This is a genomic window from Ruegeria lacuscaerulensis, assembly GCF_013031245.1.
In the GTDB taxonomy this organism is placed as follows: domain Bacteria; phylum Pseudomonadota; class Alphaproteobacteria; order Rhodobacterales; family Rhodobacteraceae; genus Ruegeria; species Ruegeria lacuscaerulensis_C.
This window is the reverse complement of sequence record NZ_WPZL01000016.1, coordinates 1-93,014: the sequence shown is the minus strand read 5'-3', so window position 1 is coordinate 93,014 and position 93,014 is coordinate 1. Positions and strand designations below refer to the sequence as shown.

Annotated in this window: 88 protein-coding genes and 1 pseudogene; 28 read left to right on the top strand and 61 right to left on the bottom strand. The window is 57.2% G+C overall.

Going from position 1 to position 93,014, the window contains the following annotated elements; translation table 11 throughout:
* The 6 genes from GOX66_RS16990 to GOX66_RS16965 form a co-directional block, all read right to left on the bottom strand.
* A partial coding sequence (locus GOX66_RS16990) for a twin-arginine translocation signal domain-containing protein (protein ID WP_170763937.1) occupies positions 1 to 88 on the bottom strand: 88 nt, incomplete at its 3' end.
* Between the two features lie 143 nt (positions 89 to 231).
* Positions 232 to 2,205: a beta-galactosidase gene (locus GOX66_RS16985; protein WP_170763928.1), complete on the bottom strand. Its 1,974-nt coding sequence runs from the start codon at positions 2,203 to 2,205 to the stop codon at positions 232 to 234.
* Positions 2,202 to 3,848, bottom strand: coding sequence for an amino acid ABC transporter permease (locus GOX66_RS16980; protein ID WP_170763927.1), 1,647 nt, complete (start codon positions 3,846 to 3,848; stop codon positions 2,202 to 2,204). Before GOX66_RS16980 ends, GOX66_RS16985 begins: the two co-directional genes overlap by 4 nt.
* Before the next feature lie 65 nt (positions 3,849 to 3,913).
* Entirely contained in the window at positions 3,914 to 4,663 is a 750-nt protein-coding gene (locus GOX66_RS16975; RefSeq protein WP_170763926.1) for a basic amino acid ABC transporter substrate-binding protein, read from the bottom strand.
* A gap of 22 nt (positions 4,664 to 4,685) precedes the next feature.
* Positions 4,686 to 5,732 carry a LacI family DNA-binding transcriptional regulator gene (locus GOX66_RS16970; RefSeq protein WP_170763925.1) on the bottom strand — a complete coding sequence of 349 codons (1,047 nt, stop codon included), beginning with the start codon at positions 5,730 to 5,732 and terminating at the stop codon, positions 4,686 to 4,688.
* Positions 5,732 to 6,355 (bottom strand): sugar phosphate isomerase/epimerase family protein, encoded by a 624-nt coding sequence (locus GOX66_RS16965; RefSeq protein ID WP_170763924.1) that lies wholly within the window; start codon positions 6,353 to 6,355, stop codon positions 5,732 to 5,734. Before GOX66_RS16965 ends, GOX66_RS16970 begins: the two co-directional genes overlap by 1 nt.
* An 18-nt stretch (positions 6,356 to 6,373) precedes the next feature.
* Between GOX66_RS16965 and GOX66_RS16960 the strand changes: the two genes are divergently transcribed.
* The 7 genes and pseudogenes from GOX66_RS16960 (at position 6,374) to GOX66_RS16935 (ending at position 11,911) form a co-directional block, all read left to right on the top strand.
* Entirely contained in the window at positions 6,374 to 6,526 is a 153-nt protein-coding gene (locus tag GOX66_RS16960) for a hypothetical protein (protein WP_170763923.1), read from the top strand.
* Positions 6,527 to 6,906: 380 nt separating this feature from the next.
* Positions 6,907 to 8,208: pseudogene (locus tag GOX66_RS25865) on the top strand (GH1 family beta-glucosidase); the annotation flags it as partial.
* Positions 8,209 to 8,250: 42 nt separating this feature from the next.
* Positions 8,251 to 9,231, top strand: coding sequence for a glucokinase (locus GOX66_RS25860; RefSeq protein WP_237212654.1), 981 nt, complete (start codon positions 8,251 to 8,253; stop codon positions 9,229 to 9,231).
* 38 nt (positions 9,232 to 9,269) lie between these two features.
* Positions 9,270 to 10,196, top strand: a complete 927-nt coding sequence (locus GOX66_RS16950) for a carbohydrate kinase family protein (protein ID WP_170763921.1) — start codon at positions 9,270 to 9,272, stop codon at positions 10,194 to 10,196.
* A 16-nt stretch (positions 10,197 to 10,212) separates the two neighbouring features.
* Positions 10,213 to 10,884 (top strand): D-lyxose/D-mannose family sugar isomerase, encoded by a 672-nt coding sequence (locus tag GOX66_RS16945; RefSeq protein ID WP_170763920.1) that lies wholly within the window; start codon positions 10,213 to 10,215, stop codon positions 10,882 to 10,884.
* A gap of 267 nt (positions 10,885 to 11,151) precedes the next feature.
* Positions 11,152 to 11,427 (top strand): hypothetical protein, encoded by a 276-nt coding sequence (locus tag GOX66_RS16940; protein ID WP_170763919.1) that lies wholly within the window; start codon positions 11,152 to 11,154, stop codon positions 11,425 to 11,427.
* Between the two features lie 10 nt (positions 11,428 to 11,437).
* Positions 11,438 to 11,911, top strand: coding sequence for a hypothetical protein (locus GOX66_RS16935; RefSeq protein ID WP_170763918.1), 474 nt, complete (start codon positions 11,438 to 11,440; stop codon positions 11,909 to 11,911).
* A 3-nt stretch (positions 11,912 to 11,914) separates the two neighbouring features.
* Here the strand turns inward: GOX66_RS16935 and GOX66_RS16930 are convergent, their stop codons facing one another.
* The 3 genes from GOX66_RS16930 to GOX66_RS16920 form a co-directional block, all read right to left on the bottom strand.
* Positions 11,915 to 13,087, bottom strand: coding sequence for an acetate/propionate family kinase (locus tag GOX66_RS16930; protein ID WP_170763917.1), 1,173 nt, complete (start codon positions 13,085 to 13,087; stop codon positions 11,915 to 11,917).
* Positions 13,080 to 14,474, bottom strand: a complete 1,395-nt coding sequence (locus GOX66_RS16925; RefSeq protein ID WP_170763936.1) for a bifunctional enoyl-CoA hydratase/phosphate acetyltransferase — start codon at positions 14,472 to 14,474, stop codon at positions 13,080 to 13,082. Before GOX66_RS16925 ends, GOX66_RS16930 begins: the two co-directional genes overlap by 8 nt.
* 176 nt (positions 14,475 to 14,650) lie before the next feature.
* Positions 14,651 to 14,812, bottom strand: coding sequence for a hypothetical protein (locus GOX66_RS16920; RefSeq protein WP_170763916.1), 162 nt, complete (start codon positions 14,810 to 14,812; stop codon positions 14,651 to 14,653).
* Between the two features lie 393 nt (positions 14,813 to 15,205).
* Here GOX66_RS16920 and napF point away from each other — a divergent pair, with 393 nt between their 5' ends.
* From napF to GOX66_RS16880, 8 genes are read left to right on the top strand one after another with little or no spacing between them, the layout of a single operon-like run.
* Positions 15,206 to 15,721, top strand: a complete 516-nt coding sequence (gene napF / locus GOX66_RS16915) for a ferredoxin-type protein NapF (RefSeq protein WP_170763915.1) — start codon at positions 15,206 to 15,208, stop codon at positions 15,719 to 15,721.
* Positions 15,718 to 16,011 carry a chaperone NapD gene (locus GOX66_RS16910; RefSeq protein WP_170763914.1) on the top strand — a complete coding sequence of 98 codons (294 nt, stop codon included), beginning with the start codon at positions 15,718 to 15,720 and terminating at the stop codon, positions 16,009 to 16,011. The genes napF and GOX66_RS16910 overlap by 4 nt, the downstream gene beginning before the upstream one ends.
* Positions 16,008 to 18,500, top strand: a complete 2,493-nt coding sequence (gene napA / locus GOX66_RS16905) for a nitrate reductase catalytic subunit NapA (protein ID WP_170763913.1) — start codon at positions 16,008 to 16,010, stop codon at positions 18,498 to 18,500. The genes GOX66_RS16910 and napA overlap by 4 nt, the downstream gene beginning before the upstream one ends.
* A 27-nt stretch (positions 18,501 to 18,527) precedes the next feature.
* On the top strand, positions 18,528 to 19,346 hold the full coding sequence (gene napG / locus GOX66_RS16900; RefSeq protein ID WP_170763912.1) for a ferredoxin-type protein NapG: 819 nt from the start codon (positions 18,528 to 18,530) through the stop codon (positions 19,344 to 19,346).
* A complete protein-coding gene (gene napH / locus GOX66_RS16895) occupies positions 19,343 to 20,260 on the top strand; it encodes a quinol dehydrogenase ferredoxin subunit NapH (protein WP_170763911.1) in 918 nt (305 codons plus the stop codon). The genes napG and napH overlap by 4 nt, the downstream gene beginning before the upstream one ends.
* Before the next feature lie 12 nt (positions 20,261 to 20,272).
* On the top strand, positions 20,273 to 20,710 hold the full coding sequence (locus GOX66_RS16890) for a nitrate reductase cytochrome c-type subunit (RefSeq protein WP_170763910.1): 438 nt from the start codon (positions 20,273 to 20,275) through the stop codon (positions 20,708 to 20,710).
* 29 nt (positions 20,711 to 20,739) lie between these two features.
* Positions 20,740 to 21,441: a NapC/NirT family cytochrome c gene (locus tag GOX66_RS16885; RefSeq protein WP_170763909.1), complete on the top strand. Its 702-nt coding sequence runs from the start codon at positions 20,740 to 20,742 to the stop codon at positions 21,439 to 21,441.
* Positions 21,442 to 21,454: 13 nt separating this feature from the next.
* The gene (locus GOX66_RS16880) at positions 21,455 to 21,712 is read left to right on the top strand and encodes a hypothetical protein (RefSeq protein ID WP_170763908.1); all 258 of its coding nucleotides are present in this window, start codon (positions 21,455 to 21,457) and stop codon (positions 21,710 to 21,712) included.
* Positions 21,713 to 22,445: 733 nt separating this feature from the next.
* On the opposite strand, the gene GOX66_RS16875 is transcribed toward GOX66_RS16880, so the two are convergent.
* From GOX66_RS16875 to GOX66_RS16865, 3 genes are all read right to left on the bottom strand, one after another.
* Entirely contained in the window at positions 22,446 to 23,480 is a 1,035-nt protein-coding gene (locus GOX66_RS16875) for an NADP-dependent oxidoreductase (RefSeq protein ID WP_170763907.1), read from the bottom strand.
* A gap of 681 nt (positions 23,481 to 24,161) precedes the next feature.
* Entirely contained in the window at positions 24,162 to 24,482 is a 321-nt protein-coding gene (locus tag GOX66_RS16870; protein ID WP_170763906.1) for a hypothetical protein, read from the bottom strand.
* A 16-nt stretch (positions 24,483 to 24,498) separates the two neighbouring features.
* A complete protein-coding gene (locus tag GOX66_RS16865; protein ID WP_237212647.1) occupies positions 24,499 to 25,416 on the bottom strand; it encodes a GlxA family transcriptional regulator in 918 nt (305 codons plus the stop codon).
* Between the two features lie 98 nt (positions 25,417 to 25,514).
* Between GOX66_RS16865 and GOX66_RS16860 the strand changes: the two genes are divergently transcribed.
* The 3 genes from GOX66_RS16860 (at position 25,515) to GOX66_RS16850 (ending at position 29,573) form a co-directional block, all read left to right on the top strand.
* On the top strand, positions 25,515 to 26,675 hold the full coding sequence (locus GOX66_RS16860; protein ID WP_170763905.1) for an acyl-CoA dehydrogenase family protein: 1,161 nt from the start codon (positions 25,515 to 25,517) through the stop codon (positions 26,673 to 26,675).
* Positions 26,676 to 26,774: 99 nt separating this feature from the next.
* Positions 26,775 to 28,790: an acetate--CoA ligase family protein gene (locus GOX66_RS16855; RefSeq protein WP_170763904.1), complete on the top strand. Its 2,016-nt coding sequence runs from the start codon at positions 26,775 to 26,777 to the stop codon at positions 28,788 to 28,790.
* A gap of 3 nt (positions 28,791 to 28,793) precedes the next feature.
* Positions 28,794 to 29,573, top strand: a complete 780-nt coding sequence (locus GOX66_RS16850) for a carnitinyl-CoA dehydratase (protein WP_170763903.1) — start codon at positions 28,794 to 28,796, stop codon at positions 29,571 to 29,573.
* 6 nt (positions 29,574 to 29,579) lie between these two features.
* Here GOX66_RS16850 and GOX66_RS16845 read toward each other — a convergent pair whose 3' ends face one another.
* From GOX66_RS16845 to GOX66_RS16795, 11 genes are all read right to left on the bottom strand, one after another.
* On the bottom strand, positions 29,580 to 30,821 hold the full coding sequence (locus GOX66_RS16845; RefSeq protein WP_170763902.1) for an acyl-CoA dehydrogenase family protein: 1,242 nt from the start codon (positions 30,819 to 30,821) through the stop codon (positions 29,580 to 29,582).
* A gap of 11 nt (positions 30,822 to 30,832) precedes the next feature.
* Positions 30,833 to 31,873: a phosphotransferase family protein gene (locus tag GOX66_RS16840; RefSeq protein WP_170763901.1), complete on the bottom strand. Its 1,041-nt coding sequence runs from the start codon at positions 31,871 to 31,873 to the stop codon at positions 30,833 to 30,835.
* A 298-nt stretch (positions 31,874 to 32,171) separates the two neighbouring features.
* Complete coding sequence (locus GOX66_RS16835; protein WP_170763900.1) at positions 32,172 to 32,558, bottom strand: acyl-CoA thioesterase; 387 nt, start codon at positions 32,556 to 32,558, stop codon at positions 32,172 to 32,174.
* A 196-nt stretch (positions 32,559 to 32,754) separates the two neighbouring features.
* Positions 32,755 to 33,483: a metallophosphoesterase family protein gene (locus GOX66_RS16830; protein ID WP_170763899.1), complete on the bottom strand. Its 729-nt coding sequence runs from the start codon at positions 33,481 to 33,483 to the stop codon at positions 32,755 to 32,757.
* A gap of 50 nt (positions 33,484 to 33,533) precedes the next feature.
* Complete coding sequence (locus tag GOX66_RS16825; protein WP_170763898.1) at positions 33,534 to 34,592, bottom strand: aldolase/citrate lyase family protein; 1,059 nt, start codon at positions 34,590 to 34,592, stop codon at positions 33,534 to 33,536.
* A gap of 11 nt (positions 34,593 to 34,603) precedes the next feature.
* The gene (gene hpaH, locus GOX66_RS16820; RefSeq protein ID WP_170763934.1) at positions 34,604 to 35,404 is read right to left on the bottom strand and encodes a 2-oxo-hept-4-ene-1,7-dioate hydratase; all 801 of its coding nucleotides are present in this window, start codon (positions 35,402 to 35,404) and stop codon (positions 34,604 to 34,606) included.
* Between the two features lie 8 nt (positions 35,405 to 35,412).
* Complete coding sequence (locus GOX66_RS16815) at positions 35,413 to 36,267, bottom strand: fumarylacetoacetate hydrolase family protein (protein ID WP_170763897.1); 855 nt, start codon at positions 36,265 to 36,267, stop codon at positions 35,413 to 35,415.
* Positions 36,264 to 37,661: a pyridoxal phosphate-dependent decarboxylase family protein gene (locus tag GOX66_RS16810; protein ID WP_170763896.1), complete on the bottom strand. Its 1,398-nt coding sequence runs from the start codon at positions 37,659 to 37,661 to the stop codon at positions 36,264 to 36,266. Before GOX66_RS16810 ends, GOX66_RS16815 begins: the two co-directional genes overlap by 4 nt.
* A 257-nt stretch (positions 37,662 to 37,918) precedes the next feature.
* Positions 37,919 to 38,773 (bottom strand): 3,4-dihydroxyphenylacetate 2,3-dioxygenase, encoded by an 855-nt coding sequence (gene hpaD, locus GOX66_RS16805; RefSeq protein ID WP_170763895.1) that lies wholly within the window; start codon positions 38,771 to 38,773, stop codon positions 37,919 to 37,921.
* Between the two features lie 52 nt (positions 38,774 to 38,825).
* Complete coding sequence (gene hpaE, locus GOX66_RS16800; RefSeq protein WP_170763894.1) at positions 38,826 to 40,337, bottom strand: 5-carboxymethyl-2-hydroxymuconate semialdehyde dehydrogenase; 1,512 nt, start codon at positions 40,335 to 40,337, stop codon at positions 38,826 to 38,828.
* Between the two features lie 2 nt (positions 40,338 to 40,339).
* Positions 40,340 to 40,723, bottom strand: a complete 384-nt coding sequence (locus tag GOX66_RS16795) for a 5-carboxymethyl-2-hydroxymuconate Delta-isomerase (RefSeq protein ID WP_170763893.1) — start codon at positions 40,721 to 40,723, stop codon at positions 40,340 to 40,342.
* A gap of 106 nt (positions 40,724 to 40,829) precedes the next feature.
* Here GOX66_RS16795 and hpaR point away from each other — a divergent pair, with 106 nt between their 5' ends.
* Positions 40,830 to 41,270, top strand: coding sequence for a homoprotocatechuate degradation operon regulator HpaR (gene hpaR / locus GOX66_RS16790; RefSeq protein WP_170763892.1), 441 nt, complete (start codon positions 40,830 to 40,832; stop codon positions 41,268 to 41,270).
* 33 nt (positions 41,271 to 41,303) lie between these two features.
* Here hpaR and GOX66_RS16785 read toward each other — a convergent pair whose 3' ends face one another.
* From GOX66_RS16785 to GOX66_RS16710, 16 genes are all read right to left on the bottom strand, one after another.
* Positions 41,304 to 42,656 (bottom strand): aminotransferase class III-fold pyridoxal phosphate-dependent enzyme, encoded by a 1,353-nt coding sequence (locus GOX66_RS16785; protein WP_170763891.1) that lies wholly within the window; start codon positions 42,654 to 42,656, stop codon positions 41,304 to 41,306.
* Positions 42,657 to 42,690: 34 nt separating this feature from the next.
* Complete coding sequence (locus tag GOX66_RS16780) at positions 42,691 to 43,470, bottom strand: IclR family transcriptional regulator (protein ID WP_170763890.1); 780 nt, start codon at positions 43,468 to 43,470, stop codon at positions 42,691 to 42,693.
* Positions 43,471 to 44,116: 646 nt separating this feature from the next.
* Complete coding sequence (locus GOX66_RS16775; protein ID WP_170763889.1) at positions 44,117 to 44,902, bottom strand: inositol monophosphatase family protein; 786 nt, start codon at positions 44,900 to 44,902, stop codon at positions 44,117 to 44,119.
* Positions 44,895 to 45,914: a substrate-binding domain-containing protein gene (locus GOX66_RS16770; protein ID WP_170763888.1), complete on the bottom strand. Its 1,020-nt coding sequence runs from the start codon at positions 45,912 to 45,914 to the stop codon at positions 44,895 to 44,897. The genes GOX66_RS16775 and GOX66_RS16770 overlap by 8 nt, the downstream gene beginning before the upstream one ends.
* Entirely contained in the window at positions 45,911 to 47,329 is a 1,419-nt protein-coding gene (locus GOX66_RS16765; protein WP_170763887.1) for a glycerophosphodiester phosphodiesterase family protein, read from the bottom strand. Before GOX66_RS16765 ends, GOX66_RS16770 begins: the two co-directional genes overlap by 4 nt.
* Positions 47,329 to 48,378, bottom strand: a complete 1,050-nt coding sequence (locus tag GOX66_RS16760; protein WP_170763886.1) for an ABC transporter ATP-binding protein — start codon at positions 48,376 to 48,378, stop codon at positions 47,329 to 47,331. Before GOX66_RS16760 ends, GOX66_RS16765 begins: the two co-directional genes overlap by 1 nt.
* A complete protein-coding gene (locus GOX66_RS16755) occupies positions 48,378 to 49,205 on the bottom strand; it encodes a carbohydrate ABC transporter permease (protein ID WP_170763885.1) in 828 nt (275 codons plus the stop codon). Before GOX66_RS16755 ends, GOX66_RS16760 begins: the two co-directional genes overlap by 1 nt.
* Before the next feature lie 9 nt (positions 49,206 to 49,214).
* On the bottom strand, positions 49,215 to 50,516 hold the full coding sequence (locus tag GOX66_RS16750) for a carbohydrate ABC transporter permease (RefSeq protein WP_170763884.1): 1,302 nt from the start codon (positions 50,514 to 50,516) through the stop codon (positions 49,215 to 49,217).
* A 62-nt stretch (positions 50,517 to 50,578) separates the two neighbouring features.
* Positions 50,579 to 51,931, bottom strand: a complete 1,353-nt coding sequence (locus GOX66_RS16745; RefSeq protein ID WP_237212646.1) for an ABC transporter substrate-binding protein — start codon at positions 51,929 to 51,931, stop codon at positions 50,579 to 50,581.
* Positions 51,932 to 52,307: 376 nt separating this feature from the next.
* Positions 52,308 to 54,119: an aminopeptidase P family protein gene (locus GOX66_RS16740; protein ID WP_170763883.1), complete on the bottom strand. Its 1,812-nt coding sequence runs from the start codon at positions 54,117 to 54,119 to the stop codon at positions 52,308 to 52,310.
* On the bottom strand, positions 54,112 to 55,110 hold the full coding sequence (locus GOX66_RS16735; protein WP_170763882.1) for an ABC transporter ATP-binding protein: 999 nt from the start codon (positions 55,108 to 55,110) through the stop codon (positions 54,112 to 54,114). Before GOX66_RS16735 ends, GOX66_RS16740 begins: the two co-directional genes overlap by 8 nt.
* A complete protein-coding gene (locus tag GOX66_RS16730; protein WP_170763881.1) occupies positions 55,107 to 56,099 on the bottom strand; it encodes an ABC transporter ATP-binding protein in 993 nt (330 codons plus the stop codon). Before GOX66_RS16730 ends, GOX66_RS16735 begins: the two co-directional genes overlap by 4 nt.
* Before the next feature lie 3 nt (positions 56,100 to 56,102).
* Complete coding sequence (locus GOX66_RS16725) at positions 56,103 to 56,954, bottom strand: ABC transporter permease (RefSeq protein ID WP_170763880.1); 852 nt, start codon at positions 56,952 to 56,954, stop codon at positions 56,103 to 56,105.
* On the bottom strand, positions 56,951 to 57,892 hold the full coding sequence (locus GOX66_RS16720; protein WP_170763879.1) for an ABC transporter permease subunit: 942 nt from the start codon (positions 57,890 to 57,892) through the stop codon (positions 56,951 to 56,953). The genes GOX66_RS16725 and GOX66_RS16720 overlap by 4 nt, the downstream gene beginning before the upstream one ends.
* Positions 57,893 to 57,948: 56 nt before the next feature.
* The gene (locus GOX66_RS16715) at positions 57,949 to 59,532 is read right to left on the bottom strand and encodes an ABC transporter substrate-binding protein (RefSeq protein WP_170763878.1); all 1,584 of its coding nucleotides are present in this window, start codon (positions 59,530 to 59,532) and stop codon (positions 57,949 to 57,951) included.
* 129 nt (positions 59,533 to 59,661) lie between these two features.
* Complete coding sequence (locus tag GOX66_RS16710; protein WP_170763877.1) at positions 59,662 to 60,276, bottom strand: helix-turn-helix domain-containing protein; 615 nt, start codon at positions 60,274 to 60,276, stop codon at positions 59,662 to 59,664.
* Positions 60,277 to 60,907: 631 nt separating this feature from the next.
* Between GOX66_RS16710 and GOX66_RS16705 the strand changes: the two genes are divergently transcribed.
* The 3 genes from GOX66_RS16705 (at position 60,908) to GOX66_RS16695 (ending at position 63,746) form a co-directional block, all read left to right on the top strand.
* Positions 60,908 to 61,762: an ABC transporter permease gene (locus GOX66_RS16705; protein ID WP_237212645.1), complete on the top strand. Its 855-nt coding sequence runs from the start codon at positions 60,908 to 60,910 to the stop codon at positions 61,760 to 61,762.
* A gap of 70 nt (positions 61,763 to 61,832) precedes the next feature.
* Positions 61,833 to 62,879 carry an ABC transporter substrate-binding protein gene (locus GOX66_RS16700; protein ID WP_170763876.1) on the top strand — a complete coding sequence of 349 codons (1,047 nt, stop codon included), beginning with the start codon at positions 61,833 to 61,835 and terminating at the stop codon, positions 62,877 to 62,879.
* A gap of 63 nt (positions 62,880 to 62,942) precedes the next feature.
* Positions 62,943 to 63,746: an ABC transporter ATP-binding protein gene (locus tag GOX66_RS16695; RefSeq protein ID WP_170763875.1), complete on the top strand. Its 804-nt coding sequence runs from the start codon at positions 62,943 to 62,945 to the stop codon at positions 63,744 to 63,746.
* A gap of 19 nt (positions 63,747 to 63,765) precedes the next feature.
* On the opposite strand, the gene GOX66_RS16690 is transcribed toward GOX66_RS16695, so the two are convergent.
* The 13 genes from GOX66_RS16690 to GOX66_RS16630 form a co-directional block, all read right to left on the bottom strand.
* On the bottom strand, positions 63,766 to 64,299 hold the full coding sequence (locus tag GOX66_RS16690) for an Lrp/AsnC family transcriptional regulator (protein WP_336509496.1): 534 nt from the start codon (positions 64,297 to 64,299) through the stop codon (positions 63,766 to 63,768).
* 121 nt (positions 64,300 to 64,420) lie between these two features.
* On the bottom strand, positions 64,421 to 65,434 hold the full coding sequence (locus GOX66_RS16685) for an alpha/beta fold hydrolase (protein WP_170763874.1): 1,014 nt from the start codon (positions 65,432 to 65,434) through the stop codon (positions 64,421 to 64,423).
* A 111-nt stretch (positions 65,435 to 65,545) separates the two neighbouring features.
* On the bottom strand, positions 65,546 to 67,198 hold the full coding sequence (locus GOX66_RS16680; RefSeq protein WP_170763873.1) for a BCCT family transporter: 1,653 nt from the start codon (positions 67,196 to 67,198) through the stop codon (positions 65,546 to 65,548).
* Between the two features lie 342 nt (positions 67,199 to 67,540).
* The gene (locus tag GOX66_RS16675) at positions 67,541 to 68,980 is read right to left on the bottom strand and encodes a type I glutamate--ammonia ligase (protein WP_170763872.1); all 1,440 of its coding nucleotides are present in this window, start codon (positions 68,978 to 68,980) and stop codon (positions 67,541 to 67,543) included.
* A 150-nt stretch (positions 68,981 to 69,130) separates the two neighbouring features.
* On the bottom strand, positions 69,131 to 69,529 hold the full coding sequence (locus GOX66_RS16670; RefSeq protein ID WP_170763871.1) for a cupin domain-containing protein: 399 nt from the start codon (positions 69,527 to 69,529) through the stop codon (positions 69,131 to 69,133).
* Positions 69,530 to 69,532: 3 nt separating this feature from the next.
* The gene (gene gloA, locus GOX66_RS16665; protein WP_170763870.1) at positions 69,533 to 69,970 is read right to left on the bottom strand and encodes a lactoylglutathione lyase; all 438 of its coding nucleotides are present in this window, start codon (positions 69,968 to 69,970) and stop codon (positions 69,533 to 69,535) included.
* Positions 69,971 to 69,985: 15 nt separating this feature from the next.
* A complete protein-coding gene (locus tag GOX66_RS16660; RefSeq protein ID WP_170763869.1) occupies positions 69,986 to 71,095 on the bottom strand; it encodes an aromatic ring-hydroxylating oxygenase subunit alpha in 1,110 nt (369 codons plus the stop codon).
* A 322-nt stretch (positions 71,096 to 71,417) separates the two neighbouring features.
* A complete protein-coding gene (locus GOX66_RS16655; RefSeq protein WP_336509495.1) occupies positions 71,418 to 72,281 on the bottom strand; it encodes an NAD(P)H-dependent flavin oxidoreductase in 864 nt (287 codons plus the stop codon).
* Positions 72,282 to 72,404: 123 nt separating this feature from the next.
* Positions 72,405 to 73,733 carry a type III glutamate--ammonia ligase gene (glnT, locus tag GOX66_RS16650; RefSeq protein WP_170763868.1) on the bottom strand — a complete coding sequence of 443 codons (1,329 nt, stop codon included), beginning with the start codon at positions 73,731 to 73,733 and terminating at the stop codon, positions 72,405 to 72,407.
* 84 nt (positions 73,734 to 73,817) lie between these two features.
* Entirely contained in the window at positions 73,818 to 75,146 is a 1,329-nt protein-coding gene (locus GOX66_RS16645) for an FMN-binding glutamate synthase family protein (RefSeq protein WP_170763929.1), read from the bottom strand.
* A 20-nt stretch (positions 75,147 to 75,166) separates the two neighbouring features.
* Complete coding sequence (locus GOX66_RS16640; RefSeq protein WP_170763867.1) at positions 75,167 to 75,850, bottom strand: GltB/FmdC/FwdC-like GXGXG domain-containing protein; 684 nt, start codon at positions 75,848 to 75,850, stop codon at positions 75,167 to 75,169.
* 1 nt (position 75,851) lies between these two features.
* Positions 75,852 to 76,748, bottom strand: a complete 897-nt coding sequence (locus GOX66_RS16635; RefSeq protein ID WP_170763866.1) for a class II glutamine amidotransferase — start codon at positions 76,746 to 76,748, stop codon at positions 75,852 to 75,854.
* Between the two features lie 168 nt (positions 76,749 to 76,916).
* Positions 76,917 to 77,567 carry a helix-turn-helix domain-containing protein gene (locus tag GOX66_RS16630; RefSeq protein WP_170763865.1) on the bottom strand — a complete coding sequence of 217 codons (651 nt, stop codon included), beginning with the start codon at positions 77,565 to 77,567 and terminating at the stop codon, positions 76,917 to 76,919.
* Positions 77,568 to 77,770: 203 nt separating this feature from the next.
* Here GOX66_RS16630 and GOX66_RS16625 point away from each other — a divergent pair, with 203 nt between their 5' ends.
* A complete protein-coding gene (locus tag GOX66_RS16625) occupies positions 77,771 to 78,403 on the top strand; it encodes a GntR family transcriptional regulator (protein ID WP_170763864.1) in 633 nt (210 codons plus the stop codon).
* Between the two features lie 5 nt (positions 78,404 to 78,408).
* On the opposite strand, the gene GOX66_RS16620 is transcribed toward GOX66_RS16625, so the two are convergent.
* From GOX66_RS16620 to GOX66_RS16590, 7 genes are all read right to left on the bottom strand, one after another.
* A complete protein-coding gene (locus tag GOX66_RS16620) occupies positions 78,409 to 79,167 on the bottom strand; it encodes a methyltransferase domain-containing protein (RefSeq protein WP_237212648.1) in 759 nt (252 codons plus the stop codon).
* Positions 79,164 to 79,784, bottom strand: a complete 621-nt coding sequence (locus tag GOX66_RS16615) for a pimeloyl-ACP methyl esterase BioG family protein (protein ID WP_170763862.1) — start codon at positions 79,782 to 79,784, stop codon at positions 79,164 to 79,166. Before GOX66_RS16615 ends, GOX66_RS16620 begins: the two co-directional genes overlap by 4 nt.
* On the bottom strand, positions 79,781 to 81,067 hold the full coding sequence (gene bioA / locus GOX66_RS16610) for an adenosylmethionine--8-amino-7-oxononanoate transaminase (RefSeq protein ID WP_170763861.1): 1,287 nt from the start codon (positions 81,065 to 81,067) through the stop codon (positions 79,781 to 79,783). Before bioA ends, GOX66_RS16615 begins: the two co-directional genes overlap by 4 nt.
* Positions 81,064 to 81,684, bottom strand: a complete 621-nt coding sequence (gene bioD, locus GOX66_RS16605; RefSeq protein ID WP_170763860.1) for a dethiobiotin synthase — start codon at positions 81,682 to 81,684, stop codon at positions 81,064 to 81,066. Before bioD ends, bioA begins: the two co-directional genes overlap by 4 nt.
* A complete protein-coding gene (locus GOX66_RS16600; RefSeq protein ID WP_170763859.1) occupies positions 81,681 to 82,814 on the bottom strand; it encodes an 8-amino-7-oxononanoate synthase in 1,134 nt (377 codons plus the stop codon). Before GOX66_RS16600 ends, bioD begins: the two co-directional genes overlap by 4 nt.
* Positions 82,811 to 83,791, bottom strand: coding sequence for a biotin synthase BioB (gene bioB / locus GOX66_RS16595; protein WP_170763858.1), 981 nt, complete (start codon positions 83,789 to 83,791; stop codon positions 82,811 to 82,813). Before bioB ends, GOX66_RS16600 begins: the two co-directional genes overlap by 4 nt.
* A gap of 502 nt (positions 83,792 to 84,293) precedes the next feature.
* Entirely contained in the window at positions 84,294 to 85,139 is an 846-nt protein-coding gene (locus tag GOX66_RS16590; RefSeq protein ID WP_170763857.1) for a Rossmann-like and DUF2520 domain-containing protein, read from the bottom strand.
* A gap of 278 nt (positions 85,140 to 85,417) precedes the next feature.
* On the opposite strand from GOX66_RS16590, the gene GOX66_RS16585 reads away from it, so the two are divergent.
* The 3 genes from GOX66_RS16585 (at position 85,418) to GOX66_RS16575 (ending at position 89,325) form a co-directional block, all read left to right on the top strand.
* Positions 85,418 to 87,340: a DUF3604 domain-containing protein gene (locus GOX66_RS16585; RefSeq protein ID WP_170763856.1), complete on the top strand. Its 1,923-nt coding sequence runs from the start codon at positions 85,418 to 85,420 to the stop codon at positions 87,338 to 87,340.
* A 156-nt stretch (positions 87,341 to 87,496) separates the two neighbouring features.
* Positions 87,497 to 88,327, top strand: a complete 831-nt coding sequence (locus GOX66_RS16580) for a peptidyl-prolyl cis-trans isomerase (RefSeq protein ID WP_170763855.1) — start codon at positions 87,497 to 87,499, stop codon at positions 88,325 to 88,327.
* Positions 88,324 to 89,325: a HupE/UreJ family protein gene (locus GOX66_RS16575; RefSeq protein ID WP_170763854.1), complete on the top strand. Its 1,002-nt coding sequence runs from the start codon at positions 88,324 to 88,326 to the stop codon at positions 89,323 to 89,325. Before GOX66_RS16580 ends, GOX66_RS16575 begins: the two co-directional genes overlap by 4 nt.
* On the opposite strand, the gene GOX66_RS16570 is transcribed toward GOX66_RS16575, so the two are convergent.
* Positions 89,227 to 89,967 (bottom strand): glutathione S-transferase N-terminal domain-containing protein, encoded by a 741-nt coding sequence (locus GOX66_RS16570; RefSeq protein ID WP_170763853.1) that lies wholly within the window; start codon positions 89,965 to 89,967, stop codon positions 89,227 to 89,229. The two genes, GOX66_RS16575 and GOX66_RS16570, sit on opposite strands and share 99 nt — an antisense overlap.
* Positions 89,968 to 90,176: 209 nt before the next feature.
* Positions 90,177 to 91,076 carry a LysR substrate-binding domain-containing protein gene (locus tag GOX66_RS16565; protein WP_170763852.1) on the bottom strand — a complete coding sequence of 300 codons (900 nt, stop codon included), beginning with the start codon at positions 91,074 to 91,076 and terminating at the stop codon, positions 90,177 to 90,179.
* Positions 91,077 to 91,764: 688 nt separating this feature from the next.
* Between GOX66_RS16565 and GOX66_RS16560 the strand changes: the two genes are divergently transcribed.
* Both GOX66_RS16560 and GOX66_RS16555 read left to right on the top strand, forming a co-directional pair.
* On the top strand, positions 91,765 to 92,238 hold the full coding sequence (locus tag GOX66_RS16560) for a MarR family winged helix-turn-helix transcriptional regulator (RefSeq protein WP_170763851.1): 474 nt from the start codon (positions 91,765 to 91,767) through the stop codon (positions 92,236 to 92,238).
* A 99-nt stretch (positions 92,239 to 92,337) separates the two neighbouring features.
* Positions 92,338 to 93,014: tripartite tricarboxylate transporter substrate-binding protein (locus GOX66_RS16555; protein ID WP_272871522.1), on the top strand; the 677-nt coding region annotated here is incomplete at its 3' end.

Sequence of the window (93,014 nt, the reverse complement as noted above, 5' to 3'; positions counted from 1 at the left end):
CGCTCTTGCTGTACAGCGGCGCGGCCAGAGCAGCCGCCCCCGCACCTTTAAGGACAGAGCGTCTGGAAAGGTTTTTCCGTTCGGCCATAGTAGTTTCTCCCGTTATTGGACTGATAGTTTTTTGTTTTGTGGTTGCAGGTTAGAACTTTGCGCCGGGGCTGTCAGTCCAAAAGTGACAGTTGACGAATTTTATAAGTCCAGAATCCCGCCACACCCGGTTGCAGACCACGATCAGGTCGCGGCCTCTTCAACCCAGATGGAAACTCCAAATGGTGGGATTACGGACGCACCGACAAGGTACTTTCGCGTTTTGACATCGGGCAGAGGTTGCTCATCAGGCCCGAAATTAAAAGCGAATTGCAAATCTCCCCGGCGTGTTATCCGCAGGTCAGGACTGCTTTCTGTTATAGGTATCCCTACCCAGTTCAGCGCCTCAGTCAGAACGGCCTGCAACAGCGCTCCGCGTGGAACCATCGCCAGATAGATCGCCCGGTCTGAGCGCACAATTGCAGGGCTTCCATCGCGGTAGGTGCTGGAAAAACTAGCTATTAAGGTCTCGTTTGTTTCGACAATTTCGCGCCAGCCGGTGAATTCATGCTTGGTACCGTCCTGCAGCCGTACCGTTTCCTGCGCCAAATCCGGCAACGATTCTACTCTCAGAATCCTCACGCCCGTCAGATCGGCCAGTTCTCCGGGGGCGAGGTTTTGCGGCGTGTGCATGTCGTTTGTCTTGCTGCCCGCGCGTGCACCGATCAGTAATTTAGCCTGACAGGCTCGAAGCTTTGCGGCCAGATCGGGTGAAACAATCATGCATTGAGGAATAACAATCAGCGCGTAACCGGACAGATCGTCACCAGTCCCAACGAAATCCAGATCTATTCCAAGCGAACGCAAGCCCGCATACCATTCACGGTAGATCTGCGCATTCGGAAATGCAGCGTCATGGGGTAAAATTTCTGCAGCCCAGATGGACTCGTAATCCAGCAATATTGCCACCTGCGCCCTAACGCGCGTGGACAAAGGCAAGGTGTTACGTTCCGAGGCCACCTGTGCCAGTTCCACTGCCGCCTGATCGGGGCTGCCATCAGAGCGCAACAAAGCAGTGTGAAACTGCTCTTGCGCGAATTTAGCCTGACGCCAGCGAAAGAACATCACCGCCTGTGCCCCGTGCGCATAAGCTGCCCATGTCCACAACCTGACCATTCCATCGGCGGGTGACGGATTTTTCTCGGCCCAGTCCACTGGTCCGGGCTGTTGTTCCAGCACCCACATGCGCCCACTGCCCTGACTGCGATACAGATCGCAATGGAACCCCTGATAATCGGGCGCGCCGGTCCGCAGATACCGCCGCTTGTCCTCATCCAGCAACGTGGACTCAAGCAAATTGCCCAGCGGATAGCTGTCGAAGCCTGCAATATCCAGATCGGCGGCAACAGCGTGGTGATCAAATTCGAAACTGCCCGCCATAAAATTATGCGTGATGTCCCGGCCCGGTGAGAGTTCCCGCAGTACATCCACCTGCGCCCTGTTGAACAGTCGCACCCGGTCCGACGAATAACGCGCGAAATCCAGTGCATGTGTCGGGTTGGCGCTGGCAACCAGCCCGTTCGGCAATTCAACTTGGTCAAAACTGGAATAGGCAGAGCCCCAAAACACCGTTCCCCATGTATTGTTCAATTTCTCAATCGAGCCATAGCGGTCGGCCAGCCACCGGCGAAACCCATCGCGAGCCGCACCCGAGTAGCTGAGCACCGTATCATGATCATTGTACTCATTGTCGATCTGCCAGGCACGCACATACGGGTTTTGGCCATACCGGCGTGCGTATTCAGTGGCTATCCGGCGTGCTTCGGACAGATAGACTTCGCTGGAAAAGCAGTAGTGCCGTCTGGAGCCGAACCCCCGAACCCGACCATCCGAACCAACCGGCAGGATACCCGGGTATTCATCAATCAGCCACTTCGGAGGCGCAGCCGTAGGTGTGGACATCATCACGCGCAGACCGGCCTCACCCAGAATACTGATTACTTCGTCCAGCCAGCCCCAGTTAAACTGGCCTCGTTCCGGCTCAATCAGCCCCCATGTGAATTCGGCAATCCGGACCCAGTCGAGCCCCATTTCAACCATCCGCCGGGCGTCGTCCCGCCAAAGCGACCGATCCCACTGTTCGGGATAGTAGCAGACCCCCAGTTCCAGCCTGCTCATCGGTCTTCCCTTGCAGTGCGTCGTTCGATCCATTTGAGGAAGCTGGCGCAGCCCAGCGTAATCACGACATAGAGGATCGCAGCCGTGTTAAAGGGCGCGAAGGGCAGGAAGCTGGCTGCCTGAAACTCTCGCATGCGCTGGGTCATATCGCGCACCGACAGGATCGACAGCAACGACGTATCCTTGATCATGGCGATGAATTCATTGCCCAAGGGGGGCGTAACGATGCGCAGCGCCTGCGGAAGGACGATCAGACGCGCGGTTTGCCAGCGCGACAGTCCCAGTGAACCGCCTGCCTCGATCTGGCCTCTTGGAATGGCTTCGATGCCGGACCGGAAAATCTCGGCCATATAGGCAGAGTACCCGATGGCGATGGCGATGACCCCGCGGGTCATGTTTGTCATGTCGATGCCGCCGCCCGTTGCATCCTTGACCGCACCCGCCAAAGGCAGACCGATATAGAGAATAATCACCAGCATCGGTATGCCGCGGATGGTATCGACAAAGAACTCGGCCCCTACGGCCAACGGATGGAGTTTATGCTGCGCCCCGCCGATTGTCAGCGTCAGCAGCAAAAAGCCAAAGACCGCAAAGGTCAGCGCAGGGTTGCGGTATTTGTCGGGCAGGAAGCTGGTTTTCCACAGTACCGGATAGCCCTGAGTGTGCGACTCAACCGGGACAAAAGCGCCTGAGACGCTGTCGACGGTTTCGATCTGCTCCAAGGCACTTGCGGCGTCCGGGGCGCTCCGAATGCGATATTGTTGGCCTTCACCTCCGTCGAATTCTCCAAATCGGATAAGATCGGCCTGCGCTTGCGGTGTACCACGGACGATGGCGATGCGGGCGTCGGTGGTGCCCACCAGAACGTAACTCACCTGTGGCTGCATGAAAAAGAACGCCGAAATCGCCAGCAATGCAAGGCTGACGCAGCCATAGACTACCGTGGTCCGTGCCGTGGGCTTGAACGATTGCAGCCCGACCCAGATCAGACCCAGAATGGCCGCGAAGATATAGGCAAATATGGCCGCCCTGAAAGTGATCGCGACCCCGGTTGCGAATTGCCAATGGGCCATGAACATCAGATAGAACAGGATGGCTCCGGTCAGGATTTCAAATCCAAGCCGGACATATCCGGAGACCTTTCCCGAGAGGCGGGTAGATAGCGGGATAGCAACTACGACAAGCGCATAAAAGGCCAGCAGTATTTGCATTCCGCTCTGAACCCGTTCGACGACCTCGGGGAACAACACCCAGGTTTGCGAAGACCTGTCAATCAAGGTCGATGTGTTTTCGCTGAGCGCATGAAAGAACACGGATTCGGCAAAGGGCATTAGAACTTGCGGCGCGGAGAACCCCAGAGCCACCAGCGCGAGGGCCGAAGGTATCGCAACAATCGCCGCTATGCGCAGCCATCCCGGTGTCACGGCCTCAAACCGTGCATTGCGGGCGCAGAGATACCCCAAAACTGCAACAGCTAAAATGAGCAGAAATCCAACAAAGATCGGTCCTGCGTTGTTGCCGATACCCAGGATCGCATTCAGCGATCGCAGGTATTTCGAAGAGGTTGCAAACAGATAGATGATGAACGGGGCGGCGGCGAGCAGAACAAGATTGCTCGGGCGGATCGAGCTAAGACGCGACATGAAACCTCTCTGCTGAAATGCGGCCCGGCCCCGTTTGAGGTCGGACCGTTATGGGCCAGAACTGGTTATTCGGTGCTCCAGTATTTCCCGACCAACGTGTCCAGAGTGCCGTCGGCTTTTATCGCCGCCAGTCCTTCATTAATGGCATCAACGGTGGCGTCGCCTTCCTGAAACACAATGCCCAGCGGATCGGATTGCAGCCCGGTGATACCCACCGTCAGCTCACCTGCGAACTCCTGCTCATAGGCGGCAGCCGAGGTTCCGTCGATGATGACACCCTGCACATCCGCATTCTGCAGCGCCAGGATTGCGGCCGAGAAGTTGTCATACAGGCTGACATTCTCGCGCCCGACCAGTTCTTCGGCCAGCTGTGCATTGGTGGTCCCGGTCTGTGCCGCCAGTTTCTGGCCACCTGCTTTGAAATCATCCAGCGTCATATCCGCATTATCGACCTGCAAAAGGATGGCTTGGCTGACCACGATGTACGGTTCCGAGAAGTCCATGGATTCTTCGCGCTCCGGCGTAATCGAGACGCCAGAGATCACCAGATCGAACTCACCCTGCTGCAGAGCCGCAAAGATGCCGTCCCAGGCCGTGTTGACGAAATTCGGGACGCAATTGACCTTTTCGCAGATAGCATTCATCACATCCACGTCGAAGCCCACAATCTCTCCGGTCGCTTCATCGACGGTTTCCATGGGCGGATAAGTTGCATCGGTGCCGATTTTCAGAACGCGCCCCTCGAGATCGGCAGCAAACGCCGCGGGTGCGGCCATCACGGTCAGGGCAGCTGCGGCTAATAGGTTTTTGAACATCTCCGGTTACTCCTCTGTTGGTCTATTTGATGAGCGCCGTTTTTGGCGCGGGGGTGTCAGGTTGCCGCTCGATAAGTGTGGCCCTGATCTTTTTCTGAGTTTCAGACGGGTCCGCCCCGTCCAAAGCTTTCAGCATGAACTCGCCCAGCAGGCGGCTGGTTTCCCCGATCGGTACGTAGTAGGTGCTGGGCGGCGGCACAAAGTATCGACTGAGCTGCAGGTCGTCGGTTGAAATCACCACAATATCCTGGCCGATCCGGACACCTGCCTGGTGCGCGGCGGACAAAACGCCCAATGTCATCGCTTCGTTAGCACAGATACAGGCAGTGGGCAGTTCTTTCAGTTGCATCAACGCTTCAAAGGACTTCTGACCCGTGCGCGCCGTTGTCGGACCGTCAAAGACCAATTCGGTATTCATCGAAAGCCCCGCATCCTTGAGAGCCTCGCCATAGCCGTTCCGGCGCTGGGTCGCGTAAACCAGTTCTGAGGGAGGGTTCACCAGAGCTATGCGCCGATGACCCAGTTGAATCAGCCGCGCAGTCGCGTCGAAGGCTGCAGCCTGACTGTCGATGTCAACGTAGGGATGGGGCATTTCGCTGTCGCTCATGCCCATAGTTACAAATGGGAATGAACACTGCTGCAGGTAAGTGATGCGCGGATCGTCATGCAAAGTGCCCGAAAAGATGACGCCATCAGCCAGACCATCTTTTACAATCTTTTCGAGCGTCCCCATTGCGTCCGCCGTGTCGGCCACGTTGAAAACGCTCAACTCATACCTTGACCCCTGAAGCGCGCCGGAAATCCCGGCCAGAATGCGGGTGAACTCAACACCCTCCCACTCTTCCTCAGCGTCAGTTGACACACTGACCAGAACGGCAATGCGATAGGATTTGTTGGTGCGCAGTTTCAATCCATCCAAATTCACGCGATAGCCAAGCCGGGTGGCGGCCGCCTGAATCTCCTGGCGTGTTTCTTCCTTGACCGACGCAGCCCCTCGCAGAGCGTTCGACACTGTGCCGACGGAATACCCGGTCTCCCTGGCGATGGACTTGATGGTCGCACGGGCCATTACCACGCCCTCGCCAATAGCTGTTCTGTCAGGAAGCCACGCCCGGTCAGTAATGTTTCGGAATGGTTTTGTGTCTCGTCATGCTCAATGAAAAGATCGGCACAAGGGCTATTCTCCAAAACACTTAGAACCCGGGGCCAGTCCACCACCCCCTGGCCCGGGTTACGCCAGCGCTCATCCCCATGACCGGCTGAGGGATCGGCATCCTTTGCATGGATGGATACGATGCGACCCGAATACCTCTGCAACAGGTCCGTCGGGTTTGGCACCGACACGGCCAGCCATCCGATATCGGGCTGCCAATGCAAGGCGTCCTGCGCAAGTATCAGGTCCAGCGGAGTTTCACCTGGGTGGCCTTCCAGATCAAAGTCGTGATTGTGGTAGGTAAAGCAAATGTCGTGATCGGCAAGTTGTGCAGCCCAGCCCGCCAATCGGCCCGACACGTCCGTCCATCCCTCGGTCGTGTCGGGCCGCGCCTCGGGCGTCAGCCATGGCATGACGGCCACCGGGCATTTCAAAAGGCTCAGCAGGTAAACAATGTCGTCGAAGCGGTCCTCGTATTCTTCCCAGTCGAAATGCGCCGAGCGTACATTCAGCCCGAAGCTTTCGACCTGTTGCGCCATGTTTTCAGGAGGGAGATCATGAAAACCAGTCGTCTCAATATCAGTGATCCCACAGGCTCTCACCAAGTCAAGCTGGCTGGTAAAATCTCCAACCTGCCGAACGGTGTAAAGTTGCGCCGATATCCGCATTTTCGAAAGTCATCGCTAATTGAAACGTTTCAATTAGGTTGAAACAGCAATACCCAACTTGTCAAGCATGGTATGAGCAGGGGTCATTTCCGCACGGAGGCCACTTGATGAAGCAAGTGAAAGTTGGTGGGACCAGTGGAACGTCTGCCTCATCAAAGCCATTATGATTCGAAGAAGACAAGGAAGCCGGATTAAAGTTGCGCCGCGATGTCCCGGTCATCACCCAGTACGACGGCCTGTCTTTTCTGAAGAGCGGGCAGGATGTGCCGATCTTTACCGCTCGCTCATCGGACTGCCAAGCCCGAGAAATGGGCGGAAATGTTGATTGAACGGATCAAGTCACCGGATGATCAGGTTAAATCTGGATTGCCGGAGGCCGAACTGGTAGTTGGCGGCTCAAACGCCCCCAACAGGTTCTGACCATGAAAAATACCCGTGCTGATTTTCCCAAAGATTTCCTCTTTGGTGTCGCAACCTCTGCCTATCAGATCGAAGGTCATGCTCAGGGCGGCGCAGGGCAAACCCATTGGGACACCTTTGCAAAGACGCCCGGCAACGTGGTGCGGAACGAGAATGGCGACCTGGCCTGCGACCACCTCAACCGCTTTCCTCAGGATTTAGATCTGGTTCGCGAGGCCGGATTCGACTGTTACCGTTTCTCGACCAGCTGGGCCCGTGTCCTTCCCGAGGGGCGTGGTCCGGTCAATGAGGCCGGTCTGGACTACTACGATCGCCTGGCCGATGCGCTGCTGGATCGCGGCATTCGCCCTTGCGCAACCCTGTATCACTGGGAGTTGCCTTCTCCGCTGGCCGATCTGGGCGGCTGGCGCAACCGGGACATCGCCGGGTGGTTCGCTGAATTTGCAGAAGTCATCATGGGCCGCATTGGCGACCGCATGTACAGCGTTGCACCGATCAACGAGCCCTGGTGCGTCAGCTGGCTGAGCCATTTCGAAGGCCACCACGCTCCCGGTCTGCGAGACATCCGTGCCACGGCCCGTGCCATGCACCATGTGCTGCTGGCACATGGTCGGTCCATTGAGGCAATGCGCGGATTGGGGATGTCCAATTTGGGCGCTGTATTCAACCTGGAATGGGCCGAGCCCGCAGATGACAGCCCTGAGGCGCGCCGGGCTGCCGACCTCTATGACGGCATCTACAACCGGTTCTTTCTGGGTGGCGTGTTTAACAAAGCCTACCCTGAAAACGTGCTTGAAGGCCTGGAACCCTACTTGCCTGACGGCTGGCAGAACGATTTCGACACGATCGGAGCTCCGGTCGACTGGTGCGGTCTGAATTACTATACCCGCAAACTGATCGCCCCTGCCGACACAGGGTGGCCAAGCCTGAACGAGGTTCCCGGCCCGCTTCCCAAAACGCAAATGGGCTGGGAAATCGAGCCCACTGCCCTGACGCGTTTCCTGACCCGAACAAAGCAGGAGTACACCGGGGATCTGCCAATCTATATCACCGAAAACGGCATGGCCAGCCCAGAGCGTCAGCAAGATGACGACCGAATTGACTACCTTGATCAGCACTTGACTGCGGTTCAGGACGCTTTGGATCAGGACGTGCCGGTGAAAGGCTATTTCATTTGGTCTTTGCTGGACAATTACGAATGGGCGTACGGCTACGAGAAGCGGTTTGGTCTGGTCGATGTTGATTTCGAAACGTTAGAGCGTACGCCGAAAGCCTCTTACAAAGCCGTGAAAACAGCTTTGGCCGGAAGCGTCGTGTCGCTGCCTCTGGCGCAACCTGCCGGAGCGATGCACGAACACTGGAACCTGGTCGCTGATATCGGCGGCACAAACACACGTTTGGGCGTAATCTCAAACGGTAAGCTCACTGACCTGCGCAAATACCCGACCGGAACGCTAACCGATCTGCTTGAGGCTTTTCACAGCCTGCGCGACGAAATCGGGACCGACCCCCGCGCTGTGGTCGCTGCCGGGGCCGGGCCAGTGAAGGACGGAACAATCCGGTTGACGAATGCGCATCTCGATCTGTCAGAAAGCGATATTGGCAAAGCCACGGGCGCGCAACATACGTTTGTTATCAACGACTTCACCGCAGCCGCGTGGTCAGTGGCCGAGGCGAACGGTGACGACGTCGAAGTCCTGCAGGGTGCTGCGACCCCTCCCGTCGGAACGCGGCTTGTAGTAGGTCCCGGCACTGGCCTTGGTGTCGGGGCGCTGCTCTATTCCGAGGGTCGCTATCACACCGCATCCGGTGAAGGAGGTCACGTTGGCCTGTCTCCGCGCCATGGTGATGAGGTCGAAATCTTCCGCGCTGCCCGCCATATTGCGCCGGATTGTTTCTTTGACGACAGCCTGGCGCTTGAGGCGGAAATGTTCCTCAGCGGTACAGGTCTGCCCATCCTGTATCAGGCCGTTGGCGTGGCTGCCGGGCAGGTCAACACTCCGGTGCGCAATGCCAGGGACATTCTGGATGATGCCCGCACGCAAACAGATCCTATCGCAGAAAAAGCTGCACACATGTTCACGACCCATTTGGGGGCCGTAATGGGAGACCTCGCAGTGGTGCTCATGCCCGCCGGAGGCGTTTTCCTTGTGGGTGGCGTTGCCGAAAAAAACCGTTGGCTGTTCAAGGATGCGTTCCGGGATGCATTCAATGCGGGCGGGCGGTTCAGCGATTTACGCCGGTCGATGAACTTATATGTGTCGGAACAGGGTGAATTTGGCATTGTTGGCGCTAACAATTTCTGTAAAAGTGCACTCGCGCGGTAAATTGGCCGCCTGACCCCACAATCAGAAAGGACCACGGCATGATCCTGTGCTGCGGCGAAGCCCTGATCGACATGATCGCCGCCCCGACGGTTTCGGACGAAAAGGGGTTTGTGCCCCGCTCAGGCGGCGCCATTTTCAACACAGCCATCGCGCTGGGACGGCTTGGGTCACCGGTTGGGATACTGACAGGCCTGTCTTCGGACATGTTCGGGCAGCAGCTTGCAGAGGCGTTGCAGGCCAGCCATGTGGACGCGAGTCATGTGATCTATTCTGACCGCCCCACAACGCTGGCCTTTGTGCAGTTGCAGGACGGACAGGCGAGCTACAGCTTTGTGGATGAAAACTCAGCCGGACGCATGTTGATGCCCGAGGATATGCCGGACCAGTTGCCCGCTGTGTCTGCACTGTATTTTGGCGGCATCAGCCTGACCAGCGAACCCTGTGCCGACGCCTATGCAGCACTGCTGGACAAACACGGATCGGATCGCGCCGTCATGTTGGACCCGAATATCCGGCCCGGCTTCATCAGGGATCAGACCCGATACCGTACGCGTTTGAACCAAATGATCGCGCAAGCCGATATTGTGAAGGTTTCGGACGAGGATCTGGACTGGATCATCCCCGGCCCGGAAAGCCTGCCCGAAAAAGTTCCGCTGCTGCTGCAATCGGGACCCGCTGTCGTTATCGTAACCAGGGGCGGCGACGGTGCGACAGGGTTTCTGGCGGAAGGCTCTGAAATTTCGGTTCCTGTTAAGCCGGCCAACGTGGTCGATACCGTCGGAGCGGGCGATACGTTCAATGCCGGAGTATTGGCTGAACTGCATCGTTCAGGCCACCTGACCAAATCCGGCCTGCGGGCATTGAGACCGGAAAACCTGCGCGCGGCGCTAGTCAAAGGCGTGGAAGTTGCCGCCGTCACAGTATCCCGCGCAGGAGCAAACCCGCCCTGGGCACACGAGCTTTGACCCAAAAGAGACTCAGATGAATCGTTCAGACATCAACGCCATCAAAACCGAAGCCGAAGCCTTTATCCGCTCCTTCGGAGCGGTTCTGCCCCCTTTTGCCAGCTGGTCCACAGCCCGGATGCGCAGCGATCAGGCAGCAGGTATTCGTGAGCGCGGCCTTGGTTGGGACATAACGGATTACGGTCAAGGTCGGTTTGACGAACTGGGACTGTTCCTGTTCACACTGCGCAACGGCGACGTGGCTGACCTGAACAATGGCCGCGGCATGCTTTACGCGGAAAAACTGCTGGTTTCGCGGGACAAACAGCTGTCCCCCATGCACCGCCATATCGTTAAGGCCGAAGACATCATCAATCGCGGCGGCGGTGACCTGGTGATGGAAATCTATGCCTCGGATGCGCGGGGCGGCATCGACCGCGACACCTCCGTTATCGTTCCCAGCGATGGTTGTCCGGTTACGATCCAGCCCGGCGAGTTGCTGCGCCTCAGGCCGGGTCAGAGCGTTACCCTGATGCCGGGTATCTGGCATGCATTCTGGGCTGAGAAGGGCGATTGCCTGATCGGTGAAGTCTCGACTGTCAATGACGATCGCACAGACAACGTGTTCGAAGACCCGATTCCTCGCTTTGCCACAATCGAAGAAGACGCCGAACCCGATTTCCTGCTTGTCGCAGATTACTACAGCTGAAATATGCAGTGCGCGGTGGGCGCCTCGTAAGTCCCACAACGATCGAGCACGTACGTCCGCTTCGCCCATCAGCGGCACTCAATCCACAGGTTGAATGCCGGCCGTTGGCAGAGGATTTTCGCGATCTTTATTTGTGACAGCGGACGCTTTTGGGGCGCTCCGGCATAAGTCCCTTTTCTAAAACCGGAAAAACGCATTAACATGGCACTCGACTAAAGGTTGAAAATCACGAACCTGCCGATGTGCGGCCGTGAAGGGATCGGTGTGATGGTAACGAAAGCAGAGCTTGAAGCGGAGGTCGCGGCACTGCGCCGACAATTGGCAGAACAATCCGCTGCGACGAACACGGCCACTTCACAAAAACAGAAAGAGACAACAGAGGCCGAGGAAAAGGTGGGCGACAGGATCACTGACAACTTCGAAGCGTGGTCGACCCAACTCGAAGACGTGCTGACCGAACTGGAAGACCTGCCACACAAAAAGCCGATCCTTTTTGCCCTGGGCATTTTCGCGCTTGGTTATCTGCTAGGCCGATCCCGGTAGGAGCGCATTCATGAGCCGTATTTCCCGCAACATTTCGATCATTCTTCGCGCCGAACGACTGATTGCGCAACGCCAGGTCGCCGTCGCTGCAAAGCGTACAGGATTCTACGCCGCTGCAGGGCTCGCGGTCGGGCTGGCCGTTATCATGCTGAACGTGGCGGGCTTTTTCTGGTTGACCGCGACCCTGTCGAAACCCCTTTCAGCGCTGATAATCGCGGGGGCCAATCTGGCGCTGGCTCTGATCCTGGCGTTGGTTGCGAACTCAATGAGTGCCGAGACAGACACAACGGCTGCCGTCGAGTTACGGGACATGGCCCTGCACGACATCGAAGCGGAAATCAGAGACAACCTGTCTGACGCCCGCAACACCGTGGCCGGCCTCCGGCGCGATCCGGTCGGCGTTCTGACGCCCGAGATTGTCAGCGCCCTGCTGCGCACACTGATCAAATTTGCCCGGAACCGGAAAGAAAAGTCCGACCAGTAAGTTCTATTGCACCAGCCGAGCAGCGGCGCGCGCGATGACCATCTCTTCATTCGTGGGGATCGCCAGAATGCGGACACGGCTGAAATCTGTCGACAGAACCGTGCCGCCGTCAGCGTTTCTGTTGTGGTCCATCTCAATCCCGATCCACCGCATTCCATCACAGACCATCTGACGGATCCTGGCGGAGTTTTCACCTATACCGCCGGTGAAAATCAGCGCGTCAATTCCCTCCAAAGCGGCGGACAAGGCTCCCAGCTCTCGCCGGATACGGAACACATAATAGTCGATAGCTTTTCGCGCCTCGGGCGTGTCTGCGGCCAGAAGGGTACGCATGTCGGACGAAATACCAGACAGACCCAACAGGCCGGACCTGCGATAGAGCATGTCGGCGATTTCGTCCGCGGACAGCCCCTCTTGCTGCATCATGTAAAGCACGACGCCGGGGTCCAGTTGGCCGCTACGCGTACCCATCGGCAGACCATCCAGCGCCGAGAAACCCATGGTCGAAGCGACGGCACGCCCACCTGACACCGCGCACATGGACGCGCCATTTCCCAGATGTGCGATCACCACGCGCCCATCATAAAGGCCCGGCGCAATTTCCTTCAGCTTATTCGAGACATAATCGTAGCTAAGCCCATGAAATCCGTATCGGCGTACCCCTTTTTCGTAATAGCTGATCGGAAGGGCGAATGTATCGTTTACCCACGGGTGTGCGCGATGAAACGCAGTATCGAAGCAGGCCACCTGTATAGTGTCGGGAAAGGCCGCACTTGCCGCGCGAATTCCGGCAAGGCTGTAGGGCTGGTGCAGCGGCGCGAAAGGGATAAACCCGGCCAATGTATCGAGGACGCCGTCGTCCACCGGAACCGGCTCGGAATACACCGTGCCGCCATGAACAACACGATGACCAACTGCCCGAACGCGAATGTCCGGCAGGTATTCCTGAACCAGATCCAAGAACGCGTTTATGGCTTCGTCGTGGGTTTTGGTATTGGTCAGAGGACGGTCGACGGCGCGACCACCAGCCGATTGCGCCAGCAGGCGGGGTGCATCACCCAGCCGTTCGATCTGCCCACGCCAGCGCATGCTGGGTCGGCGGTCCTCAACCAGTTCATACAGCGCGAATTTCAACGACGAGGATCCGGCATTCAGTGCCAGAACATGATCAGCCATGGATTTTGCCCTTGTTAGCCATTGCATGCAGCGCTGCCACGGCGCAGGACGCCAGCCGCGAGGCATCGTCGTCCGCGCGCGACGTGAGGATGATCGGAGCCGCAGCCCCCACCACGATGCCAGCTGCCTCGGCATGCGAAATATAGGTCAGTTGTTTCGCCACCATATTGCCCGCCTCGATATTTGGCGCAATCAATATGTCAGCCGCACCGGCAACCTCTGAATTGATGCCCTTGGTGCGTGCCGCAGTCAGATCGACTGCGTTGTCCATGGCTAGTGGGCCGTCGACCAGACCCCCCGTGATTTGCCCCCGCTCGGCCATTTTGGACAGCAGCGCCGCATCGACTGACGAAGGCATGCGCGGATTGATTGTCTCGACCGCTGACAGCACGCCAACCTTGGGCGTTTCGATCCCGATGGAATGCGCCAAATGGATTGCATTCTGAACGATGTCCGCTTTGGTTTCCAAATCAGGTGCAATATTGACCGCAGCATCCGTGACCATAATCGGCCGCGACATGCCCGGGACATCCATCACAAATACATGCGACAAACGCCTGCCGGTCCGCAGACCATTTTCCCGGCGCAAGACCGCGTGCAGAAGGACATCGGTGTGTAAGTGCCCCTTCATCAGGGCCTGCGCCTTGCCCCCCACCACCAGATCAACCGCGCGGTGAGCCGCAATCTCATGGCTGCGGGCTTCGATGACTTCGATCCCGGAAATGTCCGCGTCCAACTCGGCAGCGGCAGCGGCGATCTTGTCGGGATCACCGACCAGGATCGGAGAAATGATGCCGTTGGAAAGGCCCAGCAGCGCCCCGCCCAGCGAGTTCGGCTCTTCCGGGGCTACCACTGCCGTTGGCATCGGGTCCAGAAGTCTTGCCTTTTCAAGCAGGGCATCGAAATGGCGGTGACGTTGCACGATCAGGCCGGGCACTTCGATTGAATCGAACTCCATGTGGTGTGTCGGAGGCGTTACCTGGACCTCACCGTTCATGATCAGGGCATTGTCACCAACCCGACGTACTTCGGCAGCGCATACCAAGTCGCCATCCTGCCGCTTTTCAAGGATTGATACGAAGGCCGTCAGTTCGTCTCCGGCAAGGACCGGGATGTGGAACGTCAGGTTTGCATGCCGGGTTTGGGTTCCTGCGCCCGGGAGGATATTGCCCAGAACCGCTGCGACCAGACCGGCAGGCCAAAGGGCCGGAGCCACAGCCTCGGGACGTCCGTCACCATCCCCGTCATAGCTTGCCAGATGCAATGGGTTATGGTCACCGGAAGCCGAGGCAAAAGCGTATAGGTCGTCCACCGTGCACAGCCGCGTCAATTGTGCTTCGTCACCAACTTCAAGCTGCGAGTAGGTTCGGTTTTCATGAGTTTTCATTTTGGACTGGCCCTGTTTGAGGCTGCAACCCAGCATGCCCTTGGTTTGCGTGCGGGGATTGGCAGAGGTTTCACACAGTGCGCGCGACATGTCCATCAGTTCCGCGGAAGATGGTGGCTCCTGCGCGAGTGTCCGCAAGATCAGATCAACGGTCATGCCGTTGAAGGACCCCACGATTATCCGATCGAACCACGCAGCCAGCGCACCGCCTCAAGGTAAAGGAACGTTGTCTCATTCCGCTCATCGCGCAAGTCACGACCCTGTTTCATCATCTGTTCGATCCATTCCCCTGTCAGTTTTTCCTGCTCAAGGAACGGATTATCCCCGCAACAGACCATTGTTGACCCCCTACCGTTTCGATAATGCTCTGAACATCCATCATCGCTGGTGTCGCTGACAACATGGACACCTGCTGAACGCGCAATGGATGCAGTTTCCGCTTGGGATTTGCTGTCATTGCCGGAACATCGCGCCGGCTATTACGTGCCATCTGTACTGCAGCCAGATTGGTTGCTGTTTGATATTCAAATTCAACACACTGCCGCCGTTTGGCACGGAATTTGAACATAAAACGCGCTCGGTGATTGAAACCGCCGTATCGACAGAAGAAGAGCTGCCAAGTTAATCAAAAGAAAACGAACAATTCATGATCTGGATCAAAAAAAATCGGTAATGTAGACGATATGCAGTAGGCTCTGAGAGGGAATCAAGTGCAGCCAGGTCAAAGCAAAATGAGCCAACTGACCAGCCGACGCGCTTTTCTGAGCGCCCGGACACTTCAGGAGGACAGAAGTATTGTCAGACCGCCCGGATCGGTTGTGCCGGGCTTTGCGGATTTGTGCACAAAATGCGGTGATTGCGTTGAGGCCTGTCCTGAATCCGTGATTGTAATTGGATCAGATGGATTTCCGGTTCTACATGCCGTCGAAGGGCCATGTACTTTCTGCGGTGATTGCGCCCAGGCCTGCCCAACTGACGCATTGCAAATCGAACGCCTTGCCGACTGGCCCTGGCGCGCTACGCTACAAACTGCGTCCTGTTTGTCCATGAACGGAGTCAGCTGCCGCGTCTGCCAGGATAATTGCGAACAGAACGCCATAAGCTTCAGGCTGCAGCCTGGCGGGAACGCCGAGCCCTCCCTGGACGCCAACGCCTGTACCGGCTGTGGGGCCTGCGTGGCACTCTGCCCTGTCGATGCGGTTGCCATGCGACGCCAGACCACACCTCAAACGGAAACGACTCAATGAACATCTGCGGTTGTCTAGCACATATCGTTCCCGAACAAGCCGAAGCTGCCGCTCAGACCCTGAGGGACACCCCGGGCGTCGAAGTACACGCCCAGGCCGAAGACGGCCGTTTCGTCGTTGTCGTCGAAGATACACCTGAACGCCTTGCGTCCGAGACCATCATGGATCTGCATCAGATCCCCGGAGTGATCTCTCTGACGCTGACATATCACCATTTCGAGGATCTCGCGGAGAACCCTCCGCATCCCGATGCCCAAAGCCAAACCACCACCCGGAGGCCCACGCTATGACTACCTCAGAATCTCGCCGGACTTTTCTAAAAGCTTCAGCCGCCGCGGCAACCGCGTCTGCCGCAGGCATCCCGCTGGCCACTGGTCAGGCCAATGCACAGATCGGAGGTGCGGATATCCGCTGGGACAAAGCCGCCTGCCGGTTCTGCGGCACCGGTTGTTCTGTGCTGGTCGGCACCAAGGACGGCCGTGTTGTCGCCACGCAGGGCGATCCGGATGCGCCGGTGAACCGCGGCCTCAACTGTATCAAAGGCTATTTCCTGTCCAAAATTATGTACGGCAAGGACCGCCTGACGACACCGCTGCTGCGCAAGTCGAACGGCGCCTACGACAAGAACGGTGAGTTTGAGCCGGTCAGCTGGGACGAAGCCTTCGACGTGATGGCCGAAAAGTGGAAAGAGGCACTGGCCAAGAAAGGTCCGACCAGTGTCGGCATGTTCGGCTCAGGTCAGTGGACGGTCTGGGAAGGCTATGCCGCGTCCAAACTGATGAAGGCCGGGTTCCGGTCGAACAATATCGACCCCAACGCACGCCACTGCATGGCGTCAGCCGTGGTGGGCTTTATCCGCACCTTTGGCATTGATGAGCCGATGGGCTGCTATGACGACCTTGAGCACGCGGATACTTTCGTGCTGTGGGGTTCGAACATGGCCGAAATGCACCCGATCCTGTGGTCGCGTCTGACCGACACGCGCCTGACCAAGCCAGGATGTGAGGTACATGTGCTGTCGACCTTCGAGCATCGCTCGTTCGAACTGGCGGACAATGGCATTGTATTCGCGCCGCAAACCGACCTGGCGATCCTGAACTATATCGCCAACTACATCATCCAGAACGGCGCGGTGAACGAAGAGTTCGTGAAGAACCACGTCAACATCACCAAGACGGCTACCGATATCGGCTATGGCCTGCGCGACACCCACCAGTTGCAGCAAGAGGCCGAGAACCCGAACTCGGGCAAGCTGGAAACCATCAGCTTTGAGGAATACGCCGAGGCGGTCGCCCCCTACACGCTGGAATACACATCCGAGCTGTCGGGCGTACCTGCAGACAAGCTGGAGAAACTGGCCAAGCAATACGCCGACCCGAACCGCAAGGTCATGAGCCTGTGGACCATGGGCTTCAACCAACACACCCGCGGTTCCTGGGTGAACTCGCTGATGTACAACGTCCACCTGCTGGTAGGAAAGATTTCCGAACCGGGCAACTCGCCCTTCTCGCTGACCGGTCAGCCGTCGGCTTGTGGTACCGCGCGTGAGGTCGGCACTTTTGCTCACCGTCTGCCTGCCGACATGGTAGTTGCGAATGACGAGCACCGCAAAATCTGTGAGACCGCGTGGAATGTCCCCGAAGGTACCATCCCTCCCAAGCCCGGCTTCCACGCCGTGCTGCAACACCGCAAGCTGAAGGATGGTGATCTGAACGCCTATTGGGTGCAGTGCAACAACAACATGCAGGCCGCGCCCAACATCAACGAAGAAGGCTATCCCGGTTATCGCAACCCTGAAAACTTCATCACCGTCTCGGACCCCTATCCGACGGTAACGGCTGTTTCCGCCGACCTGATCCTGCCCACCGCCATGTGGGTCGAAAAGGAAGGCGCCTATGGCAACGCGGAACGCCGTACCCAGTTCTGGCGTCAGCAGGTGAAAGCACCGGGAGAGGCAAAATCGGATCTGTGGCAGCTGATGGAATTCTCGAAACGCTTCACCGTCGAAGAGGTCTGGGGCGAGGAACTGCTGGCCAAGATGCCCGAGCATCGCGGCAAAACCATGTATGACGTGCTCTACGCCAATGGCACAGTCGACAAGTTCCCGCTGTCCGAGACCGCAGAAGGCTTCGACAACGACGACGCCGAGCACTTCGGGTACTACGTCCAGAAAGGCCTGTTCGAAGAATATGCCGAGTTCGGACGCGGCCACGCGCACGACCTTGCGCCGTTCGAAATGTACCACGAGGCGCGCGGTATGCGCTGGCCGGTCGTGGACGGAAAGGAAACACTCTATCGCTTCCGTGAGGGCTATGATCCCTACGTGCCCGAAGGTGCAGACGTGAAGTTCTACGGCCATAAGGATGGCAAAGCCAAAATCATCTTTGCCCCCTATGAGCCAGCCGCCGAAGAGCCGGATGAAGAATTCGATCTGTGGCTATCGACCGGTCGCGTGCTCGAGCATTGGCATTCCGGTTCGATGACCCGCCGGGTACCGGAATTGCACCGTGCCTTCCCGTCCGCCGTTGTCTACATGCACCCGCAGGACGCCAAGGATCGGGGTCTGCGCCGTGGTCAGGAGATCATTCTGTCCACTCGCCGCGGTGAGGTTACCAGCCGTGTCGAGACACGGGGCCGTAACAAGGTGCCGCGCGGTCTGGTCTTCATGCCCTGGTTCGACGAACATCAGCTGACGAACAAACTGACGCTGGACGCGACCTGCCCATTGTCGAAAGAGACCGACTTCAAGAAGTGCGCCTGCAAGGTCGAGCGTGCATAACCGGCCAGGATCGCAAAGGTAGTCCCAATGTCGCTCGCGGGTTCACCTCTTTCGCCGCAACGGCGCCGTTTCCTGCAGGATTCGGCGCGCGCGGCAGGCGGCTGCGCTGTAGCCGGATCGTTGCTGGCCTGGTTGGCCCGCGACGCCCGCGCCCTGCCAGCCGAGGCTCTGCGCCCGCCCGGCGCATTGCCTGAAGAGGAGTTCATGTCGGCCTGCATTCGCTGCGGGTTGTGCGTGCGGGAATGCCCTTACAACACGCTGAAGCTGGCCGAGTTGGGCGTTGATGCAACGGCGACCGGGACGCCCTATTTCACCGCGCGCGACATACCGTGTGAGATGTGTGACGATATTCCCTGTGTTGCTGCCTGCCCCACCGGCGCGCTGGATCCCGGGCTGGACAACATAGATGATGCGAAGATGGGGGTCGCCGTTCTGGTCGATCAGGAAAACTGCCTGAACTTCCTCGGCCTGCGCTGTGACGTCTGTTACCGCGTTTGTCCGTTGATCGACGAAGCGATTACGCTGGAAACCTCGCACAACCCGCGATCTGGTCACCATGCGATGTTCATCCCGACAGTTCACGCCGACCGCTGCACCGGCTGCGGCGTGTGCGAGAAAAGCTGCGTATTGCCCGAGGCAGCCATTAAAGTCCTGCCGGCCAGACTGGCGCGGGGAAGTGCAGCCGACCATTATCTGAAAGGCTGGGAAGAAAAGGACGCCAAAGGCGGCCCTGTTGTCGAGGGTATCATCGACCTGCCCGACCGCCTGCCTGGTCCGGGAACTGACAATCTGGTTACACCCGGCGGGTTCGCGCCCGACTACGATCTTCCGGGGGCTGGACAATGAGCGCCCGCACGCAAATACCCGTCGGACACGAGGCCGTTGAGGCCAAAGGTTGGGTCGGCGCACATAAATACCTGCTGCTGCGCCGGGCGAGCCAGCTGTTTTTTCTGGCGTTGTTCCTTCTGGGGCCGTGGTTTGGCATCTGGGTCGTGCAGGGCACACTTGCGGGATCGCTGACCTTTGGCGTATTGCCCCTCACTGACCCTTTTGTCCTGCTGCAGAGCTTCGTTGCCGGTCATTGGCCCGAACTGACTGCATTGATCGGCGGGTTGATCGTTCTGGCGGGCTATGCGCTGATCGGTGGTCGCGTCTATTGCTCGTGGGTGTGTCCGATCAATCCAGTGACAGATGCCGCCAATTGGCTGCATCGCCGCCTGGACCTGCCGAAAGGGTGGCAGCCGAAGCGTAGTTTGCGACTATGGATACTGGTCACGGTTCTGATCGTTTCCGGCCTGACAGGCGTGATCGCCTGGGAACTGATCAACCCGATCACCATGCTGCATCGCGGCCTGATCTTCGGCATGGGCTTCGTCTGGGCCATGATCGTTGCGATTTTCGTCTTCGACCTGTTTGTCGCACGTCATGGCTGGTGTGGCCACATCTGCCCGGTCGGCGCCTTTTATGGGCTGATCGGTGGCAAGGGCCTGTTACGGGTCAGCGCCTCAAACCGGGCGGCCTGTGACGACTGCATGGATTGCTATGCGGTCTGCCCGGAAAACCAGGTTATTTCGCCCGCTTTGAAAGGCAAGCCGGGGACGACACCCCTGATCCTGTCACCCGACTGCACCAGTTGCGGCCGCTGCATCGATGTATGTGCGGTTGATGTCTTTAAGTTTACTCACCGGTTCGACGATCAGATCGCCGCACCGTCCGATCCAGTTCCCGCGCCTGAACCGCGCGCAGCCAGACCTATCTAAGGGAGTGCCAAGATGAACAAGCCAATCCTGACAGGCGTCGCCGCCCTGATCCCCGTTTTGCTCCTGAGCGGGTTCGCTCTTGCGCAATCAGCCCAGGTGGAATCCCTGCGCGGGGCCGAAGTTGACGAACCGATTCCGCTCGACCAAATCCACAAGAATGTCGAAGGCCGGATGCAACGAAACTATCGCCAGCAGCCGCCGCTGATCCCGCACTCGGTCGAGCAATACCAGATCGATGTGCGCACAAATCAGTGCCTGTCCTGCCATGACTGGACCAAGGCGGGAGAGAGGAACGCTCCGACGCTGTCGATGACCCACTATCTGGACCGCGACGGCAACGAGCTGGATCACGTCGCAGGCACCCGTTATTTCTGTAACCAGTGTCACGTACCGCAGGCAGATGCACCAGCGTTGGTCGACAACGTGTTTGAACCCTCGTCCAACAATTAATCCGACGCTTGTCTGAAAGGAGCACCAAGATGGCAGACTCCCCCGAAAAACGCGGATGGATAGGCCGCATCTGGAACGCAATCTGGACACCGGCAGTCATGTTCAGTTCCGGTTTCCTGATCCTGGCCGGGTTTCTGGCCGGCATCCTGTTCTGGGGTGGGTTCCACTGGACTTTGGAACTGACCAATACCGAGGAGTTCTGTACCTCGTGCCACACGATGGAAACCAACCTCGGTGAATACCGCGAGACGATCCATTATAGCAACCATTCGGGGGTGCGGGCGATCTGTTCCGACTGCCACGTGCCACATGAATGGAACCACAAGATCAAAGCCAAGATCATGGCCGTCAAGGACGTCTATCATGAGCTGGCCGGTACCATCAGCACGCCTGAGAAATACGAAGAACATCGGTTGAGCATGGCCTCGGCGGTCTGGAAAAAGATGAAAGCCTCAGACAGCCGTGAATGCCGCAACTGCCACAATTTCGACTATATGGATTTCACCATTCAGGAAACCCGTGCCGCGTCCGAACACCAGCGCGCCATCGACAACAACATGACCTGTATCGACTGCCACCAGGGAATCGCGCACAGCCTCCCGCCGGATTATCTGGAAGAATACCAGAAAGTTACCGAAGAAGTGGCCAGCGAATCCAACGGCTCGTTGCCGCAACAGATCGCGGACGGTAGTGAAGAAATCCGGTCATACCTGACCACGCAGGCAGACTGAAAAGGGGCGAGATATGCTGGAATTTCTAGGAACCGTCGGTGCCAACATCATCGGCCTGCCGGGTATTCTTGGTCTGGCGCTGGGAATGATGACCCGACGCATCTGGCTGGGCGCAGTGATGGGAGGCCTGGTTGGCATTTTTGAGACGTTGGTTTTTGCCCATTGGGACTTTACCAAATTCGGGGCAAGCGATCTGTTGATTGCTGTGGTCATAGGATTATGCGCGGGAAGCCTGGGATCAGTAATCCGTATCAAAGGTGCAACGGTCTGATCTGATCGGCGTTTCGTCAGTCCAAACTTAGCCTGAGAGCATTCACCCGGCGCCAGTCGCCGGGTTGTTTTCAGTTTTCTTCCAATGCCTTTTCACGGACGCGTACCGATCTGAGACGTTTCCTTCGCAAAATATGACACTTGTACCGCCACAGTTTATTCTAGCAGGTGGGAATTGGGGTATCCTGATCCCATCCTCGATCCACGCTGTAATAGCCGATCAGTTAGTGGATAAACTGTTCATTGGAGTGGTTGTTCCCAGCCTGATGCCGTCGGGCCAGTACATTCTTTAGGCGATGGCCCGATACTTCCAAAGCTCCGAACCCGATAGAACAACGGAACTTGAGCCTGAGAAGGCTACCCTGCTCAGGAAAACACCAGCGCGCTCTTTGTGGCCGCAATCCACAATGGTCTGGACTGACCGACTGTGCACGAGTCCTGTTTGACCACTTTCAATGCCTCGGCCATGGTGGTCTGGACCATGTTCGGCGCGACCATCTCTGTCGACTATTACGTGCTGGAGGATGGTCAACAATTTGCACGAGAAGGATGCAGAACGCGGGTCATGGACGGTGGACCATCCTTATCGTCCTGCAGATCATTCCGGTGACCTGCTGCTGTTCCCTTGGATTGTTACTTGGCTTCCGAAACCGGTATATGGCCAGACGACTTGTGAGGGCGGCGTTTTATTGAGTTGTCGCCGCCCAGCCGAAACCAACATCGCTTGGATTAAATCAGGTGCCTACATTGACGACCATTTTTCCGAAATTGCCGCCGCCAAGTAGTTGGTAAAGAGCTTCGGGGGCATTCTCCAACCCTTCCACCATATGCTCTTTGTACTTGATAGAACCGTCCCTGATCCAACTCGTCATCTCCCGCCGAAACTCTTCGTAGACCGAACGCGGGAAACTGTCGAAAATGATGAAACCCTGCATTTTCACCTTCATGCGCAATACTGTGCCGATGATAACTGGCCCCATGTCGGGCCCTTCGGGAAGACCCGGCAAATTATACCATGCAACCACACCGCAGACTGGAACCCGCGCAAAAGGGTTTAGCAGCGGCAGGACAGCATACAGAACTTTGCCGGCAACGTTTTCAAAATAAACGTCAATTCCGTCGGGGCAGGCCTCTTTCAGCTGATCTGCAAAATCTGATGCCTTGTGGTCGATACAGGCATCAAAGCCCAGATTTTCAACGACATGAGCACATTTTTTCGCTCCACCTGCAACGCCCACCACTCGGCAGCCTTTCAGTTTTGCGATCTGACCGACAGTCGCGCCAACGGGCCCCGAAGCAGCAGCAACGACAACGGTTTCGCCCGGCTTAGGCTCTCCGATCTTCAACAGGCCCGCATAGGCGGTGTACCCGGGCATTCCTAAAACTCCCAACGACCAGGACGGGTTTTGCGGAGATTTGCCGAGGTTCAGTGTCTCGGTCCCGTCCGAGATCGCATAGTCCTGCCAACCGCTACCGGTCAGCACATAATCACCTTCCTCAAACCCCTCCAGATTGGACACGACAACCTGACCGACGACCTGAGCGGTCATGACCCCCCCAATGGCTACGGGTTCGGCATAGGACTTGGCGTCGTTCATGCGACCACGCATGTAAGGGTCCAACGAAAGATAGACCGTACGCACCAGCATTTCGTTTGCGCCGGGCGTCGGAACGTCAGCGGTGGTCATGCGCAGTGTATTGGCGTCCGGTTGACCCATTGGGCGTTCATTCAATACGATCTGTCGGTTGATCTCAGGGGATTGAGGCATGTCTGTGGTCCTGTGAGTACGGTTACACCAATTGGCTTATCCGAGGCGCGACTTCCCTTGCGGAAAAACTACGGTGAAATGGTGTTGCTGGTCGATAGTTTGATCTTGATCACCGACCTACCCAAGTCAAGGCGGGAAAAACAACGGGAAAACAGCAAATAAAACCATAGATGAACTGAGCCGGCGCATCTCATCCAGCCAGCTATATATGGTATTGCGGGCAAAATAAGTGACATAACAAAGAACCAGGCCAGTTACGTTCCGGCTAAGAACAATGCATTTATTCGTCGATTGAGCCGTCCCCTTTCGAGAAATCAGAAGTTAGACATGTGGGCGTAGCGCCGCAGAAAACGGAACGGGCGGAACGGGCTCAATCCGTCGGCTGATACCGCCCCTAAATCGAGAAAAAGACGAGAAAGCATATCAGGCCGTTGACCCCTCTGCTCGACGCGGCACTCGACGGCCTTGGGTTCGAACAACCGGTGTGATCCTGTGCGTGAGCGCCAGTATTGCAGCGACTGGTTCAGCCGGCAGAGATGTTACGTGGACATTCAGATCCATGCGGATCAGCAGAGTCTCCACCGTGCCGATCGTTCCGGTCATCCAGACGTTGCAACAGGTGACATTCCCGCAAGTTTGTTTTTACCGAGCAGAAAACGCAAAAAAAAACTTGATACACAGCTATTGCAGCACGGGACCAAATTGCGCCGTCTGCATCCAACGCAGGCCAATGGCCTTCTCACCAGACAACTTCCAGAACACGGCCAGCCCTATGAGCGTCGATTTCGTTGCGACCGGCAAGCGGGTACATTCCGATCGACGCGGAATGTCGGATGCCCTTCCGGAGGCGTTTCCGAGTGTTTCGGTTTCCAACCCACAGTTCGTCCAGTGCTGGCTCTTCATGACCTGCGATGTCGCAAGCACCGCGCCGAAGCTGGATCCGAACCTGAAGCAGAACATGTTTGGCCAAACTGTCACCTTGGTTGCCTCAAGTATGTTCATCTTCGTTCCGCGTATATCAGGCTCTACCCCGAAACGCCGTTGGGGTCTTTCCGAATTCAGACTTGAACGCCCGGGTCATGGCGCTCGCGTTTTCATAGCCACAGCGGCTTGCGATTTCCGCGATGGATTGTTCCGTTTCCTCCGCCAGCTTACGCGCCAAATTCAGGCGCAAACGTCGGTACAGCGCTTGCGGCGTGGTCTTGAGCTCAGCCTGAACCCGCATCTCGATCCTTTTTTGCGAGCATCCGATTTTTCGGGCAACCTCCTTAATCGACAGCGGGTTTTCCAGGTTCCCCTGCATGACGGTCAGGGCGCGGTTGACCAGTGTGTCTTCGGAATTCAGGGGATGTGCGTATTGATCGGCAGCGCCCCGGCTCATCAACAGATGGGCGACTTCCATTGACAGAAGCGGGCCGTGATCCCGCCGAATGAGGGCCGAGGCCAGGTCAAACGCCGCCATCGCCCCCGAGCATGTCATCCGGTTACCGTCGATTACGAACCGTTCCCGCACTGCTTCGACGGCGGGGAACGCCTCTTCGAATCTGGACATCTCATCCCAGTGAATCGTGGCGCGATAATCGTCCAGCAACCCGGCCCGGGCCAGCAACCAGCTTCCAGTGTCCAGACCCGCCAATTGTGCGTGTTTTCTGGCTGCCGACAGCAGCGCACGGATGGTTGGCCGGGTATCCAGCGTGAGGTATCCATAAGACGGCATGACAACCAGAACCTCACCGGTCTGATCGCTTAATGCACCATATGGCCTGACAACAAGACCGCTGGAGCTTTGGACAGGATTCCCGTCAAGCGAACAGAAACGCCACGCATACAACATGTGCCGCGCCAATGTATTGGCCGCGCGCAAAGGCTCGACCATGTTCGCGAGGCAATGGTTCGAGAATCCGTTGAACAGTGCAATGTTGTATCGTTGGGTCAAAATTTTCTAACTCTGCATGCTTTTTGGCTAACTCTGCATGTCATCAAGATGTGTCGTGACGTTTCATTCGTCAATCACATATCCAGGGAACCCGCGCCATGCAGTTTGGTCTGTCAGAAGAACAGGAAATGATCGTTTCAACTGTTCGCAGCTTCGTCGAAAACGAGATCTACCCGCACGAAGACGCGGTCGAGCGTAGTGGCTCTGTTCCGCCGGAACTGGGCAAAGAGATCAAGCAGAAGTGTATTGAGTTAGGCTTCTACGCCTGCAACTTCCCCGAAGAGGTCGGTGGCGCCGGTCTGTCCCATCTCGATTTCACCCTGGTCGAACGCGAGTTGGGCCGCGGGTCCATGGCGCTGACCCACTTCTTTGGCCGCCCGCAAAACATCCTGATGGCCTGCAATGACGAACAGCGCGAGCGTTACCTTTTGCCTGCCGTGCGTGGCGAAAGGATGGACGCGCTGGCGATGACCGAACCGGACGCAGGCTCGGATGTGCGCGGCATGAAATGCCAGGCTGTGCGCGATGGCGGTGACTGGGTCGTCAATGGCTCGAAACACTTCATTTCGGGCGCCGAGCACGCGGATTTCTTCATTGTTTTCATCGCCACCGGCGTGGACGAAACACCGAAAGGTCCGAAAAAGCGGATCACTACTTTCCTTGTGGATCGTGGTACTCCGGGCTTTGAAGTGCGCGAGGGCTATAACTCGGTCAGCCACAAGGGCTACAAGAACTATATCCTTTATTTTGACAACTGCCGCCTGCCCGACGCGCAGGTTCTGGGGGAAGTCGATGGCGGCTTTGCGGTGATGAACGAATGGCTTTATGCCACCCGCCTGACTGTTGCCGCATTCTCGGTCGGTCGCGCACGCCGCTGCTTTGACTATGCACTGAATTACGCTGCCGAGCGTAAGCAGTTCGGCCAGCCAATCGGCAAGTTCCAGGGCGTCGGCTTTCAGATCGCTGACATGATAACCGAGATCGACGCAGCGGACTGGCTGACTTTGGCCGCTGCCTGGCGTCTGGATCAGAACCTGCCCTCGAACCGCGAGATCGCATCGGCCAAACTGTATGCGTCCGAGACACTGGCGCGCGTCACGGACACGACCCTGCAGATCTTTGGCGGAATGGGATTGATGGACGACTTCCCGATCGAGCGTTTCTGGCGCGACGCACGCGTCGAGCGCATCTGGGACGGCACCAGCGAAATTCAGCGCCACATCATAAGCCGCGATCTTTTGCGCCCTTTAGGCGCATAAGGCCACGTCCCGGCGGGGAACGGTTTCAGCAGGTCACGCTCTCAGCCTGCTGGTCTGTTCTCCGCTGGGAGTATTCTAAAAGAAACGATCAGGACCGCGATGAACAAAGATCTTACCCGGCTGCTGCGTCCGAAAGCCATAGCCGTCATAGGCGGTGGTACGTGGTGCCAGCAGGTTATCCGGCAATCGGAACGCATGGGCTTTACCGGGCAGATTTGGCCGGTGCACCCCAAGGCAATTGAAATCGCCGGGCATGCGGTGTTTTCCAAACTCGAAGACCTGCCTGCCGTCCCGGATGCGGTTTTCGTTGGCATAAACCGACACGCCACGATCGAAGCTGTGCGGCTGCTGTCAGACATGGGTGCCGGTGGCGCGGTCTGCTTCGCCTCGGGTTTTTCCGAGGCGGTGGCCGAGGACGACTCGGGTGGAGACCTGCAGGATCAGCTGATTGCCGCTGCGGGCGACATGCCCATCCTGGGGCCAAATTGCTACGGATTCATCAACGCGCTGGATGGTGCGCTTCTGTGGCCGGACCAACACGGTGCAAAGCCGGTGGAAAAGGGTGTGGCGATCCTGACGCAAAGTTCGAACATTTCGATCAACCTGACAATGCAGAAACGGGGGCTGCCGATTGCCTATATGGTGACCTGCGGGAACATGGCCCAGACCAGTCAGGCGGAAATCGCGTCCGCATTGATCGACGATCCGCGCGTCACGGCGGTAGGCCTGCATGTCGAGGGGTTCAAGGACGTCCGTGAGTGGGAAGAACTGGCTGCCAAGGCATATCGAAAACGTATTCCCCTGATCGCACTCAAGGTTGGCGCGTCGGAACAGGCGCAGGCAGCGACCGTTTCGCACACTGCTTCTCTGGCGGGCAGTGACGCCGGCGCGCAGGCTCTGCTGGACCGGCTGGGTATTTCACGCCTGTCCGCTCTGCCCGAATTTCTGGAAACACTGAAACTACTACATTGTTATGGTCCGCTGCCGGGCGGCAACATCGCTTCGATCAGTTGTTCCGGGGGTGAGGCCAGTCTTATCGCCGATATGGCGGTGCGCACAGGATTGAATTTCCCACGTCTGACCGATGACAAAAAAGCGCGCTTGCGCGATGCGCTTGGGCCGATGGTCGCGCTGAACAATCCGCTGGATTATCACACCTATATCTGGCGGGACGAAGATGCGATGGCGAAGGCGTGGTCCGGAATGACCGGAGACGATATCGACCTTACATTCTCGATCGTCGATTACCCCACCACGGATCAGACGGATTGGGCTTGTGCGACATGCGCCGCGCTAAAGGTTCGCGACGAAACCAACGCACGTTTTGCCGTTGCAGCAACTTTGCCGGAACTCCTGCCCGAAGACGTGGCGCAAGACCTTATGGCAGGCGGTGTTGTTCCCCTGATGGGCCTACAGGAAGCCCTGTCCGCAGCACGCGCGGCAGGTCAGATTGCAGCGCCCGCATCTCATCCGGTTTGCCTGCCGGGAAAGGCCGAAGCGACGCATACCCTGACCGAAGGCGAAGCCAAACAGGAACTGGCCCGATGCGGTTTGCGCGTTCCACAAAACCGCACGGTGCGCAACCCGGGCGAAGCGCGGGCTGCCGCGCAGGAACTTGAAGCCCCGTTTGCGGTCAAGGGCGTCGGGCTGGCGCATAAATCGGAATATGCCGCGATACGTCTGGGTGTTCAGGTCGCGGATGTCGTCGATGTTGCGAACGATATCGACACCGAAGAGATCCTGATCGAAGAGATGATTACCGGTACAGTAGCCGAGTTGCTGGTGGGCGTTGTGCGGGACCCAGCGCACGGGTTCGTATTGACTCTGGGTGCGGGCGGTGTCCTGACTGAAGTGCTGCGCGACACGACATCCCTGTTGGTCCCAAGCACACAAGAAGACATCCAAGCCGCCCTCGGAAAACTGAAAATCGCTCCCTTGCTGGCGGGCTATCGCGGTCAGCCAGCGGCTGATATGGATGCGATTATCAACGCGATTCAAGCCGTTCAGACCTATGTGACACAAAACGCCGAAACGCTTTGCGAGGTCGAAATCAACCCGCTTCTCTGTACGCCGGACAAGGCCGTTGCAGTTGATGCCCTAATCAGAAAGGCCTGAGACATGGACCCGATTAAAACCCGCCGTGATGGGGCAATCCTCGAAGTGACGCTGGACCGACCCAAGGCAAATGCTATTGATCTGGCCACCAGCCAGATCATGGGTGAGGTCTTTGCTGAATTTCGCGACGACCCCGACTTGCGCGTCGCCATTGTGACCGGCGCAGGTGATAAGTTCTTTTGCCCCGGCTGGGACCTGAAAGCCGCAGCGGATGGCGATGCCGTTGACGGTGATTACGGTATCGGCGGGTTTGGTGGCCTGCAGGAGCTGCGCGATCTGAACAAGCCTGTCATCGCCGCCGTAAACGGCATCGCATGTGGTGGAGGTCTGGAACTGGCACTTTCGGCGGACATGATCCTGGCGGCTGAGCACGCCAGTTTTGCCCTCCCCGAAATCCGCTCGGGCACAGTTGCCGACGCGGCCAGCGTCAAGCTGCCCAAACGCATCCCCTATCACATTGCGATGGAGCTTCTGCTGACCGGGCGCTGGTTTGATGCCGAAGAGGCCAATCGGTGGGGACTGGTGAATGAGATTGTTCCGGCCGATCAGTTGACAGACCGCGCCTGGGAACTGGCCCGGCTGCTGGCGTCAGGCCCGCCACTGGTTTACGCAGCGATCAAGGAAGTCGTGCGCGATGCCGAGGACAGCAAGTTTCAGGATGCGATGAACCGCATCACCAATCGCCAGTTGCGCACGGTGGACGTTCTCTATGCCAGCGAAGATCAGTTGGAAGGCGCTCGCGCCTTTGCAGAAAAGCGCGCCCCGGTCTGGAAAGGAAAGTAAAGACGGTCAGCGCGGCGGAGGGGTCAACCATTGGGCTGACATGCCAAAATTGGAGTTTTTCAACTCCTGCCTGGCGATAGCCTGCAAGTGAACCTCATCCGGGCCATCGGCATACCGCAACGCACGCGCCCAAGTATAGCTGTCGGCCAGAGGTGTATCCGGCGTCATACCCATTGCTCCAAAGACCTGCATCGCGCGATCGGTCACAGTAGCATGCACGTTGGGTGCCACCACTTTGATCAGTGAGATTTCGCGGAAAGCTTCCTTTGCGCCGACCTGATCGATTTTCCATGCCGCTTTCAGGGTCAGCAAACGCGCCTGTTCGATTTCGAGCCGGGATTTCGCGATCCATTCACGGATGACGCCCTGTTCCGATAGTTGCTTGCCGAACGCCTTCCGCTCCTGAGCGCGTTCGACCATCAGCGCCAGCGCCATTTCCGCCGCCCCGATCGAGCGCATACAGTGGTGGATGCGTCCCGGCCCCAGCCGCGCCTGCGCCAGAGCAAAACCGCTGCCCTCTTCGCCCAATAGGTTGCTGGCGGGCACACGGGCATCTTTGAACAGCAGTTCGGCGTGGCCTTCGGGGTCATGCATGTTCAGGATTGTTGGGTTGCGTATGATATCGAAACCCGGCGCGTCCTTGGGAACGATGACCATACTCTGCTGCCTGCGCCGATCCGCATCGGGATCGGTTTTGCCCATGACGATGAACAGTTTTGTGTTCGGGTGGCAGGCATTGGTGATGAACCACTTGCGGCCGTTGATGACGTACTCATCCCCCTCACGCCGGATCGACGTGGTGATATTGGTCGCGTCCGAGCTGGCCACATCCGGCTCGGTCATCGCAAAGGCTGATCGGATTTCGCCATTCAGCAAGGGCACCAGCCATTTCTCGCGCTGCGCGGGCGTGGCGAACATGTGCAACAGCTCCATGTTGCCGGTATCTGGCGCATTGCAGTTGAACACTTCCGGGGACCAGCTCACCTGCCCCATCAGCTCGGCCAGTGGAGCATATTCCAGATTGGTCAGCCTTGTGCCCGGCTCATCGTCGCGCAAGCTGGGCAGGAACATGTTCCACAACCCTTCGGCCCTGGCCAGCGCCTTGAGGTCCTCCATGAACGTGACCGGAAATTTGCCCGCCTTGATTTCCTCTTTATGGTCGCGGATGCGCGGGTAGATATGTGCCGCCATAAATGCCTTCAGACGTTCCTGCATTTCCGCTGCGCGGAGCGATGGGGCAAAATCCATTGTGGTCCCTTTCAGTTAGTAACGCCTGCCTGTGAGATCTCCCTGAGCGCTTGCCGCGCCAGAGGGCCAACAAGGTTCTTGAAAGCCAGTGCGTTCTCATTCGACGCATTGCCCGCCAGGGCACGGCTATAGACACCTTGCGCAATTGCGGCCATGCGGAAGAACGAGAACGCCAGACAAGAAGTCCAGTTCTCTACCTTTGGTATCCCGCGCAGCGCGCAGTACCGGTCAATCATGTCAGCCTCGGATGGAATGTTGAGCGCCTTGCGGTCCTGCCCCTGCAGGCCCCGGATCAACCCGTTCGAAGGCAATCTGAGGCAGACGCAGAAATAGCTCAGATCGGCCAAAGGGTGGCCGAGAGTGGACAATTCCCAGTCCAGAACGGCGGCAATCCGAAGGACATCCGGGGCGAAAATGAAATTGTCGATACGGAAATCGCCATGAATCAGGCTGACCGATCCGTCATCGACCGGAAGGTTGCGGCCCAGCCAGTCCATCAGCCGCTCCATCTCGGGCAGGTTTTCGGTTTCCGCCGAACGGTACTGCTTGGTCCAGCGGCTGAATTGCCGTTCGAAATAGTTCCCCGGTTTACCGTAATCCGCCAGGCCGACTGCATTAACATCCACCGAATGCATCGCGGCCAGAACCCGGATTACCTCGTCGTAGAGGGGCGCGTGATCTTCAATCCCAAGTTCGGGCAGCGCCGGGTTCCAGAATATCCGGCCTTCTTTGTAGCCCATGACATAAAACATCGACCCGATGATATCGGTAACGTCACACAACACATAAGGCTTCGCGACCGGAACTTCGGTGTCATATAGCGCCTCAAGAACGCGGTATTCGCGGTCTATCGCATGGGCCGATGGCAGTAAATCACCGGGCGGCTTGCGCCGCAGCACGTATTTCGAGCCACCCGCGGACAGCAGATAGGTCGGGTTAGATTGCCCATCCGAAAACTTCTCATAGGTCAGAGGGCCGGAAAAATCGTCGATATTGCGCTCCAGATAGTTCGACAGGCGTTCGACATCGAGTTCCATGCCAGTAGAGGTCATAAAGGATTCTCCGTGATCCGCCGGGGTAACAAGCACTCTATCGCCGGTTAAGCCATCTGTTAAACTTACTTATATGATCATTGCCGCACATTCGGTGAAGGATTTGGCGATCAAACTCAATCAATCAGGCCTGAACCTTTTTGCCGTATTCGACACCACCTATGCCGAACATGAACTGACCCATGTGACACAACGACAGGTTTGACCACCCATTAGCACACGTCTGTTCCGGACGAGCCTGATCGACATTCACAGCCAGATTATCCTGCGAAAAATCGAGATTGCGGCTGGCCTGACTTCACTCTTCTTCCGGAACCGGGCGAGGCTGTCGATTCTCGTCAATGGCGACAATAGTGAACACGGCCTCTGTGACCTTTTCGCGGACACCGATTATCCCCCGCAAGACCCATGCCTCAATCGAGACAGCCATTGACGTGCGCCCGACCCGGACGACTTCGCCATAGATGCACAACACGTCACCGACCTTGACCGGGCGAATGAACTTCATTGCGTCAACCGCGATTGTGGCAACGCGACCCCGCGCCCGAGTGCCCGCGACGATCCCGCCGGCGATGTCCATCTGACTCAGTACCCAACCGCCAAAAATATCGCCATTTACGTTGACATCCGCCGGCATGGCCGCCGTGCGCAATGTCAGTTCACCCATTGGAGTTTCGTCGCTCATATCTGTGCCTTTTCGAACTTTTGCGCGGCTGTGGTCGCAGGCGTTTCCAGTACGTCGCGGGAAAGCCTGACAGCTTTGAACCAATGCTTCACACCGATTGACTCAGGTGGCAAGTCAGGACCATGGCCCGAGCGTCCTAACGCTGCTGATCAAAAAGTGACATGTACCAGAAAGTAGAGTCACAACCCGTCAAACGTCACGGTGACAGTTTTGCCCGCCCATCAGGCCCCAATATCCAGCACTCTGTTCCTTCGAATACGGCAGCCGTCAACGCGTGACCGTACCCTGCTCCGGTATCCAGATTGATGCGGTTTCCGTGGTGTTCCGGGTTGGAAACATGGCTATGTCCGTGAACAACCAACCACGGGTAAGACTCTTTGTGGTCCAAAAACTCATCACGAATCCAGATCAGATCGTCGTGGTCCTGCTGACCCAGATCGATACCTGGTCTAATGCCCGCATGTACGAACAGAAGCTCGCCCTCCTGATGAAAGGGCTTTAGCCCGCTCAGAAAGTCGATATGGGCCTGCGGGACGACCTCTTTGGCCCTGGCGTGGATTTGATAAATCCGATCCCCATCTGCAACCCTTACGCCGTAAGATTGCAGCGTTTCAATCCCGCCGATCCGGGGGTGAAGCCAGTGATAGCCGAGCAGAAGCCGCGCATCGTTGCGCGGATAGTCTTCCAGGAACATTGCACACATCTGGTCATGGTTCCCACGCAGGAAGATCCAGTTTCTCCCTTCGACCTGACCCTGAACGAGCAAATCCAGAATTTCGCGGCTATGCGCCCCCCGGTCCGTGTAATCGCCAATAAAGACGATCCTGGCGTCGGAACCTCCATCTTTTTCGATGCGAGACAGCACGTCTTCGAGCATCCCCAACTGACCGTGAATATCCCCAATGGCATAAATGTTTTCAGGCATAACGCTTTTTCTGCTTAGTGCTTTTGGATGGGCAAAGCCCTTTTTAGGCTTCACTCAGACCAGTCGATTTTGAGTTCTTCACGGTAGGCGAAACGAACAAGATGGTCCTCAATCACATTCTGCCATCGGGCCAGATCGCCTCGCGGACCGGTCACCGCCGCAACGGTCAGCTTGTTGTCATCAGCCTTCAGTGTGACACTACTTCCGTCCGGGAAGGACACGTGGCCCTCATCCGCATCAAAGTTCACTTCGGCCTTGTGGGACCAGTGCTTGCAAAGCTGCTGCAGGTATTTTCTTGCCGAGGCCGTCCGCGCCACACCCGAAACACTTTGATCCGGCAACAGGCTCAGCCCGTTTTCAGCCGAAGCGCGCATGTTTCTGGCAAAGAGCGTTACGTCGATTTCCGTGGCAACAAAGGTGGCGCCAAGCTCGACGCAGGCTTTTTGCATCCCGGGATCCAGTGTGAGGATACCCGCAGCCTTGCCCGCCGCAACGATCTTGCGCAGGCCATTTAACACTTCGGGCTTGACGTCTTCCGCGCCTGCATTCCCGATAAAGCCCATATCAGCGGCCAGGTCGGACGGGCCGATAAAAACGCCGTCAACGCCGTCTACCGTCAGGATGTCGTCCAGCGCGGCCATGCCTGCCCGGTTTTCGACCTGCAACAGCAGGCATATTTCATCCCGCGCGGTTGTAAGGTAATCGCCAATGGCCGCGAATTGCGACGCGCGCGCCAGAGCAGAGCCAACACCCCGCACACCATGTGGCGGATAGGTAACCGCTTTGACCAGTTCGCGGGCCTGATCGGCGCTTTCGACCATGGGAATCAATAAGGTCTGTGCGCCAGCATCAAGCAATTGCTTGACCACCCAGGTTTCACCGATGGGCGGCCGGACAATGGCGTGGCTGTCATAGGCTGCGATAACCTGAAGCTGCCCGGTTATGGAGCGCAGATCATTCGGCGCGTGTTCGGCATCCACCAACAGCCAGTCAAAACCGGCGGTGGCGCTTATTTCAGCCACATACGGATCCGCCAAACCCAGCCAGCAACCAATTTGCAATTCCCCTTTTGCAAGCGCGGCCTTGAAGGGGTTTTTGGGCGCGGGCATGGCGGTATTCCTTATGCGAAATTTATATCGACCGAGCCGAAAAACCCAAAGTCGGCGTGGATTTTCGTGCCCGAGGGGCATTCGACGGGCCGGATGAAGCTGCCCGACAGGATCACCTGACCGGGTTCGATGCTCTGGCCGTATTGCGCCATGCGGCGGGCCAGCCAGACCACGCTTTCGACCGGATCATTCAGCACACCTGCGCCTAAGCCCGTTTCCTCGACCTCGCCGTTGCGGAAAGTCAGCGCGCCGACCCAGCGCAGATCAAAGGCATCGACCGCGTGACGCTCGGCGCCCAGCACGATGCCCGCATTGGCGGCGTTGTCGCTGATCGTATCAAAGACGGTGCGCGCTTTGTTCGTTTCCGGATCAACCCGCTGAATGCGCGTGTCGAGGATTTCGATCGACGGCGCGACATAGTCGGTGGCCGAGATAATATTGTCACGCGTGACGTATTCACCACCAACTGCGGATTTCATCACAAAGGCGATCTCGGCCTCAATCCGGGGCTGGATGAAGCGGCCCGCAGGCACGGTGCTGCCATTGTCGAACGCCATGTCGTCGAACAGAATTCCACTGTCGGGAATATCGATGTTCAGTGCGTATTGCATCGCTTTCGAGGTCAGCCCGATCTTCCAGCCGATCACACTGCGCCCCTCGGCCAGTTTCTGGCGGTAGATGGCCTTCTGTACCTCATAGGCGTCGTCCATACCCATCCCGGGGTGGCGCAGTGTCAGCAGGCCGATCTGTTCGCGGCTGCGCTCGGCTTGCAGCAGATCGGCGGCAGCACTGGCGTGATCGTCCGCAGTCATCGGGGGGGTCATACCTGTTCGTCCTCGATACTGTTGCGCAGGGTGCCGATACCGTCGACCGAGATTTCCACCACGTCACCGGGGGCCAGGTATTTCGGCGGGTCAAACCGCGCACCTGCGCCAGTGGGGGTGCCGGTGACGATGATGTCGCCGGGCTGCAGCGTCATGAATGTCGAGATATATTCGATCTCGCGCCGGATCGGGAACATCATACGGTTCAGGGTGTCGTCCTGGCGCAATTCGCCATTCACACGGGTCTGAATGCGGGCGTCATCCAGTTGCGCCGCGTCGGTGAAGGGAACCAGCCACGGGCCGATGGCACCGGAACGGTCCCAGTTCTTGCCCTGCGTGACGTTGAACTTGGCGTGGCGCACCCAGTCGCGGATCGTGCCTTCGTTACACAGAGTCAGCGCGGCAATGTGGTCATAGGCGTCGGCCTGAGAAATCCGGCGCCCGGTTTTGCCGATCACTATCGCCACTTCACCCTCATAATCCAGCGTGGGGTTTTCCGGCGGACGGATCAGCGGGCGGTCATGACCGGTAAAGCCGCTGGCAAAGCGGGGGAACAGAGACATGTATTTCGGTTGCGCGCTGCCATCTTTGTATTCGGCGTTGCGGTCAGGAAAGTTCACCCCCACGCAGAGAATGCGCCGCACGTCGGGCATCACCATCTCATAGGTGAAATCCGTATGAGTCACAGGTTTGCCCGCTGCCGCCCCGGCCAGTTGATCGAACGCGCCTGCTGCAATCACTTCATAAAGGCTGGCGTGCTCGGGAAAATCACCGTTCAATGCAGTCGCGCCTTCATCGGTGATGGCCCCAAAAAAGGTCTCACCATCGGCGGTGTAGGTGGCAAATTTCATGAGAGCTTCCCCCAAACTTCGCGGATGACTGTTGCAGCCATCAGCACGTCATCTCGTGTTGTATCGAATTGCCCGACCTGAAACCGAATGATCTTACGACCGTCAAACATACCTTGTGTCAGGTAAATCCGGCCGTCTTCGTTCAGGGCATCGACCAGCCTTTGCTGCGTGTCATCGTCACCGGGACAACGAAAGGAAAACAGGCTGAGGATCGGGCCGGTCGTGATTTCAAACCCGTCCATTGCCCCGATCAACTCTGCCAGTTCCTGCGCCCAGGCAACATGATTCCGAATCCGCGTGCGCAGTCCTTCCAACCCGTATGAGCGTAAGAGGAACCAGATTTTCAACGCCCGGAACCGGCGACCCAGAGGAATGGTCCATTCCGAATAGTTCGTAACATCCGCACCAGTGGTCTTAAGGTATTCGGGCTCGATTTTCAGAGTGTCCAGCTGCGGCTTTGCGTCTTTCAGGAACTGGATGGCACAGTCGAATTGTGCGCCCAACCATTTATGCGGATTGAAGACGATGCTGTCATAACGATCCGCCCCGGACCATAACGCGTCGCGGAATTCCGGACAGATCATGGCCGATCCAGCCCATGCGGCGTCCAAATGGGTATAGAGGTCGTATTTCCGCGCGATATCAGCCACTGCGTTCAGGTCATCGCAGGCCCCGACACCAGTACCACCCGTGATCGCAATGATGCCAGCCGGAATGTGACCAGCTGTAATGTCAGCTTGAATAGCGGCCTCCAGCGCAATTGCATCAATTGCAAATGTGGGACCATTCGCAGGCAGTTTAACCAGATTGTTCTCACCGATCCCGGCAACCCAGCATGCCCGATCAATCGACGAATGAACCTGATCCGAGCAATAGATCCGCAATGCACCCTTAGTGTTCAACCCATCCCGATTGCCCGTGAACCCGGTGGCCCGCTCACGCATGGTCAGAACAGCGGACAATGTAGCCGACGACGCACTGTCCTGAATGACCCCGGTCATGCCGCCGGGCAACCCGAGCGCCTGGCGCAACCAATCGACCATGACACCTTCAACCTCGGTGGCTGCTGGCGAGGTCTGCCACAACATGCATTGCGCGGCGATCGTGGTCACCAGCATTTCTGCCAGCATGGATGGTGGTGCGGCATTGGCCGGAAAGTACGCAAAAAAGCGAGGATGCTGCCAGTGGGTCATGCCCGGCATCACGATCCGCTCGAAATCGGCCATGATGGCTTCCATAGGTTGCCCGGTTTCAGGCGGCGCTTCTTCAAGCTGGCACGAGATTTCTCCCGGCGCAGTTTGTGCCCTTACCGGGCGTTCTGCCAGTGTTTGGTGGTAGTTGGCAGCCCATCTGGAAATGTGCTGCCCCCAATGCGAAAACTCGTCCCAGTTCATCAGCCAACCTTCTTCTGCGGCTGGAAATCCTCGCGGGAGGCGTCGACGAAGTGGACAGGATCGTCTAAACGCAGGTCTGCCATTTTTTTCCCTTTCCCCGTGTTGGTGTCAGACAGACAAGTCGACTTTTGCCTGACTCTTTCCCGAAGTTCCCAATTGCGGGAAGTAGCTATCAATCTCACCGTTGCAGAAGCCCAAATACACAGAATAACAGGGAGTGCTGATCCGTGCATTTGTTGGCGCAGTCCGGAAATAACTCACTGGACCGGGAATATGACATTGGTTTGGCCTGTTCCAGAGCTGGGGAAGTACTCGGTCACAACTTCACATTTTTTGTCATACGCGTCCCAACCCAGCGCACCATAAAGCATCGACGTGTCATGCATCGAGCCTTCGCCGCAGCAGAAATTGGCGTAATCTCCCAGCATCTTGAGGAAGGTGGCATGATCGCCGTTCTTCCACATCTCCAGCACGTGCAGATCCATTTGTCGGTTGAATTCCGAGCTGATGGTGAAGGTGCCGTTGTTGGCGGCATAGTCCTTGTTGGCCCAGATCTTGTGTGACAGAGACCCAGAGGCGACCAGCAGGACCTTTTCGTCGCTGGCCTCAATGGCTTCGCGGATGGCCTCACCCACAATGCGGCTTTCATCATGGCTGTGGACTGTAGCCCACGCCGCAACCGAAACGACCTTCATGTCATGCTCGCGGCTCATAAACCGCATCGGAACCAGCGTACCATATTCCAGTTCAAGGCTGTCGAGGTGATGCGCCAACGTATAGGCACCCTTGTCCGACGCGATTTTCGCAATCGCGTCGCCCAGTTCCGGGTGGCCCTGATAGGAATAAGGAAGATCCTGAATAAACTGGGGGAATTCGTTTGAGGTAAACACGCCCTCGAATTTGTCGTTGGCGTTGATGTGAAAACCGGCGTTGATCACCCAGTGAGTGTCGCAGATGACCACTGTGGTCGCGCCCAGTTCTTTGGCGCGTCGCGCGATTTCCCTGTGACCGTCAATCGCGGGCTGGCGTTTACCTTTGATTGGCCCATCCTGCTCGGACATGAGCAGTGTGGGGACGTGGGTCATCTTGGCGGCAAGTACGAGTTCTCCCATAATTTCCTCCTGGAGTTTAGAGTATGCTGCGCGAGTCCTGACAGGCTGGTCGTTACAGTTTGCCCAATTGCATAATTTTGTGCTGACCTGTCGCAAATCCGATGTGTTTTTGTTCCATGTAGAATTCGAAACTCCAGTCGCCGCCGTCGCGACCGATGCCCGAGGCCTTGACCCCGCCGAACGGGGTGGGCAGGTGGCGGACATTTTCCGAATTCACCCAGATCATCCCGGCCTCAAGCTTGTCGGTAAAGCGCAGCGCACGGCTCAGGTCGTTGGTCCAGACATAGCCGGTCAGGCCATAAGCCGTGTCATTGGCCATCGCCAGCGCCTCATCTTCGGTGCTGAAGGGGATGGAGGTCAGGACCGGCCCAAATATCTCTTCCTGGGCAATGCGCATCTTGTTGTTAGCATTGGTGAACACGGTGGGTCGCACGAAATAGCCCTGGTCGCCCAGCTTTACACCACCGGCGGCAACGGTCGCGCCGTCCTCTTTGGCGATGTCAAAATAGCTGGTGACCTTATTGTAGTGTTCTTCGGTGACCAGCGGCCCGATTTCTGTCGCCGGGTCCAGCGGGTGGCCGACTTTGATGTTGTTGACCCGTTCGATCAGCCTGGCCTCGAACTCTTCTTTGATCGTGTCCTGGATCAGCAGGCGCGAGGACGAGGTGCAGCGCTCGCCGTTGATCGAGAAGATCATGAAGATCACAGCATCCAGGGCCCGGTCCAGATCCGCGTCGTCAAACACGACAACCGGATTCTTACCGCCCAGTTCCAGATGCATCCGCTTCAACGTATCGGCGCCCTGTTTGGTGATGATACTGCCGGTGCGGCTTTCGCCGACAAAGGCGATAGCCTTGATCGCGGGGTGCTCGGTCAGGCGTTTGCCCGCGTCATGGCCATAGCCGTTTACGGTGTTCAGCACACCTTTGGGCAGGCCGGCCTCTTCGGCAATCTCAACCAGAAGACGCGCCGACAAAGGCGAATCCTCGGCCGGCTTGTGAACCACTGTACAACCGGCCGCCAGCGCCGGCGCGATTTTCCACGTCGACAGCATGAAGGGTGTATTCCACGGGGTGATCACACCAACCGGGCCGATGGGCGTGCGTGTGGTGACATTCATCAGCGTCGGTGATTTCAGATGCTGGCCGTCCCGCGCCTGTACCACCTGATCGGCGAAGTAGCGGAAGTTCTCGGCCCCACGGAGCGCCGCCTTGGACATGAAGCGCAGGGTCTGGCCGGTGTCCCAGCATTCGCAGAGAGCGATTTCCTCGGCGCGCGCTTCGATGGCGTCGGCGACGTTCAGCAGGATGCGGCGGCGTTCCGTCGCGGGCATGTCGCGCCAGGCTGGAAACGCCTCAGCAGCGGCGGTTGCGGCGGCGTCCACGTCGGATTCGTTGCCGCGCGCCACGTCGCAGATTACGGATTTGTCGACGGGCGAAATGGATTGAAAAACACCAGCGGCGCCATCACGATCCTCGCCCGCGATACGGTTCCGGATGCCCGTTTCCTTGAACCGATTCAGAAAGCCGGCCAGTTTTTCGATGTTTTCGTCAAGCACGCTCATGTTCAGCTCCGCAGATGGTCTCGAATGGTGCCCGTTTTGGGCGAAAGGTCGGGGTTGATGTCGCGCATTTCGAGCGACAGCGCGATCGGGTGTTCCTTCATGGCCGGAGCCAGAAATTCGCGGCAAGCTTCGAAAATGGTCTGTGTTGCGTCTTGCTTGACTTCTCCCGAGCGGCCCGCACGCAGCCGGATGGATATATCGACAAAGCCATGCGCGGGGTTTCCATCCGCAATTGCGTAATGGTCAACACGCGTCGCCCGCACCCGTATTCCCGCCACGGGAAAGGTGTCGATCTTTGCCGCAGTCGCTCGGATGCGTTCGCACAAGCCGCTCATGTCGACCCGATCTTCCAGATTACCGGAATATTCGACGTGGAAGTGTGGCATGTCTTCCCCTCTTAATTATTAACATGTTTAGTAAATTGAATCGCATCCGTCAAGAACTTGTTTTGTTAATCTTTGCAATTTCCGGAATGGCGCTCTAGAAGGCGGCATGAACACACAAAGCCACAGCAAAAGCACGTCCCGATCACTGCCAATCGCACTGCTGCGCGCGCGCGAAACTGTCATGGCGCCCATTCGCGACATGCTGCAGGACATCAATCTGACCGAGCAGAAATGGCGCATCCTGCGCGTGCTGGACGAGCTGGGCGAAGTGGAACAAAGCACCATAGCCAACGAAGCCTGCCTGCTCTTGCCCAGCCTCACCCGCATTCTTCGCTCTATGGAGACCGACGGCCAGATTACCCGCCGTCAGGACAGCCAGGACAAGCGCCGCTCGATGGTAAAGATCACCGAGGAAGGTCGCCGGATTCTTGCGAATAACCTTGCAGCTTCGCTGGCCATCTCGGAAAACATCGAGACCCAGATGGGGCGCGAGAAGCTGGATAACCTGCTGGACCTGCTTGAGGAGTTGCAGGCGGTCAAGGTCTGACCCCGCCTTTGAAAGACGGGGTCAACACGCCACCTACAGGCTTGCCAGGCCGGTATCCAGCGCCGACAGGATCTTGGCCACATCGTCCGTAGTGATGACCAGCGGCGGTGACAGGATAATGTTGTTGCCCGACACCCGGACCATCACACCGTCTTCGTAGGCTGCCTTTTGAACCTGCAACGGCTGGTGCTTGGCAATTGGCGTCTTGGTGGCGCGATCCGAGACCAGCTCCAGCGCGCACATCAGGCCTTCGCCTCCGCGCACGTCTCCGATTACGTCATACTTGTCAGCCAGCTTTTGAAGCCCAGCGAACAGCTCGGCCCCACGCGCCGCCGCGTTTTCCCAAACTCGCAGACGGTTGATTTCGGATAGTGCAGCCAGAGCTGCCGCCGCGCCGACCGGGTGGCCGGAATAGGTGTAGCCTTGGTCAACCGACGCCATGCCGGTGGTGTCGCTTTCAAACACCTCGGCAACCGCACCGGAAATCATCGCCGCGCCAAACGGGAAGTAGCCGTTGGTAATGGCCTTGGCGGTCGTCATGATGTCAGGTTGCACGCCCCAGTGACGCGCGCCGCTTTCGCTGCCTGTACGGCCGAATGCTGTGATGATTTCGTCCGAGATCAGCAGGATGCCGTGTTTCGAGCAGACTTCACGCACCATGGGCATAAAGCTCTTGTGCGGCGGGATAACACCGCCTGCGCCAAGAACCGGCTCCATGATGAAGGCGGCGACGGTGTTCGCGCCCTGGAACGCGATCTCGGCCTCCAGCGCCTTGACGCAGAGCTGCGCCAAACGCTCGGGGTTGGTTTCGTCGAACGGGTTGCGATAGGTCCAGGGGGCAGGCACGTGGAAACAGCCCGGCATCATCGGTTCATAAGCCGCGCGGAACTTTTGATTACCGTTGACCGAGGCGGCGGCGAAATGGGTGCCGTGATAACCCTGCTTCAGGCTAATGAACTTGGTTCGCCCCTCCTGGCCTCGCACCTTGTGGTATTGGCGCGCCAGTTTCAGTGCAATCTCAACCGAGTCCGAACCGCCCGAAGTGAAAAACGCACGGGTCAATCCGTCAGGCTCAAAGAACTGCGCCAGTTCGTAAGACAGTTCAATCGCCTTGTCGTTACTGGTCCCGCGAAAGGTCGAGTAATAGGGCAGCGCGTTCAACTGATCGGCAATCGCCTGTTTAACCGGCTCGCAGGAGTACCCCAGATTGACGTTCCACAGCCCGCCCACGGCATCGATGGCCTTGTGACCGTCCACATCAATGATGCTGACGCCTTCACCTCCTGTCAGGATGGTTGGCGGGTTCTTCTGACTGTCGGCAGGATGCGCCATCGGATGCCAGAAGTGGCGCGCGTTGTTTTCCTTAAGAAAGTTCGAGTCTTTCATATCGCGTGTCTCCAGGGATTGTATCCACCGCCAGTCACAGGTGGAACTCGGTTGGATAAGTGTCTGGCATCTGGCCGCCAAAGTTTGCGGTCAGTTCCTTTGAGAGATTGAATAGTGATGTCAAAAGCAGGGAACGCCGCTCATCGGTGGCACGGGCTTCGGGAACGGCGATTGCAATTGTTCCGATCGCAATCTGATCTATGCCGAAGATCGGCGCTGCAAAGCCGAAGACGCCATCCTCGTAACTCCCTTTACTGTTGGCCCACCCTGCCCGGCTGATCTGAGCAATGCGTTGTCGGATCGCATCCGGTTCGGTGAGTGTCTGGTCGGTAAAGCGGGTCAGGGTGTCAGAATCGAGACGCTCGCGAAGAAACGAGGGACCGAAGGTTAGCATGCACAGACCGGAGGCAGTTGCATTGATCGGGATGGTTTCGCTTGGATCTAAGCTTACACGCACGACGTGCTGTGTGGCCTCGACCACCAATGCGGTTTGCAAGTCGTCTTTTTCCAGCAAAGTAAGGTGCAGGCTTTCGCCGACTGCCTGCATGGCCTCCTGCATTTTCTGGCGAGCCCCTTCAAGGCCGGGCTTAGCGATTTCACGTAATGCCGCCAGCCGCAATGCCGCTGGCCCGATTGTGTAGGATTTCGACTGCGGGTTCTGTTCGATCAATCCAAATTCTTCAAGCGCGCGCAGGTGGCGAAGAGCTGTCGCCTTGTTCAGCCCGGACAGCCGCGCAATTTGACTCAGGCCGATATACGGCTGTGAACTTGAAAAGTACTCGAGCATTTTAAGGGCATTTAGCGCTGTACCCATTTGTCGTGCCTCCTCCCGCTGAGGATATATCTGACAGGTTTAAATTAACAACGCAATGTATTTTTTGCTACCTTGGTTCATTATTAAAACCGTTTACGAAGTGCATCCTCTCGGACGGACAGAAACGCCATCGATACTTTCGTAGTTTTTGTGTCGGCCATGAGACCGGGAGTCGACATGCCCGAACTCAATTCGAACCCGGTCGATCCCGTCGGTATCTTCCTGTCTTGTCCCCTCGTGGACGCAACAAGCGAAAATCTGCCATACAGGAATTGGAAGGAACTGGTGGGACACAGTAAGAAAAAAACTGTGCTTCTTGGCCGTTTCCGCTCCGTCACAAATTACCATTGCCACAACCGTCAGCAGCAGGTTCGGTTTTGCGAGCGCAAGCTGCCTTTGACATACCGGACGGTAGCGTCCTGGCTTAAGGGGACGTAGATGAAATCAAAACCACTCCGCATCTTTTTCGTCCCGAACAGGTGGATACTCCGATCATCAAAAGTATCCAACGGATTTAACTGTTTCCGGACACGCCCACGAAGTTTGAACTAAACCCGGATCTATCGACCAATTGGTTCAAAGCCTGAGGCACAGAAGGTAAAGAGGCGCATGATCAGGGTCTTACAACGCTGGAGAATTCATGGCGTCAGGGTTCATCCAAAATCTGGCCCGCGACGACACGTTCAAGTTCAGGTGTAATGGCCAGGACACGGCTGCCCTTTTCAAGCATTTCCGGGACAGAGCGCGCACGCACGCGCCCTCCGGCTTCTCGGATGATGAGAACACCGGCTATTGCATCCCAGGAGTTCAAATGCGCCTCAAAGTAACCTTCTGCCCGGCCCTGCGCGACGGCCATCAGGCTGATCGCTGCTGAACCGTTCCTGCGATACTCCATTTGAGCGCCAATGGTACGCTCAATGAGTGCAAGGTAGTCCTCCAGCGGCCCGCGAGACGAGCGCCCCAACAGCAGCATTGCCTGATCGGGCTGGCTGCAATCCGAAACATGCAGCGACTGGCCATTGCAGAACGCACCCTCCCCTTTGCTGGCCCAGCAGAGTTCATCGCGGCCGGGTGCGAAGATCACGCCAAGCTTGATCTCACTACCTTCGCAATATCCGACCGAGACCGCCCAATCGGGCAGACCACGCATGTAGTTGGCGGTGCCGTCAATCGGATCGACAACCCAAATCGCGTCACCGCGTCCCGTCTGGCCCTCTTCTTCGCCCAGCACAGCATCCGTGGGATAATATTCGGAAATCAAAGCCCGAATTCGGTCTTCGACCTGCCGGTCGGCAACGGTTACAAAATCCTGCAACCCTTTTACCGAAACGAATTCCTTATCCTTTTCCCGATAAAGGTGCAGCGCCAGCTTACCCGCCTCAACAGCCAGGAATTTTGCAAACTCCAGTTTGGTTTCAAATGTCTCAGTCATAACTGCTCAATGTTGTTTTCCGAAAAATTGGGGTCAGCATTTGATTGAAGTGCTGTATTTCCATCTCGGGGTTTTCGATCCGCTCTGACATCTGTCGAACGGCGGCCAGCACCTGTTCTTCGGCATCCTGACGCATGGTCGAAAGTTGATAGGCCCCCCAACCGGCCTGTTCGATGTCATCGCAGCCGACGACCTGTAAGTCGTCTGGAAAACGTACATTCCAATCGGCACGCAACCGATCCATGACACCCATTGCCAACAGGTCGGTCGCGCAAAACACTCCATCAATCCGGTCCAGAGCCAGGCCAACGTTACCGCCAATATCATAACCCGCTGCATAGCTTTGGTTGGCGGATATGAACTCCTTTACTTCGACGTTTTCTGAACTGCACTTGTCTGCAAATGCGTGCGCGCGCCCGGTCACAGAATAGGACGGAGTCTGCGGATGCACGACGGCCAACCGCCCTGCCCCAGACCGCGTGAGCATCGTATAGGCCAGCTCTCCGGCTTGTTGGACGTCGATCTGCACGGTATCGGCGATGTCCTGGTTCTTACCCCTGTTGATCAGCACCAAAGGCGTGCGCAAACGGCGGCATTCCTGAATGATCTTCGGCGATGGCGTGGCAGATGTTACGATAACACCGGCCACATTGTAGTTAAGCATGACCGACAACCATTGTTCGATATCATCGTCCGGCTCGACAGTCAGCAATATTGGGCGGTAGCCGTGACTGATGATTTCCCGAGCTGCAATCCTGACTTGCCGTGATCGAAACGGGGTATCAAGCGAAGACGCCACGATGCCGACCAGATTGGATTGCCGCGTCTGCAAACCGCGCGCCATGAAATTAACGCGATAGCCAAGTTCTTCAGCCGCCTTCAACACCTTCTCGCGCGACTTTTCCGAGATGTTGGCGCCTTCAGTAAACGCACGCGACACCATAGACCGCGACACTCCGGCCCGGCGCGCCACGTCAAAGGAGGTTACTGGCTTTTCGGAGTCTTCCGTCACATCGAAACTCCTTCTTCCCGGCAAATCTCAGCGAAAGCAAATGGTTGGTCGAGGTTGACCAGGTCCGGACCGGCCTCAGCAATCATTTTCAGCACCTCTGAATTGTCACCGGAATAGGCGATCATCACCGGAATACCGCGACGTCGTAGCTCCGGGAAATCAGACCAGTCATCGTCCAGCGTGTATTCCACAAGCGAGGGCGACAGGCAGCTCACCGCATCTTCAAGGCTGTCGAAATCCTGACGACGCATCATGAGATGAGCCTGTTCCGAGATAGCCCTCAAATCTTGCAGGGTTTGCGTCACGAAGGACCAGAAGAAGACCCTATCTTGCATCTCATGGGCGACAACGCGATCCCAGACCAGTTGTGCAGGGGCGGATTTCAACTCGATATAGAGCTTGCGGCCATAGTTTTTGGCCAGGTTCAGCATATCATCCAACGTCGGGATGGGTTCGCCGGTATAGAATGGTGCAAACCATGCACCGGCACTCAGATTGCGAAGCTCGGCAAGTGTACGATCGCAAACCGGACCGGTCCCGGTGGTGGTGCGGTCCAGGGTCGGGTCGTGCAAAACAACCAACTGCTTGTCCGCAGTGATTTGCACGTCGATCTCGACATGGCTGAAACCTGCCGCGAAACACGCGTGGGCTGCTGACAAGGTGTTCTCCGGTGCAATCTTGTTAGCGCCCCGGTGACAGACAATCTGCAGGTCAATGTGGAACCCGATTGGGTTGACCAGCTCAGGACGGTCCGAACAGATGCCCAGCACCGGTTTTGTCCGCAGATCCGCCATGCGGGCCGGGTCTTCCTCGTGCCATAAAACCACTTTCTGCCCAGTTTCGCGACAGCGGGCAAAGAAGGCGTCGTCCAGCAGATCCTGCGGGCGCTCCATCTTCTCCCAGCAAAGATGGATGATGTCCGCTCCAAGGGACGCTGCGAAGGGATCGACCCCGATCGGGATCAGAACCGCAAGCGGGAACGGGCTGTCTGCGGCGCGCAAAGCATTGATCGCTCCGGGATCGAATGCACCGAGGATGGCGCGTTCAATACCGGCCGTCTGCAACATCTCAGAAACCGGCACCGATGCTTCAGGGGCTTTGATATCCGCATAGATGCCACAGTTACGCGCCTGCGCCAAAGCGATGATTTCGGACAACAGAGGCGCTTCGTCATCCCTGACCGCTGCGCGTATATCCGAATAGGTCAGACTGCCGATGGCTCGCCCGTCTGTCAGCACAAAATCATGAAACGCTACGATCTGACTGTCACGCGTCAGATGCAGATCGACCTCCCACATATCCGCGCCCAGATCGGCAGCCAGCGCAAAAGCGTTCAGGGTATTTTCCTGCGCATAAGCGCTGGCCCCGCGATGCGCGATCGACAGGGGACGGGAGGGGGTCAACCAGCCCGGCATCAGATGCGCGTTCCTTCAGGCGTAAAGGCAAGAGCATGATCCGAGGCGATACCCCAGTTCACGGTGTCGCCCAGTTTCAGTCGCGGGCCGGCGGGCTGGATGGACCGTAGTACAGCGCCGTTGGGCAGGGTGACGTTGTACAGGTCTTCCCGCCCCTGCGTTTCGACAAAACTGATCTGGCCTTGCATCCCGGTGCCAAATTGGGGGCCGAAATATTCGGGACGGATGCCCAGTTGCACCTGACCGTTTACCTTGGGCTGCAATGCATCCGAAATCGCGATGCCGTTGTCACCAACACGGAACTGACCATCCACAACTGTGGCATCCAGGAACGCGATCGGGGGGTTACCAAGGAACCCGGCAACAAATGTATCGACCGGGTCGTTGTACATCTGGTCCGGCTCGCTGAGCTGTACGATCTTGCCGTCTTTCATCAGCGCAATGCGGTCGCACATCGACATTGCCTCGACCTGATCATGGGTCACAAGGATGGCCGTGATGCCGGTTTCCAGCTGAATACGCCGGATTTCCGAGCGCATCTCAAGCCGCAGCTTGGCGTCGAGATTGGCCAGCGGTTCGTCCAGTAGAAGCACGTCAGGCTGCCGTACCAGCGCACGGGCCAGAGCCACGCGCTGTTGCTGACCGCCCGAAAGCTGCGCCGGTCGTCGATCCAGCAATTCTGGGATGTGCACCAGCTCGGCGATTTCTCCGACTTTGCGTGTGATCGTCGCATTATCCAGCTTTTGCACGCGCAAAGGGAAGGCGATGTTCTCGCGGATGCTCATGTGCGGGTAGAGTGCATAGTTCTGGAACACCACTCCGACGTTTCGTTTTTGCGATGGCAAGTCCGACACATCCCGATCCCCGAAATGCAGTGTCCCACCATTCATCCGGTGGATACCACAGATGGTGAACAGCGTGGTGGACTTGCCGCAGCCCGAAGGGCCCAGCAGCGCCATCATCTCACCGCTTTCAACGGTCAGGTTCAGTTTGTCGATAACTGTGAGACTTTCGAAGGTTTTGGTGAAGTTTTCGAGCCTAAGTTGCATCAGCCTTTCGAGCCCCCGCCATAGATATTCATGAGTTTCTTCTGGAAAACCAGATAGATCAGGATCACCGGCAGCGCATAGAACAGGCCCACCGATTTGAAGAGGTTGAAGTCGACCTCCAAACTGTCATCCAACAGGAAATACGCCAGATAGGTCGAGAGAACCTGCGCGTCGCTGCCCGGCGCCAGCACCAGTGGCAGGATGAATTCGCTCCACCCCGACAGGAAAGAAAAGATCAGCAGCGCCGACAGACCGGGCTGCACCTGTGGCAGCACCAGCTTGCGCCAGACCATGAACCGGCTGGCCCCGTCCTGTACGCCTGCCATCTCGATCTCCCACGGCACAGTGTCGTAAAACCCCTTCATGACCCAGATGCCGAAGGGCAACTCTAGCGCGGCCTTGACCATGATGACGCCGATCAGTGTGTCGAACAGGCCAAGAAATTGCAGGATCAGAAAAATCGCGATGATCAGGGTGATCGTCGGAAAGGCGTGCAGGATGATGACGCCCGCCAGAAAGAAACGCCGCGCCGGGAAGTTCAGCCGCGACAGTGCATAGGCCGAGGTCAGCGAGGTGGCGCAGACGATGGCTGCTGTGGACCCGGCGAAGATGAAGGTGTTGATCGTTGCGATCCACACCGATCCGCGACCGGTGGTATCATCCCACAGGAACCTCCAATGATGCAGAGTGAACACAGACGGGATCAGGCTGCCAGGCTCGGCATCAGTAACTGTGTCAACCAGAGTAAAGGCGTACATGATCACCAGCGGCAGTGACAGGATGGTCAGCAGTGTGATTACCGGTAACGAGCGGAAGTTCGACGTCATGACAGGCCCCTATTGCTCGATCCGTGGTTTCGCCACGAGGTCTTTGAAGTTGAAGAACCGCAGATACAGCACACTTGTCACAATGCCGATCACCACCAGCACCAGCGCATAGGCCGCACCCAAACCGTATTGCAGGTTGCCGCCATAGTTGTTCAGCGCGGTGTGATAGGCAGCCAACGCCCAGACCTCGGTGGCCCCTCCCGGCCCGCCATCGGTGGCCAGCAGGATGTATTCAAACGACGTTAGCAGAGACAGCGTCTGGTAGGATGAGGTGAACAGGATCGGCCAGCGCAGTTGCGGCAGAATGATATAACGGATCTGTTGCCAGCGGTTCGCGCCATCGACCTCGGAGGCGTAGAGCATCGAGGCTGGGATCGTCTTGATCGCAGACGAAAACAGGATCATCCCCAGGGACGCACCCACAAAGCCGTTTATCAGTATGACCACGATCCATGCGTTGGTTGCGGTGTCCAGCATCCAGTTACGCGGTGCCACGCCAAACAGGCTCATAAAGGATGAGATGATGCCGGTATCCCAAGTCAGCCAATACCACATCAGCACATAGAGAACCGGCGGCAGGATGCGCGGCAGGAACCAGATGGTACGGAAGGTGTTGGCAATCGTCGGCGGCAAGTAGAAGGTCGAGATGGCCAGAAACAGGCCAAAGCCCACATTGAACGAAAGCGTAAGCACCACGTAGAACAACGTGTTCATCGCATAGCGCCATGAACTGTCGAGCGAGAACAGCAGCTTCATGTTCTCGGTGGTCCAGACCCAGCCGGTATAGGCGACTTTGACCAGAATTCTCTGGTCCGCCTCGGGGATGCCCGCTGCTGTCAGGGCGGCGCGAAACTCATCCTTCGTCTGGAACCGTTCGTCCATCACGCTGGAAGTAAACAGTTCTGCCAGAGCCTTGCGCTCCCGGGTCGAGCGGATGCGATTTACACGCAAATCCTTCAGCGCTCGCTCCATGTCGCGGCGCGACGAAAACTGTGCGCCCCCATGCAATGTCGCCAGTTCATCCGCTGTCGCCTGATCGCGCGCTTCGACCAACCGGGCGAGACCGGCCTCGTCCACCACATAGCCCGCGTTTTCCAGTTTGTCATAAGTCTCGTCCGAGACGCTGCTGGCTTTGACCTTGCGCAAATCGGACTGCGTCAGCAGGTATTCGCCTCCTGTAATGCCCGTCGATGTGGACATGTTGGTAAAGGCGAAGAACACCGTCAGGATGACCGGGGCCAGAAAGAACAGCGTTACCACGATCATGGCGGGCGCCAGAAATCCGAACCCAAGCGCGTGGAAGCGGGGCATTGAAATCTCCGAAATAGAGTGACCGGGACAAGACCGCCTGCCCCGGCCAGGGAGGAAAGAACCTACTGAACGATCAGGTTATCGCCCAGCTTGGCGGTCAGTTCAGCCTCAAGCTCAGCCACGGCTTCGGCGGGGGTTTTCACACCGGTCCAGGCCGCTTCGAGCCCTTTGAACATGGCTTCGGAATATGCCCCGTAATCCAGGTTGTTCGGCTGTGCGTTGGCGTTGATCAACAGACGCTCGGTCGCTTCGGATGCCCAGCGGTCATTGGCATAAAGTTCGATATTTGCCTGCTGCTGACCGATGCCCAGATGCGCCGACTTGATCGCGTGCAGCGAGTTCATGCGAGGCTCAGAAGCGATCTTCACAAGTTGCGCGGCGATCTCTTCGTGATCATCGTTTTCCTGATCTGTGACCAGATAGACCAGTGGATGGGTGATTGTGTTTGGGCGGCCACCTTCGTCACCCGCCGGGATCAGCGAGAATTCGATAGTGCCAAAGAAATCCTCATTGCCTTCTTTGCCGGTATAGCGGGCATAGTGCCAGGTGCCGCCATGCCATGTTGCGGCTTTGCCGTTGGCAACTTCGCTGTACCACTGGCCCCAGTCGGTGCCGAGGTGGTTCTTGCGGGTGATGCCCGCCTCAACCGCGTCGGCAAAGAACTGATAGAACCCCTCCATCGCCGCTTTGTCCAACAGCAGCTTGCCGGTTTCGGGATCTTGCAGAACGCCACCAAAGGATTGATAGAACTGTCCCCAGTCCGGGCCGTTGGACGGGCGCGGGTAAAAACCATAGCCCTCATCGACCAGACCCATTTCGACGGCTTTCTTGGCATCTTCCAGAACGTTTTGCAGCGTGTATTGACCTGCCGCGACCTTTGCGGGCAGCGCGGCGATGTCCTCATCCGAATACCCGATGCCGCGCATCGTGTCCTTCCAGAAGAAGAACGGACGGCTTTCCGCATCCTGCGGCAACCCCCACTGAATGCCGTTGTACGCGGCAATCTCCAGCAGGTTGGGGTAGATGTCATTCAGCGGCCAGGCGTCGAAATCCAGATAGTCTTCGGCCGGAACAATGTAGCCCGCCTGGCTCCACGGAGCGATATCCAGATGGCTGGTGACGACGATGTTCGGTGCCGTTCCGGCCTCGGCCGCCAGGGTGACGCCCTGCTTGAACTCCTCCCAACCGCCAAAATCGCGCTTGCCCTCGACGGTGATGTTCAGGTCGCGGCCTTCGATAGCAGCTTCACGCTCCAACATGTCAGCAGCGAGTTCGATGGCATCGATGCGGTAGGCATCCGCATCGTTCGAACCACCGGCCCAGACAGTGATGGTGACGTCTTCGGCCAGCGCTGGCATTGCCACCGCGCAAAGCAGCAGCGCGGCAGTGGTGCGTTTGAGCATTGATTTGGTCATGGATGATCCCCTTTTGATCGACGCGCACTAAGTTTGAACACGTGTGCAAACGCCAGTTATCCTCGATTCATGTAACCAGTGTGACAAAAAGCCAATTTGGGTCCACTTATTGCCCGCAGGGGTGAATGTCGTTGCTATTTTACATAAAAGCTAAGACTCACATCCGCCGACTGGCAAATTGGCTTTCCTCCCTTCCGAGTCAGATGATTGAACACGTGTGCAATATATGTCAACACAAATTCTCGGCTACGGGTGAATCGACTAATTTTCCAATGACCTCGAAAGCCAATAAGAACGACGGGTCAGCCTGCCCAATCTGGTGCTTATAGCAGTCACGACGCCCTGAAATTGGCGGGTTTACCGCAACTTGTCCGGTTTAAACTGCAGGCCCGGGTAACGGTGCACATGCCTTTCTGGCCCAGACTAAAGCAGACGGCGACAACCTCGGGCCAAGTCGTTCCAAAATGTCAGCGTGGTAGGAGTTCAGCCAATCACGCTCAGCATCCGTCAAATGTTCGGGCAGCAGCATATCGGTTTGAATCGGACATAATGTCAGATTCGAAAACTCCAAAAACCCATCTTGGGATCTCACGATCTCAAACAGGTTTTCGATCCGAATGCCGAAACGGCCGGCCTCGTAATATCCAGGTTCGATGGACAGGATCATCCCTGCAACCAGATCGACGGGGTTGTAAGGCTTGCCGATACGCTGGGGATGCTCGTGAACAGAAAGCCGGTGGCCAACGCCATGGCCGGTGCCATGATCATAGTCCAATCCCAGATCCCACAACGGTCGGCGGCAGATTGCGTCAACGTGATGGCCTTGCGTTCCGGGTGGAAAGCGCAGGGTGGCGATGGAGTGAAACGCCTTGAACACCGCTGTATAAGCCCGGTCATACCCGTCAGGCCTGTTTTGACCAAAGGCAAAACTCCGCGTGGAATCCGTGGTGCCGGTTTCATACTGCCCGCCGGAATCCAGTAGGTAAGTACCATCCGGGAGGATAGGCACCGAGTCACCTTCCTTCGTGGCATAATGGCACATGGATGCATTGCCCCCGGCAGCAGAGATCGGGTTAAAACTGTTTTCTAGAAACCCGGGCTGTCCGTGTCGGAAATTAAGCATCGCCTGTTCGGCTTCGCGCTCGGTTATGTTCGAACCGACTGCTGCTTGGCGCGGAACCTCGTCCGCCAGCCAGGCACAAAATTCCGTCCAAGCTATACCGTCCTCGATATGACAGGCACGCATACCTTCGATTTCAACCGGGTTCTTATGGGCTTTGGCGGAAGTTACCAGGCTAGGAGACGGCATCTGCCTGCCACCGGACCTCTCCAGAACAATGCGCACGGCGATGGGCGAAAAATCGGGATCGAATAGGACCCCTTGGCCTTCCTTCGCATGCGCTTCCAAAGTCGGCAGAAAAGCTTCGGGCGCAACAACCTGAACTGTATCCGGAAGATGGTCCGTGACGTTCAGGTCCAGCTTTTGCGAGGCGACAAACCACTGGACTTGCCCTGTGCCATCTGCAATCAAAAATGACTGAGGCACAGGGTTGAAGGCGACATCTGAACCCCGGACATTCAACAACCAAGCAATGTTGTCCGGCTGGGTCTCAACCGACAGACCGGCCCCCTTAGCCCGAATGTTAGCCGCCAGATCATCTATCTTGTCTCTGGCTGTCCTGCCCGATAGCTGCGCGGGAAACGGCTCAATCCTGTTCAGCGGAGCCGGGGGTTGATCGGGCCATACCGCATCAACTGGATTTCCTCTCACAGCGACCAGTTCGCCCCGAGCCAGCGCCCGGGCGAACCGGTCATACAAAACGGACGGAATGTGCATTGCATCAAATCCGATGCGCCAGTCTGGCTGCGCCTGCTCTGCCAGCCAAAACTCCGGCGGATCGTCGAACAGATGCCGATGTGTAAAAAGCGGATCGGGACATTGATTGGCTGCCTGCACCACGTATCGCCCATCAACAAACAAGGCGACGGTTTCCATTGTGACAATCGCCAGACCTGCCGACCCGGTGAACCCGGTAACGTAGGCCAAACGTTCATCGTGCGGGGCCACATACTCGGCCTGATACGCGTCATAGCGAGGCAGAATAAACGCATCCAAGCCCTGCGCCTGCAGTTCGGCACGCAGGGCGGCGACGATCCGGCCACGTTCAGTTTCAGGGACGTCAAGCATGCGCATTTATCTTTTCAACGTGATGGCAGGCCACCTCGCCCCGCCCCTCAAAGGGCAACAAGGCCGGAACCTTTTGTTTGCAAATTTCACTGGCGTGGCGGCAGCGAACGTGGAAGGGACAGCCCGAGGGCATATTGAGCGTCGACGGCAACTCACCCTCCAGCTTGGTGACCTTGCCACGGTCATCGGGGTTCAGCGATGGCGCTGCGGACAGCAGGGCCTGACTGTATGGGTGCGCCGGATGCGAGAACAGTGTTTCACTATCGCCGATCTCAACTATCCGCCCCAGATAGATTACGGCCACTCGGTTAGACACGTGACGGACCAGCCGCAGATCATGGGCAACGAACAAAATCGTCAATTCCAGTTCCTGTTGCAGTTCCAGCAACAGGTTTACCACCTGCGCCTGAACCGAGACGTCCAAGGCCGATACCAGCTCATCTGCGATCAGCACTTCAGGCTCAACAGCAAGCGCACGCGCAATGGCGATGCGCTGACGTTGCCCGCCTGAAAACTCATGTGGCAGCTTGTTCCGGGCGTCACGCGGCAGGCGGACCAACTCCAGCAATTCATCCACTCGGGTAGGGATTTCAGTCTCGGGGCGCATTTCGTGAACACGTAAAGCTTCGGCCAGAATCTGACCCGTCGTCATTCGGGGGTTGAGCGAGGAATACGGATCCTGAAACATCATCTGGACGCGACGGTTATAACTGCGGTCACCGCGTTGGTCGGTGGCAAAGATCTCATGACCGTTAAATCGGATCTCACCATCGCTGGGTTTGTAGAGGCGCACGATACAGCGTGCCAAAGTGGACTTGCCGCAACCGGATTCGCCCACAACGCCCAACGTTTCCCCCCGGATGAGGTCAAGACTGACTCCGTTGAGCGCGTTGACCACGCGGCCTGGGCGGCCCATTGCGACATCGGCCATACTGCGCCCCAGAGGAAAACGCAGATGCAGATCCTGGACTTTTAAGACAGTGCGGGTCATGCGGCATTCCCCTGCGCCTTGGAGATCGGGTTGAAGCAGGCGACCTGCCGCCCGTCTGTGATCAGTGACAGGGGTGGCCGGTCCTGTTCGCAGGGCGCGATGCACGCCGCGCATCGCGGGGCAAAAGCGCAACCTTTTGGCAACACGTCCAGGCTGGGTGGTACGCCCGGCACGGAATAGAGAGGTGTGCGCGGCGGCAGGTTTTCGGGAACAGACCGCATCAGACCAACCGTGTAGGGATGGCGCGGCACACGCAACACATCACGCACCGGCCCTTGCTCAACGATTCGGCCAGCATACATCACCGCCACGTGGTCACAGGTTTGCGCCACCACACCCAGATCATGGGTTACCAGCAGCACACCCATATCCATGTCCTGCGCCAGCCGCAGGATCAGGTCCAGAATCTGCGCCTGAATTGTCACGTCCAGCGCAGTGGTCGGTTCATCCGCCAAAAGAAGTTTCGGGTTTGCCGCCAGCGCGATGGCGATCATCACCCGTTGCCGCATTCCGCCCGAGAACTGATGCGGATAGTCCTTCAACCGTTGCGCGGCAGAGGGGATGCCGACCAGATCCAGCATCTCGATGGCCCGATCCCGGCGCGCAGCTTTGGACAGGTCGGTATGAGCGCGGAGTGTTTCCTCAAGCTGCAGTCCAACCGTCAGCAGCGGATTCAGCGAGGTCATGGGTTCCTGAAAGATCATCGCAATCTCGCGACCCTGGATTTGGCGTAGATCGCGGTCGGGCATCGGGACAAGATCGCGTCCTTGCCAACGTACCTGTCCCGTCACTTCGCCGTAGCGGCGCGCCAGCCCGATGATCGAACGCAAGGTGACGCTTTTGCCAGACCCGCTTTCGCCGACAAGCCCCAGAACTTCTCCACGGGCAACTGAGAAACTGACATCCCGCAAGGCTGGCAGGGCTTGCCCTGAACGGTAGAAGGTCGTGTTCAGACCATCCACCTCAAGGATTGGTGTTTGATGTTCCATACCCTACCCTCGCGGTCTAAGCAGATCGGCCAAACCGTCGCCCAGAAGCGAAAATCCAAGCCCGGTCAGAACGATGGCGATACCCGGCATAAGGCTCAGCCACCAGGCGGTTGAGATAAAATTGCGCCCTTCGGCAATCAGCACACCCCATTCCGCCTGCGGCGGTTGTGCACCCAGACCCAGATACCCCAGCGAAGACCCCAACAGGATCACCAGTGCCATATCGGTCATCCAGTAGACGATGACGGGTGTGATAGCGTTGGGCAGCAGGTGGCGGAAGATGATGCGCCGGTCGGAATAGCCCATGACGATCCCCGCGGCGGCATAGTCATTACCCATCTGAGCAATCACCTCGGCTCGCATCAGACGCGCGTAATAGACCCAGTAGACAACAGAGATGGCGATATACATGTTGATCAGACCCGGACCCAGCACCGCAACCACGGCGATGACCAGAACGAGGAATGGAAAGGTGATGACCGCGTCGACAATCCGGCCAAAGATCATGTCGGCAATGCCCCGGTAATACCCGACCAGCGCCCCAATGATCACGCCGGTCACCAGAGCAAAGACCGTACCAAACACCGCCATCTGCATATTGACCTGATAGGCCCAGATGACACGAGACAGGCTGTCCCGTCCCAACAAATCGGTGCCGAAGGGATGCGCCCACGAGGGGGGCTGTCTCACCGCCAGATAGTCAATCGCGTTCGGATCATAAGGGGCAAATGCGCCGGGAAAGATCGCCAGCAGGATGGAAAAGCCGATGATCAGCAGCCCGGCCAGAAATCCCGGTTTGCGCATGGCAATCCGGAAAAGGGATGGGCGGGCAGTTGTGAACGTTGCATCACTCATTGCAGGCGCATCCTCGGATCAAGTCGGCTCTGGAACAGATCCGTCATCAGAAAGACCAGCGAGACCAGAACCGCAAAAGTCAGGGTCAGCCCCTGAATGAGAGGGTAGTCACGGGCAAAGATCGCTTCGAGCATCAGCCGGCCCATACCAGGAACGGCAAACACGGTTTCAGTGACCAGAGTGCCGCTCATCAGGTTACCTATCGACAGCCCCAATAGCGTGACAGTCGAAATCAGTGCATTGCGTAACACGTGGCGTCCAAGGATCAGACGCGACGGCAAGCCCTTGGCGCGGGCGAATTGCACGTATTCGGCGTCCAGAACCTCGATAATGGCGCTGCGCAGGTTCCGCATGATGATTGCGGATGTGTAAAGCGCAACCGTGACCGACGGTAGAAACAGGTGATAGAGCCGCTCGCCGAACGTATCTCCGTATCCGCCCACCGGGAACAGTCGCAGTTGCGCCGCAAGAAAGGTCAACAAGACCAGACCGATGTAAAAGACCGGCATCGACAGACCGATTTGAAATACCGTGCGGATCACAGCATCAGGCCAGCGTCCACGATTGAGCGCCGCCACAAAGGCCAAAGGACCGGCAATCAGCAGAGACAGGACAACGGAATAGACGGTCAGAAACACGGTAATCGGCAGACGGTCGGCAATCACGTCGATCACGTCCGTCCGCATCAGGATCGACCGGCCCAGATCGCCCTGCATCGTGTTGCTAAGGAACAGCCAGAATTGCACCAGCATCGGCTGGGTCAGGCCCAGCCTTTCCCGGATCGCCTGAATGTCGGCGTCCGAGGCGCGATCACCCGCCATTGCAATCGCCGGATCACCAGGTAACAACCGCACCAGCAGGAAGATGATGATCATGACCAGAAAAAAGGTCGGGATCAGCATCAGGAGCCGTTTCAGAATATAGGACAGGCTGGACACATCGACGCTCCGCAAAGGGCCCCGCCGCACCACGCGGCGAGGCAAGGCTTCAGCTCTTATCGGCTGACCGTGGCTTCATCGAAGATGTTATTGCCAAGTGGTGTCTGAACATAGCCCTCAACCGCCGTTCCCAGCGCGACAGCAAAGGGGGTCTCATACATGAACAGCAAGGGGGCCGCTTCGGCGTAAAGCTCCTGCATCTTTGCGAATTTGGCCTTGCGGGCTTCGGCGTCCATCTCATTCGCGGCCTCTTCGAACAGGGCGTTGAACTCGGCGTTCTCCCATCCTGTACCTACGGCCTTGGCGGTCGGAGTGTAGCCGAGCCAGCCCACAACCTGGCTGGGGTCGTTGACGTCGTTGACCCAGCCATAAGTATGAATGTCGAACTCGCCCGAGCGGTTCTTGGCCCCGCGCGTGGCACCGTCCACCTGCTCGACAACCAGATCAATACCCAGAGGCGCCCACATCTGTTGCAGCGCGGCAAAGATCGTCGCGTCATCGGCGGATCCCGCCAGTGTGGTCAGCGTCACCTCGGTTCCGGGCTGAACACCCGCGTCAGCAATCAGCGCCTTGGCCTTGTCCATGTCATAGGCATAAAGCGGGTTTAGATCCGCGGCGTATTGCGTGGCTTTGGCCATCAGCGGCGAACTCATCGGTTGGCCAGCCCCGTGCAGAACCACCCCGATAAGCGCCTCTTTATTGGTGCCGTAATTGAGGGCCTGCCGCACCCGCACGTCCGCCAGAGGGTTAGCCGACCCGTCGGCCCGGTTGTCACGTGTATTGATCGGCGAATAGATGATCCGTGTGGACGGATAGAGTTGCATGTTGATGTTGGGATCGCTCTCCAGTTCGGCCACGCGACTAAACGGGATGAATTCGGCGGCGTCGACTTCACCCGCCTGCAGGCTCAGGATACGGGTTGCGTCATCGGGGATGATCTCGAAGTGCACACCGTCCAGATAGGGCAGCGCTTTGCCATCCGCGCCCATTCGCCAGTAATGTTCGTTGGCGCAGAAATCCATTGAGGCTCCCTGCTCGAACCCGCACAGGTAGAAGGGACCAGACCCGACCCCGGCAGCTGTGGCTGCAAAAATGGCCGCGGATTTATCCTGATCCGTGTCCCCCGCCGCGGCATCGAAAGTCGCTTTCGAAACGATTGCAGTGTTGAAAGTGGCCAGCATCGACAGGATCGTCGGGTCGGGATCGGTCAACGCAATGGAAACCACGTTCCCGTCCGCCGACACCGATTCGATTGAGCCCAGCAGACCGGCCCAGGGGCTGAGATCCGGATTTCGCGCACGGTCGAGGGAAAACACAACATCCTCGCCGGACATGGGCGAGCCGTCGGCAAACAGGAGACCCTCCCGCAGGGTCAGGGTAACCGTTTTGCCATCGTCGGACAGAGTATAGCTCTCGGCTAACCCAGGCTCGACCGAGTTTCCGTCTGAACTGCCGCGCAGCAGCGTGTCAAACAAGCTACCCACCATCCAGATGTCGGGGTTGCGATCAGCATAAATCGGATCAATCAGACGGGATCCGTCATAACGGGCAAAATTCAGCGTCCCGCCCCGCTCCTGCGCCATCACCGGCAGCGCCAGCGTGGCGGCAACGGTTACTCCCAATACCGTTTTCAAGTTCATTTTCTCTCCTCCCGCAAAATTCTTTGCCTTACTCGCCGGAGAGAATAAGCGATTCTTAGCATTACTAAAGTTTTTTTTAGTATTTGGTGGAAAAAATTTAGCCCCGCCCAAATTGAAGTCGTATTTTCATTACTCCGCCATGAGCCTTGAACGCCCGGTTTCCTTGATCGGAGAGGTCGTCACCCAAAGCTCAACCGCTTCGCTTTCCCCGAGAACAACCGAGAAATGACGAACCGAAGTGTCGTGATGAACCACATCACCGGCGGACAGGATGAAAACCTGCTCACCCAGATGATATTCCAACTGACCGGACAGCAGGTAACAGAACGCCTCTCCGTCGTGGCACATCTTTTCCGACACATGCCCGGGCGGACGATGAACGATCTGCGGGTGAAACAAAGCGCCCGCAAAACCCGGCCCCAGTTTCTCATAAAATCGCCCACGCGTGCCTAAAGAGTATGTTTGCCGCTTATCCTTTGGCACAAATTCTGAAAACACCTCGGGCACACTCAGAAGCTGTTCGATGCTGGTTTGCAGCGCCGCCGCAATGGCCATCAAAGACGTCAGCGACGGAGAGCTAAGCCCCCTCTCCACCTGCGACAGGAAGCCGGTGGTCAGATCGGCGGACTTTGCAACCTGATCCAGCGTCAGCCCCATGGCCTTGCGCCGCCTCCGAATGGCCTGCCCAAGTTCGGTCGGCTTACCTTTTTGTTTGGTTTTGGCACGCTCGGTCGGGGCTTGCATGCTGGGTCTCCTGCGAATTTATCTATGCCAACCATTGAACAGAATAATACCGGGAAGATCAAAATTATTTTTAGTAACGCTGAAATTCGATAAGTGTCACATGCCCACGGCCATAAGAGGTTGCGGTATCCCTACCCAAGATCGGCAGATTCGAATCACGCGGGGTTCAAAGGGGCGCGGAGGGCACTTGGCCGCTCCCGTATCGAGCCCGCAACTTTGAACTCCTCAGCAACTTCTGCAATCTTCCCCGGTTCGTTTCTGCCGATGGCCGGATAATCGCAGATCAAAGGCCGATGTAGTTGTGCGGGGCTTACTCATAGCATCCGCCAGTTGCCACCTTACTAGACTGGCCTCAAGCTATTGATGCAGTTTCACTTTGTTGACCTCAGAATGTCGGCTTCTTTACGTCACGGGCGCTAACCGGTTATTCAAGTCCACTGCCTGAAACCGAAACTCTTTCATTTTGCCGTCTCAGCCTCTTCTTTCCAAAAATATACGCTTCTCCGCAATTTTTTTCGCATTTTTTTGACTAAACCACAAAAGAATGATTGCAAGATTGTGGTTTCAGCATATCGTGGGGTATACCAACGCGCCCAGCTAAAGGCCAATCTTGAGACACAGGAGGAGGTCTTTGAACGACCAGACCAGACCAGCGCTTGCTCAATCGCACCCGGCTCCAACTCAACGTGCTCGCCGGCAGAGGATATTTGAGTTCAAGAAGGACATACCCGGATCCTGGGCCATCTTCCTGGGCCTGTCGGTTTGGGTTCTGTTCTTTGGCATCTGGGAAATCGCAGTTCTCAACGAATGGACCAACCCAATTTTGCTGCCCGGTCCGGGCAAGGTGCTTTCCGCGCTTTACACGCTGTTCGTCAATGACGGTTTTTTCAATGACGTTTTGATAAGCGTCTGGCGCGTGGTGTTCAGCTTTGCTCTGGCCTGTGCCGTGGCTGTACCGCTGGGTCTGCTCATGGGCACGTTCCGGGTGGTCGAAGCCTTTTTCAGCCCCTTTGTATCCGCCTGGCGTTATTTGCCTGCCCCCTCTTTCATTCCGCTACTGCTCATGTGGTTCGGTGCAGGGGACATGCAAAAGCTGTCACTGCTTTTTATCGGCGTTCTTTGGTTCCTGATCACTTTGATTATGGATCATGTCAAAGCCGTACCCTCTGACCTGATCCGCACAGCCATGACCTTGGGCGGGTCGCGCGTTCAAATTCTACGCACGGTGGTCGTACCTGCATCCCTGCCGAATATCATGATCGCGATGCGCCAGATGCTGGCGGTCAGCTGGACGTATCTGGTCATCGCCGAAATCACCGCAGCAGACGCCGGCATAGGCGCAATGATGATGCGGGCCAAAAGATTCCTGCATGTCGACCAGATCATGGCCGGAATTCTGGTGATCGGCATTCTGGGCCTGATGTTCGATTTCCTGCTCAGACAGCTTTATCGGGTCGCCTTCCCGTATCTCGAGGAGAAAACCTGACACCTTTCGCACCGCACCCAAGGCGCAGAAGACGCAGGGGTCCGCCATCCAACAGGAGAAGGAGAAGACCATGAAATTTGCAACTCTACGCTGTGCAGCCGCGGGCGCGGTCATGGCGTTGACGCCGACACTCTCGCAGGCAGCCGAAGACGTGAAAATATCTGGCTTCACCTGGCCAGGATACGGGTTCTGGTACATTGCCATCGAAAAGGGTTTGGCCCCGGACCTGAACATCGACTACCAGGCGATCGAAGACCCTTATGAAAGTTTCAATCTGGTTGCTGCCGATCAGATGGATGTGGTCAGTTCAACGGTCGAGTTCACGCCGGTCGGCATCGCAAGCGGACTACCGATCAAGCTGGTGGCCTTTGGCAACCTGTCCTATGGCACCGACAAGATCGTGGCGGCCCCCGGCATCAGCAGCGCACAGGATCTGGTCGGCAAGGAAGTCGCCGTTCTGGAAGGTGGGCTGTCACAGATCTACGTCGCCATGTGGCTGGAACAGAACGGGGTCGCCTATGACTCTGTCACCTATCGCAACATCATCGCAGATGACGCCTTTGCCGCGATGATCGGCGGCTCGGTTGCTGCGTCAGAGTTCTGGGAGCCCTATGGCGCCAACACGCTCAAAGCGCTGGAAGGGTCAAGCGTGCTTGCCCAATCGCGCGAACCTTACTGGCTGCAACAGGGCGTAATTGCCGACGGGCTGTATATGAGCGACAAGTTCGTGACGGAACGCCGCGACACCGCCAAGAAGACGCTGCAGGCGCTTTATGACGCTATTTCATGGTGGCAGGAGAACCCGACCGAAGGTAACCAGATCATCGCCGACGGAATGAAAATGAGCGTGGCGGATGTTGAGCTGGTTCTGGGCAAAGACGGCAGCCGGACGGACGGTGGGCTGTACGTCTATGACTTCGTGGAAGCGGCACAGTTCTGCGGCGCGGCGCCGGGCAATCCCCCGTTTGATCAGGCGAACGGGCAGATGACCGACCACTGGAATCTGGTCAGTGAATGGTGGGTCAAATTCAACCTGATCGAGCAGGTAAACCCGCCCGAGGCCGGAATCGAGTGCGACTTGCACCGTGAACTCTACGACGCTGGCTATCGCGGCTGAACAAGCAATGCCGGGGCGGTCGCGGGGCCGCCCCGGCTTGATCCTTTACCACTGGAAACTGACATGCCGTTAGATGACACCATCCTCACTGCTCACAATGTCTGCAAGACATTCGGCGGCAAACACCGGGCGGTTGAGGCCCTGCGCGATGTAACATTCTCGGTCGAGCGGAACGAACTGTGCATTCTGCTGGGGCCGTCGGGATGTGGCAAGTCCACACTGCTCAATATCGTAGCTGGGCTCGAGGAACCCACAAGCGGCATGGTGCAGCTGGACGGGCACGAGGTTTTGGGCCCGGCGCGCGAACGGGGCATGGTTTTTCAAAGCTATACCTCCTTCCCGTGGCTAACCGTCATTCAGAATGTTGAATACGGGATGAAACTGAACGGCGTTCCTAAGGAAGAGCGTCGTGCGCGTGCAGAAAAATTCCTGGATCTGGTACATCTGACCCGTTTTCGCGATGCCTATCCCAAAACTCTGTCAGGCGGTATGAAACAGCGCGTAGCTATTGCCCGAACCTTGGCGAACGAGCCGGAAATCCTCTTGATGGATGAGCCGTTCGGCGCATTGGACGCTGAAACGCGCTGGCACATGCAGGAGATGCTGCTGGAGATCGTCGAAACGACCCATACGACCATTCTGCTGGTCACTCACGACATTCAGGAGGCCATCTTTCTTGCCGACAAGATCGTCTTTTTGTCCGCCAATCCGGGCCGGTTGAAAACCATCCTGGATCTGGACTTCAAAAAGGGTGTCGAACTGCACAGCAAAGAGGATCTGATCGCCCTGCCCGGCTACCTGGAATGCGAACGCGAGATCACAGCCCTGATGCGCGCAGAGGCCGCACACAATCCGGACGAACTCTAGGCCAGCGCGGTCTGCAGGATTACCCTTTTTGCGAGCGCTGCTCCCAATTGCGCTTAAGTAGGAACTGGTTCTTGAAATTTCTCAGGCCCAGCATCACCTCGGCATCTACAATGTCTTCGACGCCGTGAATATGCTCCTCCAAAAAGGTTGCGAGGTCGTCAGGTTCGTCGCAGACCAGTTCGACCAAAAGGTCAAACCGTCCTGTGACCCACAAAATGTACACCACGCAGGACACATTACCCAATCGCTCTGCAACGGCGTTCGGTGTCACACCTGGCGCAACCTTCAGGCAGATCATCGCATCCGCCTTGTATTCCGACGCTGACGGGTCCGCGATCGCGACAATACGCAACAGACCGGCCTCTTTCATGGCGTTGACACGGTTTCTCACCGTGCCTTCCGAGACGCTCAGTTTCTGCGCGATTTCGGAGAATGGCATGCGTCCATCAACTTCAAGCATCTGAACGATCTCACTGTTCAGACGTTCTTCGACGGAATGCGTACCTCGGTTACGGGAAGGTTTTTCCGGCTCTGGCTTTCGCGGTATATTCACAACTCTTCCCCTTGTCGCTTCGGTGGTCGGGTTCATTCACACTACTTCCGAACTTTGATCATACGAGGGGTCTGAAAGGAACTTCAAACCCATTTCACAGAATCCGCGGATATCGCCCCAGTCAATCCGCCAAAAGTTCACGTATTCCTGCATCCAATGCCGCCGTGAATCCCGGATCGCTACCGGGGTTGGCCGCGCAATGACCCCACGGCGAGTCATAGGGGCGGAAATCGGCGTTCGGCATATACTGCGCCTCAATCGCGTTATCCGCAGGCGGGAAATACAAATCTTGCGTGCACGGCATCAGAATCGCGCGGGCTTTGATCGCACCAAGGGCCGCCCGGAAATCGCCGTCATAGAGCGGCCCCGCCGAGATATCGCCGGCTTGCCAGGTGGCCAGCTTCGCCAACAGGTTGTTGGCATCCCAGCCTTCGACGTGATCCACCTCCCAATCGACCAGAAGGTCTTCGATGCTGTCGAAACCAATCTGCTTGTACAGGCCCTCGCGATAAAAGGTCTGGGAAAACGCCCAGCCCGCATAAACCCGCCCGAACGCCTTGAGCCCCGCAACCGGTGGCGCATCGTAGTCGCCGCCATTCCAGCTTTGATCGGCGCAGAGCGCGGCCTTAACACCTTCGAGGAACACGAAGTTATGCGGTGAGGTTTTGGCCGAGGCGCAAAACGGCAGGATCGCCTTGACCATATCAGGGTATTGCGCGGCCCACTGATAAGACTGGCATCCGGCCATGGACCAGCCAGCCACCAACGCTATCTGCTCAATTCCCAGGTGGTCGTGAATCAAACGGTGTTGGGCCGCGATATTGTCCCACATCTGCACCAGTGGGAAACGGGGGCCGTCCTGTGGTGCAGGCGAATTTGATGGGGAAGAAGACCGGCCATTGCCAAACAGGTTCGGACTGACAATGAAATGCCTCGCTGGATCGATCGCCCGACCCGGGCCAAAGAACCCTTCACTGCGGGTATTGGTGCCCGTGTAGAAGGTGGGCAACACGACGACGTTGTCCCGCGTAGGCGACAAGGTTCCGTAGGTTTGATAAGCGAGCTTGGCGTCCTTCAAAACTTTTCCGGACAACAACTGAAAGTCACCAAGTTCGAAAATCTTGTGGGTCTGCATGATACAATCACCTGTATTAATGGGTATCTCCGGAACCGATGGGCCCATGATGTTTACACGTTAGTCTAATGACGCGACCCGAACCGAAACCGGTCCGGATCGCAGTTAGTTTTATTCAGCCGCGCCGGGGACATCCCCTTCCGCTCTGGCACGCATTCCGTCCCGGATAACGGCCTTAAACAGGGCAATACCCATCAGAGCCATGACAATCGAGAACGGCAATGCGCCGATAATCATCGCCGTATTGATCGCACCAAGCCCACCGGCCAACAAAAGCGTTCCGATCACCAGTGTCAGCGCAGCGCCCCAGACGACGATGTGTATCTTGGGCTTTTGACGCGCGTCGCCGCCAGCGGCGATAGTGTTGATGATCAAAACGGCCGAGTCAGCCGAGGTCACCAGATAAGTCAGCAGCAGGACCACAATCACGATCGACATCAGAAGCGCCATTGTTGGCGACAACATGAAGTTGATCATCGCGAACAGCTGAGATGAGATGCCAACACCCGTGATGGCGTCTTCGGCACCACCATTCAGCGTCAGGTCAATCGCGGTACCGCCGACAACGGTAAACCAGATAAAGCACATCAGCGACGGTACAATCATGGCGCCCAGCACAAACTCGCGGAATGTGCGCCCGCGCGAGATACGCGCAAGGAACAGACCAACGAAAGGTGCAAACGCAATCCACCAGGCCCAGTAGAAAATGGTCCAGCCGCCCTGCCAGCCAGCCAGCTGACTTGCGACGCTTTCCTCATTTCCGTCGGATTGCCAGACCGTGACCGCCATCGCCGGGAAACTGATGATATAGTCCCAGAGGCCAATTGCCATGCTGCCAAGCGCGAACATCGTCGATCCGAAGATCAGGAAGAACGCCAGCAGGAAAAAGGACAGACCCATATTCAGGTTGGACAGCCACTTGATGCCTTTCCCGACACCGGACAACGCCGAGAGGGTCGAAGCAAGCATGACGATACCAAGCGCGAAGATCATTGCTGCGTTCGTAGGTGCGCCTTCGGCATTCATCATCCAATCCGCTCCGGTGATATTGAACACACCAGATGCAAATTGCGACACGCCATAGCCCAATGTCACCGATACGCCCAAAATCGTTGCAATGACCGACACGATGTCAATCACGTGACCCAGAGGCCCCGAAAGAGACTGACCAAATATCGGGGTCAGCCCCGAGCGAATGGTCAGCGGCAGTCCGCGGGAATAGCTGAAGAATGCAAGGGTCAGCCCGACGATGGCATAGCAGCCCCAGGCAGAGAATCCCCAGTGCATGAACGACCACCGATAGGCGGAGCGAACCGCTTCCTCAGTGCTGCCTTCGGCTAGGCCCATGATCACATCCGGATTGGTACCAAAATGGTATAGAGGCTCGGCCGTAGCATAGGTCAGCATCCCGATGCCGATCCCGGCCCCGAACATCATCGAGAACCATGAAAAATTCGAAAACTCGGGCTTTTCATCCGGCGGCCCCAACTTGATCTTGCCGGTCGCGGGCCAGACGGCCAGCGCCACACATACGACGATGTAGAACGCCATGACATACATGTACCACGAGCCGGTATTGGCATCGATGGCAGTGCGAATGCTTTTCAGGACGTTGCCGGCCTGTTCGGGCCAGATTGCGGCCCAAAGGATCAAAAGCCCGATCAGGATCTTTGATCCCAGGGCAACCATCCTGTTGAAGCCTCGGTAAAACCCATCATCTTCCGTGGCGATGGATAAGTCTGTAATAGGTGGGGTTATTGACATTTTCTTTCCTTCCTGTTGGGGATTTTCCCGTCTTTTTTTGGATCTGTTCGGAAAATGGTTTGCAGCTCTTATCTTTAGAGACCGCATTTTCGATCGCTGCGCGTTTGCGATCTTACTTTGCTATATGCAAAGGGTCCGACGAAGTCTGCGCCGGGCAGTGTTTGAGGGTCAAGGCGGCGATCAGATAGTAGATCTTACCGAAATTCATATGGCGGTTCTTGTCAATGAGCCGACATCTGAATCTGTTCAGGAATGACACCTCCAAAGCACCCAAGGGGGACAGAGGCCCCCCATGGAATTCAGTTATTTCTGCGACTGCAGAAAGCATGTCAGATACCGGTCTTAGTACAGACGCAGGTATTCCTGCACTTCCCAGTCCGTGACCGACTGGTGATAGCGTTCCCACTCGTCGTTTTTGTACTCGAGGAAGGACTTGCGCATCACCGGACCCATCACGTGCTCGGCCATCTTGTCATGGCGCAGCGCCTCGATTGCGTTCCACAATGTGCGCGGCAGGCGGCGGATACCCAGCTCGGCCAGTTCAGCCTCGGTCTTCGAATACAGATCGAAATCGGTGGGTTTACCAGGATCAACCTTGTTCTTGATCCCCTGAACGGCACAGGTCAGGTGCATCGCCATGGCCAGATATACGTTCATCGTCATATCGCAGGCACGGTTTTCGATGCAGTGACGGCTCTGCGGCAGGCGGAACTGAGCGGACCGGTTATTGAACCCGTAGGTGATATTCGTAGGCGCCCAGGTGACGGTGCCACCTTCGAAGCCACCCACACGCGGAACCAGACCGTTATACGAGTTCACAGTCGGGCAGGTGATTGCAGTGATCGCTTCGGCGTGCTGCATCAGACCACCGACCGCATACCGGCTTTCATCGGACCATTCGCCGTCCGGTGTCTCAAAGATATTCTCGCCGGGGCGGCTTTCATGCTGCATCGACATGTTGATATGCGCACCCGAACGCCAGTCACCCACAGTGGGCTTCGGCATGAAGGTCACGAACATACCGTGCTTTTTGGCAACCTCTTTCAGCACGATGCGCAGGAACGCCAACCGGTCGGACATCTCCAGCATGTTGGTATAGTGGAAATCCAGCTCGAACTGGGAATAGGCACCCTCGGCGACCACGTCGTGCAGGTTCCAGCCCAGATCCTCGATAATGTCGATCATATCCTTGAGGTAAGGCATCGAGTCGACGGAGTATTCCACGTCATAACCAAAGGCCTGACGACGCGGACGCAGACCCTCAGCCGGATCATCGTCAAAGGCTTTTACAGGCTGACCGTTCTCGTCATACTTCATGACGATGAATTCCGGCTCGACCCCGGCGTATCCGGTGTACCCTTCCTGGGCGGCTTCGTGCATCGCGCGCTTCAGCGCCTGACGCGGGCAGACATTGTAAGGCGCGTCTTCCCAATACAGATCCGAAAAGATAATCGCCAGCGTGTTGTCCCACGGACAGATATAAACCGCATCCAGATCTGGCACCACGACCTGATCACTGTCAGCGGGGCTAAGCTCGGGGACGAAGGAAATCGAGTGCACCGCGAATTGCGGGCCTTTGCCCAGACACAGCTGTTCAAAATCACTCATCGGGACGGGTTTGGTCTTGGGGATACCGTGCAGGTCGATCCACGCGCCCATCACATATTTGACGCCTGCCTCTTCCAGCCGCTTTTTGACGGCGGGAATTTTGGGACGGTTGCGTTCAACCGCTTCCTGAAAGCTTTCGTAGTAGATCTTGCTGTTTGCGTTATCTTTAGGCACTTGGCTTCCTCCTGTTGGGGGGCCGCAGATTTCCTGAATTCAGAATTCGGCGGCTTGGAAATTAGGCTGTGTTTTCGCCATGGGGAGAAAGCAGATGACCCGAAAATTAGGAGAGTGTCGGGGCATCTGCCTTCATGCAGCGTCGAGCGTTCAGCCCGCCACAAAATCGTTGGGATCAATGCCCGGAACCTTTGTGATACCGGCCAGTTGCTTCCAGTTATGGGGATAGGCGGCATAAAAGATCACGCATCTTTCGTCCGCCTCGTATGAGATGTGGTTGTCCTTGGGTACGAACAAAACGTCGCCGCGGTTACACACATATTCTTCGCCATCGCAGACCAAACGGAAAGTACCTTCCAGGCAATAGATGATCTCATCACAGGTCAGATCCCACGGCACCTTGATATTGTTGAGAACATTGATGCCGCCACACATGGATTCGCTGATCTGGCTGGTCACCATCGGCTTGATATAGGTGTCGCTGTCACCCATCGAATTGTACCGATCCTCGACCAGATCGAACTTGAAAAGTTGCGGTTTGTTGCCCATGGATCAGGACCCTTCTTTGGCCAGATGTTTCAGAATGGATTCGTTCAGCTCGACCTTGTAGCCGTCCGGGTCTTCGCAGAACGCGATGACGCGGGTGCCGTTCTTCATCGGTCCGGGCGGGCGGGTGATGTTCACACCTGCCGCCGCCAGTTCCTCGCAGGCTTTGTAAACATCCGGGGTTTCGATGCAGATATGACCCCAGCCGTTGCCCTTTTCATATGACTCTTCCTGATCCCAGTTGGCGGTCAGTTCCAGAGTCGGAGATTCAGCCTCGGGGCCATAGCCGATGAAGGTGTTGGTGAACTTGCCTTCGGGATAATCGGTACGGCGCAGGACCTGCATTCCCAGAATTCCACAATAGAATTCCAGCGATTTCTCCATATCCATTACCCGCATCATCGTGTGGGCAAGGCGGAAGCCGCTGCTCATGCTGTCGGACACATCATTCTCCTCAGTTCAGTGTTTTTCGGTGGCGGCAACATCCCGGGCCACCATTTCCTGAAACGCGCGGACGCTGTCTTCCCACGCCGGGGAAAGCACGCCGCCTTCCTCCGAGATGGATGACGTCCGGCCCAATTGCAGCCGTTCCGTCATTTCATGGTCTTCCTTGTGCACGTCCCACCACAGGTTCTTCAGCCCTTCGATTTCCTCTTGCGTCAGAGTCTGCCCTTCAGTGGTGTAAAGCGCGCGTTTCTGCATCATGGTGCCGGGGCCGGTCGGAATATTCAGATAGACCCCCAACTGATCCGGGAAATAGCGCCCCAGAATGAAGTTCGGATACAGCGTCAGATAGCGAGAGCTGACGCCCAGACTGCCGGTTGTCCCTATCTCTTCTTCCAGATCGACAGCGCTGCCCATGCAATTGCCGTCGATGATCGTATAGTGATCTTCCAGCGGCTGATCGGTGGTCGAGGAATGCACGAACTGCACGTGATACGGCTCGATGAAGTTCTCCATGATGAACTTCCAGTTGCAGGCAACTTCGCCGAAATCGAGCGTTCCAATACAGTCCAGTTTATCCCAGTCCATGCCTTCCAGACGGGCTTGAATGGTGGCGGAATATTCGTCGAAATCCGGCGCGCTTCCGTCAAGATTGACGAAGATCCAGTCATTCCAGACATGACTGCGGACCGGAACAAGACTGTTCTTTTTCTTGTCGAATCCGTTGGCCTGATGATCGTTTGCACCGCCGAAATGGGGTGCGGCGCGCAGCTGGCCATCCAGGTCGTAGGCCCAAGCGTGATAGGGGCAGCGGATCAGCTTGCCCACGTTCTTGGGTTCGTCGACCAGCGTCAGGCAGCGGTGACGGCAAATGTTGTGAAAGGCCCGGATCTCGCCCGCAGTATTGCGAACAAGCAGAAGGGGATGCTCGGCCACAGTGACCGGCACGGCGTCTCCGGCGGCCTGCAGTTCATGCACGAATCCGACGCAGACCCAGTTGCGCGTAAAAACCGACGCGCATTCCGCACGCCAGAATTCCGTATCCTTGTATGCTGCCGCAGGCAGACCGTGTTGTGGAGAGGTTTCTTCGTAGAAAGACTCAAGCAACGAATTGATTGGCTTCATCGTTCAAGTTCCTGACATAGGGTTTCGAGGTCAACTTCGCAGCTGTGCTGCCAACGTGGCTCCGTAGTGCCTGGGCAGCAGTGAACTGCGAAAATCGCATCGTGTCTACGATTATTTACGAATACATCACAGATACTTTAAGATTTGCGCAAATATCTTTCGATATCACCCGTCCATTATGACGTTTTCGCAATTTTGCACACCAAAAGTGGCACATCCCCCGGTTTCTCCGGAGGATCCCTACGAATCAAACAGCCTACGCCCGTATAAACTTCGTAATTCTGAACCAAGAGGGCTCAGAGATACGCGATTCAGGCACATGTCATGGGATCACCTTGCGCTGCGCATGGACCAATAATCGTCCGGCCTTTAACGTTATTGCATTCAAGATATCATCTACTGGCGGCATATCCCGGATCAGTCCAATACCTTCGCCCGCGGGTATCGCCTCGGGGGCGTTACGCAAGGTGCGCATGGCCACCGACTCGGGCCAGTCGGCAACCGTTTGCTGGGTCTGAAACGTGTCGTCGCCGGTGGCTTGTAACGCAATTTGGTATTGATCTGCCTGCACCTGCCCTTCGCGACTGGCCCAAAGCCGCGTGCCCATGACCACTCCATCCGCCCCCGCGACGATGCAGGCGGCCACGCCCCGAGAATCTGCAATCCCTCCGGCGGCCAGCAACAGAGTGTCGTGCGCTTCACGATACAGGAAATCCGCCACTTCCGGCAGCAAAGCCAGGGTTGTACGCGTGCCGGAAGGGCCGGTGGCAGCGCTGCCCTGCGCGACAACGATATCGGCGCCGGCCTCGACTGCCAAAGCCGCGCCTCGCAAGTCCTGCACCTGGCAGATCATCCGAGCTTTCGCCTGTTTTACTCGGGCCGCAAAGGGGCGCGGATCGCCGTGGGACAGAAAGATCGCGCGCGGACGCCGGGCCAACACAAGATCCAGCAGTTCGGGCGATTGCGCCAACTGCCAGGTCGAAAAACCACAACCTACCGATTCATTCCCGGTCGCACGAAACTGGGCTTCAATCCAATCCGTGTCACGGCCTCCGCCACCGATCATTCCAAGCCCTCCGGCCCGCGCCACAGCCGCAGCCAGGCGGCCATCGGCCACCCCCGGCATTGGCGCCAGTACAACCGGGCAGGTCAATCCGAACAGACGGGTCAATCGGGTATCGATCACGCTCCACCTCTTTAATAGTCAGCAAATTTAAACATGGACGCCGGAGTGCGACGAACACTCCGGCGACATTGAAGGTCTGGTTGCGGCACAATTTGCGGGGTAACCGCGCCCCGGAATCCAGGGTCAGATATCCAGCGTGTGCTCTTTTTCCCAACGCGAGAAATGACTGACAAAGGAATCCCATTCCTGATGCTTCATCTTCAGGTAAGCAGCCGAGAACTCTTTACCCATCGCCGCTTTCAACTCCTCATCCTTGTCGTAATCACGCAGAGCATCCAGCATGTTCAGCGGAAGTTTCGGTGCGTCGGTTACCGTGTGGCCTTCGGCATACATGTCGATGTCGTAGCGCCGACCGGGATCGGCTTTGGAGCGGATGCCCGACAGGCCAGCCGCGATGATAACGGCCTGCAACAGATAGGGGTTTGTCGCTCCATCCGGCAGACGCAGCTCGAACCGGCCCGGCCCCGGAACGCGAACCATATGCGTGCGGTTGTTGCCGGTCCAGGTAACGGTGTTCGGTGCCCAAGTCGCGCCGGACATGGTGCGCGGGGCGTTGATCCGCTTGTAGGAATTCACCGTAGGATTGGTGATTGCCGCCAGCGCGCTGGCGTGCTTCATGATGCCGCCGAGGAAGTGTTTGCCCTGCTCACCCAGACCAACCTCGCCGGTCGGGCCTTCGCCCTCGCCCGCAAAGACATTGGTTCTGGCCTCAGCACCCGGTGCATCCCAGACCGAGATATGGGCGTGACAGCCATTACCGGTCAGCCCTTCAACCGGCTTCGGCATAAAGGTCGCGCGGAACCCGTGCTTTTCTGCCACCGACTTTGTCATGAACTTGAAGAACGAGTGTTTGTCGGCTGTTCGCAGAGCGTCGTCAAACTCCCAGTTCATTTCGAATTGACCGTTGGCGTCTTCGTGGTCGTTCTGATAGGGACCCCAACCCAGTTCCAGCATATAGTCGCAGATCTCGCGCACCACGTCATAGCGGCGCATCACTGCCTGCTGGTCGTAACAGGGCTTTTCGGCCGTATCGAAGGGGTCGCTGACCTGTTCACCATCGGGGGTCAGCAGAAAGAACTCCGCCTCAATCCCGGTTTTGACGTGCAAACCTTCAGCGGCGGCCTCGTCGATCAGACGGCGCAGAACATTGCGTGGTGCCTGGGCCACGTCCTCGCCTTCCATCACGCAGTTGCCTGCAACCCAGGCGACCTCGGGCTTCCACGGCAACTGGATTACCGAGGAGGGATCCGGCACCGCCAGCATGTCGGGATGCGCCGGTGTCATGTCGAGATAAGTGGCGAAGCCTGCAAAACCCGCACCATCCTCTTGCATGTCAGCGATCGCTTGCGCGGGAACCAGTTTGGCCCGCTGCCCACCGAACAGGTCGGTGAACGATATCATGAAATACTTGACGCCATTTTCCTTGGCGAAAGCAGCCAGATCTGTCGTCATGGTCGGCTTTCCTTTCCCTGTTGATGTCATTTCATAGAAGAAAGGCGCCGCCCTTGCGGGCCGCGCCTTGTGTCGTTTTGCAGATCAGAACCCGGCTTTGCCCGGATACCAGTCGGTGCCCGCCAGCGGCACGCGCGCCATTGCGGCGGCTTCCATCGTCAGGGCGCACAGGTCCTCGGGTTCCAGATTGTGCAGGTGGTTGTGCCCACAGGCCCGCGCGATGGTTTGCGCCTCAAGCGTCATCACCTTCAGATAATTGCGCAGGCGGCGTCCGGCCTCGACCGGGTCAAGACGAGCGGCCAGATCCGGGTCCTGCGTAGTGATACCAGCAGGGCACTGCCCTTCATGCCAATCGTCATAGGCGCCAGTGGTCGAGCCCAGTTTCTGGTACTCGGCTTCCCATCTCGGGTCATTGTCGCCCAGAGCAATCAAGGCCGCCGAACCGATAGCCACCGCGTCCGCCCCCAGCGCCATCGCCTTGGCCACGTCGGCACCGGTACGAATACCGCCCGAGATCACCAATTGCACCTCGCGATGCACGCCAAGATCCTGCAGGGCCTGAACGGCCGGACGGATGCAGGACAGGGTCGGAAGGCCGACATGTTCGATGAACACGTCCTGCGTCGCCGCCGTACCGCCCTGCATCCCATCCATCACAACAACGTCAGCCCCGGCTTTTACGGCCAAAGCGGTGTCGTAATAAGGCCGGGTCGCACCAACCTTGACATAAATCGGCACCTGCCAGTCGGTGATTTCCCGCAGTTCAAGAATCTTGATTTCCAGATCGTCCGGACCGGTCCAGTCCGGATGCCGACAGGCAGAGCGTTGGTCGATCCCTTTGGGCAGCGTGCGCATCTCGGCCACACGATCAGAGATTTTCTGACCTAGCAGCATACCGCCGCCGCCAGGCTTGGCGCCCTGCCCCACGACAACCTCAATAGCGTCCGCTTTGCGCAGGTCGTTGGGGTTCATGCCGTAGCGCGACGGCAGGTACTGATAAACCAGTTTGGTCGAATGCCCGCGTTCTTCCGGCGTCATGCCACCGTCACCGGTCGTGGTCGAAGTACCCGCCATGGACGCGCCACGGCCCAAAGCCTCTTTCGCCGGCCCGGACAACGCGCCAAAGCTCATGCCCGCGATGGTGATAGGGATATCCAACTCGATGGGCTTCTTGGCAAACCGGGTGCCCAGCGTCACCGAGGTGTCGCAGCGCTCGCGATAGCCCTCCAGCGGATAACGCGATACCGACGCGCCCAGAAACAGAAGGTCGTCGAAATGGGGCACCTTGCGCTTGGCACCACCGCCGCGAATGTCATAGATGCCGGTCGCCGCCGCGCGGCGGATTTCCGAGTTGATTTCGTTGGTGAACGTGGCCGACTGGATCGGCACTGTGCGAGGGATGTTGGTATCCATGTCTTTCATGCCTTTGATCCTTAATACGCTGCCGCGTTGTCGATATCGAAATTGTAGAGTTGGCGGGCCGAACCATAGCGTTTGAACTCTTCCGGCTTGGCATCCGCTCCGGCGCGCTCCAGCAGGTCCTTCAGCACCTCCAGATGTTCCGGTCGCATCTCTTTCTCGATGCAATCCGCGCCGAGGCTTTTGACCGAACCGCGCACGAACAACCCGGCCTCGTACAGCGAGTCTCCAAGCGCGTCGCCCGCATCTCCGCAGACCACCAGATTACCGGCCTGCGCCATGAAAGCCGACATGTGGCCGATATTGCCATGCACCACGATGTCGATCCCCTTCATCGAGATCCCACAACGCGAACTGGCATTGCCCTTGATCACCAGCAGCCCGCCATGCCCGGTCGCCCCGGCATATTGACTGGCGTCACCCTCGACGACCACGGTGCCGGACATCATGTTTTCCGCCACACCGGGACCGACCGAGCCTTCGACCTTGATGGTCGCCTGCTGGTTCATTCCGGCGCAGTAGTACCCGGTTGAGCCTTTGACGGTGACTTCAATCGGCGCGTCCAGACCGACCGCGATGGCATGGCTGCCCTTGGGGTTCTGCACTTCCCAATTGGTCTGGTTGGTCTCTTTGCTTTGCGCCTGCAGGGTCGAGTTCAGACCGCGCAAGCCATTTTCTGCGACATCATACGTCTGCATATCAGTGGCTCCAGAAATAGACGGTTGCGGGTTCGGGTTCCCAGACCTTGGCGTCTTCGATACCGGGCAGGTTGACCAAGGCACGGTATTCGCTGCCAAAGGCCACGTACTGATCAGTCTCGGCCATCACCGCCGGTTTGCAAGCGATTGGGTCGCGCACCACGCCGAAGCCGTCTTTGGTTCCGACGACAAAAGTGAAGAACCCGTCCAGATCCTCAAGGCTGCTTTCCAGCGCCTCGCCCAGCGTCGCGCCGTTCTGCATTTTCCAGGTCAGGTATGCCGCACCGACCTCGGTGTCGTTCATCGACTCGACCCGCACGCCTTCGCGCTTGAGCTTGCGGCGCAGCGCGTTGTGGTTCGACAGCGAGCCGTTATGCACCAGGCATTGATCCGAGCCAGTGTTGAACGGATGTGCGCCCTCGGTGGTTACGGCGGACTCAGTTGCCATGCGCGTGTGGCCAATGCCGTGGCTGCCGCCCATGGTCGACACGCTGAACCGTTCGGCCACGTCCTTGGGCAGACCAACCTCTTTGTAGATTTCGATCGCCGCGCCGTCGGACATGACCCGCATCCCGGGGCGCAGTTCACGTACTGCCTGACGCGCCTGTTCGACTTTTGCGCCGTCCATCTCCAGCACCGCGTGGGTATCGTTGGCGCGCAGCGTCACGTCTGCCCCGATGGCTTCGCTCAGGTCGGCGGCCAGGGTGGCGAAATCCTCCTCAGGAGAATCCGATTGCACCGTCAGTTTGGCAGACCCGTCTGATTCCGCGCCGTAGATCGCGATTCCGGCGCTATCCGGGCCACGATCGGTCATCGTGACCAGCATATCCGTCAGCATCGAACCCAATTCGGGCTCTAGTGTCCTGTCTTTGAGAAACAGACCGACAATTCCACACATCAGCTTTTGTCCCCTGAAATTTCGTCCAGGGTGACGCTAACAGTTCAATTCGCACAAAGCAACACAAAGAAATTTTTTTTCCTCGCATGAATATTTTCAGGAAGCGGGCAAATGCCCAACAGCCCTACGATCAATCGCGCAGGGTGAAAAAACTTCAAACTGTTAGGGTTAGCTGGTTTGTGGATACGAAATAATCGACAGATATTTGGCAGGAAGCTTTACCAGAACCTCGGGCCCATGCGGCGCGTCGGCGTCAAAGAAAAGCGTATCCCCCGGTTTCAGGGGGTAGATTCTGTCGCCATGGCGATAGTCCACCGCGCCTTCCAGCATGTACAGCATCTCGATTCCATCATGCTGGAACGTCGGAAATCTGTCCGATTCTTCGTTCAGCGTGATCAGGTAGGGTTCGACCACCACACCGCTGGCATTCGCGCCCAGATGACCCAGCAGATTGTATTGATGACCAGCCCGGGTTCCGGCCCGCTCGGTCTCGACCCCTTCACCCGCTTTTGTATGTACTGCATTGCGGGATTCCTCAAACCTTCGGAAGAATGAGGTGATAGGTGTGCTCAACGCATTGGCCAGCAATTGCAGCGTGGTCAGTGACGGTGAAGTGGCGCCATTTTCGATTTTGGACAACATGCTGATGGACAGACCAGTCAGCGCCGAGAGTTCGGCAATCGTCGTACCCTGTTGAAGGCGCAAGGCCTTGATCTCTCGGCCGATAGCCGTTTCCAGGTTCTTTTCAACGCTGTCCCTGACTTTGTGCGGGTCCTGTGACAGCACCACTTTTTCGTCGGACTCGTCAATATGTGCCATCGTATTCCTCTTGATCCTCATCGTCCCCTGGGGCGACCATGGCACAGGACAGTCCGCGTTGTGTAGCTCTCCCAGCATGAAATTTGGTTTCACGCTGGGAAAATCGCTAACTCATCCCTGAAATAATCGAATACACCCGCCAACGTTTGTTGGGTATGTTGCTCAACCCGTTGCTTAACGATATGGGTCTTGACGCATGAATTATGCGCCGGATCGACGGAGACCACGTGTCGGAACAGCAGATCAAGAAATCGGAAGATATTGCGCACAAACTCTCATCGAGGATTGTCCGCGGCGAGTTTCAGCCCGGTGAAAAACTTCGGCAGGACCTGATTGCCCGCGAGCTTGGGGTGAGCCAGGTCACCGTTCGGGAGGCCCTGCTTAACCTCGCCGCGCAAGGGTTGGTGATCGGTCTTCCGCGCCGGGGCATGTGCGTGGCACCAATGGATCAGAACGCCATTCAGGAATTGCGGGTAATGCGCCGCGCGTTGGAACCGGTGGCGCTGCAACACTCTGTCCTGAACCTGACGTCAGAGCAGATTGCCCATATCGAAAAAGTTCATAAGGAATGCGATGCGGCTGAGACTTCTGAGGATTGGGAAGAGGCCAACCAACGCTTTCATTTGGCCGTGATCGCAGGCTGCAACATGCCACGTCTGATTGCCGAAATCAGGAACCTGCAATTGCTGTACGCCTGGCATTTCAACAATCGCCACACGACTAAATGGCGTAAGCGCAAAGACCCGGATCATGCTGCTATTCTGGCTGCCATCAAAGATCGCGATACCGCACGGGCCCATTCAGTCATGGAACGCCATCTGACCCGTTTGCCCTGACGGGATCAGCCGGGTTTTCGGGCGATGATCCAGATCGGGTGATACGTCAACGGCACACCGGCCTCGCCACCAAATTGCCTGACATATTCGTTCGTGAACGCAAGAAAGCGGGACTTGGTCCAGACACTTTGCGCACGCCCGTTCACGCCGGTATTCCTGAGATGCTCAAGGACTTTCCTGGGAGAAGAAAAATGCATCTGTCGACGGGTCTCACCAACGGCCACGACCTCAAGAGCTCCATCCACGGCAGAGGCCAGATCTTCAGGCCGACACAAGCCAGGTGCTTTGGCCGCAGACCCGATCTGGACCAGTTCACGATACTGTTCCGGGCCAAAACCTGAAACGGCAAGCCATCCACCCGGTACCAGCGCGTTTGCCGCCCTGCGTAGAAAAGCGGCGGGATCAGGCAACCACTGAATCATCGACGCCGACGCAATCAGAGCCGACTGATAAGGCCACGCGACTGTCTCAGCATCTCCGCACAGAAAATCCGCTCCGAAAGCAGCGGCGGTCTCGTCGGCCTCAGGCGACAGGTCGTTGATCGTTAACCTACCGAATCCGAATGACTGACGCAGACGTTCTGTCAGGTGACCCGTGCCGCAGCCAAACTCTAGTGCGGACGTGAATTGCTGCGGGGCACCGCTGTTACGCAGGTCATGCACAAGACGGTCAGCGATCCGGGCCTGCTGGCAGGCGCAGTCGTGATAGGTGCGGAAGCTTCGGCTGAAACTGCGCTGAACGCGCCCGGCCATCTGAACATTCATGCGATCCACTGCCCCCAATCCTGCCCGCTGCGGAACGGAACGTGTGAGGCCGGGATACTCTTGACGGCGTGCTGTTGAGAGGCCCATGCAATCTCCTGCGCGCGAGTGGGAATGATCCGGTCCCGGTTGGGAATCCAGACCCGGTCGAACTGGTGCTCAGGCGCCGTACCGCGTTCGATCACGGCGTATAGTTCTGCCCGGGCCGCGTCGATGGCGATCTCAGGGGCTGGCCCGCCCAGACCTGCGCGGTGGCAGAATTTGGCAAAACTATCAATGGTCAGTTGATCCGCTGTGGCGCGGATCATTTCCGGCGCTATGCCGCGCTCTGCCTCGGCGGGGGCAAGCGTGCCGCTGACCGCAATCAGCCGGTCCGGCCGGAACCCTGTTTGCGTCAGCCAGTGTGCGGCCGATGCCACGCCAAAAGAAAAAGCGAGCAATGTGACCTGGTCATACTGCGCCAGGCCCTCCAGCATATCATCCAACCGGGTGTAGTCATCAACCAGCAAAACATCCCGGTCCCCGTTCAGACCTGCGAATGGGACTGCGCTCAAAGCCCATCCCCCGAAAATCAAAAGCAAGTCTTCGGTGCCTGACCGGGATAACCACTGACTTTTCATGATGAGCCTCTGGCCAGTGAAACCATGGCCGACGTCACCCGGCTCAAGTCATCCGGTGAGATGATGTAAGGCGGCATGCAATAGATATTGCGAGCAAACGGCCGCAGCCACACGCCGGTTTCCGGCGCCAGCCCATGGGCGACGGAGGGATCAACCCACTCTTCCATCTCGATAACACCGATAGCGCCCAGCACACGGACATCGGCTACACCGGGCAAATCGCGCGCCGGAGCCAGTTCCTGTGCCATCTGGTCGGCGATTGCGTGCACCTCGGCCCGCCAACCCCGGACCGACAGCTGCTCCAGGCTGGCCACCGCCGCGGCGCAAGCCAAGGGATTGGCCATATAGGTCGGACCGTGCATCAATACGCTGGCTTCGCTTTCGCCGATCCGGCGCGCGACGGTTTCGGTGGTAACAGTAGCCGCCAGAGTGATATGGCCACCGGTCAGGGCTTTACCCACGCACAGGATATCTGGCACAACACCGGTGTGATCCATTGCGAACAGTTCACCGGTGCGGCCAAACCCGGTGGCGATTTCGTCGAAGATGACCAGTACGTCGTGTGCTTTGCACATCTCATGCGCACGTTTCAGCCACGTCGGGTGATAGAAATACATGCCCCCGGCCCCCTGAACGACGGGTTCGAGGATCAGCCCCGCGATCTGGTCGGACTTGCTTTCCAATAGTTCTTCCAGCGCACCCAGCCCGTTTAGCTCGGTGTCGTCCGACCATTCCTGACCAAACTGGACTTGCGGACGCGGCAGGAAATGCTGGACCGACAAAGCGCCACGGAACAGACCGTGCATTCCGTTGACGGGGTCACAGACGCTCATCGCTTTCCACGTGTCGCCATGATAGCCGCCCCGGATTGTGGCGAATTGGGTGCGCCCGGTGTGGCCCAGGGCCATCTGGTACTGTACCGCCATTTTCAAGGCAACTTCGATGGCCACAGATCCGCTGTCGCTGTAGAAAATGCGATCCAGCCCGTCGGGCAGCAGTTCGACCAGTTTTCGACCCAGCTCAATCGCGGGGTTGTGTGTCAGCCCCCCAAACATCACATGCGGCATTTGATCCAACTGCGCCCGCATGGCCCCGATGATCGCGGGATGACGGTGCCCATGCACCGTGCACCACCACGACGCCATCGCGTCGATCATCCGGGTTCCGTCCTCACAGGTCAGCCATACGCCGTCGGCCCCGGTGATCAGATGCATCGGACCAGGGTTCAGCACGTTGGTATACGGGTGCCACAGGTGGCGGGCATCAAAATCCAGCGGGGTCACAGAGCGCTCCGAATTGCATTGACGTCAATGGCGGGGAAGGCATCGGACAGAGTCTCGCGGGACAAATCGCCGATAAAGGGCAACCGACCCAGATGCCTGACACTGCACATTTCGACTATCGTTTGCTCGACATCCGCCTCGGCTTCTCCGACAAAAGCCACGCCGACCACGTTGCACCCGGCATTGCGCAGGGCCATCAGGGACAGGGTTGTATGGTTGATCGTTCCTAGCGCCGTGCGCGCCACCAGAACAACCGGCGCCCGCCACCGGGCAATCACATCAAGGAAAAAGACCTTGCGATTCAGCGGAACCATCAGCCCACCGGCGCCCTCAACAACCAAGGGGCCAGAGACTTGGGGCAGGGTCAAACGGGCTGGATCAATCTCGATCCCCATCTCTTCGGCCGACAAATGGGGCGAGGCGGGCATGTTGAGCCGATAGGCCTCGGGCAACACATCGGCATCCGTCAGTGCACTGACCGTTTCCGTGTCGGTTGCCTCTTCAAGTCCCGATTGCACCGGCTTCCAATAACTGGCACCCAGCGCGGCGGTTAGACCTGCGGCGAACACAGTTTTACCGATGCCGGTGTCGGTGCCAGCGACGATCACGGTATTCATGCGGCCTCCTGCTGGTGATTGGCGAGCGTTTGGAACAGGGCACTGATGTCGGCATGGGTCACATTGCCGGTAATGGACACCCGCAGGCGCGATGTGCCACGCGGCACAGTCGGCGGGCGGATACCGCGAACGTCAAACCCCTGTTCCTGCAGGGTGGAGGCCAATTCCATCGTCCGGGCCTCACCCCCCAGAATGATCGGAATGATCTGGCTGTTCAGCGCCAATTGCGGAACGCCATTCCTCCGGGCCTCAGTGTGCGCGTGCTGCATGCGGGCCGTTGCGGCCTCATGCAGTTGGGTGTCCGTTTGCAAATGCGCCAACACCGCCCGAACCAGGGCAGCGTTTAACGGCGACGGAGCCGTGGCGAAAATGAAAGGCCGCGCTCGGTTGATCAGCGTATCGATCATCACTTGCCGACCGCAGATCAGCCCACCCGAGACGCCCAGCCCCTTGCCGCAGGTGTGCAATGTCAGCACTTCGGCCTTTATACCGTGTGCAAGCCCCCTGCCCCGTGGTCCAAAAACGCCGGTGGCATGCGCTTCGTCCACGACCAGAATTGCGCCATATTCCTGGGCAAGATCGGAAAGCTCATTCAAAGGCGCGACATCGCCTTCCATCGAATAGACGCTTTCCACCGCGATCCAGATTTGGCCGGCGCCTCCGGCAGCCAGCCATTCTGTAACGGCGCGCTTGGCGTCGGCCACGTTGTTATGCGCGAACGCGCGGGTGTCGGCGCGGCCCATGCGCATGCCTTCATGCGCGCTGGCATGTACCAGATCATCGTACAGGATCAGGTCTCCGGCAGCTGGAAGGGTCGAGAAAATTGCCTGATTTGCCTGAAACCCACCCCCCATGAACAACGCGGCCTCAGCGCCGAAAAACGCGGCTACCTCTTCTTCCAGAGCTTCATGTTCGGGGTGATTTCCGCGCAACAACCGGGATCCGCCCGAGCCCAGCGGCACCCCCCGCGCCAGCGCCTCTTGCGCCGCGCGGCGCAACAGCGGGGATTGGGACAGACCCAGATAATCGTTGGAGGCGAAATCCAACCCACGCCTAGGGGCCAGCACCCGGCGGCGATGCCGGGTGTCCAGTGTCTGAAGCATCGAGTTCAGGCGGCCCAATGCTTTCATTCAGCGGCTTCCGAACAGCTTTCCCCGGCTACGGATTCGGCTTCCAGTCCCAGTTTGGCAAACAGGATCGCATCGGTGTCTTCTTCCGGGTTTTCCGCGGTCAGAAGAGTTTCACCCACAAAGATAGAATTCGCACCCGCCAGGAAACACATGGCCTGAAGCTCGTCACTCATCTCGCTGCGCCCTGCCGACAAACGCACATAGGATTTCGGCATCATGATACGGGCGGTGGCAATCACCCGCACAAAATCGATCGGATCGATTGGCTTGGCGTCGGCCAGCGGCGTGTCTTCCTGCGGCATCAGCATGTTAATTGGCACAGACTCGGGTGCCGGGCCCATGTTGGCCAGGGTCACCAGCATATCGATGCGGTCCTGAACCTCTTCGCCCATCCCGAGAATACCGCCAGAGCACACTTTGATCCCGGCCTCTTGCACGCGGTTCATCGTGTCGATCCGGTCCGCGAAAGTGCGGGTGGTAATGACCTCGGGGTAATACCGCTCGGAGGTATCGATATTGTGGTTGTAATAGTCCAGACCCGCGTCACGTAGGCGGATGACCTGATTGTCGTCCAGCATGCCCAGCGTCATGCAGGTCTCCATGCCCATATCCCGAACACCTTCGACCATGGCCACCAAGGCATCCATGTCCCGGTCCTTTGGCTCGCGCCAGGCCGCACCCATGCAAAACCGGGTTGCCCCACCGTCGCGCGCCTGCCGTGCCTGGCTCAGGACACGCTCGACCTCAATCAGTTTAGATGCTGACAGTTTCGAGCCGTTTCGGGCCGATTGCGAACAATAGGAACAATCCTCGGCGCAGCCGCCTGTCTTGATCGACAACAGCTTGGACGTCTGGATTTTATTGGGGTCAAAGTTCTCGCGATGGACGGTTTGCGCGCGAAACAACAGGTCCATCAACGGAAGATCATACAGGGATTGCGCGGCCTCGCGGGACCATGTGTAGGTGGCGTTTTCCATTTTATCGATAATTTCCCCAATACTATGTTCCTGACATTTCTAATATCGATAAACGTTAAAATCACAACTGGGAACTGCCAAATCAGCGCAGTCTCGCTATTGAAAACGACTTAACGGACTATCCGAATTGTCCGATCCAGATGAAAATCCGTCTGGCTCGGGGGCTTTCCTGCCCTCTCGGCGCCAATACCGAGCAAATAATTTCTGGGTCGGTCTCGTGCATATGATCGCCTCGCATTGCCGAGAGCCAAAATCTGCTTCCTGATCTCTTGGGAGATATGTGGCAGAGCGATGTTTGCCACTGAACGCGGACAGCGCAGGGTTAACGGTCGGCACCATTGCTGCGGCGAGGCCGTGCTTAGCTTGCTGCCCTGATACCCTCCGAAGTGGACCTTGGCATCCGGCACCAATTTGCAGTCCGGGCGCAGGTAATAGCGTCAAGCCTTTGGCCGATCAGACGCCGTTCACATTTGCTGACATCAGAATTGCCCATGGGAATCGGTCACCGCGTAGTGCCATGCACTTTCAGGTTTCGTGCCATATTGCTCATCTGCTTGTAAATATTGCCAGCTTCCGGGTACCAACTGGCGACGTCGTCGCCTTGCTCCGAAACAACCAGTTCATCGCCCCTGGCAGCGGGACCGGTCAGCGCCTGCTGCGGGCCGAATGCGGCCACATTTTGAGCTGTGCTATCGAGAAGCTTTGCATTGAGCTGTTGAGCAACCTCGTCAGAAACACCTGCCTCAGCCCAGGCTTCACGCGCAATGGCTTGCAAAACCACAGTGAAATTATTCGAGATCACGGCCGCCGCGTGGTAAAGACTTTTGCTTTCAGACCGGATGGAAAAACACTCAGCGCCCATTTTCTCCAGCATGGGCTGAATTAACTTTTTGGCCTCCTCGTCCCCTTCCAGCCCGCAAAGCGCGCCTTTGAATTGCTCCTGTGCGGCCAAAGGAACAGCGAAAGACAGCACCGGATGAGCACTTGCGAGCCGCCAGTTCAACCTTCGCAACGGAGCCATCTGCTCGGCCGGGAAATAGCCGCTGCAATGGAACGCGGCCGAGGATTGATAATCCGAATTGCGATCTCTGAAAGCACTCTCCAGTTTGGCGGCGGCAGCGGAAATTTGAGAATCGGGAACTGATATAATCCACAGGTTGGCGGGCCGCAGGTCCGAAAAGTCTTCCACTGCCCGGCCATTGCCTGTCAATCGGGCCGCCTCCTGAGCAGATTGATACCTCGCACTCACAACATCCTGGACAAAATAGTCGTCAAGATCGTCCAGCAAGCGGATCAGAGTTTGCCCCACACGCCCGGCGCCGATGACGTTCACTTTGAATTGAGACATGTCGGAACCTTTCTATTGAAACTCTCTCTGTCCGGCCGAATTCGGCTAAGAACCATAAGTCAATTGCCAAGACCTGACAGCCCAGATCACACAGGTTGAATTGCCAACACGGTTGGGTGCTCCTGAAACTGTATCGGCAACTCTCGTCCAACCAGCAGATTAGGCAAGACAAAATTTATCACACAATTCACATGCATAATGATATTGTGACTTTTGAATATAGGAAATGAGCAACTCTGGCACCCGGCATTGCGGAGCTATTTGATTGGGAGGATTTAATGCTTCGACTTACTTTATGTCTACTGACCATGGCTTCACTTCCATTCAGCGTCCTTGCTGACGCTGTGCCAAGCAAAGAAGCCGCTGAGGGTACATTCGCCGAACGACCGTTCTCTCCCTATGCAAATCGGACTTTTCCTGAACGTCCCCTTTGGGGGGACACGCATTTGCACACGGGCCTTTCACTGGATGCCGGTGCATTTGGGAACACATTGTTGCCGGACGACGCATGGCGTTTCGCAAAAGGTGAGCAGGTTATTTCGTCCACGGGCCAACCGGTTCGGCTGGCAAGGCCACTGGACTGGATGGTTCTTACGGATCACACGGACCTGATGGGGTTTGCACCCGACCTTCAAGCCGGGAAACCTGGTGTTCTTGCAGATCCAAAAGGGTTGGAATGGTACGAAGGCTATAAAGCGGGCGGTGAAAATGCGGCCAAGGCAGCCTTCGATATCATCACAAACTTTTCCCAGATGACCCTGCCCGAAATCCTGTTGGAATCCTACAGCCCCGGTGCCGACGCATTTGCGTTTACGTGGGAGCAAATCGTTATGGCGGCAGAGCGTCATAACGATCCCGGCACCTTTACCGCATTTATCGGGTTCGAATGGACGTCGGTGCCGAAAGGATTCAACCTGCACCGAAACGTCATGCTTCGCGACGGTCCGATCCGCGCGCTGCAGATGGTGCCCCCGGTCACGCAGCCTCCATACGGTGATACGGACCCAAAAGCGCTTTATGCCTGGCTTGAGGAATACCAGGACAAAACCGGCGGCCGCGCCGTTGCATTTGCGCATAACGGCAACCTGTCGAATGGATGGATGTTCCCAACCGAAGACACTTATCACGGTGGTAAAGTCGATGAGGAATATGTTCAGAACCGTGCAAAGTGGGAACCACATTACGAAGTCACGCAGATCAAAGGGGACGGCGAAGCGCACCCCTATCTGAGCCCCGATGACCCGTTTGCCGATTATGAAAACTGGGACGTTGGCAATCTGGATATCACCGAGCTCAAGACCGATGACATGCTGGCCGGGGAATACGCGCGTGAGGCACTCAAGCGCGGCCTGGCGCTGGAGGAGAAATTCGGTGTGAACCCCTATAAGTTCGGCATGGGAGGCGCGACGGACAGCCATACGTCTCTCGCGACCGCTGAAGAAGAGAACTATTTTGGCAAATCTGTCAGCGCCGAACCTTCCGCAACGCGGGTTCTTCATCCCTTTGTCGAAAGCGACCTGGGAGCCTTTGAAGGTCATACTCTGGTTGCGTCCGGCTACACCGCAGTTTGGGCGTCCGGGAACACACGGTCAGCCATTTTCGATGCGTTCAAACGCCGGGAAACCTACGCCACCACAGGGCCCCGGATTGGCTTGCGCTTTTTCGGCGGCTGGGACTTTGCCGAAGAGGATTTATTGACCCGACTTGTGGCGGACGTCGGTTACACCAAGGGCGTCCCAATGGGCAGCGACATGCGCCCGCGTGAGGGTGACGGCGCGCCGACCTTTTTGATTGGCGCCCTGCGTGACCCTGTTGGCGCAAACCTGGACCGGGTTCAGGTCGTAAAAGGTTGGCTGGGTGCCGATGGTGAAATGCACGAAAAAGTCTACAACGTCGCGTGGTCGGATGATCGCACGCTGGACGCCGACGGACAGTTGCCCGAGGTCGGCAATACTGTAAACCTCGAAACGGCAAGCTGGAGCAATACGATCGGCGCATCTGAGCTGGTAACGGTCTGGACCGATCCCGATTTCGACCCGAATGCGCGCGCCTTTTATTACGTGCGGGTACTGGAAATTCCGACACCACGTTGGGTTCTGTACGACAAGCTTAGGTTCGGTGTCGACCTGCCGGAAGAGGCACAGCTGGTACATCAGGAACGCGCCTATTCTTCACCCATCTGGTACACGCCCGCCGAGTAAACGACTTTCAGCAGATATCAAACGCTCCGGGCAGGAATCACTGCCTGGAGAGTTTTCGGATATACCAAGTCCCCGGATAATCGGGCTGGCCATTTGCCCTGGTCTGATGCTCAATTCAGCAATGCTGTTCGGTTGGAAACATAGTCGAGAGCTTACATGCGCGTATTTAAAGAACCCCTGTTTCATTTCGTACTGATTGGGCTAGCCATCTTTGGCTGGTTTTATCTGGTTACTCCCGAAGGCGAATATCCCGAACCGGGTGAAATCATCACGGTCGACAACAAAGACCTCGAGCTTTTGATTTCGCGCTTTGAAACCAGCTGGAACCGCCCGCCAAACAACAAGGAAATTCAGGCGTTGATAGACGCATTGGTCCGTGAGGAAGTTCTTGTGCGAGAAGCGCGAAAGCTGGGATTGGATCAAGGCGATCAGGTGATCCGTGCCCGACTGGCGCGAAAGATGGACTTTTTGACAAGCGCCGTTGCAGCGTCCGTGATTCCGGAGGATGACGTCCTGGAAGAATTTCTCGCCGCAAATCCCGAGCGGTTCTCGACGTCACCGCGTATCGCCTTCGATCAGGTATATCTGGGTGAAACCCCCAAGGCCGGTGATGTCGAACTAACTCTGGCAGCCCTGAATTCCGGATCAGACTGGTCAGCCGCCGGGCTACAATCCCTGTTGCCAAAATCCATGCCTTTGTCGGCCAACCGGGTCGTGGACTCGGCATTTGGCCAAGGGTTCGCGAAGTCCCTCGAACAATTGGAACCAGATGTCTGGTCGGGTCCGATTCAATCAGGGTACGGGTACCATCTTGCCCGGATCACTGGCTCTTCGCCCGCGAAGCTACCGCCGCTGGAAGACATTCGCGATATTGTTCTACAGGAATGGCGCCGGGAAACTGGGGAAGAACTGGCGCAGGCCCAATACGACTCTCTTGTTGCCCATTACCAAATCGAACTGCCGGTCTTTGAAGAGGCCAAAAAATGAGGTCGGTCTTCTGCCTGCTGCTGGCGGTCTGGATGGTAGGCGCCGGGAAATCCGCACATGCCCATGCACTGGACCCGGGATATCTGGATCTCCGGCAATTGGCATCGGAAACATGGCAGGTTCTTTGGCGGCAGCCAGATGTAAATGGCCGGCCCATGGGGATCGACGCGCGCCTGCCTGAACATTGCGTACCAGCGCGAGGTCCTGAGCCCATTTCGGACGGCGTTGCCTGGATGTCTGCCTGGGTCGTGGAATGCAATGCAGGGTTGGCCGGGCACTCCATAACCATAGACGGTCTCGAAACCCAAAGAAACGATGTCTTGGTGCGTTTGCAACCACTGAATTCAAACGCGACAACCTTGCGGTTTACACCTAATGCGCCAAGCCAGATCATACCGGAACGCCCGACGACGTGGATCGTATTCCTCAGCTACTTCCAGTTGGGGTTCGAACATATTCTCGAAGGCTGGGATCACCTGCTTTTCATCTTCGCACTGCTTGTTCTGGTGCGCTCCCCATGGCGGCTGGTGGGTGCGGTCACGGCTTTTACGGTGGCTCATTCGATCACGTTGGCCTTGGCCACTTTCGGTGTATTGCACGTTCCGGGACCTCCGGTCGAAGCCGTGATCGCCCTTTCAATCGTGTTTCTTGCGCTGGAAATCCTCAAACACAAGGATGGTCAGCTTCGGCTGTCCGAACAGTACCCGTGGATCGTGTGCTTTTGCTTCGGTCTGCTACACGGGCTTGGATTTGCGGGCGCTTTGTCGGAAATCGGTTTGCCGTCCCAGGATATCTTCGCAGCACTGCTTGCCTTCAATATTGGCGTCGAAGCAGGACAGCTCACGTTTATCGCAGTTATCCTGTTTACGATCTTCCTGTGGCGCCGCCTTGCGCCATCCCTATCTACTGACGCTCAACCGATCGCCATTCCCCTGACCGGCTATTTCATCGGCTGTGTGTCGATTTTCTGGCTGGTCGAGCGTGTGAGTGGTTTTTGAAGCCCTCTTTCCACCAAACCAAACCTGCGCATCGCCTTCGGACCAAGGCGCATATTTGTCCATGACGAGCGCAAAGGGTTCGCTGTCCAAAAACCGATCCAACCAGGCGATCAGGTGTGGCCACGCCTGCGCGTCGAACCACACCCTATCTATTTGGGCAAACTGCCGGACAAACGGCAGCAGGGCCAAGTCGGCCAGAGTTGGCCTGTCGCCGAACAACCAATGCCGACCATTCAACCGGTCATTGAGTTCGACCAGATAGGCGGCGGCTTTGGCGCGCTCAGCTGTCTCATCCAGATCCGGATAGCGCGTGGCATATTTTGTATGATCCAGCGCAGCCTTGAATGGACCGTCGTTGGTTGCAATCAGGCTCCAGCCCTCCTCCGGCATGTCCAAAAGCTGCTGCGGGTCGTTTTTTCTGAGCGCCCAGATCATGATGTCCAGACTTTCGTCCAAGACCTGATCTTCCAGCCGGAGTGCGGGCACCGTTCCCGAAGGTGATGTTTGCAGGAACGCATGTGGTTTATTCCTCAGCAGAACTTCGCGCAGTTCCACGGCCACACCCGCGCTCATGATGGCAAGGCGAGCCCTCATTGCGTACGGGCAGCGGCGAAACGTCCACAGGATGGGGTGCTGTGTCATGCCGCAAAATATCCGACAAAACGCTGACAGGATCAAATTCTAATCAATGTGATTTCTGGTACAATAAAACCCACACGGCTTTCAGAGTGGTTTATCGTTGTTATCGCAATGACCCGATTTAAAGAAAATCGTGCTAACGGAAGTCCGGATCGACGACAAATCAGGTATTCGTTGCGACTGGCATCGAGCTGACTTACGCAGGGGTCAGTCTACCGCCCGGCATTGAATTTCGCCTGTATCCAGTCGACGAATTGCGCGGCATGGGGGTTGGCAGTTTCACCTTTGTTCCGGATCAGAAAATATCCGTCGCGCCCGACCACTTTGCAATCGAACGGAGCAACCAGATCACCCCGCTCAAAGGCCCGTTCGACAAGGGTTGTATGCGCCATCGTCACACCTTTACCGGCCTGCGCCATTTTCAGCGCCAGGACATAGGTGCTGAAATAGTGCCGGTTGTTCAAGTCCAACCCCTTCACACCTGAATTAGCAATCCAGAAATCCCAAGTCTCGCTGATCCCCGTCAGATCGAGAATACGTTCCCCGTTCAGGTCGTCAGGCGTGTTCAGCCGTGCGGCAACTTCCGGGGCACAAACGGGCATCAGCATTTCTTGTCGTAGTCGAATGGCCCCGTCGCGAAAGGTCTCCTCGCGGCCATAGTGAATTTCGATATCTGCGCTGGTTTCAAGGAACTCTCGCTCCCACAGAGCCGTTGAGACAGTCAACTGAACATCCGGGTGGGCATCCATGAACTCATCCAGACAGTCCATCAGCCAGAATGATGCGAAAGAGTAATTCACCTTCAGGTGAAGATTGCGCCCGGCTGAATAGCCCAGAAACGAACGGGTTCCCTGTTCCAACGTATTAAACGCGCGGTCGACAATTGGCAGGTAATTGCGCCCCGCCTCGGTCAGGTTCAGGCCACGGTGACGCCGGATAAACAACTGCTGCCCCAATGCCTGTTCCAGCAGACGAACCTGTTTGCTTACCGCAGATTGGGTGATCAGTAATTCCTGTGCGGCATCGGTGAAACTCAGATGCCGGGCCGAAGCCGAGAAAGCACGCAGCCAATGCAATGGAGGCATGAATTCCTTGCGCTTTTCCGATAGCATTTGCATTGCCCCAACGTTGCTATTCCATTTCGTCGTATAATGGCGTGAGATAGGCCTTTTGAAAAGTTGGGTGTAAAGATCCGTCTTCAAATCAGCGAAACCTTTTCCCCATAACCCGTGTCCGAAAAGCGCGACGGGCAGGCGATCCCTTTGTTATCAAAATCGGCTGGAAAAGCACCCGACCGCAATTACTGCGGCTTTGTCAAATTGTTCACTGTTTGCCGAAAAGCCTGACCTGAGCCAATACCGAAACAGCTTCGGAAAGAATCGCGCGACCCTAGCCATATCGGTTTCGTAAGAAAGGTGGATCACGCGTGACGCGGAAATTCTTCGACGCCGCGAAAGTTGAAGTAAATAGATAGTACGCCCAAACAACGTCGCCGGTCATAGAAAGAGGGATTGGGAAGCCCTTGGCTTAGGACAGGTCGGAAAAATTCAGCATAACGCTTCCCCACCCCGACATTACGAGGACAATAACCTACAAAGCCATCATGCGATGTTGAACTGTTGGATCGTCAAGTGAACGCCGCAGGTTGCTGGTTATTCGCGGGTCAAAGGCCAATGGTTTTATCTGTTTCGCGCTGTCGTGTCGAAACGGTCCAGACTCTGAAGGAACGGGGCTGCAGGGCTTGTCTCCTAGGCACGAGATCATTTACCAATGATGACAAGTCAACAATAGGTAGCCGCGATGTCAAAACGTGAAATGCAGCTGGAAGCAGAACTGAGACAAGTACGTGAGCTGGAAAGCAACCTTACTTTTCGGATCGCGACCGTAAACAAGGTTCTGGAGCAGCAGACAACAAAGCTCATCAGCGACACATCGCTTGGATTGACCGGATATCGCGTGATGCGGGTTGTCAGCATTTTCAAAGAAATCACTGTCTCTGAACTAAGCCGACAGATGGTTGTCGACCGGGCATTGATCAGCCGTGTTTCTGCGGCCCTCGTGGAACAGGGATATGTGGAATATCACGAAGACGCCGCCAATAAACGCAAAAAGCTGATTTCATTGACGCCTGAAGGTCAGACACTGATGGCCAAGTTGGCACCACGCTTTGAACGGCGCCGGGCGCAATTGGAAAATGCTATAGGAGAAACGGCCATGCAAGGGCTCTGGCATGCACTTGACGCCATCTCATCGCTTGAATTTGACGATCCATAGCACTTTACTTGTTCATTTGATCTATTATTGTTGACTAGTCATCATTTAGTAAGGCACAGTCTTCCTGAGAACTAAATGCGTTCAATTTGGGAGGATAGAATGTTCAAAGCAGTCGCCACCGCTGCCCTTGTCGCAGTCGGCACCTTGACCGGTGCCAGTATGTCACTTGCCGAGACCTGGAAACCAAACGGCCCGATCACGCTAAAGATTTCGTTTCGCGCGGGAGGGGGAACAGACACCCAGGCTCGACTGATCGCATCCGAGCTGGCAAAGCGCCACGGTTGGGAGATCATTCCTCAGAATGTGGCCGGTAAGGGGGGCGCGGTCATGGCACGCGATCTGGTGGATGATCCTGCTGATGGTCTGACCATTGGCATGACAGTAACCGAGGCGTTGACATACAGCCCCCACGCGACCCGTGGTGCAGGCTATGCGCTGGAAGATTTTGACCTGCTGACCACTACAGCAGGCACTCAGATGGCGCTGTTTGCCAAATCCTCTCGTGGCTGGAAGACCCTGCATGACGTGATTGCTGCGGCCAAACCAGGCGAAGATATTTCGGCCGGAGCGTTCAGCCCGCGGGTTGCCGATGCGCTTTATCTTCTGTCTCAGAAATCCGGCGTGGATTTCCAGACCGTTATGGTCAAAGGCGGCAAGGGCAGCATCAATGGGGTGATGGCTGATGATTTGGACATAGCCTGGGGCGCCGGACCGCAAAACAAACGGTTCTGTCGCAAACTTTTTAAATGGCAGAGCATCGGTGGAATTGGTGAGCA

Bases quoted from the DNA above. Each gene is read 5' to 3' on its own strand.
- GOX66_RS16680 (WP_170763873.1), bottom strand. From the start codon at position 67,198: ATGTCAATAACCCCACCTATTACAGACTTATCCATCGCCACGGAAGAT.
- glnT (WP_170763868.1), bottom strand. From the start codon at position 73,733: ATGACGACAGATCTGGCTGCTTTCGCCAAGGAAAATGGCGTCAAGTAT.
- GOX66_RS16760 (WP_170763886.1), bottom strand. From the start codon at position 48,378: ATGCAACTTAGGCTCGAAAACTTCACCAAAACCTTCGAAAGTCTCACA.
- GOX66_RS16890 (WP_170763910.1), top strand. From the start codon at position 20,273: ATGAACAAGCCAATCCTGACAGGCGTCGCCGCCCTGATCCCCGTTTTG.
- GOX66_RS16755 (WP_170763885.1), bottom strand. From the start codon at position 49,205: ATGACGTCGAACTTCCGCTCGTTACCGGTAATCACACTGCTGACCATC.
- GOX66_RS16630 (WP_170763865.1), bottom strand. From the start codon at position 77,567: ATGGCACATATTGACGAGTCCGACGAAAAAGTGGTGCTGTCACAGGAC.
- GOX66_RS16620 (WP_237212648.1), bottom strand. From the start codon at position 79,167: ATGAATGTTCAGATGGCCGGGCGCGTTCAGCGCAGTTTCAGCCGAAGC.
- GOX66_RS16775 (WP_170763889.1), bottom strand. From the start codon at position 44,902: ATGACTGAGACATTTGAAACCAAACTGGAGTTTGCAAAATTCCTGGCT.
- GOX66_RS16670 (WP_170763871.1), bottom strand. From the start codon at position 69,529: ATGGGCAACAAACCGCAACTTTTCAAGTTCGATCTGGTCGAGGATCGG.
- GOX66_RS16780 (WP_170763890.1), bottom strand. From the start codon at position 43,470: ATGGGTACAGCGCTAAATGCCCTTAAAATGCTCGAGTACTTTTCAAGT.
- GOX66_RS16700 (WP_170763876.1), top strand. From the start codon at position 61,833: ATGAAATTTGCAACTCTACGCTGTGCAGCCGCGGGCGCGGTCATGGCG.
- GOX66_RS16740 (WP_170763883.1), bottom strand. From the start codon at position 54,119: ATGCTTGACGTCCCTGAAACTGAACGTGGCCGGATCGTCGCCGCCCTG.
- GOX66_RS16945 (WP_170763920.1), top strand. From the start codon at position 10,213: ATGAATCGTTCAGACATCAACGCCATCAAAACCGAAGCCGAAGCCTTT.
- GOX66_RS16575 (WP_170763854.1), top strand. From the start codon at position 88,324: ATGAGGTCGGTCTTCTGCCTGCTGCTGGCGGTCTGGATGGTAGGCGCC.
- hpaE (WP_170763894.1), bottom strand. From the start codon at position 40,337: ATGAGCGTGCTTGACGAAAACATCGAAAAACTGGCCGGCTTTCTGAAT.
- hpaH (WP_170763934.1), bottom strand. From the start codon at position 35,404: ATGACTGCGGACGATCACGCCAGTGCTGCCGCCGATCTGCTGCAAGCC.
- GOX66_RS16735 (WP_170763882.1), bottom strand. From the start codon at position 55,110: ATGACCCGCACTGTCTTAAAAGTCCAGGATCTGCATCTGCGTTTTCCT.
- GOX66_RS16640 (WP_170763867.1), bottom strand. From the start codon at position 75,850: ATGCAGACGTATGATGTCGCAGAAAATGGCTTGCGCGGTCTGAACTCG.
- GOX66_RS16855 (WP_170763904.1), top strand. From the start codon at position 26,775: ATGAACAAAGATCTTACCCGGCTGCTGCGTCCGAAAGCCATAGCCGTC.
- GOX66_RS16880 (WP_170763908.1), top strand. From the start codon at position 21,455: ATGCTGGAATTTCTAGGAACCGTCGGTGCCAACATCATCGGCCTGCCG.
- hpaD (WP_170763895.1), bottom strand. From the start codon at position 38,773: ATGGGAGAACTCGTACTTGCCGCCAAGATGACCCACGTCCCCACACTG.
- GOX66_RS16930 (WP_170763917.1), bottom strand. From the start codon at position 13,087: ATGGCTGATCATGTTCTGGCACTGAATGCCGGATCCTCGTCGTTGAAA.
- GOX66_RS16815 (WP_170763897.1), bottom strand. From the start codon at position 36,267: ATGAAATTTGCCACCTACACCGCCGATGGTGAGACCTTTTTTGGGGCC.
- GOX66_RS16750 (WP_170763884.1), bottom strand. From the start codon at position 50,516: ATGCCCCGCTTCCACGCGCTTGGGTTCGGATTTCTGGCGCCCGCCATG.
- GOX66_RS16765 (WP_170763887.1), bottom strand. From the start codon at position 47,329: ATGCCGGGCTGGTTGACCCCCTCCCGTCCCCTGTCGATCGCGCATCGC.
- napA (WP_170763913.1), top strand. From the start codon at position 16,008: ATGACTACCTCAGAATCTCGCCGGACTTTTCTAAAAGCTTCAGCCGCC.
- GOX66_RS16840 (WP_170763901.1), bottom strand. From the start codon at position 31,873: ATGACCTCTACTGGCATGGAACTCGATGTCGAACGCCTGTCGAACTAT.
- GOX66_RS16970 (WP_170763925.1), bottom strand. From the start codon at position 5,732: ATGGCCCGTGCGACCATCAAGTCCATCGCCAGGGAGACCGGGTATTCC.
- GOX66_RS16695 (WP_170763875.1), top strand. From the start codon at position 62,943: ATGCCGTTAGATGACACCATCCTCACTGCTCACAATGTCTGCAAGACA.
- GOX66_RS16725 (WP_170763880.1), bottom strand. From the start codon at position 56,954: ATGAGTGATGCAACGTTCACAACTGCCCGCCCATCCCTTTTCCGGATT.
- GOX66_RS16860 (WP_170763905.1), top strand. From the start codon at position 25,515: ATGCAGTTTGGTCTGTCAGAAGAACAGGAAATGATCGTTTCAACTGTT.
- GOX66_RS16580 (WP_170763855.1), top strand. From the start codon at position 87,497: ATGCGCGTATTTAAAGAACCCCTGTTTCATTTCGTACTGATTGGGCTA.
- GOX66_RS16715 (WP_170763878.1), bottom strand. From the start codon at position 59,532: ATGAACTTGAAAACGGTATTGGGAGTAACCGTTGCCGCCACGCTGGCG.
- GOX66_RS16975 (WP_170763926.1), bottom strand. From the start codon at position 4,663: ATGTTCAAAAACCTATTAGCCGCAGCTGCCCTGACCGTGATGGCCGCA.
- GOX66_RS16940 (WP_170763919.1), top strand. From the start codon at position 11,152: ATGGTAACGAAAGCAGAGCTTGAAGCGGAGGTCGCGGCACTGCGCCGA.
- GOX66_RS16645 (WP_170763929.1), bottom strand. From the start codon at position 75,146: ATGGATACCAACATCCCTCGCACAGTGCCGATCCAGTCGGCCACGTTC.
- GOX66_RS16960 (WP_170763923.1), top strand. From the start codon at position 6,374: ATGAAAACCAGTCGTCTCAATATCAGTGATCCCACAGGCTCTCACCAA.
- GOX66_RS16870 (WP_170763906.1), bottom strand. From the start codon at position 24,482: ATGAACATACTTGAGGCAACCAAGGTGACAGTTTGGCCAAACATGTTC.
- GOX66_RS16885 (WP_170763909.1), top strand. From the start codon at position 20,740: ATGGCAGACTCCCCCGAAAAACGCGGATGGATAGGCCGCATCTGGAAC.
- GOX66_RS16935 (WP_170763918.1), top strand. From the start codon at position 11,438: ATGAGCCGTATTTCCCGCAACATTTCGATCATTCTTCGCGCCGAACGA.
- hpaR (WP_170763892.1), top strand. From the start codon at position 40,830: ATGAACACACAAAGCCACAGCAAAAGCACGTCCCGATCACTGCCAATC.
- GOX66_RS16635 (WP_170763866.1), bottom strand. From the start codon at position 76,748: ATGTGTGGAATTGTCGGTCTGTTTCTCAAAGACAGGACACTAGAGCCC.
- GOX66_RS16685 (WP_170763874.1), bottom strand. From the start codon at position 65,434: ATGCAGACCCACAAGATTTTCGAACTTGGTGACTTTCAGTTGTTGTCC.
- napG (WP_170763912.1), top strand. From the start codon at position 18,528: ATGTCGCTCGCGGGTTCACCTCTTTCGCCGCAACGGCGCCGTTTCCTG.
- GOX66_RS16810 (WP_170763896.1), bottom strand. From the start codon at position 37,661: ATGAACTGGGACGAGTTTTCGCATTGGGGGCAGCACATTTCCAGATGG.
- GOX66_RS16795 (WP_170763893.1), bottom strand. From the start codon at position 40,723: ATGCCACACTTCCACGTCGAATATTCCGGTAATCTGGAAGATCGGGTC.
- GOX66_RS16925 (WP_170763936.1), bottom strand. From the start codon at position 14,474: ATGAAAACTCATGAAAACCGAACCTACTCGCAGCTTGAAGTTGGTGAC.
- GOX66_RS16710 (WP_170763877.1), bottom strand. From the start codon at position 60,276: ATGCAAGCCCCGACCGAGCGTGCCAAAACCAAACAAAAAGGTAAGCCG.
- GOX66_RS16560 (WP_170763851.1), top strand. From the start codon at position 91,765: ATGTCAAAACGTGAAATGCAGCTGGAAGCAGAACTGAGACAAGTACGT.
- napF (WP_170763915.1), top strand. From the start codon at position 15,206: ATGAGCCAACTGACCAGCCGACGCGCTTTTCTGAGCGCCCGGACACTT.
- GOX66_RS16830 (WP_170763899.1), bottom strand. From the start codon at position 33,483: ATGCCTGAAAACATTTATGCCATTGGGGATATTCACGGTCAGTTGGGG.
- GOX66_RS16950 (WP_170763921.1), top strand. From the start codon at position 9,270: ATGATCCTGTGCTGCGGCGAAGCCCTGATCGACATGATCGCCGCCCCG.
- GOX66_RS16570 (WP_170763853.1), bottom strand. From the start codon at position 89,967: ATGACACAGCACCCCATCCTGTGGACGTTTCGCCGCTGCCCGTACGCA.
- GOX66_RS16785 (WP_170763891.1), bottom strand. From the start codon at position 42,656: ATGAAAGACTCGAACTTTCTTAAGGAAAACAACGCGCGCCACTTCTGG.
- GOX66_RS16565 (WP_170763852.1), bottom strand. From the start codon at position 91,076: ATGCTATCGGAAAAGCGCAAGGAATTCATGCCTCCATTGCATTGGCTG.
- GOX66_RS25860 (WP_237212654.1), top strand. From the start codon at position 8,251: ATGCACGAACACTGGAACCTGGTCGCTGATATCGGCGGCACAAACACA.
- GOX66_RS16875 (WP_170763907.1), bottom strand. From the start codon at position 23,480: ATGCCTCAATCCCCTGAGATCAACCGACAGATCGTATTGAATGAACGC.
- GOX66_RS16850 (WP_170763903.1), top strand. From the start codon at position 28,794: ATGGACCCGATTAAAACCCGCCGTGATGGGGCAATCCTCGAAGTGACG.
- GOX66_RS16600 (WP_170763859.1), bottom strand. From the start codon at position 82,814: ATGAAAGCATTGGGCCGCCTGAACTCGATGCTTCAGACACTGGACACC.
- GOX66_RS16660 (WP_170763869.1), bottom strand. From the start codon at position 71,095: ATGAAGCCAATCAATTCGTTGCTTGAGTCTTTCTACGAAGAAACCTCT.
- GOX66_RS16615 (WP_170763862.1), bottom strand. From the start codon at position 79,784: ATGAAAAGTCAGTGGTTATCCCGGTCAGGCACCGAAGACTTGCTTTTG.
- bioD (WP_170763860.1), bottom strand. From the start codon at position 81,684: ATGAATACCGTGATCGTCGCTGGCACCGACACCGGCATCGGTAAAACT.
- GOX66_RS16845 (WP_170763902.1), bottom strand. From the start codon at position 30,821: ATGGATTTTGCCCCATCGCTCCGCGCAGCGGAAATGCAGGAACGTCTG.
- GOX66_RS16825 (WP_170763898.1), bottom strand. From the start codon at position 34,592: ATGCCCGCGCCCAAAAACCCCTTCAAGGCCGCGCTTGCAAAAGGGGAA.
- GOX66_RS16920 (WP_170763916.1), bottom strand. From the start codon at position 14,812: ATGGTCTGTTGCGGGGATAATCCGTTCCTTGAGCAGGAAAAACTGACA.
- GOX66_RS16985 (WP_170763928.1), bottom strand. From the start codon at position 2,205: ATGAGCAGGCTGGAACTGGGGGTCTGCTACTATCCCGAACAGTGGGAT.
- GOX66_RS16910 (WP_170763914.1), top strand. From the start codon at position 15,718: ATGAACATCTGCGGTTGTCTAGCACATATCGTTCCCGAACAAGCCGAA.
- GOX66_RS16980 (WP_170763927.1), bottom strand. From the start codon at position 3,848: ATGTCGCGTCTTAGCTCGATCCGCCCGAGCAATCTTGTTCTGCTCGCC.
- GOX66_RS16625 (WP_170763864.1), top strand. From the start codon at position 77,771: ATGCGCCGGATCGACGGAGACCACGTGTCGGAACAGCAGATCAAGAAA.
- GOX66_RS16835 (WP_170763900.1), bottom strand. From the start codon at position 32,558: ATGAGCGACGAAACTCCAATGGGTGAACTGACATTGCGCACGGCGGCC.
- GOX66_RS16590 (WP_170763857.1), bottom strand. From the start codon at position 85,139: ATGTCTCAATTCAAAGTGAACGTCATCGGCGCCGGGCGTGTGGGGCAA.
- GOX66_RS16965 (WP_170763924.1), bottom strand. From the start codon at position 6,355: ATGGCGCAACAGGTCGAAAGCTTCGGGCTGAATGTACGCTCGGCGCAT.
- GOX66_RS16585 (WP_170763856.1), top strand. From the start codon at position 85,418: ATGCTTCGACTTACTTTATGTCTACTGACCATGGCTTCACTTCCATTC.
- GOX66_RS16730 (WP_170763881.1), bottom strand. From the start codon at position 56,099: ATGGAACATCAAACACCAATCCTTGAGGTGGATGGTCTGAACACGACC.
- GOX66_RS16745 (WP_237212646.1), bottom strand. From the start codon at position 51,931: ATGACCAAATCAATGCTCAAACGCACCACTGCCGCGCTGCTGCTTTGC.
- napH (WP_170763911.1), top strand. From the start codon at position 19,343: ATGAGCGCCCGCACGCAAATACCCGTCGGACACGAGGCCGTTGAGGCC.
- bioB (WP_170763858.1), bottom strand. From the start codon at position 83,791: ATGGAAAACGCCACCTACACATGGTCCCGCGAGGCCGCGCAATCCCTG.